The following is a 99,244-nucleotide window of genomic DNA, read 5'->3' on the forward strand; positions in this document are numbered from 1 at the left end:
TNTTTTTTGCTGTTATTTCTTTTTCTCTTTTTCCTTTGCGCGTGCCTTTGCCGCCTTTTCCTTTGCCTTCGTCCTGTCACCGACCTTCTTTTCCTGCTGGTACTTGGCGTAGTCAACGCCCATGCTCGCCAGCTTGTGCTTGATCGTCATGATCGGGTGGCGCAGGAACATACCGCGCTGCGTGCTGTTCATGATCGTAAGGAAGTCTTGCGTCGCCTTTGCACCGAAGCACGGGCGCTCGCAGCGATCGCAGATCGGCTTGGTGATGCCGTAGGGACAGCGGTCGATCTTCGTAAAGACGGTGGCGAGGAGTGCCGTGCAGGAGGGGCAGAGCTTGCCTTCTTTTGGGCTGTGGTGCTTTTTGCAGTATACGCCGAAGGTTTTACGGATGTTCTCCTTTTCCTTCGGAATGTTGTTCTTCAGTTCGGGCGGTTTGCGCTTCGGAAGGAAGCGGGAAAAGATGCTCATTGCGTTCACCTGTGCTTTCGTCTATTTCTTGCGCGGATGCGCTTTTTCTCTCCATTTCGTCATTTTACCGATTTTTTTGGGAAAATGCAAGTCTGCGTGACTTTTGCCCTGAAATGGGGTACAATGAACGCGTATAACAGTTTAGGAGGATGCGATGCGTACGAGTGAAAGACGACGGAGAGGCGAGCAGCGGATGGATGAGCAGCCCGTGGAAGGGATTGAAGAGGGGCAGCTGCGCAGACTGCTGACCAGTACGATCGATGCGATCGAGGACAATAAGACCCAGATCTTTGATATCTACCAAAATACGCGCAGCGAGGTGGATAGGGCGCGGGAGCGCCTAGCGGAGCTGAAGAAGCGCGTTGCGGAGTCGATTGCGCGCGTGGACTCCCTTTCCGTCGAGGAGCAGAAGGCGAAGCAGCGGCTCGCAGAGGTGAGCCGGAACTTTGCCGAGCACACGGAGGATGAGATCCGAACGACCTATGAATCGGTATCGATCATCCAGATCAATCTTGCGCTCGAGCGCGAGAAGGAGCAGACCATGCGCATGGAGCGCGACAAGCTTGAGATCCGTCTGCGCTATCTTTACAATGTTGTGGCACGCGCAGAGCATATGGCACTCTCCATCGGCTCGGTGCTCAGTTACCTCAGCACACAAGTGAGCGGTGTCCTCTGGAAGATCGAGGCGGTGCAGAAGGACAAGTTTGTCGGCGCACGTATCATCAAGGCGACGGAGGAGGAACGCTACCGCATCTCGCGCGAGATGCACGACGGTCCGGCGCAGGATCTGGCGAATGTGCTCTTTATGACGACCATCACAGAGCGGCTTATGGACCAGGACATGGATGAGGCGAAAAAAACCCTTGTGGATCTGCGCGGGGAAATCCGTAAGTGCCTCACAGGCGTGCGTCAAATCATTTTTGATATGCGGCCGATGGCACTCGACGATTTGGGGCTTCCACAGGCGGTGGAGCAGCTCATCCGCCTCTTTGGCGAGCGCGGGAAGCTGCGTGGGACGTTCAGCCTTGAGGGGACGCATTATACTCTGCCAAAGCATGTGGAAATTGCGATTTTCCGCATTGTGCAAGAGGCGCTGAACAATGTCGTCCACCATGCCAAGACGGACAAGGTGCGCGTGCGTATGCACTATACCGCACAGGCTCTTACGGTGCTGATTGCGGATGATGGAGTCGGCTTCGATATGAACCGTGTGCCGGAGGAAAAGGAGGAGCCGGATGCACTCGACATGGAGACGCAGCGCCGGCTGCGCGGTCGTCATTTCGGTGTGATCGGCATGGAGGAGCGTGCAAAGATCATCGGTGCGGCGATTCAGATTCTCTCCGAGCCGGGAAAGGGGACGAAGGTGCATCTGCGCGTGCAGAACCGCATGATGGAGGACCGTTGAACGCGCCGCTTGCAGAGGCGGTGCTCCGCTATGCGGGGCTGGGCGTACTGCCCTGTCACACGCCGGGACACAAGGGCGGGCGCGGGGCACATCCCATGCTGCGCCGCTTCTTTACGGAGGAGGGGCTGCGTGCGGATGTCTCGCTCTCGGCGGAGCTCGACGACCTCCATGCGCCGACGGGCTGCATCCGCGCGGCGGAGGAGCTGGCGGCGGAGGCGTACGGCGCGGATGCGGCGTTCTTCATGGTGAATGGGACGACGGGTGCGATCCACACAATGCTGCTTGCTGCGCTTGCGCCGGGGGATGTTCTCCTCGTACCGCGCAATGTGCACCGCTCGGTTGTGGGGGCGATGATTCTTACGGGGGTGCGCCCCGTTTATATGCAGCCGGAGATTGACACACGGCTCGGCATTGCGATGGGGGTGTCACTGCGTGCTGTGGAACGTGCCGTGTGCGAGCACCCCGAGGCACGCGCCGCGCTCCTCGTCTATCCGACGTACTACGGTGTGGCGACGGAGCTGGCGGCAATCGCGGACTTTCTGCACGCGCGGGGCAAGCGCCTCCTCGTGGATGCAGCCCACGGGGCGCACTTTGCGTTCTCCGATGAACTGCCGCTGTCGGCAATGGCGGCAGGGGCGGATCTCTCGGCAGAGAGCACACACAAGCTGCTCGGCTCGCTGACGCAGACCTCGATGCTCCTCACACGCGGCGGACGCGTGTCGACAGCGCGGATTCGTGCGGCATCGGGCATCGTGCAGTCGACCAGTCCGAATGAAATCCTGCTCGCTTCGCTCGATCTCGCACGCGCACAGATGGCAGGAGAGGGGCGGGAACGTCTCGCCGTTGCGATTCGTGCGGCAGAGGAGCTGCGCCGCCGCATCAACGAAATCGAAGGGCTCTGGGCATTTGGTACAGAGTACATGGATGCGGACGGGATGGCGGCACTCGATCCGCTGAAGATCACGGTGCAGGTTACGGGGCTTGGACTTTCGGGCTTTGCGGCGGAGGAGGATCTGCGGCAGCGCAATGTCGCGTGCGAGCTTGCCGATGCGCGGAACGTGCTCCTGCTCCTCTCGTACGCGGATGGGGAACGGGAGACGGAGCGGGTCTTGGCGGCACTGCGGGGGATGGCAGAGGAGAATGCGCCGATGTGTACGTCGCGCGGAGCGGCATCCTTTTTGGCACTGCCGCCGATTCCGGAGATGGCACTCGCGCCGCGCGATGCGTATTTTGCACGCAGTGAGCATGTCGATGTCGGGCTGGCTGAGGGGCGGGTCGCGGCGGAGACGATCGTGTTCTATCCGCCGGGGATTCCCGTGCTCGCACCGGGCGATGTGATTGACGGCGCGACACTCGCGTATCTGCGTGCGATGAAGGCGGTCGGTGCGCGTGTCGTCGGAGCGGCAGATGCGTCACTCGGAACACTCATGGTGATTGCGAAAGGCTGATATGGCAAACGGAAAACTCTTTATCATCGAGGCGGGGGACGGCTCGGGCAAGGAGACGCAGACACGGCTTCTCACGGAGCGGCTTGTGCACGAGGGATATCGCGTTGTACCTGTCACATTTCCCGACTATGCGGCGGACTCCTCCATGCTCGTGCGGATGTATCTGCGCGGCGACTTCGGCGCACATGCGGACGATGTGAATGCCTATGCGGCGTCGACGTTCTTTGCCGTTGACCGCTACGCTTCCTACCGCATGAAGTGGGGGCGGGACTATGAGGCGGGGGCAGTCATCCTCGCTGACCGCTACACCACGTCGAACATGGTACATCAAGCGGTGAAGATCACAGATGCAGCAGAGCGCGACGCCTATCTCGACTGGCTCTATGATCTGGAGTTCCGCAAGATGGGGCTGCCCGTGCCCGATGCCGTGTTCTTCCTCGACATGGAGCCGCGTGCGGCGGAGCGGCTGATTGTGGCGCGTGCGAGAGAAAAGGGCGGTACGCCCGATATCCACGAGCGCGATGCTGCCTACCTCGCACGTGCCCACGATGCCTACGTCCTCCTCGCCGCACGCTACGGTTGGGTGCGGATTCCGTCGAGCACGAATGGGGAGCCGCTGCCGATTGCGGAGATTCATGAGAACTTGTATGGGGAAGTTGTGAAACGGCTGTGATTAAAGAAGTCATCATTGTCGAGGGGAAGATGGATGTGCGGGCGGTGCGGCGTGCAGTCGAGGCAGACTGCATCATCACGGATGGGTTTCGTCTGCGGAGCGCGGCAATTAAGAACATCCGCGCCGCATACGAGAAGCGCGGCATCATTATCCTCACCGATCCCGATACCGTGGGGGAGCGCATTCGCGCACGGTTGACCGAGATGTTCCCGCGTGCCCGTCATGCCTTCATTCCCGTCGAGGATGCGACGAATCTGAGCGACGGCGATATCGGCATCGAGCAGGCAAATCCTGCCGCGATTCGTGCCGCGCTTGAAAAGGTGCGGACACCGATGGCCGCGCCCACAGAGATTTTCTCGATGGCGGATATGATGGCGCACGGACTGACAGGCACGGAGGATGCTGCCGCACGGCGTGCACGTCTCGGACACTGTCTCGGACTCGGCTTTGCAAATGCCAAGACCTTTCTCCGTCGTCTGAACACCTACGGGATTACCCGCGAGGAATTTACATCCGCAACAGAGGAGCTATAATGAACGCAAGTATTCCCGTCATCGCCGACCCAAAGGTCACGCGCCACATCCTGAATGCCTTTCACCTGCGTGCAAGCAAGCGTCTTGGGCAGAACTTTCTTGTGGACAGGGGTGTGGTGCAGGGGATTGTCGATGCGGCGGAGCTCTCGCCCGCCGATACCGTGCTTGAGATTGGACCCGGGATCGGGACGCTGACACAAGGGCTTGCTGAGACGGGGGCACGCGTTGTCGCCGTCGAGCTGGACAAGAAACTGCCCGCCGTCCTCGCCGAGACGCTGAAGGGATATGATAATGTAACGATTGTGCCTGGTGACATCCTGAAGCTGAATATCATGGAAACGCTCAGACTTCGTGCGGGTGAACGATGCAAGGTCGTTGCAAATCTGCCCTACTACATCACAACGCCGATTATCATGACACTGCTTGAGCAGAGACTGCCGATTGAGCGGCTCGTTACGATGGTGCAAAAGGAAGTCGCCGTTCGCATGACGGCACGCCCGGGCTCGAAGGACTACGGCGCGCTCTCCATCGCCGTGCAGTACTTCACCGTGCCGCGCATGGTGATGGACGTGTCACCGGGCTCCTTCCTGCCCGCGCCCGAGGTGACGAGTGCCGTCATCGCCTGTCATGTGCAGGATGTGCCAACGGTTCAGCCTACTGATGAAAAACTCTTTTTCCGTCTCGTTCGTGCCGCATTTATGCAGCGGCGCAAGACCCTCCTCAATGCGCTCACAGGCGCAGGTATCTCCAAGGAGATGAGCCGTGCGGGGCTTCTGGCGGCGGGCATCGCGGAGAATATGCGCGGCGAGCAGCTCTCACTTGCGGACTTTGCGCGGCTGTCCGATGTGGTCGGGCGTTTGGAGGAATGATGATGTTTTTCGACAGCCATATTCATACGGAGTTCTCCGCTGATTCTGAGATGAAAGCGGCGGATGCGCTGCATGAGGCGGAGCGGCAGGGACTTGGTCTGGTCTTTACCGAGCACCTCGACTATGACTATCCCTCGGCGGGCACCGAGGAATTTATCTTCGATCCTGAGGCGTATTGGGCGGCGTATGAGCCGCTCCGTGCCAAGGGAAATCTCTCGCTCGGGGTTGAGATGGGGATGATGGCGAGCGCACGCGAAAAAAATGCCGCATTCCTGCGGCGTGTTCCATTTGATTTCGTACTCGGTTCGATTCATTTTTTGGATGTGAAGGATCTCTACTATCCCGAGACGTTCGAGGGGCGCGAGAAACGGGAGATGTATCACGAATACCTTACCGTGATGCGCGACGAGATCTATGCGCACCCCTTTATCAACGTTCTCGCACACATCGACTACATCGCACGCAACGCACCTTTCGATAATCCAGAGCTTTCCTATGGGGATTTCACCGACGACATCGACGCTGTCCTGCGCGCCCTCGTCGCGATGGACACCGTCATCGAGATCAACACGCGTCGCCTTGGCACACCGCGCGGCATCAAGGAACTTGCGCCCATCTACCGCCGCTATCATGAACTCGGCGGACGCTATGTCACCATCGGCTCGGATGCCCACGTCCCCGATGGTGTCGGTCGGAACTATGACCGTGCGCGTGAACTCGCCCATGCTTTTGATCTTACTATCGTCACATTTCGTGAGCTGCAGATGCGGCTCTGTGAGTAAAACACGACGAATTTGTCGACTTTTGTGCAAGCGCTTTTATACATTGCCTCTCCACCTCTTTCCTGTTATAATACAGTCGAATGGGTGGGGAGGCTTTTTTGTGCTTAGCAATTTTTTTGTCGCACTCGGCGGCGTCGTTCCCCTCTTCTGTCTGATGGCGGTCGGTGTCTTTGTGAAGCGTTCGCGCCTTCTCGCAGAGGACGAACTTCGGCATGTGAACCGCATGGTGTTCCGTGTGTTCTTCTTCTTTATGATGTTCTACAACATCTACATCTCCGATCCGGGGACGGCGTTCCAGCCGCTGCTCATGCTCTTCGGTGTGGGCGGTGTGCTGCTCACGGCACTCGTCTTTACGGGGATTGTCTGCCGTATTGAGCCGGACAATGCGCGGCGCGGTCCGATGATCCAGGCGGCCTTTCGCGGCAATTACGTTCTCATGGGCATCCCTCTCGTCAGCAACATCTTCGGTGATGGGGCAATTGCGATTCCGACCATGATGATTGCTGCCATCGTTCCCCTCTATAATGTACTCGGCGTGCTCGTGCTCGAGACCTTTCGCGGCGGACGATTTGACCTCCTGCCGATTTTGCGCAGCGTACTCATGAACCCTATGATCCTGGGGGCGATTGCGGGGGCGTTGTGCCGTCTCGTAGAGCTGCCGATTCCTGCGCCTGTGCTGAAGCCTGTCGCGCAGATCGCGGCGGCGACCACGCCCATCGCGCTCATCATCCTCGGTGCATCTTTTCATGGTGGGAGCTATCACGCACATTTGCGCCAACTCATCTTTTCGGTTGCCTCACGGCTCATCATTGTGCCTGCCATCGTGCTTTCGCTTGCAATCGTACTTGGCTTTCGCGGTGTCGAGCTCGTGACGCTCATCGCCGTGTTTGCCACACCTTGCGCCGTCGCCGGCTTCGCTATGGCACAGCAGATGCAGGCGGATGCGGAGCTTGCAGGCAACAGTGTCGTCTACAGCAGTGCGCTGTCCTGCTTTACGATTTTCGGATGGGTGTTTCTGCTCAAGACGTTAGAACTTTTTTGAAAACGTAAGTACCTTGACAGTTGGTTTGAATTTTGTATAATTAAGATTAGATTGCAATGTGAAGGGGATAGCCACAATGACATGGAAGAAACATCTCGCAGCTCTCGGTGCGTTTGCACTGCTTGGCAGCGTTGGCACCATCCAGCCGTCTGTGCAGGCGGCTGGGAATACCTCTGCCGGTCCAACAGTTGTGAGTGATATGCCGCACCACGTCGTTGAGGGCGGCGACTTTAAGGTCGCCACACTTAAGGGAGATCGTCTGCTTGAAACCTATCGTCTGACGAAGTATGATGTACTCGATATTCAGATTGTTGGATTCTCTACCTTCGAATCGAGCGAATCTGCGAAGAGCGGTGGGCTGAACAACGTTGTAATCGGACCCGATGGCTATGTTCAGCTGCCCTATGCCGGCTCAATCAAACTTGCGGGACTCACGCTTGATGAAGCAAAAAACTTGATTTCCGACCGCTTGCGCACCTATCTGCGCTTTCCCGATATATCGCTCATCGTCAAGACCTATGGACCGCGCAAGATTTACGTTATGGGGGAGGTCAAGACCCCCGGGATTCACGAACTTGGAGCCGACAGCTTGAATGCCTACGCAGCAATCTCATCAGCCGGCGGTGTCACTCGTCGCGGACGCAGCACACAGGTACAAGTGCTCCGTGTCATAGGTGATACCATGTACTATAAGCAGCTGAATATCAAGAATTACATTAAGAAGCATGACCTCACACAGAACGTCGTGTTGCAGGATGGCGATATCGTCTACGTGCCGCGCTCGAACGGCATCAAGTTTGATGAAGATGTTTTGCCGTATATCAATGTTTGGACAATGTATAAGGCTGTGGCAAACTAAGTGGGAGAGTGAAGAACATGGAACGAAATGACGACTCGATTGATCTCTCCCGTCTCTTTCAGATCATGGGGAATCATAAATCTGTCATCGTTGGCATCATCAGTATTTGCACTATTGTTGCTGTCGTGATCTCTTTTGCTTTGCCGAAACAGTATGCATCTACCACTTTGGTTCAGGTACGCAGCGATGGGAGTGTAGGAGCTACTACGGCACTTGCTGCTCTTGGAGCAGGACGGCTCAATGCTCCCACGATGAGTTATATCGAATTAATGAAAACGAGAACTGTTATTGAACCTGTTATTGATTTGCTCGAGTTCGAAGAAGATGAGAGACCAACTGCGGAAAAGTTTGCAAAGACATATCTTGAGATAACAAACCCAAAAGAATCCAATTTGATAGAAGTTAAGGCAATTTGGGAGAATCCGGAGACTGCACAGCAAATATCCAAAGCTGTTGTCGATAATTTTCTCCAGATGCAGACTGATATGAACCAGCAAACACAGTCCTTGCTCTTGAAGTTTCTTGAAAAGCGCATTGTTGAAAGCAAAGAAGCCTCAGAAGTTGCCGAGGAGAAACTTTTGATATTCAGCAAGGAGCACAAAATTTATAGTCCTGATGATCAAGTAAAAAATGTTGTAACTCAGATGGCTTCATATGATAAAGCTATGGCAGATTTTGAAGTGTCTATTCAATCAGAACAAGCTTCGTTGGATGCCGCTAATGCTGCTCTGGAAGATCAGAAGATGAATAGTCGTATTTATAATATTTCAGACAATGAGATCGTTCAAAGTCTTCGTTCTCAGATTGTTGCGAAACAGCTTGAACTTGTGGGGCTTCGACAGAGTTATACAGAAAAACATCCGAGTCTGCAAAAAGCATTGGGGGAACTGCAACAACTTGAGAACAGCCTTCACTCGGAGGTTGTCGCTACTGTGGATTCTAACGTCGTAACGTTAAATCCTGCACAAGCGGAAATTCTAAAAAAACAAGTGCTTGCAGCGGTGGACCTTTCTGTTACAAAAGCCAGTAAGAAAGCCGTTGAAGCGGAGTGGAGCAAGAAAGAAAAAGAACTTGGAAAACTTCCTGATGAAGTCCTTGAATATGCCCGCCTACAGCGTAACGTGTCCATCCAAAACGAGGTTTACTTGAATCTTGTTAAGCAAAGTGAACAAAGCAAGATAAAAGCTGCGATGGAGAGCATGGATGTTCAAATCGTAGATCCTGCAAATCTTCCTCGTTATGATAAGCCCATAGCTCCTCATAAGAAACTGATTACACTGCTGGGTTTTCTAATTGGATGTGCGATTGCGCTTGGGTATGGTACTGTTCTTTATAACAGAAGGAAGTAATAAAAGGAGGGGGAATGTGCGCCTACAACAGTTCTCAAAATCACGCAAATTGATTATGCTCATTGGAGATATTCTGTTGGTGGGCATATCCTATCTTATCTCGGCTTCTATTATCCTAAACAGTGCAATGCTGCTTGCCAATCTTTATTCTTATGGGAGTCTATTCCCCATACTTATTGTCTTAACGGGATTGCTCCTAAATATCAACGGATTGTATTCCATTGCTACGAAAAGGTTTGCAGAGATTCTGCTTAGCATAGCAGTGACGAACCTTTGCACACTGATTCTTATTTTTGCACTTAGCTTCTTCATCCAAGATCTATCGTATTCTCGTTCGGTGCTATTCCTGACGATTCTTTTGCAGTGTTCTCTTCTGTCGATTTGGCGCTATCTTGCATGGCGGGTTGAGCGGCATATCTATGCCGTAAGAGATGTGCTCTTGATTGGTCCTGAGGAAGAATGTACCCATGTTTATCAACGGCTCTCTCGACAGTGTCATCTTATGAAGCTGAAGTACGTTTGTACTGATATGCAAAACTCTCTATGGAAAGAGTCTGCTGCATCAGTGGATGTCATCATCATGTGTCCCAGCATGCGGCACCGCCATAAGGTTCAGGTGATTAACTTTTGTTATCAGCACGGAAAGCGCCCCATGCTGATACCGAATGCATTTGAGATTTTTTGTAGTGGTGCAGAGCTTGACAAAATTGATGATATTCCCGTATTTCGACCACCTAGATTGCACCCGACACTTGAAGTGCGTACACTTAAGCGTGCGCTGGATCTTAGTGTTGCAGCGATAGGCTTGGTCTGTATCTTTCCGTTTATGCTGGTTACGGCTCTTGCGATTAAGATTGGCGATCACGGTCCAATTCTCTACAGCCAAGTGCGAACAGGAAGAGATGGAAAAGAATTCCACGTCTATAAATTCCGTACTATGCACGTGGACGCAGAGAAGTATAGCGGACCGATACTTGCACAGAAAAATGACCCACGCATTACAGCATTGGGGCGTTTCTTGCGTGCCGTTCGTTTAGATGAACTTCCACAGATTTGGAATGTCCTTGTCGGAGATATGAGTATCGTTGGTCCACGACCAGAACGTCCCTTCTTTGTCGAACAGTACGTTGAGGAAATGCCAGAATATGCCTATCGCCATAATGTCAAGCCCGGCATTACGGGGCTTGCGCAGGTCTATGGAAAATATAATACAACACCGTTTGACAAACTCGTTTATGACCTTATGTATATCCAACGTTGTAATATCTTAACGGATCTAACAATCATCATACAAACGGTCAGGGTCCTCTTTACGAAAAGCGCTACCGATGGGGTAGCTCAATTTCAAGAGGAGATTGATTTGACCAAATATGATATTCGGAAAGGTATATATGGTGACTTTTAGTGCAGGATAAACTTATCTCTGTAGTTATGCCTGCATACAATAGTGCTGAGTTCATTGATGCCTCTATCGCTTCTGTTCGAGATCAAACATACGAGCAATGGGAACTTATAGTTGTGGATGATGCGTCAACGGATATGACTGCCGATGCTGTTCAGGTGCATATGAGCATGGATCCACGCATACGGTATTTTCGTCAAGAGCATAACATGGGGGTTGCAGAAGCGCGTAACAGAGCCATTGGAGTTGCAGAAGGTCGTTATCTGGCTTTTCTCGACAGTGATGATCTCTGGTTGCCCCATAAACTTGAACGACAACTTCTTTTCATGCAATCCAATGGAAGTGCATTTACGTACACGGAATATCGTCAGTTTTATGAAGATCCTGCAATGCCGGGAGAGCTAATTCGCACATGTAATAGTGTCGATTATCACGAACTCCTAAAAGGAAATGATATTGGCTGTTTGACAGTCATGATTGATCGCAAGAAGTTTCCGCATATTGAAATGCCTCGCGTTCGTCATGAAGATTATGTAACATGGCTGAATCTCTTGCATCAAGGGGCAGGCCGCGCCTATGCTCTGCATGAGGATCTTGCACGTTATCGTAAGACTATAGATTCGCTCACTGCGAGTAAACGACGAAGTCTTATATGGACATGGCGGGTGTATCGCGAGACTCAGGGACTCTCGTGGATGAAGTCCCTTTATTATTTCCTGCATTATGCTGTACGGGGTATATGTAAACATTATGGGAGGAGGTAAGTCTGAGCCCATGAAAATTTGTTTTATAAACCCGCCATTCAAAGCGGAATATGGAAAGTTTTCCCGCGAATCCCGCAGTCCTGCCATCGGCCACAGCGGGGTTCTCTACTATCCGCTATGGTTGATTTATGCAGCTGCTTTGTCTGAAAAAGAAGGTTTTCAAATTTCTTTCATTGATGCTCCTGCGCATCCTTTGACGGAGCAGGAAACACTTGATATCGTTGCGGATAATGCCGCAGACGCTCACCTATTTGTTTTAGACACAAGCACACCATCCATTTATAGTGATGTGAAATTTGCGTCTGCTCTGCGTGAGCGATATTCAGACGCTTTCATTGTGCTCGTTGGCACACATCCTACGGCAACTGTTACTGAGACGTTAGAGATAGGGCATGAGGTCAATGCCATTGCGAGACGTGAATACGATGTGACGATATTAGAGTTGGCTCGTCTGATCGATGCTGCAGATGGCATACCGTCTGATGAGCGTCTTTCAACCGTGGAGGGGCTTTCGTTTCGTGCGGCGAATGGTACTGTTGTCGATAACAAGGATCGTGCTCCACTAGAGGATCTTGATGAGATCCCTATGGCGGCGGCGTTCATAAAAAAACACCTTGATGTTTTTGATTATGTCTTTCCTGCTGCGACATATCCGGCGATACAGATTTTTACCGGTCGTGGCTGTCCTGCACAGTGTAATTATTGTGTTTATCCTCAGGTAATGCATGGACATAAATATCGAAGACGCAGCGCAGAAAACGTTGTAGGAGAGTTTCAGTACATTGCGGATAACTTTCCGGACGTGAAGGAAATTGTTATAGAGGATGACACGTTTACGATCGATCGCAAGCGTGTTGTCCAAATCTGTGAAATGCTCATTGAACGTGGTCTTCATAAGCGGTTTCGTTGGCTGTGTAATGCTCGTGTGGATCTTGACTATGAAACCATGAAAAAAATGAAGCAGGCGGGTTGCCGTCTGCTCATACCGGGAGTAGAAAGTTTCAATCAGGAGATCTTGCGAAACGTCAAAAAGGGAACGACATTGCAGCAGATCGAAAACTATATGCAGAGTGCAAAGCATGCTGGATTATTGGTGCACGCCTGTTATATGGTTGGGAATCCTGGAGAAACGCGTGCGACTATGCAGGAAACACTGAACGCTGCATTGCGATTTAATACCGATACAGCACAGTTTTTCCCGCTCATTCCATATCCTGGAACTGAAGCTTACGTGTGGGCGAAGGAGAATGGATACATCAACGGTAGCTATGAGGATTATGTACATGAAGATGGTACTGTGAGCTGTGTTTTGGATCAACCGGAGCTATCTGCGAACGAGCTCGTTGAGTTTTGTCAAATGGCACGTAAGAAATACTATTTGCGTCCGCGCTACATTGCTCATCGTATTCGTATGGGGCTTACGGACAAAGAAGATTTCAAGCGTTCGTGGAAAGCGTTCAAGAAACTTCGACAGACAATCTTTAAGAAATAGTGGATAGCAGAAGGAGGCTTAAAATGGCATTGACGACACGGGGAAAAATTGTCATTGCCTCCTGTTTGCGTTACATGCTCTTTTGGACAAAAGCTGTATCGATACAGAAAAAGACAATTCTCTTTTTTAGCTTTCAGGGAAAATCATACGCTTGTAATCCAAAGTATATTACAGAGTATATCATGGATGAAAAAAAGAGGCGGGATTCTCCTTTTCAAGATGTCCGGATCATCTGGGCATTTCATAATCCAGCCCCATATGCGTATTTAAAGGAACGTGGGATACAAGTTGTCGAATACGGTTCTATCGCCTTTTATTTAGCCTTTTTTAAGGCACACGCAATTGTCACGAATGCCTCCAACCTTCCCTATCTTCCTGTTAAGCGAAAGCAAATGCTCATGAATACCTGGCATGGTGGGGGAGCCTATAAGTCGGAGTCATTTGACTCGTCTTTGACCAACTTTCGAAATCGAAACGTAAAGACTTTTTTATCGAGTTCGGAGGTCTTTCAAACGATTATGGAAAAAAGCACAAAGCTTCCGAGTTCCTGTTTCCTACCTTGTGGTATGCCGCGCAACGATGTGTTTTTTCATCTGAGCAAAGAGGATATACAAAAGAAAAAAAGAATATTAGGACTTTCGCTGGATAAGTGTTATCTTCTCTATGCCCCGACCTACCGAGATGATGATGCAATCTATGAGCAACCTGACTTTACGCGCATTCTGTTAGCACTTGAGGAACGATTTGGGGGACAGTGGGAACTTCTTCTCCGAGGGCATTATAATGCGAAAGATCTTTTTGAAAATGCATCTGAATCAAATGTGATTGACCTTTCCTCTTATGATGATATGCAGGATGTGCTTTGTGTTGCTGATGCTGTCATCACGGATTATTCGTCGCTTATTTGGGATTATTCGATTTTGCATCGCCCTTGCTTTCTTTTTGTTCCGGATGAGGAGCACTATCAGAAGATACGTGGTCTATATCAACCTGTTGAACGGTGGAACTTTCCGTTTGCTCGTACGAATGAAGAGCTTGTAGAGTGTATTTTGAAATTTGATGAACAAACGAACAGAGAGAATCTTAGGCAGCATCAGAAGGATTTGGGGACGTTTGAGACAGGGGGGGCATCGGAGACTGCCGCACATCATATTCTGCATTGGCTGAGGAACGAGGTATAGTGTATGAATATTGCAGTCATATTTGCCGGTGGCGCGGGCAAACGCATGAACACGAGGGCAATGCCCAAGCAATTCTTGGAAATGCACGGGAAGCCTGTCCTCATCTATACGTTGGAACAATTTGAAAACCATCCACAGATTCATGAGATTGTACTCGTATGTATTGCGTCGTGGATTGATCATGCGAGAAAGCTGCTTCGTGACTATCGTATCCAAAAAGTAATTGATATAGTTCCCGGTGGGGAGACAGGTCAGGCATCGATATTCGCGGGTCTTTCAAGTGCACGTCGGCGTTCTAAAAGCGATAAAGATGTTGTCTTGGTACATGATGGTGTACGACCTCTGATTGATGCGGAGACCCTTACAGCGTGTTTGGATTCCGTCAAGATTCATGGAAACGCAGTGACAACAACGCCTGCCATTGAGACGATCTTTGTTCAAGCAGAAACAGGTGAGGTTGGTCAGATTTTCAACCGCTCCTGCTGTGCTATGGCACGTGCGCCGCAGTGTTTTTATCTCATGGATCTCTATGAGACGCATTTGCGTGCGCAGGCGGAGGGGCGGGATGACTTCATTGACTCGGCGATGATGATGCAGCACTATGGCGTAGAGCTGCATACTGTTACAGGACCAGTCGAGAATATTAAGATTACAACGCCGACGGATTTTTACCTCTTTCGTGCCTTGTTGGATGCGAAAGAAAATATGCAGATTGTCGGACTTTGAGGCATTGCCGTTATAGTCGAAACGATTACTTAGAGGAGAGTTCCTAATGTGGATTGAAAATGCTGTGTTTCATGAGGATATGGAGCATATTGCGAATGCTTCTTTTCTCCCATGGGAGGAGCTTCAAGGAAAGACGATTCTTATTACAGGCGGAACAGGATTGCTCGGGTTTAACCTGATCTCTGCGCTCTCCTATGTGGCTCTGAAGCGTGGTATATCCATGCGGATTCTTGCCCTCGTGCGTGATGAAGAAAAGGCAACGGCACGCTTTCAAGAACTCTGGAAGGTGGGAGCTCCGCTTTCTTTTCTTCTCGGCGATCTTATGAACATCCCTCCGATTGGAGAACCTGTTGACTACATCGTTCATGGTGCAAGTCCGACGGCAAGCCGCTATTTTGCCGAGTGTCCCGTGGAGACCATACGTGAGAACTTGACGGGAGCTATGACCCTTCTGGAGCTTGCGTGTGAGAAGAAATGCCAATCCTTTCTTTTCCTCTCTAGTATGGAGGTCTATGGTGCACTTCATCGGAGAGAAAAAGTGGACGAAGGGCATGAGAGCTTTGTCAATACCATGAGTCCTCGTAATTCCTACCCCGAGGCAAAACGCATGATCGAGGCACTTTGCTGTGCTTATGCTTCAGAATATGCTGTCCCAGCTAAGGTCATTCGTCTGACGCAGACGTTTGGTGCAGGAGTGTATCGTGATGATAATCGCGTATTTGCACAGTTCATGCGAGCGGCACTCCGGGGCGAAAATATTGTTCTAAAAACACTAGGGGGGACAGAACGCTCGTATCTTTATACGGCGGATGCAGTCACTGCAATACTCTCTGTTCTCTTTTGTGGCAGTAATGGTGAAGCATACAATGCTGCAAATGAGGAGGCCTATTGCTCAATTCGTGAATTGGCAGAGTGTGTCGCAAATCTTCCTTGTATTCGAGAGAAGTATGGAGATGCGGTTCGTGTTGTCGTTCGCGAAGATACGTCCGATGCATCTGTCTATCCGCCAGAACTTTATATGAACCTTGATACAAAAAAGATTCAAACGCTTGGCTGGCAGCCTCATTGGGGGGTGAGGGAGATGTTTGAGAGAATGATAGCGACACAGGAGTGAAAAGCGATGCTTTCGAGAAACGATGCCTTCGAGCAACGGGGAGAGTTCCCTTTAATTAGTATTATTGTCGCAGTCTATAATACGGCAGAATATCTTCCACAGTGTGTGGATTCCATCTGTGAACAGACCTATCGAAATATCGAGATTATCCTTGTTGATGATGGTTCTACGGACAAATCCGGGGATATCTGTGACAGCTATGCGGAAAAGGATGAGCGTATATGCGTTATCCATAAGCCGAACGGCGGTCAGGGGGAGGCGCGCAATCTCGGACTTGACGTGTGTCGCGGAGAATATATCGGATTCGTAGACAGTGACGACTACATCGTCCCGCATATGATGGAACGACTCTATCGTGCATCCGTGGAGTATGATGCAACTGTTGTCTGTTGCCAGAGCATACGGCTTGTTGATGATGTCACCCATCGAGATTCAATGACTGAGACGCATGTTTATCATACGAAGGAAGACATGATTCGCGCTCTCCTTGGACGAAGTAAACGGGTCTCGCCAACAACAGCGCCGTGGAATAAGATCTATAAAAAGGAAATCTTTGCACATCTCCGCTTTCCGGTGGGGATGATGATGGAGGATACCTATATCATCCCTGACATCATAGACGGGGCACAACGTATGGTAGAACTGCCCGATGCATTGTATTATTATCGTGCGCGTGCAGGGAGCACAACCCTGCCCAAGCACTGGGACTCCCACATGGGAGATCTCCTTACATCCTATATACGCGTTCATGCTGTTATTGCACAGAAGTATCCTGCAACGTTGGATGTTGCCGAAAAGCGATTGATCTGGGCATATTGTGGATCGATTTTTCGTGGAGCAGGAACTGCGGAATATCGTGCTCACATGCATGAACTGCGTGCGTGGCAAAAGGATTTACGCGCACAGATTTTTTCGAGTTTCCGCAATCCGTACAATGGTCTGCGTCAGATGATCAATATTCTGATGGCGGCATATCTGCCGCCACGACTCTACAGCCGAATTCGATCACAGTTGGTTGACAAGCACTGCCTATGAGAGTGATCTGCATGAAAAAAATAGATGTGAGTCTATGGCTATTTGGAACCGTTTTTCTCTACCCGATTCTTGGAATCGCCTTTTCTCTTGCCTATCTCATTTATAAAACACTGACATCATGGCGCGAGCCGTTTTACCCGTCTCCACTTAAGGACGCTCTTCTGTGTGGTCTGATTGCTGGTGCTCTTGGATATAATATGCTGGGAGCAGGAACATCGGATATAACAGTCTATTTTATTCAGATCACGGATTATTTTGTCAACGAGATTCCCTATGTACTTGCCAGAGATGCAGACTTCCTCTATACACGCGACTTCCTTTTTGCATGGGCGGCGTATGCGCGTGATATACATCTCGTCCCCTTTGTTGTGGGATTCTCCGTCTATGCGATTGCCTTCTATGTTCTCCTTGATCAGATTCGACGCATTGATCGGCCAATTGCGTACTGGAAGGTCGTCCTTCTGGGCGTTGTTATGGTCTATGTGGTTGGGATCTTTCTTGTAATCAACAACACGCGAAATGTTTTTGCCTTTGTGCTCATCTCTTTTGCTGTATATCGGGAAATCGTACAGAAGAAGCTAAATTTTATCACAATCCTGTTTTATATCTTGCCGTTGGGGCTTCATACCGCTGCTCTTGTGCTCCTGTTTGTACGATTCATTGCGGTTCCGGTACAGCGTATGCGCTGGATCTTCTTGAGCTTTGCTTTCCTGATGCCTCTTTTCGTTGAGTTTGCCTATGAGTACGTCAGCGTTCTAGGTGCATTAGGAATACTTGGTGAGTTTATTGGACGTACCATTCTGAAGGCATATTTCTTCCTGAATTGGACAGAGGGCGGATTTGCCAGTCAAGTGGTTCAATACACTTCATACTATGTTCAGCGCTATTATGGTGGGTTTATCCTCTGCGTATTCCTGCTGCTGATGTTTGTGAATCGAAAATCCGAGTGTTTTGCACGGGTCAAGAACAATCTCATGACAGTATATTTATACATTGTGATTGTTATGGCTCTTGCATCGCTCAGCATTGTCACAGGTGCTTTTTGGCGCTTCGAGGCTCTTGTGCTTCTGTTTTGCCCTATTTTCTTGTTGCCCTGCATTGCTGAGATCAATCGTCCAACGCGCTATCTCTTGGCACTTTGGATTCCGACTCTCTTGCCACTCGTTCTTTATACGATAAAATACGAGTATAATGCTGTTGCCGTGATTGAGAGCTTGGATGCGATGGCGGGTATGAATTACTTCACAATCCTCTGGCATGGATTAGTGGGGGGATACGCTGTAATTACGTCGTTCTTCTGAAGAAAAATTAGTGTTGTGACAGGTGATTGTATGAATCAAGATCTTATCAGCATTGTCGTTCCGATCTACAATGTGGAATCCTATGTGGAGCAATGCATTGCCTCGCTGACAGCGCAGACATATGAGCGTCTGGAGATCATTCTGGTGGATGACGGCTCTACGGATGGCAGTCCTGCGATCTGTGATGCGTGGGCAGAGAAAGATCCGCGCATCATGGTGATTCACAAGCAGAATGGGGGGCTTTCCGATGCGCGGAACACAGGCATTGAGGCTGCGCATGGAGAATACTTGATGTTGATCGACGGGGATGACTATATTCTTCCGATGACGTGTGAGCGACTGCGCCAGATTGCCCATAAATTTGATGCGGATATTGTCATCTCAAATCTTATCTATGTTTATCCTGACGGAACACATAAATATTATCGGCCGGAGGAGCCGCATCAATGTATGTGCTGTACAGGAGAGGAGGCGTTTGCTGAGTATTTTAAGACCTTTCGATTTGATTTCATGATTGCACCGACCAAGTTCTATCGCAGAGAATTGTTCTTTTCGAGTGAACGAATCCGTTTCCCTTTTGGTCGTCTTGGGGAGGATGTCTACACGAACTATCGTCTTCTTTATGAGGCAAATAAGGTTGGTGTCACCTCGGAGGCATTTTACTGCTACGTCCAGCGGAGTGGAAGTATCACGTCCAACTATACTCCTCGATTTATACGGGACTTGATTGATTGTACAAAGGGGTATTTAGAGTGGGGCGCAGATAAACCCTTACATATTCAGAAGCTGTTAGAACGGGGATCATTTCGTGATTTCTTCTATCTTCAGTGGAAAATTGATGATATAGGGATGAACAAAGAACTTCGTCATGATATGGATGAGTTCTATCTGTTTATACAGAGCAGAACCTATGGAGTTCTGAATAACGAATATATGGGAAAATCCTTACGAATGAAATACTTGATATATTGCCTGCGGTTATATCCTGTGTTCCTATTCCTGAGAAAAGTATTCGTGGGTATCCATAAGGCTTTGCGTCACTAAATCAGTCTGCATGATCATATTCATAGGAGCTTATATTGGATAAAGAAAAGATACAGCGTGCGACAGTTGCAGGAGTCGTGTGGAAATTCTTGGAGCGAGGCTCTTCACAGGTGGTGACGCTCCTCGTATCGATTGTATTGGCACGACTCCTCAGTCCTGATGAATATGGTATTATCGCGATGACGATGATCTTCATCGCACTCACAGAGGTTTTTCTAAAAAATGGGATCGGGGATGCCCTGATTCAGCAGGCACAGTATGACGCACGTTCCTTCTCAACGATGTTCTATGTGAGTCTGGGGATCTCAGGCCTGCTCTATGTGATTCTCTATGCGGCAGCTCCATATTTTGGCAGTCTAATGAACAGCGATGAGCTTCCCCTTGTTTTGCGGGTGCTGGGGCTGCGCCTCCCCTTCTCCGCGATGTATTCCATTCAGCAGGCGTATGTATCACAGCAAATGGTGTTTCGAAAATTGTTCCCATCGACACTGTCGAGTACCGTTGTTTCCGGCTTTGTCGGACTGGGGCTTGCCTATATGGGGTACGGCGTTTGGGCACTCGTTGGGCAAAATCTTACAGCAGTTGCTATTCGCACAGCATCGTTGCAGCTGCTCATTCCGTGGAGACCGTCTCTGGTTTTTGACGGGGCTGCCTTTCATCGACTCTTTTCCTTTGGTTGGCGTGTGCTGGTGACGAATGTGATCAGCACGGTGTTTAGTGAGATGAGGGGGTTCTTCATCGGGCGTTTTTACAGTCCTGCCGATCTTGCCTTTGCAAATCAGGGCGCACGGTTTCCACAACTGATTGCGGGAAATATATCAACGGCGTTTTCGGATACCCTGTTCCCTGCGTTCTCTCATTTAAGAGAGGATCGAAAACAACTGCGTGGAGCCGCCTCGGCGGCGATGACAACGGGTGGGTTTCTCGTTGCGGGGCTTATGGGCGTTCTGGCGGGGACGGCGGATTCACTCATTCATGTTGTTTTGACGGATAAATGGATGGCCTGTGTGCCTTATCTCCAATGCGTATGCATCTTGGAGTTGTTCGCATTTCTCAGTGTAGTCAACCTTCAGACCCTTCTTGGTCTTGGTCGTGCAGATATCGTTCTAAAGCTGGAGCTCATCAAAAAACCGGTTTATTTTCTGTTGATTTCGATTGGTGTTATGTTTAGTCCCTTAGCAATTGTGGCGTTACATGCACTCTATAGTATCATTGGGTTTTGTATGAATGCTGTACCCAACCGTAAGCTTATTGACTATCATTTAAGTGATCAATTGCGTGATGTCTTGCCATCAATTTTCCTTGCTTTAATCTTGTCAGGGTTACTGCAATATACACAATATATTCTCCCACATGAGTTCTTTTATCTATGTATGGAGGGGCTTGTCGGCATCACCCTGTATATTGCTCTTGGAAAGTTGTTTTGTTTGCGTGGTGCTGAAACGCTGTGTCAGGGAGCATATACACGCATTAAGAATGTTCGACATCGTGGGGATGATAATTGATCATGTCATATTGGAGGAAAACATGCTAAAGAGAATTGCGAAGATGATTTTGCCCGCAGGTCTCCGCAGAACTTTACGTAGAGGAGCGGAAATGACGGTGGCTTATATTCTGTCTCCATTATCCGTGAAAAAAAATAAAGTTGTCTTTATCAACGTTGCCGGGCGGGGGTTTGGCTGTAATCCGAAATACATTGCCTTGGAAATGCTACGACAACAACTTCCCGTCGATCTCGTATGGCTTGTATCAAAGGATGATCCTGCAATACCGCACGAAGTTCGTCAAGTACGCTGGGGCAGTCTTAGCATGCTTTATGAACTTGCGACGGCCGGTGTCATCATCACAAATGTCAAGTCAAGGATTCCCTTCATCAAGAAAAAGGAGCAGCTTCTCATACAGACATGGCATGGTTCGAATGCCTATAAATGTGTCGAGGCAGAGATTATAGAAGAACAGGAATGTGACTATATTAAAGACAGTAAGGTAAACTCCGCAATCACGGATGTATTTATCTCAGATAGTCCATATACATCACAGTGGTATCGGGACGCGTTTTGGTGTCATTGCGATATATGGGAAACCGGGATGCCGCGCAACGATGTCTACTGTAATATGTCAGCTGAGGCAATGGAAGCCCTCAGAAAGAGCCTTGGCATTGCACAAGGAAAAAAGATTTGGATGTATGCGCCAACGTTCCGTGACTTTGTGGAGCAGGATACCTACAAGTTGAATTTTGAAGCTGTACAAACTGCTTTGCAGCAGCATTTTGGCGGAGAGTGGGTAGGACTTCTTCGCCTGCATCCCATCGTAAATCCGGATCTTTTTCCTCCTTCGGATGCAGAGATGATCAATGTATCCTCTTTCGGCGATCCTCAGGAACTCTTTGCTCTGACGGATGCACTGATCTCTGATTATTCTTCTTTAATCAATGATTTCATTATGATGAAAAAACCTGTTTTTCTCTACACGCCCGATTATGATAGTTACATTGCGCGGGAGCGTCAGCTGAAGCAGATCTACTTTGATCTTCCACTCCGACGGAATCGCACAGATGACGAACTTTGTGCGGACATTTTGGCGTTTCATAGCGAGAAATATCAGGAAGATATGACATCCTACTGGAAGAACTATGGTTGTATATTGGATGGTAAGGCAAGTGAGCGCGTTGTTGAACGCTTAAAAAAGTTTATCTTGTAGTCATGCGAGGTGGTCAGGGGTGGAGTTTTCAGATAATCTGTTGATTTCGGATCGTGCAATCTTCCGAGTAAGAGAGCTTCTGCAACGGGAAGGCTCCTACAGTAAAATTCTTTTACTTACGGGACCTCATGTAGATCGACTCTATGGAGCTGTTGTCTTGCGGCAGCTCGCAGAACTAGGAGATGTTCTGAAAGTCCATGTCGAAAAAAATGAGATTTCATTCGCTATGCAGCTTGCTGAGGATGTGATCACGCAGGAGATTGATCTTATTGTAGGGCTCGGCGGAGGCAAGGCTCTTGATGTCAGCAAATATGCGGCATATATTGCAAAGAGACCGTTGCTTTCGATACCTACTACAATATCAAACGATGGGATTGCTTCACCAATTGCGGTTCTTAAGCGTGTCGATGGAAAGCCTATGAGTCTTGGGTGTCGGATGCCGAGCATGATGGTGCTCGATACGGAGATCCTTCTGCACAGTCCGCGCGCCTTGATTCAGGCAGGGATTGGAGATACAATATCGAATTATATGGCACTGCGCGATTGGAAGCTCGCATGTCGCCGTGGAAAAGATACGATGAATGGTTATGCCTATCTGATGTCACAGACGTCCCTTGATGTTCTGATGCGTACGGAGTTCGATGATATTTCTCCGGGCTTCATTGAGGTTCTGGCACGTTCACTTGTTCTCTCCGGTATTGCTATGTCGCTTGCCGGAAGCAGTCGCCCGGTAAGCGGGTCGGAGCATCTCTTTAGTCATGCTCTGGACTATTTTTTGCAGCTCAATAATCTTCATGGGCTGCAGACCGCATTGGGAACCGTTGTCGTGTTGAAACTCATCGGTGAAGATGCCTCCGCAGTTGAACGGTATTTACGTCGCTTCCATGTGGACATTAATCCTGCGCATATGAAGATTTCTGAAGAGAATTTTGTTTACTGCCTGCAGCATGCTACTGATATGCGTAAACATCGCTATACATATTTGCATGAAGTGGATCTCGATACGGAGCAGTTAAAGCGTCTGTATGCACAACTACTGGAGGAATGGAAATGAAAGCATTAATTTTAGCAGCGGGCATCGGATCAAGACTCGCTCCCCTGACGGATGACTTGCCGAAGTCTCTTGTTCCGGTGAATGGAATGCCGATTCTCTTCAAGCAGATTGAGAACCTTCATCAAAATGGGATCATAGATATATCTATTGTTACGGGCTATCGAGCAGACCTTTTGAAGAATGCGGTCAAAGAGAAGTATTCAGATGTCCAGTTTATCGATAATGCGGACTACCTAGATACCAATAATATGTATTCGGCATATTTGGCACGAGACTTGTTTTCCGACACGCCTTTTCTCATGATGAATGCAGATGTGTTTTATGATGCTTCTGTTATCCATTCGTTGTTACAGTATCCTGCAGAAAGTGCCATTGTTACGGATATTGGAAACTATCTTGACGAGTCGATGAAGGTGATCGAGAAGGACGGAAGACTGGTTAAGATCTCAAAGGCGATCACGAAAGAAGAGGCTCTTGGTGCTTCAATTGATGTCTATAAGTTTTCGGCAAATGCGGGATCATTATTTTTTAACGCATGTAAAACTTATATTGAGGAAAAAAAAGAATTGAAGCTATGGAGCGAAGTCGCTCTTGATGATATTCTTAAGAAGAGCATATTTAAGGCATGTCCATTGAATGGTCGATGGATGGAGATAGACAATCACGACGACTTAAAAGTGGCAGAAGCCATGTTCAAGGAGTGAGCGATGGGATATTTGGACTGTTTTCACGTTGATGCCGCTCTCTTAAAATCAAAGAAGCTTTTCCTTTTCGATATGGATGGAACGATCAATCAGGAAGATGTTTTGATTCCAGGAGCGAAGGAACTTCTGGAGGAGATTCAGAGCGTAGGCAGTCGATTTGTCTTTATTACAAACAATTCGTCGAAGTCTGTGCGTGATTATATTGAAAAAATGAGACGTCTTGGGATTTCGACCAATACAGATCATTTCTTTACAGCCGGACAGGCAACGGCTCTTTATTTGCGGGAATACCATGTGGACGCTCTGATCTATTGTATGGGGACACACTCATTTCGAGAAGAACTCCGTTCCTACGGGTTAAGAATCACAGAAGTTCCAAATGCAGGAGCTAAGGTTGTGGTTGTGGGATTTGACACAGAATTAACCAGTGAGAAAATAAGAAATACATGCGAAATGCTCACAGAAGATGTTGCATACATTGCGACGAATCCGGATTTAGCGTGTCCTGTGTCCTTTGGTTTTATCCCCGATTGTGGTGCAATATGCCGGATGATTGCCTGTGCTGTTGGAAAAGAGCCGATTTTCATAGGAAAGCCCTCCCGCATTATGGTCGATGCGGTTGCAGAGAAATTTCAGATTCCATTAGCAGATATTGTTGTCGTTGGTGATCGTCTGTATACGGATATTGCAACCGGTTTGAATGCGGGGGTTGATACAGTCTGTGTATTGACAGGGGAGGCAACGTTGGATGACATTCGGGATGGAGACATCCGTCCGACGTTCACATTAAACAGCGTAAATGATCTCTATCGTGCCTTAACTGTATAAACTGGTGTAAAAGAAAGTAGTGGAACTCTGCCTATGTTAATGCGTGCACTCAGAAAAATGAAGCGATGGGGACGTGTGGCGTTTGATTACACGAATACTACGAAGGATGGAGCTGTTTGCTATCATAATTGGTGGCCGTGTAATTATGAGGAAGAGTGGTTTCATCGTTTTGTTGTACAAAATATTGGAACAGAACGTTGCTATCATTTCTTTTCTGTATTTGGTCCACGTATTGCGTTGACGCTGCCAACACCGAATAAAGTTTTTTTCTGTGGTGAAAATGTGCATAACGCAGAGTGGCCCTATAAAAGCTATCAAGATCATGCACTTGGAGATGTCAAGCTGGCTCTCGGATATGATGATATACAGGATGAACGATATATTCGATTTCCTCTGTGGTTGCTCTATATGTTCGATCCTGTTGTTGACCGATATGCCATCCGTGAGCGAATTGAAGAAATCAATCATGCAGAGAATACAAGAAAATATGAATGTGTATTGATTTCCAGACACGATAAGTGGAATATGCGTGGTCCAATTTATGATGCATTGAAAGATCATTTGGCTATTTCCTGTGCTGGGAAATGGAAGCAAAACACTGATGAACTGTGGACGGTTTACAATGATGATAAACCACGCTATCTAAAAGAGTTTAAGTTTAATATCTGCCCGGAGAATTTTGACACGCCGTATTATGTTACAGAGAAGCTGTTTGAAGCCTTTCGGAGTGGAACAATTCCTATTTATGCAGGCGGAGGCGATCATCCGGAGCCGGAAATTGTGAATCGAAGCGCACTACTCCTTTGGGAGCGAGGACAAAGTGATCATAGTGCCTTGGTACAGGAAGTTATACGGCTCGCACGCGATGAGATATACTATGATAAATTTGTACATCAGGTTCGTTTGCTTCCGTATACGGAAGAGTTTGTTTATGAACAGTTTTCATCGCTGAAAGAGCGGTTGTTGCAGATAAGACGAGGGTGAACGCACTCACATCAGGAAATCCACACTGATTGCTCTTGGAGGTATACGTTATGCAGAAAAGTTTGGAGATGCTACATGATCGTTTGACTAGCCCCATCGGGCATCCTGCTCTTTTACTTGGTGCGGGCTTTTCGCTTGGAGCATTCAATATTGATCAACAACCTTTGGTTTTAGGAAAACGTTTGACTCAAGAACTATATGAAAATATACTGATTCCTAGAATTAAAGAAATTCCAGATTATGAGCGAGATTGTGAAAATGTGGATTTAACTGTTCGACAAGGAGATTTGAAAAAGTTTTGTACATGGTTAAGGGAGTTCGGATTAGAAAACGAACGAGATGAATACATAACCCGTCGTTTGAAAGTGCATGGATGGAGAGAGGATGTTTCCTTTGAGACTTTGGCAGCGTACCCATGGCGATATATTTTTACGCTCAACATGGATGATTTGGTTGAAAAAATCTATGAAAAAATTGGCAAGAAGCTAGAAGTCTGGAATCGTGATTGTCAAAATTATGTGGAAAATCCAAAAGAGACAATCTTGGTAAAACTACATGGGGATGTTAACTGTACCGTTCCATCAGGTTCGTATCGATATATATTGGACGAAAAAGAATATCGCAACTTTACAGCAAGTGATGATCGAATGTTACAGAAATTTGGTGAGGTGTACGTTTCTAACGATTTGATTATTTTAGGGACGCAATTTCAAGAAAATGATTTGGAGATCGCTTTAATATCATTGTTACAAAATAAGTGTAATAATGAAAAGATACAATATTTCTTCGTGTCGCCAGAGATATCAAGCAGATCCCTTATAAGAGAGATAGATAAAAACAATAACTTCCATCACATAAAAATGACAAATATCGAATTTCTAGCATATATGAATCAATTAAAGATAAAAGCACAATCAACGAAAAAGCTCTTGCTAAGCAATTCGTTTTCAGACTGGAATTCTGAGCTGCAAGATGCTGCTGACAGTGAAAAAACATACGAATTATACAACGGTGCTGATCCTTGTGCGGGGGATTTCTTTCATGAGATTGATATACCAAGAAGTATGCCGCAAGACGAAAGGAAGAAGAGTTTTGTATCTATTCAAGAGAATTTTGAAAAAAATCTTGTAGAGAAAAAAACAGTATTAGTAACGATTCACGGTGAATCGTTTGTTGGAAAAAGCTGTTTGGCAATGAGGCTGTTGACACTCTCTGCTGCGAACGGATATCAGAGTTTTTATACGAAAAATATTGACCTTCATATTATTGATAAGGTCAAAGAGTTCTTGCGCAGTCAAACAGATAATTCTAAGATTGCGTTCTGTATGGAGAATGCGGCCTTATTCTATAGTATATTTGATGAGTTGTTTGATGAAGCTTTAGGAAAATCTGTTGTTTTTATTACCACAGCATTGGATTCTGACCACAATACAAAACAATATACATTACAAAATATTTATGATAAGAGACTTGATTATTATATTAATGAAAGAATCAGTGATAAAGAGGCGTGGGATACCTACACAAAACTTGCTTCTCACAATAGACTAGGACGTTTACAGTCTGCGACAAATAAACCGAGTAGTATTAGAAAAAACATACGAGATATTGGAGATCTTATTGATGTTCTTTGGTATGCACACGAAGGAAGACGGTTTTCCAGTTATTTCGAGGGGTGGTACAAGCATAAGCGTCAAGAAGAACAAATTGAAGTGTTTGAAATTTTGACGTATTATGCATCACTTGGATGTGAGTTTTCCATATCAGATTTACCGATGATTGCACTAGCTGTTAACAGAAAAAATTTTGATTATAAGAAGTTTGAAATTTCATTTTCTGATTTTTGGACGTCCAAATCCAAGAGACCTCGTTTACGTTATGTACGATTGTTTCGCGATATTGTTGTAAAGACAATACCTGTAAGCCAGAGAATTGAATGGTTACGGTTTTTAATAGTATTCTTGGCCAAACGAATAAAAGAGAGGGAGCAGTCGCGGAACAGCCTGATGTTTGAATCTGTTACAAAAATAAAAAATATATCGATGCAAAAGAAGATAACCAATGAAGATATCCTTCAGTTGTTTTCCAACGTGGAGTCAGAATGTCAACATCTAAGCTATTATTGGATACAACGTTGTATTATATATAGCAAATGTGAAAAATTTGAAGATGCTGCAAATTCTATTGCCAACGCAGCGTCTGCACGTAAATACCGTACCTATCAAATTATTCACGCGGAGGCAAAGAATGATATGGCAAGAGGTATATGGTGTATAAAACATGATCCAAACCATGCGGATGAGTTTTTCTTTCGTGGGCGGGATCAAGTGGTTTCTCTTATTGAAGAAAGAAACAAATATCGTAGTGCTTTAACATTTTCGGTACACACATATGTAAATATGGCAATGAAATATTATAATGAGAAAAAGATAGAACCCGATATCAACGAATGGAATCAACTTTTGGAGGCGGTTTCCCTCTCTGTATATCATCTATCTGCTAAAGACAAAATCTTTTTGAAGCTGATAGAGGACTTTGTAAAATTTGCGGAACAAAACGGTAAGAGGGATCTTGCTGCGCCCTTCCTCCGTGAGTTGGGAAAAAAACCAAGGATACCTATGGATGAGTCTGATTATGATATAGACTCATTACCCGATGTCGAGATCAAATAAAATTGTTTGATCTGTCTTGCAGTTACTATATCTGGGGTTGCACATATTTGCTACGATACAACTTTTTTTGAAAGGATTGAACTTTCTATGAAAAAAGCATTTATTACAGGACTTACTGGACAGGATGGCTCGTATCTTGCGGAACTTTTACTTGAAAAAGGGTATGAGGTGTATGGGATTATCCGCCGTGCAAGTGTTGCGAATACGTCTCGTATTGATCATTTGATGAAGGATGTTCATGTCTACTACGGGGATATGATTGACTCGTCGAACCTCAGTCGTTTGATGGAGAAAATTCAGCCGGATGAGATTTACAATTTGGCTGCACAGTCTCATGTGCAGGTTTCCTTTGATGTGCCCGAGTTTACGGCTGATGTGGATGGCCTTGGCACGCTTCGCTTGTTGGACGCAATTCGTGAAATGCGGAGCGGCACGCGTTTCTATCAGGCATCGACGAGTGAACTTTTTGGAGGGCTTCCTGAGACTGCGCCGCAGAGTGAGAAGACCCCGTTCTATCCGAAAAGCCCGTATGGCGCAGCGAAACTCTATGCCTACTGGATCACGGTCAACTTCAGAGAGGCCTATCATCTGTATGCGTGTAATGGTATCTTGTTCAACCATGAATCACCGCGCCGTGGTGAGAACTTTGTGACGAAGAAGATTACGCGCTCAGTTGCACGTATCGCGCAGGGGCGACAGGATAAATTGTCTTTGGGCAATCTGGACGCAAAGCGTGACTGGGGATATGCAAAGGATTATGTCGAGGCGATGTGGCTGATGCTGCAGCAGGACGAGCCGGATGATTTCGTGATTGCAACGGGCGAGACGCATACGGTGCGTGAGTTCACGGAACTTGCCTTCCGTCACATAGGTGTGGAGCTTGCATGGGAAGGCGAGGGCGTTGAAGAGAAGGCATATGATCGTAGGACGAACCGCCTTCTTGTCGATGTCGATCCGAGATTCTTCCGTCCCGCCGAGGTGGAGTTCCTGTGGGGAGATCCGACCAAGGCAAAGGAAAAACTGGGGTGGAGGAATAAGACAAGCCTTGCACAACTGGTCGAGATTATGATGGATTATGATATGAAGTTTGATAATTATGGCGGTGATCACAAATGATTTTATTAACAGGCGCTACAGGGTTTCTTGGAAAGCGCGTTGCAAAAAAACTGGAAGAACGCGGCTTGGAGTTTCATAAAACTTCTCAATCGTTGGGGACGGATTTGCGGGACGCATCTGCTGTTCATCAGCTGTTTGCGGAAGTGAAGCCGGATAAGGTTATCAACTGCGCTGCATATGTGGGCGGTATTCAGTTTGGTTATAAGCACCCTGCCGAGCTGTTTCGTAATAATCTGCTGATGACAATCAATCTCCTCGATGCCTGTAGGGATTTTTCTGTACAGCGTCTTGTCAATCCAATTTCTAACTGTGCCTATCCGGCACGTGCGACCTTCTTCAAGGAGGATGAGTTTTGGGAAGGGGAACTCCATGAGTCGGTAATGGTCTACGGACATGCGCGTAAAACCTCATGGGTCGGTGCGTGGGCGTACGAAAAGCAGTACGGTCTGGACACGCTGAATTTGATTCTTTCCAATATGTATGGGCCGGAGGATCATTTCGAGGAAGAACGTTCTCATGCACTCGGGGCACTGATTATGAAGATTGTAAAGGCAAAGCGTGAAAATCTTCCCGAGGTCATTGTATGGGGCTCCGGCAAGCCCGTGCGCGAATGGCTCTATGTTGATGATGGTGCGGAGGCGATGGTGCGTGGCTTAGATGCACCGCATTCAGAGCAGCCGGTGAATATTGGTGTTGGCAAGGGAATTTCCATCATCGATATGGCAAAGATCATCCAGGAGGATGTTGGTTATGAGGGAGAACTGAAACTCGATCCTACGAAGCCGGATGGTGCACCGTATAAGACAGTCGATGGAACGAAGGGCGGCGAGCTCCTTGGATGGCGACCGGAGAAAGATTTTCGCCTCGGGATTCGGGAGACCGTTCAGTGGTATCTGGAGCATTGTTAACGATGAGGCTTGTTAGATACATTGCTTGAAGCGAGGTATATTGATGAAAGTTGTAAAGTCCCCGAGTGGAAAAATTTTGGCGAAGCATATTGTGCAGGAAGACATCCGGGATGGTCTCGGGTTCTTTTCTGATGACAGTGACTTCATTCAGGTGGGCACGTGGCGGTATGAGGAAGGGAAGGATTTACTTGCACATCAGCACAACCTTGTAGAGCGTACAGTGGAACGCACGCAGGAGGTACTCGTGATTCAAAAAGGTGCAATTCAGGCGAGCATTTTCGATGAGAATGAGGAGCACACGCTGCTGGAGCGTTTTGATGTAAAGCAGGGAGAAGTTTTGATTCTGCTCCATGGAGCGCACGGCTATAAAATCTTGGAAGATGGTACGCAGGTCGTGGAGATAAAAAACGGTCCCTATCTTGGTGCCGAGATTGATCGGGTACGTATCTGAATATTTCATTGGGAGGTATTTTCGATGAGTCAGTTTATCAATCAGATGGAGCCGTGGTTCGACGAGGCTGAGGCGAACGCTGTTCATGAGTATATGAAGTCCGGTGGTTGGGTAACGGAGTTCCGTAAGACACGTGAATTTGAAGACCGTATCGCTGAATATACGGGCGCGAAGTTCTGCTCAGTTGTTGCAAATGGTACGGTCAGCCTATCGATTGCCTTGATGGCGTGTGGTGTCAAGAAGGACGATGAGGTTATCGTCCCGGACTACACTATGGTAGCAACGCCGAACTCCGTAGAGCTGATTGGCGCGAAGGCTGTGTTCGTAGACATTAATCGTCAGAACCTTTGTATGGACTTCGAAAAAATGAAAGCTGCGATTACGCCAAAGACAAAAGCTGTCATGCTTGTTACAATCAATGGTCGTTATCCGGATGAGATCGAGCAGTTTGCATCCTACTGCAAGGAAAAAGGGATCTGGCTGATTGAGGATGCAGCGCAGTCTCTCGGCTCGCGCGTCAATGGAAAGCATCTTGGTTTATTTGGTGCCATTGGAAGTTTTTCGTTTAGTGCACCAAAGGTGATTACAACTGGTCAGGGCGGTGCACTCATTACCGATAATGCTGAGCTTTTCGATCGCATAAAGAAGATTCGTGATTTCGGACGTTCGCAGGGCGGTATCGATCACTATCTTATCAAGGGTTGGAATTTCAAGTTCACGGATTTGCAGGCTGTTGTCGGTCTGGAACAGATGAAGAAGCTTTCTTATCGCGTTGAGCGTAAGAAAGAAATTGGGAAGCTGTATGAAAAATTGCTCGCCGATGTCAAGCAGGTCGAATTCATTCCGACGAACTATGAGAATACTACTCCGTGGTTTATTGATATCCTTGTAGAGGGGCGTGAGGGGCTCAAGTCATACCTCAAAGATCATGGCGTCGGATCACGTGATTTCTATCCACCGCTCCACGCAGAACCTGCCTATGGCTACGAGGGAAGTTATCCCGTGACGGAAGAAATCTCGCGCAAGGGACTCTGGCTTCCATCTGCAGCACAGCTGACGGATGAAGAAATTAGCGTTGTATGTGAGTATATACGGGCTTATTTTGCTTGAGATAAATCGAGAAGCCACTAATCCATTTTGGTGATTTGTTGGTAAAGAGGCAAGACAATAATTGTTAGTTGGCTTCTCTTGATTTTTCCATCACTTTTGAAAATGTGTGGTGAAAAATTGTTGAAGAAGCTAAAAACATATGAGAGTATATGTTCTGCGTCTATCGGACTTTTTGTGAGCGTGTTTCTATGGATGTTTTCCCCAGATACTGCTGTTTCGGTTTCCTGGGTGGTTATTCCAGTCGTATTAATGATGTTATCGTGGTGGATTGTTTTGGTATGGCGTAACAATTTGAGAAAAGAGGTGGAATTTGTCGCTAAAATCATCAATTATGATCCCGATAAAGGAAGACTGCTGTTTTCTGTCAACATCAACTCTGTTATTGCAATAGATTCATATATAACTCTTTTTTACAAAGATAATAGGGGCTATGAAAATTTATATGCAGTTGCGGTTGTTATTAACATTCAAAAAACAGGGGTAGTGCAGGCAAAGATAATTGGAGCTGAAAGCAGTATACTTGAAAATCCTCGTGAAATGATTATCATTAAACCAACGATTACTACCAGACTTATAAATGGAATATTGGAGAACAATCATGAATAAGGTTATAAAAGTGGCGAAGGTAACAAATGCAGAAGAACTCGTTTTGAATGCAGGACAAGCAGATAAAATTCAGGAGGGTGATAGGTATTTGGTTTATGGAATCGGCGAAGAGATTTTTGACCCTGATACAAAAAAGTCCCTTGGGTGCTTGGAAGTTGTTAGAGGAACAGGAAAAGTCGTGCATGTTCAAGAACGAATGTGCACAATTCGAACTGATATGAAAGAACCCATAAAAATAGAAAAAAAACGGAAAAGAATGTTGCCAACGACCTCCATTATGTCAACACTTACGGGATTTCATGATCGCGTCGAGGAGATAGAATATACGGAGATGCCAGAAGCCAAGCCTTTCGATAACCCAGAAGTTGGAGATCATGCTAAACCTATTAGCTAAATGAACATTTTATCATTAAAATTGGAATGGAGCTATAAAATGCAGATTGTACTACTTTCCGGGGGGGCGGGGAAACGTTTGTGGCCTCTCTCCAATGAGCTCTATTCCAAACAGTTTCTTCGTTTGCTCAAACGTGAGGATGGATCTCGTGAGTCGATGATTCAGCGCGTAGTGCGGCAGGTGCAGAATGCCGTTCCTGATGTATCCATTACGATTGCAACGGCTCGTGAGCAGATGTCCTTGATTCGTCGTCAACTGGGAAATCAAGTAAATATTTCTATTGAACCATGTCGCCGCGATACATTTCCTGCGATTGCGTTAGTTTCTTCCTATTTGCACGATAAATGTGACGTGTCATACGATGAGCCTATTGCTATTTGTCCTGCCGACCCATATGTCGATGAAGATTACTTTCTAGCTATCAAGCGGCTGCTTACGTCTATAGAATGTGGAGCTTCTGCCAACCTTCTGTTAATGGGGATTGAACCCACCTATCCGAGTGAGAAATATGGCTATATTCTTCCAACTGGGAGAACAGAGCAGAGCCCTGTACATGCGTTTAAAGAAAAGCCGAACGAGGAGCTTGCTGCCAGATATATCGAAAATGGGGCTTTATGGAACAGCGGCGTGTTTGTCTTTCGACTTGGGTATGCACTCAATAAATCTCGTCAGTTGCTTGGGAGTGCGAGTTATGAGGAGCTTTTGCATGGCTATGCGGATTTACCTAAAATCAGCTTTGACTATGCTGTAGTTGAAAAGGAAGAGAGTATTGTTGTTCAGCGATATTCTGGTACATGGCTTGATGTCGGAACGTGGAATACACTTTCAGAGGTAATGTCAGAGTACTCTATCGGACGTGTTACAATGGATGCGGCCTGCAGTAATATCCATGTTGTGAACACTCTTTCTGCTCCTGTTCTTTGTATGGGCGTGAAAGATGCGATAGTTGCTGCAAGCCCTGAGGGAATCCTCATTGCGGACAAAGATCGTTCGAGTGCAATGAAACCCTATGTGGAGAACCTGCATACACCGGTGATGTATACAGAAAAATCATGGGGAGAATTTCGGATCATTGATACAGAACCCCAAAGTCTAACTATTAAAATAACACTTACTCAAGGCGAGTCTCTTACTTATCACAAACACGAGCGACGTGATGAGACTTGGACAGTGATCAAGGGGCGCGGCTGGGTGAAGCTCGATGGCAACGAGTTCGCTGTTGCTGAGGGACAGACGGTGCGTATTCCGCGCGGGTCATTTCATACAATACGAGCGGAGACTCTGCTGAAGGTAATGGAGATCCAGACGGGTGAGGATATTGATGTGGATGACAAAATTGTGTGGGGGCTGTAGTTTTTACTGTAAGCATTGATATTGTAAAAACAGGCAATCCACAATAGAAAAGCCGCCTCATCTGAGGTGGCTCTAATATAACAATGAAAGTTCTGTGGAACCAATAACTGACATAAACATGGCGTGAAAAGCGAATAGACAATCATTGAACTGATCCCCAAAAGTTAGACTTAGGAAAACTTTTGGGGATATTGTTATGGAAAAATACAATATAGAATACAAACTGGAGGCCGTAAGGGAATAACTTGCCGGGCAAGAGGATAACAATTTCCCTATGTGTCCATTAGGGAGAATCTCCCCGTGAGGCTCTTTCTCTTTTTCTCTCTTGTGTAACATATGATTGACAAACCTACACGTTTGGAAGAGCGGTAAGAAAGGCTTTGAATATGACGGTGTTTATGGTAAAATTTATCTATCTGAATGTGTTGTTTTGAGGAATTATCTATTTTCAACATGAAATGCGACAGGTAGGGGATGAAATTTGTACGTGCATAGGGAAGGCTGGATTTCGTCACACGCGTCCATTATATGTGCGGCGTTTCTTTTTGTTTTTTTTGATTACATTGCAATTCTTTTTGCAGAATATTTTGCGTTTGGACTGCGCGATGTGTATGGGAATTTGAACGGGACAACCTACCTTCTTCCTGATGAGTTCGTTTTTCTTTGGATCCCGATTGTCTTTATCGCATTTCTTGCCATCATGCAGACATATACAAAGATGCAGCCGATTTTAGAAACGGTGCGGCAGATTTTTTATGCGATTCTCTATGCGCTCATTGCGTGTATTCTGGCACTTTATTTTGTGAAGGAGAGTTTGCTGGTTTCGCGCCTTTTTGTCGTCTTATTTGGATGTTTTGCGTTGTTCAATATTTACCTCGGGCGTTATATCCTCATGAAGTTCCTTAAAATAAACAATGCACTATCAAAGCCCGTTATCCTGATCGGTGCCGGGAAGACGGCAGAACTTGTCCTTGAATTCTTTGACGGAGACCTCGGATACCGCTACAAGGTCGTTGGTATTCTGGATGATAAGCCAGTCTCGGAGCTCCTTCCGAAGAGATTTTTGCTTCTGGGGAGTGTGAGTGATGCCGAGACAATTGTTCGGGATTCCGGGATCAAAACGGTTATTATAACGGCACCGGGGATGGATAGCAAACGTTTGGAGAAGCTTGTCTCTGCGATCCAGCCGCTCGTTCGTGATATTCTCTTTGTACCTGATCTTATGATGCTGCCGCTCGCGCATGTTGGCGTTGAGCCGTTTTATACAGAGAGAGTCTTTATGCTCAGCATACGAAACAATCTCGCACGGCGCAGAAACCGTCTGGCAAAGCGTATTTTTGATCTCGTTGCAACGATTGTCGGTGGCCTTTTGATTTTTCCGATCCTTTTCGTGTTGGCCGTGCTTGTGGGGATTGATAATAAAGGGCGCGTTATTTTCGCACATCAGCGTGTTGGGCGCAACGGAAAGATGTTCCCCTGCTATAAGTTTCAGTCGATGATACCGAATGCACAGGAACTCCTTGAGGAATACCTTGCAAAGAATCCAGAAGCAAGAAAAGAATGGGAAGAGTCCTTTAAACTTACGAATGACCCTCGTGTTACCAAGCTGGGAGCATTCCTGCGTAAAACGAGTCTTGATGAACTGCCGCAGCTATGGAATGTCCTGATGGGCGATATGAGTCTTGTCGGTCCGCGTCCGATTATTACGAAAGAGATCGAACGCTATGGGGACAATATCCGTGAGTACTATATGGTTCCTCCTGGCATTACGGGTATGTGGCAGGTGAACGGACGCAGCGATACGACCTATGAGGAGCGCGTTGCTATGGATACGTGGTATGTGCGCAACTGGTCGGTTTGGATTGATCTGGTATACTTGTTTAAGACGGTAAAGACTGTATTTACGGGAAAAGGTGCGTATTGAGTGAGCTGTATCGATATGATATTCTGGGAGATTAGTGCGAATGAATGTGATCCTACTGAACGACTATGCCTATGAAAATGGGGGAGCAAGTTCTGTCGCTTTTTGGATTGCAAAAAAACTTGCTGCTGTCTCAAATGTCAACGTGATTTTTTTTGCGGGAACAGGGGAGTTTGATCAAGAAATATGCAGAATGCATCGAATGAGAACCTACTCGCTGAAACAATTTGATCTATTGACAGATCCTAACCGACTTCGAGCAATGATAAAAGGTCTCTGGAATCATGACGCGGCAACTAAACTAGATCATATTTTACACGAATGTGATCCGCACAATACCATTATACATGTACATTCTTATCAAAAAGTGTTGACATCTTCCTGTATCCATATAGCAAAAAAACGAGGCTTCCCTGTGATTATGCATCTGCATGATTATGGGATGATATGTCCTAATCTAGCGTTTTATGATTTTCAACAAAATGAAGTTTGTCATAGAAAACCACTTGCTTTGCGATGCCTTTTTACAAATTGCGATGCAAGAATGTATATGCATAAAATATGGCGCGTTATTCGTAGTTATGTGGAAAAAATATGTGCGGGATTACCTGATAGTGCTGATGCGTATATTGCTGTATCACAGTTGAGTGGAAAGCTGTTTAGACCTTATATTTCTGCGAACAGGTTATGTTATATCTTACCTACGCCTAGTTCCTTTGAAAAAAAAGGTTTTTCCCCAGCAAAAAACAAGTATTTTGTATTTATAGGACGACTGTCTCCTGAAAAAAATCCTTTACTGCTTGCCACATGTGCATATGAATTGCACATACCAGTTATGTTTATCGGTGAAGGTCCTTGTAAAGAGGATATTCTGAAAGCGAATCCAGATGCTGTTATGACTGGATGGGTGAACAAAGAACAAGTGCTTAAATATTTTGAGGAAGCGCGGTGTGCTGTTTTTCCAACGCTCCTGTATGAAACACAGGGGCTTGCCGTTGAGGAGTCGCTAAGCTGTGGAGTTCCTGTTATTGTTTCGGATATCTGCGCTGCAACAGAGGTCGTTCGACATGGCGAAAATGGGCTGCTGTTTCCTTCTGGTAATAAAGAGTCTTTAATGAGGTGTCTGCTAAGTATGTTGGATGATCATACAGTTGAAAAAATGAGTGCATCAGCAATAGAGATGTACCAGAAAAAAAAGGAAATTTCGGAACGATATATAGATGATATATTGCGTATATATGCTAATACACTTAGGACGTGATTATTTTCATTTTGTGGGCTTATTGAATTTTTAGGATTCGCATGTAATTGAAAAAGAAAATCAAAGGTTTTGGTATCATGATAAAAGTTTTGCATATTGGTGAATATGTACAAGGTGGCGTTGCTACTTATATTAAGACGCTTATTACAAGGGATCTGGAATTTGGCATTGATAATTATCTGCTCATGGCAGAGGAAAAATCAGAACATGTATGGAATTTTCCTAAAAATAAAATAACGTATTATCCGTATCATCGCTCATTGTATTCGCTTATTCCTGCTATGTGTGCAATTCAAGAACATGTCAAATATATTAAACCGGATATCATTTTTTTGCATAGTTCTTGGGCAGGAATGCTGACAAGAATCCCACTCCTTTTTGGCAAAAAAAAATTCCGAATTATTTATAATCCACATGGTTGGTCTTTTTTGATGAATGTATCTATATGGTGTAAACGACTATATGCTCTGATTGAGCGTACACTTGCATGGAAAACTGATTTGATTATCAATGTATCTCGTTATGAATATAACTGTGGTATACAATATGGAATGCCGCAAAGGAAAATGAAAGTGATATATACTGGTATTCCGGATGTTATGCTGCCGGTGTCGCAAAACATTCGATTTGATGCAGATAGAATAAATATTTTATTTGTTGGGCGCTTTGACCAGCAGAAAGGTCTGGATGTTTTGTTGAAAATTTTTCGTAAGAATTTTTTTTCACATCTACATCTTTATGTTATCGGAGCGCCAGTTATTTCGGCTTCAACGGATGATTATCATGATGATGAAAATATTACGTTTCTTGGTTGGATCAAAAATGATCAAATTGGCGAATATTATCTCGCTGCAGATGCCATTATCATGCCCTCTCGTTGGGAAGGCTTTAGTATAGTTGCCCTTGAGGCTATGCGGTATGGGAAGGCTGTTTTGGCAAGTGATTGTACATCATTGCCAGAGCAAGTGCAAAATGGTGTAAATGGTTATTTATTTTCTCTCAATGATGAGCACCAATTAAGTGCTATATTGCAAAATTTATCTTCTGAGGAATTGGCTGCTATGGGGGAACGAGCAAGAAAAATTTATTGTGAGAAATTCGTGGCAGATCGAATGCTTGACGAATTTTCGGTTCTGTATCGTTACTTATCCGATTGAGTAAATAATATCTATATTTATGATGTGTGAGCTGTGGCTTAATCTGTTTTAGGAAGCACTGATAAATTTAGCATCGCCATCTGAGAAGCGCGTTTTTTGCCGACACAGTTCGGATAAAAAATTTACGCCAATCTGAAGGACTTCATTTTATCAGCGATTCCTTTATATTGATTATCGGGGATATAAGGAGAACTGAAAGACGTGAAAATACTTTTGTTGTCGCGTTGGTTCTTTCCGGCAAAGAGTCCTAGGGCTTTTCGTACAACAGAACTCCTCCGTGAGTTGACGAAACGAGGGTATGAGGTTGACTTTTTCTGTCCGGAGGAGGCTGTATTTGATTGTGATTTTGCTACCGATAAACTGCATGTCTGTCGTATTCCTATGTCACAGCTGCTTAAACAAAAAACGATGCCATTAAATGCTAGGAAAAATCAAACTTGGCAGACAGTTTGTGTGAATATCGTAAGGAGAGTTTCGTATTATTTTTTAGGGGGCGGACCAAGAGATGTAATTTATGCTGTGCGTTTATATAGGGAACTGGAAAAAAGAGTTAGCGCCCAAACATATGATCTTCTTTTTGCGATTAGTTACCCATTTTGCCTATTAGTTGCATCTGCATTGTATTCGTTGCACAATAAACAGATTCGCTGTAAAATAGCTGACTGTGGAGATCCTCTCTACTATAATCCCGGCATCATAAAAGCACCGTACCTTAAATATATAGAAAAAATCATCTTGCAGAAGTTTGACTGGATTACGATTCCTATGCGGGAGGCAATGATCGGATATCGGCATTGTGATTTAGGTGAGCGCTTGAGGATTGTGCCGCAGGGATTTAAGCTGATGAATATAGAGGATGACATATATTGTCCCAATACGATTCCTCATTTTTGTTATGCGGGGGTCTTTTATGAAAAGATACGGGATCCTGGCTTCTTTTTTGATTTTTTATGTATGTTACAAGAGCCTTTTTACTTTATTGTATATGCATTGGATGACTCCTTTACAAATCGGGTCTTGCTGTCGTACAAAAAAAATTAGGGGGAAAACTTCTTATTAGAGCACCTGTTGAGCGAGAGCATCTCATTTATGAAATGGCAACGATGGACTTTGTTATTAACTTTGATAACGAGAATTCAAATCAGCGGCCGAGTAAATTGATTGACTATGCAATGAGTCGAAGACCAATTTTAAGTTTTAATCATCAGACGTTTCGATCAGAAGATTTTCAAGCATTTCTGAAAGGGGACTATAGTGCACAATATCGTGTTGATTTAGAGCAATATGATATTCGTCGTGTGGTGGATCAGTTTGAGGCACTATTTGAGAAGAAGGCAGGGGAAGAGGTACAATAAATGAAAAATGTATGTGTTGTAGGACTCGGCTACATTGGTCTTCCAACGGCGATGCTGATTGCGAATAGTGGCTTTAAGGTTTACGGGATGGATCCCGTGGGGCGCGTCGTGGAGACGGTCAATCGCGGTGAGATTCATATTGTCGAGCCGGGACTTGCTGCGTATGTGAAGAAAGCTGTTTCTTCTGGAAATCTTCATGCGGATGTAAAGCCGCATGAAGCGGATGTATTTATTCTTGCGGTTCCAACTCCGTTTAAGGGGGATAAGGAACCAGATTTGTCTTTTGTAGAATTGGCGACACGGGAGATTGCCTCATATGTCAAAGAGGGAAATCTGATTATCCTTGAGTCGACCAGTCCGGTTGGAACAACGGAGAAGGTGCGGGACTGGCTCTATGATGAGCGAATGGATCTTATAGAGAAATCTGTTTACTTTGCCCATTGTCCGGAACGCGTTCTGCCTGGCAAGATCGTCGAGGAACTGCCACATAACGATCGCATCATCGGTGGCATTGATGAGGAATCGACGAAGAAAACCATCGAATTTTACAGCCGTTTTGTCACAGGGGCGCTTCTCCCCACGGATGCGAGAACCGCAGAGATGGCGAAACTCACGGAGAACTCCTTCCGTGATGTGAATATTGCATTTGCAAATGAACTCTCGATTATCTGCGACAAGCTGGGCATTGATGTCTGGGAGTTGATTCGCCTTGCAAATCGTCACCCACGCGTCAATATTTTGCAGCCGGGACCCGGGGTCGGTGGTCATTGTATTGCTGTGGATCCGTGGTTTATCGTGGACTCTGCGCCGCGTGATGCACGACTGATTCGTGTTGCACGGGAGGTTAATGACAGCAAGCCGCATGTTGTGATGGAAAAGGTATACGAGGCAGTCCGGACGACGGAGAATCCGAAGGTTGCGTGCCTCGGCCTTGCGTTCAAACCGGACATTGATGATCTGCGCGAGAGTCCGTCATTGCGGATTGCGGAGGAGCTTGCAGCAGGGACTCTCGATGAGCTGCTCGTTGTAGAGCCAAATATCCGTACACTTCCTGCATCTCTTGCGGGGAAGGGGAGTGTACGTCTTGTCTCTGTAGAGGAGGCTATGCGTGACGCGAATATCATTCTGCTGCTTGTCGATCACAAGGAGTTTAAGGCGATGGATCAGGGGCTTTTGAATGGGAAAAATATCATTGATACAAGAGGAATTTTTCATTTTCAATAGAGGAGTTTTGCATCATGCCATATGCCGACCATGTGATATATCGAAAAGAAGAGATTATGCGTCTTTGTGCAGGCAAGAGAGTTCTGCATCTTGGGTTTATACAACATCATGATTTGTATGAAAAAAAAATAGCTGAAAACGATTGGTTGCATGAAAAGATTGCGGGCATTGCCAAATCGGTGGTTGGATTGGACTATCTCAAAGAAGATGTTGATATTATACGCAAAAAATACGGCTATGAATGCTATTATGCAGATGTTACAGATACATCACTGATGGAGCGTTTGGGAGATAAGATTGGGCAATTTGATGTTGTTGTATGTGGAGAGTTGATAGAGCATGTTGCAAATCCAGGACTTATGCTAAAAAACATACGGCCATTCCTGAATTCGAGGGGACGGCTCATTGTAACAACACCAAATCCTTGGTGTTATCGGCGTATTCGGCTGATGATGGCAGGCTGTCTAGAAAAGAGTTGGCTGAATAAAGAACACGTTGCCTGGTATAGCTATCAGACCTTGTGCCAAATATTGGAAAGATATGGCTATCAAGAAGTATGCTATGATTTTTATAGAGCAGAAAATCCTTATGACGAGGGCATAAAAACTAAGATAAAAAAAATACTGCTTGGAATTATTATTCGTGACCAACGATATTTAGAGGATGGTCTTTTCTTTGTTGCTCAGAAAGTTTGACACCGTGGAGGAGTGAGAACGATATGAAACAGGTGCTGATTAAGAAAGGGCAGGCTGTTACCGAGAATGTGCCTGCACCCCAGATTGAAGCCGATAAAGTGCTCGTACGTGTCGTCAACTCGTGTATCTCCATCGGTACGGAGATGAGCGGTGTGCGTGCAAGTTCTGTACCCCTCTGGAAGCGTGCCCTCAAGGAACGTGACAAGGTCAAGAAAGTCCTTGATATGGTCGCCGAAAAAGGTGTCGCACAGACACGTGAACTTGTCAAAGGAAAACTCGAAACGGGGGCACTTGTCGGATACTCGGCGGCAGGTGTTGTTATTGGTGTCGGTGCAAATGTGCGTGACGTGAAGGTCGTTGAGCGTGTTGCCTGTGCCGGCGCACAATGCGCACATCATGCAGAAATCATCAATGTACCTCGTAACTTGCTCGTGAAGGTTCCAGAATCCGTTTCTTTTGAAGAGGCAAGTACGGTTACACTCGGCTCGATTGCTATGCAAGGCGTACGCCGTGCCCATACAACACTCGGCGAGTGTTTCGTTGTGATCGGTCTTGGTGTTATCGGACAGTTTGTTGTGCAAATGCTCAAAGCAAGTGGCTGCAAGGTGATTGTCAGCGACTTGGATGCCGGTCGTATCGAGATGGCACTGAAGCACGGAGCGGATTATGCCATTCAGCCGGATGGCACGACGGATGTCGAACAGGTGGCGCGTTTGACGGATGGGATTGGTGCAGACGGCGTTATCATTACAGCAGCGGCAAAGTCCGATGCCATTGTTTCAACCGCATTTAAGATGTGTCGCCGTAAGGGGCGCGTTGTTCTTGTCGGTGATGTTGGTCTCCATCTGAACCGTGCGGACTTCTATGAGAAGGAGATTGATTTCCTCATCTCCACTTCCTATGGACCGGGGCGCTATGATAGTATTTATGAGGAAAAGGGACTGGAATACCCCGTCAGCTATGTACGCTGGACAGAGAACCGCAATCTGCAGGAAGTGCTGAATCTTATGGCGTCGAAGAAACTTCACGTGATGGATATGGTTTCCAAAATCTATCCTGTGGAGGAAGCGGACACCGCATACGAATCGCTGAAAACGGCATCACCGAAGCCGCTCATGGTGCTTCTCTCCTACCCTCAGGAGGAACGGGAAGAAGCGGATGTTGTAACCGTTGCTGCACATCCCACGCAGAAGGAAAAGATACAAATTGCACTGATCGGTGCGGGCGGCTTTGCCAAAGGAATGCACCTGCCGAATATCAAACAGCTCGGCGATCTCTACCAATTGCGTGCTGTGATGAGCCGAACGGGAACGAATGCAGAAGCTGTCGCAAAGCAGTTTGGAGCCGACTATGCGACGACGAATTATGAAAAAACGCTTGTGGATGATGCCGTTGACATGGTGCTGATCGCAACACGCCACAACCTTCATGCCGATATGATCTTGGCAGCACTCAAAGCGGGCAAACATGTTCTTGTTGAAAAACCTCTTGCAATCAATGCCGAGGAACTGGCAAGGATTGAGCAGTTTTATCAGGAGCATCGAGATGCTCCTCTTCTTTTGACCGGCTTTAATCGCCGCCATTCACGATATCTGCAGGAGATCGCGAAGCACACGACTGCACGCCAGAATCCCATGATCATTCACTATATGATGAATGCAGGCTACATTCCGCTTGATCACTGGGTGCATACTGAGGAGGGGGCAGGCCGTAACATCGGAGAGGCGTGCCATATCTATGATGTATTCAACTTCCTCACGGGAGCAAAGGCTGTTTCTGTCAGTGCATCCTCCATTCAGCCGAATGGAGCATATTATAGTGCCAAAGATAATTTTATTGCCACAGTTACCTACGACGATGGTTCTGTAGCCAATCTCATCTATACAGCTGTGGGCAGCAAAGAATTTCCCAAGGAAACGATGGAAGTGTTCTTTGACGGGAAGATGATTACGCTCAATGACTACAAGTCGATGAAGGGATACGGTGTAAAGCTTGCCTCGATTGAGACGAAGGGCAGCGAAAAGGGGCAGCTCGAAGAACTTGAGACATTTGGTAAGGCAATCAAAGAGGGGCGAGAAGCTCCAATTCCTCTTTGGCAGCAGTTGCAGACAATGCAGATTGCTTTTGCCGTGGAAGAGCAGATTTGAGGTGTAGACGTGCTCCGAGAAATATATGATAACTTGCCGTCCTCTTTTCAGCGTGGGATCGATGAGTTGTGGAGTGCGATCCCGCCTAACATCAAACTAGGTACGGCATATGGCGATATGCGTAAACTTTTGTCTGTGTCAGATTCATGGACACAGGATCAAATTCATGCTTGGCAAAATGCTGCGATAAAGAAACTGCTTCTGCATGCTTATGGTACTACCGTGTTCTATCGGCGCATATTTGACGATGCCGGCTTTAATCCCGAGTCATTTCAAGATGTTTTTGATCTTCAGCGTATTCCATCCATCACGAAACAAACCGTTCAGGAAAATATGCAGGATATGCTGTCGAATGCGTTTTCATACAAACATCGAATTCGAATGACTACCGGTGGTACTACGGGACGCCAGCTTGTTTTTTATGCACAAAAACGATTCACGATGGCGAGAGAAAAGGCTTTTTTTGATCATCTTTGGTCGAAGGTCGGCTACGCTGCCGGGACATCAGAAAAAGTGGTATTGCGAAACAATGTATTACCAAAAGGTGTATTGTGGCAATACAATCATCGAGATAAAAGTCTGATATTAGATCCCTATCATCTGACTGATGATAACTGTTCCAGAGTTATGGAAAAGCTAAATGAGGTGCAAATTCCTTTTTTCCATGTATACCCATCATCTGCGTTGATGCTTGCCGACTATATCAACAGGACAGATCATCGGTTAAGGTATACTCCGAAAGCCGTATTTGCAAGTTCGGAGAATCTTTATAAAGGACAGCGTGAAATTGTAGAGGCCGCATTCGGCTGTCCTATGTTGCTGCACTATGGACATTCTGAGATGTGTTGCGTAGCGTCATGGTGCATTGAAGAAAATCACTACCATCTGGAAGAGATTTATGGTTATACAGAACTTTTGGATGAGGAACAGAAGGTTATTATGCAGCCGGGACAAATGGGAGAAATCACGGCAACGGGATTTAACAACTATGTGCTTCCCTTGATTCGCTACCGTACTGCAGATTATGCTGCATATGCCGAACATAATCCGAAATGTCATTACTCTGGGAGAGTTTTGCAGAATGTGGAAGGTCGTTGGCTGCAGGAGATGCTTGTTACATCGAAAGGAAATAAAATCTCGATGACGGCGATTAATTTTCACTCTGATATTTTTGATCGTGTGAAATTCTATCAGTTCTATCAGGATACTCCCGGTAAAGTTACGATGCGTATTGTTAAGAATGATGGATATACGACAATGGATGAGACTGCAATACGTCACGCATTGGAGGAAAAACTGGGAGAGTTTCTGCATCTCGACTTTTCCTATGTGGACGCAGTTGAACCGTCGCGGAATGGGAAGTATCGGTATATTATATCGAAGTTGTAGTGGTTTACTATTTTTAGGAGCTACACTTTTAAGGGGGCATTTTTTGTGAGCGAGAAGTGTTATAGGAAAATCAATTGAGTGCTGATAAATTCAGCACTGCTATCTTAAGCATATCTTTTTTGCTCGTATTGTGCCCTAGAATCCTCCATCATAGCCTTTGTTATGTGTTCGGTTTATCTCCTTGTTCGGACGAAAAATCTACGCCAATTGGTCGGATTTCATTTTATTAATAAACCATTAATTTATAAGAGGAGCGGATGCCTGAATATGACTATATTGCAAGAATGCGAAGCAGGTTGCTATGTTTGCTAGATTATTAAAAATAATCTCGGTGTATTTTGGTGCAAATCTTTTTGCAAAAGCCTTGAACTTTTTGTTTTTTGCATGGTTGAGCCGGCTTCTTTCCATTGAGGAGATGGGGGAGTTTTCGTTGCTGAATATGGCGGTGACAATCCTATCGCTGTTGATGTTACTAGAGATGCCGAGTGGTTTCAATAGGTATTATCTCGATCAGGCGTTGGATGAACGGGAAGTTTTTGAGAACTCGATTATCAACTTCCTATTGGTTGTCAATGCCATACTTGTAGGGGGACTCATTGTTATATATGCAGTTTTCCCACAGATCTTCGTTGTTCTGCCGCAAGATGCATGGGCATTGGGCTTTGTCCTTCTTATACCATTTGGTAATGCTGTCGTCAGCATTTACCAGACGAAGATGCGTCTCCTACAACGAGCAACAAATGTGGCTTGGGTTATGCTGGCACAGTCTCTTGGTTATATCGGCACGTTTTTTCTGCTATGGCAATTGGGGTTCAGTAAACTGGCAGCTCTTATGGGGGCGTTTGTTGGTCAAAATGTGTTTATAGTTATACTCCGTTATAAAGATTTCTGTACATGGAGACCAACGATTCGGTGGGAAAAAATTAGAGAGTGTGCACGGTTCTCTGTTTGGCTGATTCCATCAAGCTTAGGGGCATATTTTTCTCTTCTCTCCGGCAAATATTTTCTTGGTCGCGCGAATATGATTCGTGAGGTCGGTATTTACGAGGGAAACAACAAGGTTGCAAATACCTTTCAACTTGTGATGGAGCCAATCTATATGGCTGTGTCGCCAATGTATTTCGCGCGCTATAAAGAGAATAGCTATCGCCATTTTTACTTACAAACTGTAGGTGGAATTGCCTTATTAATGCTTATTGTTACTGTTGTGACAGGCTGTTTTGCTCGTGAGATTGTCTGGATTATTCTAGGCGAAAAGTACGTTGCTTATTACTACTATTTATATTTCTTCATGGGCATTGCGATATTTTCTTTTTTAGCGAGAATTGTAGCCGTCAATATACATTTAGCACAGAAAAGTCAATACGATACGATGATTGAGATGGTTAGTGGTCTTTTGAATTGCACCCTATCCTTTTTTGTGCTTATGGAATTGCATTGTGGTTTGACCGAACTTGTGCTAGTGATAACTGCATGTTACGGGGTGCGATTTATATTGTATCTTGTTGTTGCCAATCGTTGCTTTCCCAAAACTGCAGTGTCTGTTCTCTATGGGGGAGCCTTCATAGGTCTTGGTATTTTTGTAGGGATTGGCAATGAGAGACTTCAGATCTTAGATATTGGTTTTCGTGTCTTAGTCTGTATGCTTGAGTTGGCCGTCTTGCTGTTTGTTGCAAGCCGTGTTGGAAAAATTAATCTTCTAGATCTCTGGAAACGTAGATATGGTTGGAAAAAAATATGAGGAGGAGAGGCGTTGTTATCCTTTGAACTTTATGATGACTTTGACCAGTTAGAGGTACGAGAGACCTATGCTATGCTGGAACAAGAAGAATCACATCTTTTGAACACCTCCTATATTTGGGTTAAGACATGGTGGGAGACATTTCGTGAACAGGAGGGTATGGGGCGTGATAAGAAACTGCATATTATACGTGTTCTTCGTGACGATATACCTTGTGCAATGTTTTCATTGATTACATACAACAAAAATATCCCTCAAGCCATGGGGATGGTCTCGCTCACCATACTAGGTATTTGCGGCGATTCATGGGGAGCTACTTTTGAAGGTATATTAGGAAAGTTGAACGTGGACGAAACCAGAGAACTAATGTCGTTCGTTCGCAGTACTATTTCATATGATCAGTTACAGTTTTCCCATATTCCAGTGGACTCACCATTGATGCAGGTCATATCACATCGCATACTCTTATCGGCATGTCCAATGACTTTGTTGGGAGAATATCGTGACTACGATCATTTTGTGAAGGACTGTTATTCCAAAAAACTGCGGCAAAATATTCGCACAGGAAATAACCATGCTACAAAAAATGGGCATAGACTGACATCACGAGTTGTGCCGTTATCAGAAGTCAATTTTGCAGATATAAAACGATTGTCTGTATCGAAATTAGCGAGTGGAAAACATTCCATTTATCTTGAAGATGATAAAGAGAAGTTTGTTAAACGCCTGCTGAAGGTGCACGCAGGAAACGTTGTGATGGTAGAGTGTGATGGAAAGCCTGTAGCTTATCGCTTGAATTTTTTTGTTGGGAAGAAAAAGTATTGTTTTGATGCTTCGTATGACAGAAGCTATGATCGCTATGAAATTGGAATTCAGTCACTTGCTGCAAGCATACATGAAAGCTTTGAGAATATGTGCTCGTGGCATTGTGAAGGAACAGGAATTGATAGTTATAAGTTGAAGTTTCTAAAACGAGCTGCTCCAATATATATATTGACGGAAGCGGGGGATTCCTTAAAAGGCCGCCTAATGTTTTCCTTCAAATTGTCTCGTTTGAAAAAACTGGAAACAGTCTTCAAAAAAGAGGTTGCTGAGATGGAAAAGAAGTACTCACTACAGTTGATATCAAGCTGTAGTGAGTAGATTAAGAGAAGCAGAGACAAAATGAAAGAGAGCTCCGTGTTTTATGAGAAAATGTCATATAGGTCCTCTTCCGCCTCCACTTGGTGGTATATCTGTGTATCTATATCGTCTGAAACACCTAAAACCCAATGATCGATATATAAACAGTAATACATTGGGGAAAATTGGCTTTTTAAGATTATTATGCCAAAAAAAGGAAGAACTCGTTCTTCATGGATATAACATGAAGAAACTTACTGCGTTGTATTTTGCGTCACTCTTTTTGGGGCTTAAATATACCGTTGTGCTGCATGGGGAGGGGGTATTTCAAAGAAAAAATGTAATTTCATGGTATCTCTTGCGCAAATCGTTACAAAGAGCGCAGTCAATTCAATTCGTGAATCAAAAATTAAAAGAGAGAATGGGGGAGATGTTTCCAGAGCTCCTGTCGTGCTCTTGTGTTCAGAGCCCATTTTTACCGCCTCCTCTTGAGGATGAACCTGCTATCCTTGGCACCTATCCAAAAGAACTGCATCATTTCATAACGAATAGCTCACCACTCTTGGTTGCAAATGCTTTCAAGATTGTTTTCTGGAACGATGGAACTGAGTTATACGGTTTGGATATGTGCGTGGAACTCGTTCACAGACTCAAATCGCAATATCCACAGATTGGGTTGGTCTTTGCCTTGGCTGATGATAGCAGTGAGCCGGACTATTTTGCCAAGATCAAAGAACGGATTTTAACAGATAAACTCAATGAACATATTTACTTTATGACGGGGCAACGGGAGCTATGGCCGCTGTTTCGGAAAGCGGATTTAATGGTGCGTCCGACATGCACGGATGGGGATGCCCTCAGTATTCGTGAAGCTCTATATTTTCATGTGCCTGCTCTGGCCAGTGATGTTGTTCCTCGTCCAGATGGTACGATCGTTTTCAATAACCGCGATATGGATAATTTTTATGAAAAGGCGAGCGAGATATTGAGTCGCAAGGATTTTCCACCATTGTGACAGAATCTGTGAGGGATTTTAAGATATGGAAAAATGTCTGTACTATAACGATCATCAAACTGCAGCAACACTGATGATTGATGATCTTTCTTTTGTATCCATCACACAGAATGGGAAAATCACCCCACAAACGGATTGGGGGGGGGGATTATCAGGAGCAGGGAGTCTCTATCAGTATATCGCGGATACTTTTCTGACATGGTTTCCGGAAACGCGAGGGACATTCTTTTTTCCAATAGCGGATCATGCGTTCATGAACCCATATGCAAATTATGATCTTGATTACAATCGTGATCTTGTTGCTCAACGGCAGTTTATGGAAACCTGCAGCAATTTTTTTGAAATTGCCTATCATGGCACATCACATGGTCGTTATCGGTATCCCGAAAGGTGTGGACTGGTTGACAACTGGGAGCAAGAATTTTCGTATTTGACCATGGAGGATGTTGCGTGTATTCGTACACGCATCAATCAAGCCGAAAAGTGTTACGGGATACATATGACCGGTGGTAAATACCCCGGGTATGAGAAAAATGAATTTGCGTCTGAAATCGTCGAGGCTCTTGGGTTTCGCTGGTGGGCGGCAGATTCTGATATGATTGATCGAAAGTGTGGCAAAAATCGACATACATACTATAATGGTGAAAAGGTTCTTTTGCTGCCGACGAATATTTCGGGAAGTACATTTTTACGAAATATCTCGGGTAGCAGTGTGCGTTCTTGGAAAGCCTTCGTAAAGAAAAAATTTCCTCTTTTGCGTTTCGTTTTCGGTTTGTATAAGGATTTGCGGGCAGAAGAGTATATTACATATCTCTACGAAAATCGTCTGATTCTTTCTGTGCAGGAACATTTCATGAACTTGCGCACAGATGGAAAGCGTCAAAATCCTAATATATATGACGATGTGGCTTCAGTTGCTAGAATATATGCTTTGCTCAGAGGGATGGATGTTTGGCATACAACATGTGGAGAACTTGCCCATTACCTTGAGAGCTACGACCACTCCCGATTGGTACAAGAAAAAGACGGCATCTGGAATTTGTCGTATTATGGATCTTGGGATGAGATGCTTTTGACCGTGTGTTCCACACATTCCTCTTTGCGGAATCATGATAGCGGCGAAATTGTTCATGGTGTATACCGCTTGGGTAAATGGGTTTTTAATCGGATTCAGCCAGGTATGTATGAAGAGTTATAGACTGATGCTTTTCGTATGACGATCTCAGAGATTGAAATGGTGTGAGGGAGGATTGTAGATGGGGGACTATTGGAATAAGATCCGAAGGCTTCCTTTGGATGAAGTCCTGCGTCGAGGTTCTCGCATGATACAACGCAGATCTTTGAGCAAATTCAATAAATGGCGGGCTGGATTTCAATCGACCTATGCTGTACGTGAGGATTTTCGCGTTGAGATGCCGAACAATTTTTCCTGTACTCTTTTTGAGGAAAACGGGACGCAAGTATTTGCGCTGGCAAATCTTTTTCGAGTGCATAAATTTGATCTTCTTGGCAGTGGTTGGCGCAGAGTCTATTATGGCATGACCGCTCTCGGTGTCGAAGGAAATGTGTACCCGTCGAGCGAAGCTGTCATCGTTGATCGTGCCGGGGACTGGCTTTCGGGGAAGATTCCGTCTGTCAACCTCCGTTATGCAAAAAAAGTGTGGACGCTGATCGATGCGGACTATGAGCCGATTCCTTGGCAGATGGATTTTAAGTCCGGCTACACATGGTCGGCGAAGACTTGGTATACAGAGATTGCCTACGGATATTTGCCGGGCGTTGATGTGAAGGTACCATGGGAGCTCGCCCGTATGCACCATTTGCCGATGCTTGCACGGGCTTTTCGCATTGCGGAGGCGTCGGAACGTGATGTGTATATGCGTGAATTTCGCAATGAAATATTGGATTTTATAGCAGTGAATCCCCCGCAGTTCGGTGTAAACTGGCATTGCACGATGGATGTGGGGATCCGCGTTGCCAACTGGCTCGTTGCCTATGATCTTTTCAAGACATTCGGGGCTACATTTGATGACGATTTTGAGCGTGTTCTTGCAGCATCTGTCTATGACCACGGCAGACATATCATTCGTAATCTGGAATATAGCCCGGAGCTGCGTTCCAATCATTACCTTTCAGATATTGCAGGGCTTTTGTTTGCGGCGCTTCATCTGCCAGCCTCCGATGAGACGGATGTTTGGCTTGCTTTTGCACTCCAAGAGCTTGTCTCGGAGATGGCGCACGAATTTCATGAGGATGGCAGCAATTTTGAGGGGTCAACCAGTTATCATCGCCTCTCAACGGAGCTGATGCTGTATAGTGCTCTCTTTGCTGTGCAGATGGATCAGGTACGACGCAATCGAGTGAAGGCTTATAAGTGTTCTCTTCATCATGTGCAACCCTCGCTAAAGCCATTAGAGAAGCAATCTTTCGATCTGGATTGTGATGAGGTTTTTCCCACATGGTTTTGGGAGCGATTGGCAAAGGCTCTGCGGTTCACCTCTGATCTCCTCTATGAGGATGGGACGATTCCGCAGGTCGGGGATAATGACAGCGGTCGGTTTTTGAAACTGAACCCTGTCTATGATGTGCTGAGTGAGCAGGAAGCAGTCACAAAATATATGAATCTCAAATGTTTTCCTGCTGGCGAAAATCGTTTATACTATGACGAGAATATCTTGAATCACGAGCATCTGAACGAGGCATATCATGTTTTGTGTGGCCTTGGCAATAATTCGCCGATCAATTTTGAAATGGCATTCCTTCGATCTCTGGCAGAAAAAATACCCGCAGTTTGCCTTGCGGATAATATGTTGTCATCCGATGATGCTGTGTGTGTGAAAGATTTTGTTGATACATTGCCTATGGTAGACCTTGATATGCAGGAATATCATTTTCCAAAGCCGAAGGAGGTGGTTTCGGCTTTACGTTGTTATTCATATGAGGGGATGGGGCTATATATCTTCAAATCTCCCCATCTTTATATGACCGTGCGTTGTGGTGAGATTGGTCAGAACGGAAATGGCGGGCATACGCATAACGACCAGTTCTCCATTACTCTTCGGATTGACGGGAAGGATATTATTGTCGATCCTGGTACGTATCTCTATACACCTCTGCCCGAGCGGCGCAATGAATTTCGCTCAACGACGGCACATTTCACCGTACAGAAAGATGGTGCAGAGCAGAATCTATGGAATCCAGGACGTGCAGGACTTTTCTCTATGGCATGCGAGCAAACTCTTGCGAAAGTCCTGCTGCTGACACAAAATGCTATTGTTATGGAGCACAGCGGCTTTGGAGATAAGGTTTATCGCGTGGTAGAAATCTTGGAGGATGAGGTGTGGATACGAGATTATGGAGGAAATATTACAAGATGGATGTCGAAAGAGTTTTTTCCAATGGCTATGGAAAATTGTGCATATCTGCTTTATGAAAGGTGTAACCAACAGGGGGAATGGAATATAGATTTTTGATAGGATTACAGATAGTCTTTATGATATGGGGAGTGGAGACATTATGAACTACCGTACTATTATATTTCCAAATAACAGTCTTTTCCTCGTCACAGGCGGGGCGGGTTTTATCGGCTCGAATCTGACTGAGGATCTGCTCTCGATGGGGCACAGGGTCCGCGTGTTGGATAATCTGTCGACGGGATATGCGAAGAATATCGCGGGATTTCGGGATCATCCGAAGTTTGAGTTTGTCGAAGGGGATATACGTGACGCGGCACTCTGCCATCGCGTCTGTGAGGGCGTGGACTATGTGCTGCATCAGGCGGCGGCGGTGAGTGTGCCGGAGAGTATTGAGCAGCCGGTGGAGTACACGCTGACGAATATTGTTGGCACGGTCAACATGATGGAGGCGGCGGCGAAAAACGGGGTGAAGAAGTTCACCTATGCGTCGAGTGCTGCGGTCTACGGCGATGACGAGACGATGCCGAAACGGGAGGAGATTGTCGGCAATCGGCTTTCAACGTATGCGGTGACGAAGTTTGTAGATGAGGAGTATGCTTATCAGTATACGATGCACTACGGGCTGGACTGCTATGGGGTGCGGTATTTCAATGTGTACGGTCGGCGGCAGGATCCGAATGGCGCATATGCGGCGGTGATTCCAAAGTTCATTGAGTGCCTCCTGCGTGATGAGCCGCCGACAATCAACGGCGATGGGGAGCAGTCGCGTGACTTCGTCTATGTGGAGGATGTCGTGCAGGCGAATCTCCTTGCGTGCGTCGCGCCGCATGAGGTGGCAGGGCAGGCGTACAACGTCGCGGCGGGCAAGCGTTCAAGTCTCAATGAGATGTATGCGGTGCTCAGTGCACTGCTCGAGAAGGACTTGAAGCCGATCTTTGGACCTGAGCGCAAGGGCGATATCCGCCACAGCGGGGCGGACATCTCTAAGATCCGAAAAAATCTCGGCTATGCGCCGGAGTATGATTTCGAGAAGGGGATCAAAGAGGCGATCCAGTGGTATAAAGAGAATCTGTAGGAATAAAAAGGCGGTATAGTATTCCGTGAAGATGTGGAATACGGTACTGCCTTTTTTGATTGTTTTTGAAGGGGGGGTATTTCGTAGGGAGAATATATAAATAAAGCGTAGGGGAGAGTGGATGAGTGTGTATGGTTTGACGAGCGAACACTGGAAGCAGATCTATCGTATTTTAGAGATGTATCGCGACCATATTCGTAAGATTATCCTGTTTGGTTCGCGTGCACGAGGGGATTATCACAAGACCTCTGATGTCGATCTGGCGATTGTCAGTGATTTTGATATTAGGGCTATGCTTTTGGCTGCGTTTGAGGCGAGCCGTCTTCCCTATACGTTCGATGTTGTTCTTTATGGTGAGCAGTACAATCAAAGTTTACGGGATGCGATTGATCGTGAGGGGAAACTCCTGCTTTGCGTTGAAGGGGGAAGAATTGCTGTGACAATAGAGCAAATTCGCCTAAAAAAAGAAAATTATCATCATGCCTTCATGCGACTGCAAGCCGCACTGAGAAAAGATGCCAATGCGGATGATATGTATTTGGATGCAACGATTCAGCGGTTTGAATTTTGTTTTGAGCTTGCGTGGAAGCTGATGAAGACTATTTTGGAATATGAGGGCATCGAGGCGAACAGTCCGCGCAGCTGTATTCGTGAAGGGGGGAAACAGGGGCTGATACCGGATGCACAGGAGTGGCCAGAGATGATGGAGAAGCGAAACCTGTCTTCGTATACCTACGATGAAAATACAGCGCGTGAGATTTATCGTGAAGTGAAGGATCGATATGTGGTGCTGTTGGAGGCAGTCGATCAGTTGATGACCGATTGGCTGGAGAGTACAGAGGAAAAATGTGTAGACAGAAATACGAAAGAGTCTGTCCAGAATAAAGCCCGTCAGTTTCGTTTGCTGACGGGCTTTGATATTAGAAAAAACCTATTGCTTATGCGTAAGACCATGCGCGAAGTCTGTGAGAACACCCTCCTCCGTCACAATCGCCGTAATCAGCTCGTGATCTGTGACATCGAACGCGGGGTTATAGACTTTTACGCCGTCTGCGGTCATGCGTTCTTTGTACCATATATCGGTGACTTCGGCGGTGGGACGTTGCTCGATGTGTATGTCGGCACCTGTTGGGGTGTTCATGTCGATGGTGGAGGTGGGGGCACAGACGTAGAAGGGGATGCCGTAGTGTTTGGCGAGGATGGCGACACCTGATGTGCCGATCTTGTTGGCGACATCGCCGTTGGCGGCGACGCGGTCGCAGCCGACGAAGACGGCGTCGATCCAGCCGTTCTTCATGACGGTGGATGCCATGTTGTCGCAGATGAGTGTGACGTCCATGCCGGCGGCACTGAGTTCGTATGCGGTGAGACGTGCGCCCTGCAGGAGGGGACGAGTTTCGTCGGTGTAGATTTTGAAGTTGTAGCCTTTTTGGTGTCCGAGGTACATGACGGCGGTTGCGGTGCCGTATTTGGCGGTGGCGAGCTGTCCGGCATTGCAGTGGGTGAGGAGTCCCATACCAGGTTTTACGAGGGTGAGCGCGTGCTCGCCTATTTTTTTGCAGATGTCGATGTCCTCTTGCTTGATGCGGAGGGCTTCGTCACGCAGGAGTGCGCGAATTTCGGGGATGGATTTGCCCTCAGCGTTTTTGACGACGGTCTCCATACGGTTCAGTGCCCATGAGAGGTTGACGGCAGTGGGGCGGGAGGAGTTCAGGTAGTCGGCTGCTGTGTGGAAGCGGTGCGCAAATTCGGCGTAGTCGTCGGTGTCGATCTCAAGTGCAGCAAGGTAGATGCCGATGGCAGCGGCATCGCCGATGGCGGGCGCACCGCGCACTTGGAGCTCACGGATTGCCATCCAGATTTCGCCCTGTGTTTTGAGATGGAGGTATTCGGCGCGGTTCGGGAGTTTTGTCTGGTCGATGATGACGAGGGCACGCTCCTCTTCGTCGAGAGCGAGGGTTTCCATGTCGAGTATGTTGGTAGTCATAAAAGTCCTCTTTTCGTATAATAGATGTGCCCCCACCACCGCAAGCGGTCCCCCTCCCCCGTCATACGGGGGAGGCTAAAACATGGGATGGCGTGAAGGGCTGTACTCCCGCCACCGCAAGTAGTCGCCCTGCTGACCTATCCAAGAAGCAAGCCCAAGGGGGGCAGCTGATTGGGAAATAGGTCGTATGCGAAAACGACCCAAGAACACGAGCGGTAGTGAAGTGTTCTTGGGTGTCGTTGACCGCTCCCCCGCATACGGGGGAGGCTGGGAAGAACAATCACGGGAGTGTCTGAAAAGCACTAAACAGTCGGATACGTCCACTTTGCCAGCTCGTCCGCCGGAATGGTCGCAGGTTCGTGTCCGAGGACGGTGAGACAGCGGTAGTAGATGTCGGCGAGTTCTTCGAGGTAGCTTGCCTTGAGCAAGGCTTCTTTGAGATTTTCTGCGACGGCGACAACGCCGTGCGCCTGCATGAGTGCGACATCGGAGATGGAAAGGGGAGCAAGGACGTTCTCCGCCGCCGCGCGTGTACCGGGGCGGCCGTACGGGGCGACGGGGACATAGCCCTCCTTGCAGCCGAGAATGGAGAGCTCGTAGACGATGGCGGGGATGTTCTTGTTCATGACGGCAAATGCGGTCGCCGCACGTGAGTGTGTGTGCGCAACTGCGTGCACGTCACTGCGGCTTTGATAGATTGCCGTGTGCATCATTAGCTCACTGGTCGGTTTCCGATTATGCAGTGATTCAACCGTATGACCGTTCATATCAATGACGACGATATCATCCGCGGTCATTTCCTCGCGATCCATGCCCGTCGGCGTGATGCAGATGAAACCGCTCGCTGTGTCACGCACGCTGAAGTTCCCTGAGCGATGGCGGCACAGCCCTGCGTGATCGGCTTCGAGCGCATGGCGGCGCACATCCTCCTTGATTTGTTCGAGCATAATCGTCCTCCTTGCATTCAGATATCCGTATTTTATCGAAGATTTGCACGTTGTGGCAAGTGATTTTTACAGCTGCACAAAATATTGTAGGAAAAGCCTCCTGTGTAAGATAAATGATTTGACTTTTATTGGGAATGGTTTATAATATAAATCGTACAAAGGGTGCGGCGGAAAAGGTTCGCAGCACCGAGAATTAAGGACTTAACAGGGGGTATTTCAATGGCAGTAAAAGTTGCTATCAATGGTTTTGGCCGTATCGGTCGTCTCGCATTCCGTCAGATGTTCGATGCTCCCGGCTATGAGGTCGTCGCGATCAACGATCTGACGAGCCCGACGATGCTCGCACATCTCCTGAAGTATGACTCCACACAGGGGCGTTATAAGTATGCGGATTCGGTCGAAGACGGCGATGGTTTCATCAAGGTCAACGGCAAGAAGATCAACATCTATGCACAGGCGGATGCATCCCAGATCCCCTGGGGCAAGCATGATGTCGATGTTGTACTCGAGTGCACGGGCTTCTACACGGCAAAGGCAAAGGCTGAGGCGCATCTGAAGGCGGGTGCGAAGAAGGTCGTTATCTCTGCTCCTGCGGGCAATGACCTCCCGACGATTGTCTACAACGTCAACCACAAGAATCTCACGAAGGATGACAAGGTTATCTCAGCGGCGTCCTGCACGACGAACTGCCTTGCTCCGATGGCAAAGGCACTGAACGATCTCGCTCCGATCAAGAGCGGCATCATGTCCACGATTCATGCCTACACGGGCGATCAGATGCCGCTTGATGGTCCGCAGCGCAAGGGGGATCTCCGCCGCAGCCGTGCCGCAGCGGTCAACATTGTTCCGAACTCCACGGGCGCAGCGAAGGCCATCGGTCTCGTTATCCCTGAGCTCAACGGCAAGCTCATCGGCTCGGCACAGCGCGTTCCGACCCCGACGGGCTCCACGACGCTCCTCTACGCTGTGGTCGAGGGCAAGGTTACGGTCGATCAGGTCAACGCACAGATGAAGAAGGAAGCGACGGAGTCGTTCGCGTACAACACGGACGAGATTGTCTCAAGCGACATCATCGGCACGACGTACGGCTCGATCTTCGATGCGACCCAGACGATGGTCAGCGACACGGGCGACGGCAACACGCTCGTTCAGGTGGTCTCCTGGTACGACAACGAGAACAGCTACACGAGCCAGATGGTTCGCACGATCAAGTACTTCGCTGAGCTCGGCTGAGAAAAGTAAACAGAGATATACGGGACATGGATCGGGATTGCTAGCGTTCCGATACAGTTACCGTGTGCATACGATCTTTCACGAGGTCCGGCCGACGTTTGGGCCGAACCTCGTTTTTATTTAGGAAACGCTGATACATTCAGTGGTTTCATTCTGGAGGGGACAATATGAATAAAAAGACAATGATGCACATTGATCCGCACGGGAAAAAGGTATTCGTCCGTGTGGACTTCAATGTGCCGATGGACGAGCATCAGCACATCACGAACGACACGCGCATCCGCGCGACGCTTCCGACGATCCAGCATCTGCTGAATGCGGGTGCAGCGGTCATTCTCGCCTGCCATGTCGGCCGCCCGACGGAGGCGCGGGAGCCGCAGTTCTCGACGCGCCCGATTGTGGCGCGTCTGGAGGAGTGCCTCAGTCAGCCCGTGAAGTGGGCATCAGACTGTGTGGGTCCTGAGGCGGAGAAGGCTGCTGCCGATCTGAAGCCGGGCGAGGTGCTCCTGCTTGAGAATCTGCGCTATCACAAGGCGGAGAAGAAGAACGATCCCGAGTTCGCAAAGCAGCTCGCATCGCTTGCGGACATCGCTGTGGATGATGCGTTCGGTGTGGCGCACCGCGCACACGCCTCGAACGTCGGGATTACGAAATATCTTGAGACCGTAGCGGGCTTCCTCATGGAGAAGGAGATCAACTACATCGGCAAGACACTCGAGAATCCGAAGCGCCCGTTCGTCGCCATCATCGGCGGTGCGAAGGTCTCGGACAAGATCGGTGTCATTGAGAACATGATCGATAAGGTCGATACCATCATCATCGGCGGCGGCATGGCACATACCTTTGACGCCTCGAAGGGCTATCCCGTCGGCGACTCCCTCTGTGAGCGCGATAAGATCGACCTCGCGAAAGAGCTGCTCGAAAAGGCGGAGAAGAAGGGCGTGAAGGTCGTTCTGCCCGTGGATGTTGTCATCGCGGACAAGTTCGCGGCAGACGCGAACACGAAGACGGTCGATGTGGACAAGGTGCCCGACGGCTGGCAGGCTCTCGACAGCGGTGCAAAGACCTCTGAGGAGTACGTCAATGCGTTGAAGGGCGCAAAGACGGTGATCTGGAACGGTCCGATGGGCGTGTTCGAGTTCGACGCGTTTGCAAAGGGCACGGAGGCTGTTGCGCGTGCAGTTGCACAGGCGACGAAGGAAGGCGCAGTCTCCATTGTCGGCGGCGGCGACTCGATTGCGGCGCTGAAGAAGACGGGGCTATCCGAGAAGATCTCGCACATCTCGACGGGCGGCGGCGCGACGCTGGAGCTGCTTGAGGGCAAGGTGCTGCCGGGCATCGCGGCACTCGCAGACGAGTAAAGATGCAGTGCATCCCCCACGCGAACACAGAGTTACGCAAGTGACCGTGTGCTTATTCGCCTAAATACCTGCGGACTTCTTAAACGCGCTTCGCTTGAACGAAAGAAATCCGCAGGGGGCGAAACGCACACTTTCCTCACTTGCTTCACTAAGGTTCGCTTAGGGGGGGGGCACTGTACCTTCCATGATGTTTACAATAGAGGAGAACATATATATGGCAAGAACACCGATTATTGCAGGAAATTGGAAGATGAACAACACGGTCGCGGCGGGTGTCGCGCTCGTGAAGGAACTTGCTCCGCTCGTCAAGGACGCAAAGGCGACGGTCGTCGTCTGTCCGACGGCGACAGCACTCGCAGGTGTGACCGAGGCGGTCAAGGGCTCGAACATTGCGGTCGGCGCACAGAACGTGCACTGGGAGAAGAGCGGCGCATACACGGGCGAGATCTCGACGGATATGCTGACGGAGCTCGGCGTTTCCTACTGCGTGCTCGGTCACAGCGAACGTCGCGACTACTTCGGCGAGACGAACGAGGGCGTGAACAAGCGTGCGCATGCAGCATATGCGGCCGGCATCACGCCGATCATCTGCTGCGGCGAGTCGCTTGAGATCCGCGAGGCGGGCACCTACCTCGCCTATGTTGCATACCAGATCGAGGCGGCACTTGCGGGCTTTGCGGCGGCTGATGTCGCGAAGCTCGTCATCGCCTACGAGCCGATCTGGGCGATTGGCACGGGTAAGACGGCGACGTTCGATCAGGCGGAGGAGGTCTGTGCGCACATTCGCAAGACCATCGAGGCGAAGTACGGCGCAGCGGCAGCCGAGGGCGTACGCATCCAGTACGGCGGCAGCGTGAAGCCCGAGACGATTGCAGGCCTCATGGAGAAGCCGAACGTCGACGGTGCACTCGTCGGCGGCGCAGCACTCAAGGCAAAGGATTTTGCTGCGATTGTCAATTTCTGATACCTAAAAATCTCAAAACACACTTAGGTTGGCGCGGATTCTTTGCAGAGACGAAGAATCTGCGCCTCCTGAGTATTGGGCGAAAGCTCTTAGAAAGAATCAAATATTATGGCAAAACTTAAGAATGCACCCGTTGCGCTCATCATCATGGACGGCTTTGGCAACGGCGACCCGAACGATATGAAGTATAACGCCATTGCCATGGCGAATACACCGGTCATCGACGGGCTGAAGAAAAAATACAAATACAATCAGATCTTTGCCTCGGGGGAGTACGTCGGACTGCCGGACGGGCAGATGGGCAACTCCGAGGTCGGGCATACGAACATCGGAGCGGGGCGCATTGTCTATCAGCAGCTCACGCGCATCACACGCGATATCAAGAATGGCGATTTCTTCAAGAACGAGGCATTGCTCACGATTGTACGCGGTGTAAAGGAGCGCGGCGGCGCACTGCACGTCATGGGGCTGGTCTCGCCGGGCGGCGTGCACAGCCATGACGACCATCTCTTTGGCGTACTTGAACTCGCCAAGCGCGAGGGACTGACCGAGGTTTGGATTCACGCATTCCTCGACGGACGTGACGTGCCGCCAAAGAGCGCGACGGAATATCTTGAGGCAGTGGAGAAAAAGGCGGCGGAGATCGGTGTCGGCAAGATCGCGACGGTCAGCGGCCGCTACTATGCGATGGATCGTGATCACCGCTGGGAGCGCGAGCAGCTTGCCTACGAGGCGATTGCACACGCCAAGGCAAAGACCGTGGCAAAGACGGCGGTTGACGGCGTGCTCGCTTCCTATGCCGATACAAGCGAGAAGCCAGAGGGGGTGACGGATGAGTTCGTCGTCCCGTTTGTCGTCGAGGGCTATTCCGGCATGAAGAACGGTGACGGAGCGATCTTCTACAATTTCCGCCCCGACCGTGCGCGTCAGCTCACGCATGCCTTTGTAGATGAGAAATTTGACGGCTTCGCGCGTGACGAGTCGCTGAAAATCCCGTTTGCGACATTCTCGCAGTACGAGGCGGGGATGAACGCGCTCGTAGCGTTCCCGCCCGAGGAGATCGACAACACGTTCGGTCAGTACGTGCAGGATCTCGGGTATACACAGCTGCGCATCGCCGAGACGGAGAAGTACGCACACGTCACCTTCTTCTTCAACGGCGGTGTCGAGGAGCCGTACAAGGGGGAGGATCGCATTCTCGTGCATTCCCCGAAGGTCGCGACCTACGATCTGCAGCCTGAGATGAGCGCGATCGAGGTCACGGACAAAGTGGTTGAGGCGATCAAGTCGAAGAAGTACGACTTCATCATCCTCAACTATGCGAATTGCGACATGGTCGGTCATACGGGCGTTGTGCCGGCGGTTGTGAAGGCGGTCGAGACGGTCGATACCTGCGTCGGACGCTTTGTCGATGCCATCCGCGAGGTGGGCGGCGAGGTCTGCATCACAGCGGATCACGGCAACGCGGACAAGATGTGGGACTATGAGACGAATCAGCCGTTCACGAAGCACACGACGAATCCCGTGCCGTTCATCGTGGTATCCGATCGCGTGAAAGAAGTCCACACGGGCGCACTCTGCGATATCGCGCCGACACTCCTCACGCTCGCAGGGCTCAAGATCCCGAAGGAGATGACAGGCAAGCCGCTTGTGACGCTTGCATAAATCTGATACAATGGGGACAGGTCTCCTCTGCGGGGGCGATCTGTCTCTATCAATATGTTTTCTTGTTTTGCAGGAGGAGGCAAAATGAAAGCAAAGATTATTAAATCGGATGATGTCAATGTAACACTGGGCTATGATGACGGCCGTTTTGAGGAAGTGCCGCGTGCAGGATTGAACCTTGGGGAGTTTGCGCACGATGGAATGGTGTTGGAGGTCTATCAAAACGGCGATCAAAAGGTATACGCGATAGCCAAAACAGCAAATGCAGGTGTCTCCACCGATGCAAGCGGAAAGCATAAGGTCAGCAAGCTCGCCTATGTCCTCTGCGCATTGCTTGTCGGGGGGATCGGAGTTCATAAATTCTACGCAGGACGCGTCGGACTTGGTATTGTGTATCTCTTATTCTGCTGGACCTTTATTCCGGCGCTCATCGCCCTGATTGAGGGGATTGTCGCTGCGACGAAGACGGCGGATGCAGATGGGAATATCTGGGTATAGGGGAAGCAACGAAATAATCTTACAGGGAAGCAAAAAGCTGCTGCACAAATGATGTGCGGCAGCTTTTTTGCAAATCGCACAGAATATATTAGTGATTCCTATATGATGTCCGTAACATTTGACAAAGAGCCCTTTTCATTTGCATTTGAAAGAGTGCGGGCAGGATGGTATACTGTGCATAATGACGTAACATGATCGGAGGTTCTTATGCTGCGATTCTTGGTGCTGCTGCGTGCGCTGCGGCGCGATATCGCCGTGCTGCTCTTTGCGATGGTGCGGCGCGATACGCCGCGTGCGGTGAAGTTCCTGTTTCCCTTGGCGCTGCTCTATCTCGTCAGTCCGATTGACCTTGTGCCCGATACGATTCCGCTGCTCGGTGCGGTGGATGATATGGTGATCCTGCCGGCGGCGACGGAGCTGCTCGTGCGTATGCTGCCCCCCGAGGCACGCGCGGAGGGCGAGCGGCGTGTGGCGCGCTACGGGACGCTCGTGCTCATTGTGGCGTCCATCGTGCTGATTCTTTGGCTCGTGCTCCTCGTCTGGGCACTCTCGAAGGTGTTCGCATGAGGCTCTATATCGCGGAAAAGCCGAGTGTCGGCCGTGCGCTCGCAGCGTGTCTGCCGCAGCCGCATCGCAAGGGGCAGGGGTGGATCGAGACGGGCGGCGGTGTAGTGACGTGGCTCTTCGGTCATGTTCTCAGACAGGCGGAGCCGGAGGAATACGATCCGAAGCTGAAGCGATGGCGCATGGAGGATTTGCCAATCCTGCCCGCCGAGTGGCGGCTCGTCGTGAATGAGAGTGCGGCGCAGCAGTTTGCTGTCGTAAAGGGCTTGATCGATCGTGCAGACGAGATTGTGCACGGCGGTGACCCCGACCGCGAGGGACAGCTGCTCGTGGACGAGGTACTGGACTATCTCAAGAACGAAAAGCCCGTGCGCCGCATCCTCATCAACGCGCTCGATGACAAGAGCATCCACGATGCGCTCGGCGACCTGCGCGATAATGCCGATTTCCTTCCGCTGAAACGCTCGGCACTGGCACGGGCGCGTGCGGACTGGCTCATCGGGATGAATCTCTCGCGTGCCTATACGCTCGCGGCACGCCGTGCGGGACATGACCGGCTTGTGCTCCCGATCGGGCGTGTCAAGACACCGACGCTTGCCCTTGTTGTGCGGCGGGAGCGCGAGATTGAGAACTTTAAGCCTGCGACATATTATCTGCTCGATGCGGTATTTCGTCACGAGAAGTCGGGCGAATCGTTCCGTGCGCGGTGGAAGCCGTCAGAGGAGCGCACGCCGCTCGATCCCGAGGGACGGCTTGTAGACGAAAAGGCGGCGCAGGCGGCACTTGCCTCGTTTGGTACGGAGCCGCAGGACGCGAAGGTGACGCGCTACGAACGCAAGAAGAAGGAAGAACCGCCGCCGCTCCCGTTCTCGCTGTCGGCACTTCAGGTGCTCGCGGGCAAGCGGTACGGGTACGAGCCGCAGCAGGTGCTCGACACGGCACAGAAGCTGTACGAGGAGAAGCTGACGAGCTATCCGCGCTCGGACGCGGAGTATCTGCCCGTGAATCAGCACAAGGATGCGGCAAAGATCCTCGGCAATCTCGCCGCACTGGATGGCTCGGAGCTCGGCGCGTGGGCGCGGGCAGCGGATGCAAAGCAGAAGTCACGTGCGTGGAACGACGCGAAGATATCCGCGCACCACGCGATCATCCCGACGACTGTACCCGTGAACCTCGCGCGGCTCAGTGCAGTGGAGCGGAACATCTACGAGCTGATTGCACGCGCCTACATTGCACAGTTCCATCCGAACTACGTCTATGACCAGACGAAGGTGGAGGTCACCTACCACGGCGAGCTGTTCGCTGCGAGCGGACGCACGGAGCGTGCGGCGGGGTGGCGTGCGATGTATCGTACGGCGAAAAATGAGGAGGACGCGGAGAAAGAGGACGAAGAAAGTGCCGTCCTGCCGCCGATGAAAAAGGGCGATGCAGCGGACTATGTGTCCGCAGAGCTCGGCACGCGCCAGACGAAGCCGCCCACACGCTTTACCCCCGCGACTCTCCTGCAGGGCATGAAGGAGATCCACAAATATGTGAAGGACGATGCGGCGAAGAAGATGCTGCGCGATGTCTCCGGCATCGGCACAGAGGCGACGCGTGCGAGCATCATCGAGGATCTGATACGGCGCAGATTTCTGAACGCGGCGGGCAAGAAGAAGGTGCTCACGCCCACGGCGGAGGCATATCTCCTCATCGACGCGCTCCCCGATACGATGACGTACCCCGATGCGACGGCGGTCTGGGAAGATCGCCTGCACTCGATGGCACAGGGCGAGGGTACGCCCGAGGAGTTCCTTGCGGGACAAGCGGCGTTTGCGCGTGATCTCTGTGCAGCGGCACTGACGGCGACCATCGCGGGCGGCGGGGGCGTTCCCTGTCCCGCCTGCGGGCGCGGCGTGATGCTGAAGCGAAAGGGGAAGCACGGCGACTTCTGGGGCTGTTCGGCGTTCCCGCAGTGCCGCATGACGGCGAACGATGCAGGCGGCAAGCCCGACTTTACGGGGAAACGGATTCCGCGCAGCGCAGCGGGAGCATCGGGAGCGTGCCCCTCCACGTCTCCTGCACCCGCATACACCCCGCGCGGCAGCTATACACCGACGGCGGATGAACAGGCGGAGATGGACGCGCTGTTTTTTGGAGAACAATGATTATGTCGTTACAGGCGCTCCTTCCACCGCTTCCGCGGTCCCCCTCCCCCGCAGCGACGGGGGAGGCATTTGGACACGGCATATCAGCGATCCTTTATTCCAGCAGGAGGAGACTATGGACTTTACATCGCTCGGTGTGTCCGAGCATCTCATCGCCGCTCTCGCAAAGCGCGGTATCACCGCGCCGACGGAGATCCAGGCGGGGTTCATCCCTGCCGCGCGTGCAGGGGAGAATCTGATCGGCGAGGCACCGACGGGCACAGGCAAGACGCTTGCCTACCTCCTACCCGCCATGGAGCGCATCGACCCCTCCGTGCGTACGGCACAGGCACTCGTCCTCGCACCGACGCACGAGCTTGCGATGCAGATTGTGACGGTCGCGCGTGAACTGGCACAGGCGGCAGGGCTGCCCATCGGCGTGCATGCTCTCATTGGCGGGGCGAACATCAAGCGGCAGATCGAATCGCTCAAGAAGAAGCCCGCGCTCATTGTCGGCTCTGCGCCGCGCGTGCAGGAGCTCCACCGTCTCGGCAAGCTGAAACTCACAGGTGTGAAGCTGCTCGTTCTGGACGAGTTCGACCGCCTGCTCGGCAAGCAGCATCTGGACGAGGTGCGCACTGTGATCCGCCTCTTGCCCGCCGAACGTCAGGCACTCCTCCTCTCGGCGACGGCGGGTGCGGCGGCTGTGCGCATGGCAGAGGAGCTGTTTGCGCCGCGCCTCATCCGTGTGGAGGGCGTGAACGCAGCCTATGAAAACTACTATCATATTGTACCGTTTCGTGATAAAATAAAGGCGGTGCAAAAGCTGACGCGCCGTCTGCCGATTCGGCGGGGGCTCGTATTTGTCGGGCGCGGCTTCGATGCGGCACACGCACTTGAAAAGCTGCGCTTTGAGGGGATCAAGGCCGTTGCCCTGCTCGGGCAGGAGCGGCGCGACCAACGTCGTGCGGCACTCGATGCCATTCGTGCGGGACGTGCCGAGCTCCTCATCTCCACCGACCTCGCCGCACGCGGGCTCGACATCGAGGATGTGGACTATGTGATCCACCTCGACCTGCCCGAGGATGTGCGTACCTATCGCCATCGTGCAGGACGTACGGCGCGTGCGGGCAAGGCGGGGGCGGTCATCTCGCTCGTGGACGAGAAGGAACAGGGCAAACTCAAAGCACTCGCTGCACGTATGGAGATCGAGCTCTCGCGTCTGCCGCGCACCTGACCCGCATTTGATGGAGCGCCCCTATCGGCTCGCAAGCTCGCCACTTACTGACCTGTCCGAGAAGCAAGCCCATAGGGCGCAGCTGATCGGGTAACAGGTCGTATGGGAAAACCTCCCAAGAACACAAGCCGAAAGGCGCAGTGTGATTGGAAGAGGTTGACCGCTCCCCCGTCTCGGACAGGGGAAGCTAATATGCCGTAATGCAAAGCCTCCCCCGTCGCAACGGGGGAGGGGGACCGCGTGAGCGGTGGTAGGGGTGTCTTGAGCGCACAACACGAACAAAGCCTTGGTGCACGAGTCAAATCGACTTCATGCAACAGCCCTGATTATTACCCACTCCCAAAGGAGGCCTTCTTTCGTGGACGTATTGCCCACATTGCTTGACATACTGCTCGTTGCCTTTTTGATTTTCATGAACGGCTTCTTCGTTGCGGCGGAGTTCTGCTGCGTGAAGATCCGCACCTCGCGCCTTGAGACGCTGATCGCGGAGGGGAGCAGCCGCGCCGGATATGCGAAGCAGCTCACCGAGCACCTCGACTACTCGCTCTCGGTGACGCAGTTCGGCATCACGCTCGCCTCGCTCGGCCTCGGTTGGGTGGGTGAGCCCGCGATTGCGACGCTTATCCTGCCCGTTACGCATGTGTTCGGGCTGCCCGACGAGGTTGGGCACACGATTGCACTCGCGATTGCCTTTACGATCATCACCTCACTGCACATTGTGCTCGGCGAGCTTACGCCAAAGTCCATGGCGATTGCGAATGTCGAGAACATCATGCTCGCGATTGCGTTCCCGATGGTGCTCTTCGGCCGCATTATGCGCCCCTTTGTCTGGATTCTGAACACCGTCGCGAATACGATTAGCCGTAAATTCGGCTACGACGTGAAGGGCGAGAACGAGGACGCGCACACGGAGGAGGAGATCCGTCTCCTGATGAAAGAGAGTTATCGCCAAGGGCTGATCAACAGCACGGAGGCGGACTTCGTGGACAATGTCTTTTCGTTCACGGAGTTGAACGCACGCGAGATCATGATACCGCGTACAGATATGATCTGCCTTTACCTCGATGATACGTCTGCCGAGCGCATCAAGACCATCCTCGAGGAGCAGCAGACGCGCTACCCTGTCTGCTACGAGGACAAGGATCACATCATCGGCTTTATCCATGTGAAAGACCTGCTTCCGCCGTTGATTCGCGGCGAGCGTCTGAACCTGCGCCGCTACATCCGCAAGGCACTCGTCGTACCCGAGAGCATGGACGGCAGCGTGCTCCTGCGGACGATGCAGGAGGAGGGGTCGCAGCTTGCGATCGTTGTGGACGAGTACGGCGGTACGGCAGGTATGGTGACGGTCGAGGACATTGTCGAGCAGATTGTCGGCGATATCCGTGACGAGTTCGACGAGGAGCGCGAGAGCGTGGAGTGGCGTGCGGGCGATCTCTGCTCCGTCGATGCAAAGCTCCTGCTTGAGGAGCTGGATGACCTGCTCGGCGTGCGCATTGAGGACGAGGACGTGGACAGCGTCGGCGGTTGGCTATACGATCAGCTTGGCGATACACCGCGTGTAGGGCAGATGGCGGCGCATGCGGGAACACTGCTCTACGTCGAGGAGGTAGACGGCGTGCGTATCACGCGCGTGCTCGTCCATCTGCTGCACAGTGTATCGGAGGTGCAGGAAGAAACTGCATCCCATGAGGAGGAATAACCATGGCGTTCAACTCCGCGCTTTACGATGAGATCATCGCTGCCTTTACGGTGGATTCGGAGCATTTGCATGAGGTGGCGGCAAATTTTCGCCAGGATATGCGCCTGGGGCTCGCGGGCTCGCCCGACTCCTCTCTGCGCATGCTGCCGTCCTACCTCGGATTGCCGACGGGCGTGGAGCGCGGCGACTACCTTGCACTCGATTTCGGCGGGACGAATGTGCGCGTGCTCCTCTATCGCCTTGAGGGCAACGGGAAATATGAGATTCTCTCCCACGTTGCAAAGCCGCTCAAGGTCGATGGTGTCTATGACTTCATCGGTGCAGAGGCGACGGGCGATGAGATGTTTGACTTCATCGCGGCACTCGTCGATGAGGCGGTTGGCGGCGACCACGCAACGCCGTATTTGCTCGGGCACACGTTTTCGTTCCCATCCAAGCAAACAAATATCAACGATGCACGTCTTATCATCTGGACGAAGGAGTTCGCGGCGCGGGGAGTCGAGGGCGCGGTTGTGAATGATCTCCTGCGTGCGGCACTCGTGCGGCAGGGGCTCTCGAACGTTACGCCGAACTCCGTCATCAACGATACGGTCGCGGTACTCCTCGCGGCTGCCTATATCAATGGTGACACCCAAATCGGCGCGATCTATGCGACGGGGCACAACACCTGCTACCTCGAGCCATATACAGGCACAGCGCGGCCGCCGATGATCCTCAACATGGAGTCGGGCGGATTCTCGAAGTTGGTTCCGAATCGTTTCGATATGGCACTCGATGCGGCGTCGGAGAAAAAGGGGGAGCAGCGGCTTGAGAAGATGGTCGCAGGGCGTTACATGGGTGTGCTCTTTGATATGGCACTTGCCGAACTGCTCAGCGCAACGGGGCGCATATACGGCTTCACGAGCATTGATCTCAGCCGTATGCTGGAGGATGTGAGCGCGGGCGCAGAGGCGACGGCGACGATCGTCGAGACGATGACGGGCGTGCGGCTCGCGGCAGAGGATGCCGTGCGCGTGCGCGAGCTCGCGCATGCCATTGTTGTGCGCTCCGTGCGTCTCATCGCGGCGACCTTTGTCGGGACGCTCTGGCAGATCACGGGCAGCGGAGAGATGCGCCCGCAGCACATCGCCGTGGATGGTTCGGTCTACGAGAAGATGCCGCTCGTCAAAGAGACGATGATGCGTGCGTTCTCCGAACTCCTCGGGGAGGATGCGGCGAATGTTGACACGATGCTCGCGTGCGGCGGCTCGGGACTGGGCGCAGCACTTGCAGCGGCGATGACGGAGTGCGGGTGACGGCATACGTAGGCGTTTCTCGCGTGCTCCACTAGGGTTCGCTCAGCGGCATCGCACATCACCGCACAGTATTGCAGGTTACGCTAAAATCGCTTGCCACTATTGGGTTTTCTATGCTATGATAACAAAATGTAGTTGATATTAGTGAAGGAAGGGGCTTTTTCTTGCTCACGCTTTTAATGGTACTTGATGCAATCGTTGCGATCATTCTCATCGCGTCCGTCCTCGGGCAGGAGGCGAAGTCCGCCGGCATGGGCGGTCTCGACGGCGGCGGGGATACGGTGTTCTCGGGCAAGGCACGCGGCATGGACGCACTGCTCGCGCGCGTGACGATCGTGTTTGCAATTCTGTTTGGTGTGATTACCATTGTGATTGCACGGATGTCGAGTTGATTGATCTAGGGAATGTCCCTGCTGCCGCTGCGGTGGCGCAGGGATTTTTTAGAATATGACGGAAAAGGAGGAGTTGTCATGCACCTTGAGGGAGCAGAACCGTTTTTGCTGCCGGGCGGGCGGCATGGTGTCCTCCTGATCCACGGATTTACGGGACTGCCCGCAGAGCTGCGGCTCATGGGCGAGTATCTGAATGCGCGTGGCTTCACCGTGCTCGCGATACGCCTTGCGGGGCACGGGACGACGGTCGAGGATCTGAGCCGTATGGAGCATGAGGACTGGATGGACTCCGTGCGCGATGGTTTTGCTATTCTCAGCGACATATGTGAGCGCATCTCTGTGGTAGGGCACTCGATGGGGGCGGTCTTTGCCATGCTGCTCTCCATGGAGACTGAGCTTTCCCACGTTGTCAGCCTTGGTGCACCGATCATGATTGCCCCCGAGCAGGGGATCGAGCACCTTCCGACGCGCGAGGCATGCATCGACCGCTATGTGCCGAAGGCGCGCCGTAAGCTCCGCGATGTGCCGCACGGTGCGAACAATACCTATCGGCGTATGCCGCTCGTCTCCATCCATGAGATGATGGATGTCATTGCGGTTCTCTGCGGGGCGATTGCGCGGGTCACAGCACCGATCCTGATCGTGCACGGAGAACGTGACCACACGGCAGATCCGAAGAGCGCGGACTATCTCTATGACAACGTCCGCAGCGTGCGTCGTGAGAAGTTCATCCTGCCCGATGCGGGGCATCTGCTGCCGCTCGATTTAGGGGTCAGAGAGCGCGTCTTTGCGCGTACAGCGGAATTTTTGTTGGACGGTGCGGAACGAGAAGAATAGGAACGGAAAAAAGAGGAGATTATGGAACAACTGGATACGTTGAAGGAACGCGTACACGCCTTTATGCGGGAGGACGCCTATCGCCCGCTGCCCGAGGCGGAGGTGCGCACGGGGCTTGGTCTGTCCGAGGCAGACGAGCCGCTGCTTTCGTCTGCGCTCGCTGCGCTTGAGGCGGATGGGGCGATTATCCGCAACCGCAGCGGCCTCTATGGGCTGCCGAGCCGCATGAACCTTGTCGTGGGGCGGCTCTCCATGTCGCCGAAGGGGTTCGGCTTTATCATCCCCGACGTGCGTGCGACAGAGGACGAGTCGGATGTCTTCGTGCCGGGCTCCATGCTTGCGACAGCCATGCACGGTGACCGCGTGGTCGCGCGTGTTACGCCGTCTGAGACAGAGGGGCGTGCGCGTGAGGGCGAGATCATCCGCATTCTCGATCGTGCGAATACGCACATCGTCGGGACGTTCGAGCGCAGCAAGGCATTCGGATTTGTCACGCCCGACAGCGCGAAGATCGGGCGCGACATTTTCATTTTGAAAAAGGACTTCGGCGGCGCAAAGACGGGCAGCAAGGTTGTCGTAGAGATCACGAAGTGGCCCGAGGAACGACGCAGTGCCGAGGGACGCGTCATCGAGGTGCTCGGCAAGACGGGCGATCCCGGCGTGGACGTGCTCGCCGTCATGCGTGCGTACAATCTGGACGAGCACTTCCCACCCGCAGTGGCGGAAGCGGCTGCGCGCTGCCCCGAGAATCCGCTGCCCGAAGAGTATGCGGGACGGCGCGACCGCCGCGACTTCCCCATCGTGACCATCGACGGCGAGGACACGAAGGACATCGACGACGGCATCTATGCGTACGAGAAGGACGGCGGCTTCTTCCTCGGTGTCTACATCGCCGATGTCAGCCACTACGTCCGTGCGGGCGAGCCGCTCGACGTGGAGGCGGCGCAGCGCGGGACGAGCGTCTACCTCGTCGACCGCGTGATTCCGATGCTGCCGAAGGAGTTGTCCAACGGCATTTGCAGCCTGAACGAGGGGGTTGACCGCCTCTCGATGGCGTGCGAGATGGAGATTGGCGCGGACGGCGAGGTGCGGAGCCACGAGATCGTGCCGTGCGTTATTCACGTGGCGCGTCGTCTTACCTATACACTCGTGAACAAGGTGCTCGCGGGTGAGGAGCCGTTTGTCTCGGACAACGAGGACATCCGTCCGATGCTCGAGACCCTGCGCCGTCTGCGTGAGGCACTGCGTGCAAAGCGGCATCGCCGCGGGGCAATTGACTTCGAGCTGCCCGAGATCAAAGTGAAGCTCGACGTGGAGGGACACCCTGTCGCACTCGTGAAGCGCACAGGCTCGATCGGTGAGTCCATCATCGAGGAGTGCATGCTCATCGCGAACGAGACCGTCGCACGTCATATGGAGCTGAAAGAAGAGCCGTTCGTCTACCGCGTGCACGAAACACCGAACAGTGAGAAGATCGAGCGATTCCAAAGCCTCCTCGCCGCACTCGGTCTGCGCCTGAACGTGGGCGAGGACGGCAAGGTGCAGCCGCGTGACATACAGGCAGTGCTCGACCGTGTGAAGGGGGCCCCCGAGGAGCGCATCATCGGTGCGGTTGCCTTGCGCTCCATGCAGCAGGCACGCTACTCGACGCAGAGCCTTGGACATTTCGGGCTTGCCGCACGCTACTATACGCATTTCACCTCACCCATCCGACGCTATCCCGATCTCCTTGTGCATCGTCTCCTGCGCGAGACCTTTGCCACGGGACACATCCCCGCAGAGAAGTGCGAGCGGCTGCGTGCCACGCTGCCCGATGCGGCGGAGCACTCCTCCGCGCGCGAACGCATCGCCATCGAGGCGGAGCGTGAGACCACAGACATGAAGAAGATCGAGTACATGGCACAGTTCGTCGGCGAGACCTTCGAGGGGGTCATCAGCGGTGTCACGGCGTTCGGCATCTTTGTCGAGCTTGAGAATGGTGTTGAGGGGCTCGTACACGTCTCGACGATGGTGAACGACTACTACGCCTACATCGAGGAGCAGTATGCGATGGTCGGCGAGCGTACGGGTACGCGCTACCGCCTCGGCGACCGTGTGACCATCATCATCACGCGTGCCGACGTACAGGCACGCACGCTCGACTTCGTGCTAAAGGACAACGGTGTCTACGAGCCGAATATGGTGAAAACGGCAAAAACACCCGCAAAGCCCAAGGCATCTGAGGAGAAAAGTACATCCACGGGCAGACGCAGCCGTCGTTCACGGAAAAAGAAGGGCGAGAAGAGGGCGGAGCCGATCATCGCCGATATTGAGGCGACACCTGCCGAGCGGCGCAAGAAAACGCGCGGAGCACATGGTACGCACGGCAAGCGCGTGCAGGAGGGAGAGCGTGCGGCGCACAAAGCTGCTGCGAGCGTCCCTGCAAAGCCGCGTGCCGCAGCACCCAAGGCGGACGGCGAGCGGCGCAGTGAGCGTCCCGCACGCACCGCACAGAGCGGCGGCGACCGCCGTGACCGTGCACGCGGGCGCGGCAGAACCTATGACTACGGCGAGGATCGCGGTCCGCGTGACTACCACCGTGTCAAGGTGACGGGGCTCAACAGTGCCGTCTGGCCGGATCCGCCGGGCTACCGCTCGCAGAGGCCTGAGGCGGATGCCGCAGAGAAGCCGCACCGTGCGCCGCGTCCCACGCGCCGTATGAACCGTAAGACCGAGGGCGGAACGGGGAACGCCGAGTGAGGAATTGCGATGGGAAAGAAGAACGAGAGCGTCAAGATTGCCTGTGAAAATCGCAAGGCGCGTCACGACTATTTCATCCACGAGACGTACGAGGCAGGGCTGGAACTCGTCGGAACGGAGGTCAAGTCCCTGCGTGCAGGCAAGGCGAATCTGCGCGACAGCTACGCCTACATCAAGAACGGGGAGATCTTCCTCGATCATATGCACATCAGCCCCTACGAACAGGGCAACCAGTTCAACCACGATCCGCTGCGCGTGCGTCGTCTGCTCATGCACAAGGCGGAGATTCTGAAGCTCTTCGGCAAGACGCGTGAGAAAGGCATGACCCTCGTCCCGCTGAAGGTCTACTTCAAGCGCGGACGGGCAAAGCTCGAACTGGCGCTTGCAAGCGGCAAGCACAACTACGACAAGCGTCAGAGCCTCAAGGCAAAGGACGCGAAGCGCGAGATGGAGCAGGCGCTAAAGGACCGTCAGCGCGGATAGATCGGAGGATTTATGCAGGAAAAGGAAGCATCGCCCGCACTCAGACGCGGGCTCAAGAACAGACATCTCCAGATGATCGCACTCGGCGGAGCGATTGGGACAGGGCTTTTCTACGGCTCGGCATCGACCATCGCACTCGCGGGACCTGCGGTCATGCTCGCCTACCTTCTCGGCGGCATCATGATCTTCTTCATCATGCGGATGCTCGGCGAGATGGCGGTCGATGAGCCGGTCTCCGGCTCGTTCAGTCACTATGCGGGCAAATACTGGGGCGATTTTCCGGGCTTCCTCTCCGGCTGGAACTACTGGTTCAACTACATCATTGTCTCCATGGCGGAGCTCGCGGCGGTCGGCATCTATATGAATTTCTGGCTGCCGGATCTCCCGCAGTGGCTCTCCGCACTTATCTGTCTTGCCGTTATCACCGCGCTCAATCTCACGAATGTCCGCGCATACGGCGAGATGGAATTCTGGATGGCACTGGTCAAGATCTCGGCGATTGTCCTCATGATTGGGCTCGGCGGCTGGCTGCTCGTCACGGGCGCACCGTTCCCTGCGAACGTCAGCAACCTCTGGGAACACGGCGGCTTTTTGCCAAACGGCTGGTGGGGCTTCTTCCTCGGCACTGCCGTTGTCATGTTCTCGTTCGGCGGCATCGAGCTCATCGGCATCACGGCGGGCGAGGCGGAGGATCCTGACCGCACGATCCCGCAGGCGATCAATCAGGTCATCTGGCGTATCCTGATCTTCTACGTCGGGACGATGGCGGTGCTCATGGCACTCTGGCCGTGGAACGAGGTCGGCATGGAGGCGAGCCCCTTCGTACAGATCTTCCAAAACATCGGTATTCCTGCTGCCGCGCACATTCTGAACTTCGTCGTGCTCACGGCAGCGATCTCCGTCTACAACTCTGCGATCTACAGCAACAGCCGTATGCTTTACGGTCTCGCGCAGCGCGGGGATGCGCCGCAGGTGCTGAGAAGTCTCTCCGTGCGTGGTGTGCCTGTGCTCGGCATTCTGATCTCCTCGGGCATCACGCTCATTGTCGTGTTTCTGAACTACTTCTTCCCGGGCGACGTGTTCCTCTATCTCATCTCGATTGCGATCTGCGCCGCTGTCATCAGTTGGACGACCATTGTCGTGACGCATCTGAAGTTCCGGCGAAAGATGGAGCGTGAGGGTGCACACATCAAATTCCGCGCACCGTTTTACCCGTGGATCAACTACGCTTGTCTCCTATTTCTTGCGGGGGTTGTCTTCATGATGGCGCAGCTCCCAGGGATGCAGCTCGCCGTGTTGATTCTGCCCGCATGGCTGCTCGTTCTCTGGCTTGGCTACCGCTCGAAGAAGCGGCGGGAAAAGGAATAATCACGATGCAAAGTGGCTGTTGCACGAAGACTTTTCAGGCTTCGTGCAACAGCCACTTTGTTATGTATACCGACGGTTTCATTAGACAAAAAGAAGGATTTGTGTTATCATATATAATAAAATTTTAACAGTAAGAAGGAATTGACGTGATTTGCAATGAATGCGGCTCGAAAATAGAGGGACTTACACGTATTTGCCCGCACTGTGGACAGCGTGCCCTTGTCGACGACGAGCTTGAGACATGGAGCTTCATTGCGGACGGGTCGGAAAAGCACAAACGGGAAATGCCCGCTGAGATTGTACTGAACGCTCCCACGCCAATTCCGACCGAGCGCACGGCACAGATCGATGGATTGGAACGTCTGAAGGACTATTTTGTTCAGCACAGCAACCTCTATCAAGTTCTTGACGATCTGGACTACATCGAGAGCGGTATGCATCGTCCGTCCTTCGCGTTTTGGGCGCTTGTCGGCGGACTGATTGCAGCACTTGTCTATTTCCCGCTCTCACCGTTCTTGCCGCATTTCATATGGGCGTACTACTTCGTGCTCTGGGGCGCAGTTACCTCCGTCGGCTATCTGCGTGCAGGACGACGCTATGAGCGGCGCAAGGCGGAGTACGAACTCCTGCGCCGTCATGCCGAGAATGATCTGCGCATGATGTATAACAGCTGTGCGGACTGCTTCCTCCCTCTGGCGTGGACACCGCCGCCGCGCATCATTCGGATGATCGATGCGCTGCGCTCGGGGGAGATACCCTCCGTGCGTGCATATATGGAACGGGAGGCAGGATGATGCGTGCACAGATTCGAATCAAGAGGGTCTACGAGGACATTTCTGCGGACGATGGATTCCGTGTGCTGGTGGATCGTCTCTGGCCGCGCGGCATATCCAAGGAGCGTGCGAAGCTCGCAGATTGGTGGAAGGACATTGCCCCTTCGCCGGAGCTGCGCACATGGTTTGGACACAAGGCTGAGCGCTTCGCCGAGTTTACTGAAAAATATCGTGCGGAGCTCTCGACCGGTACGGCAGCACCAACCCACATGGCGACTGTCGCGGAACACCTTGCGGCAGGAGAGAATGTCACACTGCTCTACGGTGCGAAGGATCCTGCAATCAATCAGGCGGTCGTCCTGCGCGACTGGATGATTGGGATGATGGATAAGTAAAGGCGTTTATCGGTGTTTTCCTAAACAAAGAAAAAGAACCGCCAATGGGGGATATCCCGTTGGCGGTTCTTTGCGTTTATGTTGAGAAACTACCTCTCCGCCGAGTCCACGCGCGAGGAGAGGACAACCATGAATACGGCGAGGGCGGCGATGCCGACACCAAGACCAATGTAGCCGTTCTCGGTAAACCCATCGACGATGTAGCCGAGAAGGGAGCAGGAGGCGACGATGGCGACGTAGGGGAGCTGCGTCGAGACGTGGTCGAGATGATGGCACTGTGCTCCTGCCGAGGCGAGAATGGTGGTGTCGGAGATGGGCGAGGCATGGTCGCCGCAGACCGCGCCCGAGAGAATTGCAGCGACGGAGACGACGAGAATATCGGGGGCGGTCTGTCCGAGGACGGCGATGGCGATCGGGATGAGGATACCAAATGTCCCCCAGCTCGTGCCTGTGGCAAAGGCAAGCCCTGTCGCAACGAGGAAGAAGAGCGGCGGCAAGAACATGACCACGCCTGCATTCGCCTGCACGACAGAGCCGACGAAACCGCCGAGGTCGAGATACTCCTTGCTGCAGATGCCCGAGAGCGTCCACGCAAGGCAGAGGATAAAGATTGCGGGGGTCATTGCCTTGAAGCCCCAGCCGAAGCTGTCGCAGAACACGTTGAACGAGACGACGCGGCGCGGCAGATAGAGCAGACCTGTAAAGACAAAGGCGATGAACGAGCCGAGCACGAGCGACTTGGACGAGTCGCAGTTTGCAAACGCCTCGGCGATGCTGTTGCCCTCGTGGATGCCGCCCGTATAGAGCATCCCGTAGATGCACGCACCGATCAGCACGAGGAGGGGGAGCATGAGATCGATCATTTTGCCGCGCCCCTCGCTCGCAGCACTTGCGGATGCTTCCGCCGTGTCCTGGTATTCCTTTGGGATTTCAAAGTGTGCGTTGGACTTCTCCACACTCCTGCGCATCGCGCCGAAGTCGCGCCCCGTCCAGATGATGAAGAGCATGAAGAGGATCGTGAGCCATGCGTAGAGATTGAACGGGATCGTCTGCAAAAAGAGCATAAAGCCGTCGATCTGTGCATCGGCGGGGAGCGAGGAGCCGACCGCTGCCGCCCAGCTGGAGACGGGGGCGATGATGCAGATCGGGGCGGCTGTCGCGTCAATGATGTAGGCGAGCTTCGTGCGTGCGATCTGGAACTTGTCCGTCACGGGGCGCATGACCGTCCCGACGGTGAGACAGTTGAAATAGTCGTCGATGAAGATGACGATGCCGAGCAGCACCGTGACGAGAGACGCACTGCGCTTCCCCTTGATCGTGCGCGTCGCCCACTCGCCATAGGCATTCATCGCGCCCGAGCGCGTGATGGCAGCGACGAGGATGCCGAGAATGACGAGGAAGACGAGGATGTTGACATTGCTGCCGACCTTGTCCGCCATTACCTGAAACATCGTCAGCGTCGCCTGCAGAAAGTTTCCGCCTGCAAAGAGCATTGCGCCCGAGAAGATGCCGATGATGAGCGACATATAGACTTCCTTCGTCCAGAGCGCGAGGACGATGGTGATGATCGGCGGCAGGATCGACCATGCGGTTGCTGTCATGCGTTAGATACACTCCCTAAATAGTATTATACAAAACCGTCTCCCATTATAACAAAAAAACAGGATTTAGCAAAATGTTCACAGGAAAAAATTCACGTCGGTAGATTGTAAAATTAAGTGGTACATATAAAAAGACCATAGCGGAAGCCTTGTGGTAAAATAGGGTTGAATAGACCAATCTACCAAAGGAGAGCCGCTATGGATCAACTAGAGTGTATCACAAAATCGCCGCATCGCAAAGGAGCATACCTCACATTCGAAGAAAGAGTCATCATCCAGACAAGACTCTGCGATGGCTGGTCTCCTCCCCAAATTGCCAAGGAAATTTGTTGTGCGCCCAACACCGTGCGCAACGGAATCAGGCGCGGGAAGGTTCCGCATACAAAAGCAGCGGCTGTGCGCGGTCGCTGCTTTTGTACGTATCATGTGTATCACATAAATAAAATTTTCCTTAGGCAGGAAAAAATAAGCACATGGCGAATTAAAGAACGTATACTGAAGTAGTTTTTTCGACGGCAGTGAATGCTGCTGTCTTTGCGCACGGTTATGGCAAGGGATGCCTCGTTCTGTGTCAGAATGGCCGGGCGTGGGGGAAAGGAGAGAATATTTTGCAGGAACAAGGGCTAAAGAAGGGGCGAGGGATCGGCTTTCAACTGAACGCGATCACACTCGTCGGGATTGTCGTCATGGTGACGATCCTCGTCTCGTTCGTCGGCTACAGAGCTTATGATGAACTCCTCGCCGTTGGATCGCAGGCGAAGTACAATGAGCTGGGCGACAAGGTGCGTCCCGTAATCGGCAGCTATGAGTCGGTCAAGCAGTCGGGACTGGATCTGCGGCAGCACATCTACGCGCTGATGGCGGCGCCGCCGGAGGCACGCAGCCGTGATGCGCTGAACGTCCTGCTCTCAGATGTCATGGAGTCCAATCCGAACCTCGTCGGGGTGGGCGTGGTATTCGAGCCGAATGCGTTCGACGGGCAGGATGCGGCGCATGTGGCCGACCCGCTCTCCGACGGGACGGGGCGTGTGATTCCGTTTGTGGGACGCGAGGGCGGTGTGCTTGAGTTCGAGCCGACGACCGGCTACGATACGGACTCGTGGTACACGGAGCCGGCAAAGACCTCGAAGCCGACGCTCACGCCGGCATACTATGATGAAGTCGGCGGCAAGAAAACACTCATGGCCTCCATCGGTCTGCCGATCCTTGTCGACGGCCGTTTTGTCGGTGCGATCACGCTCGACTTCGACATGGACAAGGTTCAGGAGATGTTCGAGAAGCTCAGTACGCCCGACAACATCTACCTCATGCTCGATAGCAAGGGACAGGTCATCGCACACGGCACAAACCGGGATATGGTTATGAAGGACGCGTTCCAACTCATGCATCTGGATGCGGCAGAGCAGAAGGAAATCTTCTCAGACGGATCGTACAGAAAAACGCAGGTCTCCCCGACCACGGGTAAGGACTCGGTCTATGTCTACCATGCGGTTCAGTACAACGGGATGGATACGTCGTGGGTGGTCTTCTCCATTACGGACAAGGATAAATTCGTCGGAACCGCGCGCGAGATGGTCATCTTCTCTGTTGTGCTGGCAGTGATCTGTACGGTGGTGCTCGTCATCGCGCTTGCGATGTTCATCCAGCGCCGTCTGATCGTTCCCATTGGGGATGTATCCGATACGCTTGCGCGGTTCGCGGATCTCGATATGGATCCGACAAAGGGGGAGAAGGTGCGTGCACACGCCGCCCGCACGGACGAGATCGGCTCGATGGTCGGATCTCTCACCCGCATGGCGAACAGTATGCGTGATATGATCGGCAAGATCAACGGGGTATCCCAGTCAGTCGCCGCGACGAGCGAGGAGCTGACCGCGACGGCGCAGAACACGGCACACTCGGCGGAGACGGTACGCAAGGGCATCCACGACATCGCCGACAGTGCGCGCGTACAGGTGAAGGACACGCAGGATGCGGTCGATCATACAGATCAGATTCTCGGGCTGCTTGACAACAACCGCAAGGTCATGGAGGAGATGAACGCGGCGACGGAGAACATCCACAAGCGCCAGACCGAGGGCGCGGAGATCCTCGCCGACCTCATGAAGAAATCCGCCGAGACTGCCGATGCTACGCAGGAGGTCTCGCGCGTGGTCGAGGAGACGAATCAGAGTGCGGAACGCATCGAAGAGGCGAGCGCGATGATTCAATCCATCTCCGAGCAGACGAACCTTCTCGCGCTCAATGCTGCTATCGAGGCAGCGCGTGCGGGCGAGGCAGGACGTGGATTTGCTGTCGTCGCCGAGGAGATCCGCAAGCTCGCCGAGCAGTCGCGCGGCTTTACGGATGAGATCAGCGGCATCATCGGTGAGCTCAAGACGAAGTCGCAGCAGGCGGTCGACACGATGGAGGTCTCCAAGAAGCTGGTCGAGGAGAGCAACGTCAATCTTGGCCGCACGCAGCGTCGCTTTGAGATGATTGCCGAGGCGGTCGAAGGCGCGAACAGCGTCGTCACGAAACTGAACGAATCCGCCGAGCAGCTGACGGAGAAGAACAAGGCAATCGCCGCTGTCAGCAACAAGCTCATGGATATGGCGAACGAGAACGACGTGACGACGGATGAGGCAGAGGCCGCCGTCGACACGCAGACGCAGGCACTCGGCGATATCGCCGAGGCGAGCGAGAGCCTCGCGCAGATCGCAACGGATCTGCAGAACGAGATCGAGCGTTTCCGCGTCTGATCGTCGGTTACCTAATTGACATTGAAAAGCCCTGCCGCAGGAATGCGGCAGGGCTTTTGCATATGTACGGTTTTACCGCAGCAGGAAGAACAGTGCGGGATAGATGAGAAAGAAGAATGCGATGCTCGTGGTGAGGAATCCCGAGATGGTGTAATCCACGTTGAGGTGATAGAGCTTTGCCGCTGTGACGGAGTTGATCGCACCGGGTGTGACGGAGAAGACGAGAATTGCACCGAGGAGGACAGGATCGTTAACGAAGGGATAGGTGATCGCCATCATAAACACGGGCAGGATGAGAAAGCGCAGGGCGAAGAGATCGAGGGTGTAGGGCGCGTAACGGCGTGCACGGTGGAGGTTGACGAGTGCGCCGACGGGGAGCATGCCGAACCATGCGCCGAAGTGGATCAGCCCCTCGAACGCCGTACCGACTGCGGGCGGGCGTTCGATGCCTGCGGCGTTGAGTGCAAGCCCTGCCGCCATGCCGAGGATGCTGAGCTGGTTCCACGAGAGGAAGATGTCGAGGAACCGCATGTGAATCTTGCCGCCGCGCCCATGATTTTTATGCTGCAGATAGTAATACTGTGCCATCGGAAATACGGCAAGTACAAGCATCAGTGTCTGAAAGATGCCCATGATCTGGGCGTAGGCAAAGCCCTGTTCGCCGTAGATGATGTAGGCACAGACACCGCCGAGGGTAGTGATGTTGGACATCATCGCGTTCGCGAGGTATGCGCCGCGATCGAGCGGACTCCGATATTTACGAATGAAAAATGCCCAGCCGACGAGTCCCGGGAAGAGGACGATGAGGATGCCGTAGATCGGGATGAGTGCGAGATCCCACGAGATCGGCAGCGTCCAGCAGCTCATGAGGGCGAGTACAGTGTAGATGATGATGACGTTCAGGCGCAGGATGCGGCTGATGAGTGCGTCGGAGATTTTCCCGTGCCGATAGAGGAGGCATCCGACGATGAGGGGCGCGAGGAGGTCGGTAAAGAGATAGATGATGCGGAAATCAGGATTGTCCATAGGAAATACTTCTTTCTACCGAAACAGGAAAAATGTCACAGGGAATAGGATCGTGAGATAGAGAACGGTGGTGACAAGGAAGACGGCAATCGTATAATCGACGTTGAGGTGATAGAGACGCGCCGTGAGCGTCGCGTTGATCGCAGCGGGGACGCTTGCAAAGATGACGAGTGCGTTTTGTACGATCGGGTCGCTGATCAAAAGACGCGCCGCCGTGAAGGTGACGAGCGGGACGACGAGGAAACGCAGGAAGATCATGTCAAGCGTCAGGTAGACGAAGTGCCGCGCGCGGTGAAAATTGATGAGCGAGCCAACGGGCAGCATGGCGAACCATGCGGAGATGTGGATGATGTAGGAAAATGCCTCCGAAAGTACGGGAGGGCGTACAATGCCGCCCGCATTCAGCAGAAGTCCCGCCGCCATACCGAGGATGCTGAGCTGATTCCACGAGACGAGCAGCCCGAGAAAGCCGCGCCCATCGAGGCGTGCTGTGCATCCGCGTGACTTATGCAGGAGGCAGTAATACTGTGCGATGGGGAATGCGAGCAGCACGAGCACCAGATTCTGGCACGCCCCGCCGATCTGCGCGTAGGCGAAGCCACGCTCGCCGTAGATGATGTAGGCACAGATACCGCCGAGTGTGCCGATGTTCGAGAGCAGTGCGGAGATGAGATGTGTGCCGCGATTGATGGGGCTGTGAAATCGCCGTCCGAGGAAACGCCAGCTGAGAAAACCCGGAAAGAGTATGATGAAGGCGAAGAACGCGGGCAGCATGAGGAGGTCATGTGTGAGCGGGAGTGCCCAGAAACTGAAGAGAGACAGCAGCGTAAAGAAGACAACGACGTTAATGCGGATGAGCCGATTGACCGCAGTGTCCGTGAGTAGCTGCCGCCGATAGAGCAGATAGCCGACGATGAGCGGCAGAATCAGATCGGTGAGGAGATAGACAAGACGAGCACTAATTTCATCCATAATTTCCCCAACCTTCCCAAGCAAATTCGGTGGGTTCATCCTAGCACAAGTTATGGGCGTTGTAAATATTTCAGACCCTTACACACAATAGAGAAAAGAGGGAAAAGTTCGTAAGATTTTGATGTGGAGAGAGGAAAAAAAGCAAAGAGCGGCGAATAGTTATCTTATATTGTTTAGTGTTTTGTTATGACCCTGCGTCTCGTGAGAGCGGATGGGTTTGTATGGGACACCGAAGAGGTGCTCCCATGGAGGAGGGGATATCACATGGCAGTGACAGACAAGGGGTTTGGCGCATACGATGTACGCGGCATCTATCCCGATGAGGTGAACGAGGAGCTCGCTTACCGCGTCGGTCGCAGTTTCCCCACGCTATTCGGTGCGAAGAAGGTCGCCATCGGACATGACATTCGTCTCTCCGGTCCTGCGATCCGCGATGCGCTCGCAAAGGGACTCATGGAGGCGGGCTGTGATGTTGTGGACATCGGGCAGTGCGGCACGGAGATGATCTACTTTGCGACGGCGCATCTGAAGCTTGGCGGCGGTATCATGATTACGGCGAGCCACAACCCGAAGCAGTACAACGGCATGAAGTTCGTGCGTGCCGAGTCGCGTCCGATCTCGAGCGATACGGGGCTCAAGGATATTGCGGCGATGGCGGTCGGCGAGACGTATCCCGCGCCTGCAGCCGTACCCGGCAAGATTGAGCAGGTGGATATTCTCGATGAATATGTCAAGCACATCCTCACCTATGTCGATGTGAGCAAGCTCAAGCCCTACAAGATCGTCGTCAACACGGGCAACGGTGCGGCGGGGCCCATCATCAACGCGATGGAGAAGTTCCTCCCGTTCGAGCTGGTCAAGGTCTACAATGAGCCGGACGGCAATTTCCCGAACGGCGTACCGAACCCGATCCTGCAGGAGAACCGCGAGGCGACGGCGAAGGTTGTGCGCGAGACGGGCGCGGACTTTGGCGTAGCGTGGGACGGCGACTTTGACCGCTGTTTCCTCTTCGACGAGAAGGGCGGCTTCATTGAGGGCTACTATATGGTCGGCTTCCTCTCCGAAGCGTTCCTGAAGAAGAACAAGGGGGCGAGCGTGATCTACGATCCGCGCCTTGTCTGGAACACGATCGAGATTGCCGAGCAGCTCGGCGGCAAGCCTGTCATGTGCAAGAGCGGGCACGCGTTCATCAAGGACAAGATGCGTGAGGTCAACGCGATCTACGGCGGCGAGATGAGCGCACATCACTATTTCCGTGATTTCTCCTACTGTGACAGCGGTCAGATCCCGTGGCTGCTCGTGGCGGAGCTGATGAGTGCGTCGGGCGGAAAGACCCTCTCCGAACTGATGCAGGCACGCATGGATCGCTATCCGACCTCGGGTGAGATCAACAGTAAGGTCACGGACGCGAAGGCGATCATGGATCGCATCGAGGCGAAGTACGGCGCAGGCGGCAAGGTGACGAAGGTGGACGGCGTGTCCATCGAGTTCGACAAGTGGCGGTTCAATCTGCGTATGTCTAACACGGAGCCGGTCATCCGCCTGAACGTCGAGACGCGGCAGGATAAGGCACTGCTCAAGGAGAAGACGGACGAACTGCTTGCAGAGATTCGTGCCTGACAATGCATTGGTACAGGAAGGAGTGTTTTGATGAGTCTTGTACTGAAATCCGGTTTTACATTCGACTATGACAATCTCTATGGCGAGGGCAAGGTGACGGATGCCGACCTCGCGTTCTATGCGGATGATCTCAAGAAGGCGCATGAGGCGATGAAGGTCATGCGCGAGAAGGGCTTTATCCGTGCGCATCTCTCGAAGGACGGCGAGCCGGAGAAGGTGCTGTTTTCGCAGACCCCGTACATCGCCGATGGACATATTAACTCGCCCGCGTCGATTGCACGGCTCAAGGAACTCGGCAAGCACGCGCAGGAGAACACGGATGTCGTGATCTCGCTCGGCATCGGCGGCTCATTCCTCGGGAACAAGGTGCTGTTCGATGTGCACTGCGGAGAGCTCTGGAACTCACTCTCGAACGAGCAGCGCGAGAACTATCCGCGCATCTATTTCAGCGGCAACAACATCGACCCGCGCCGCACGGGCGATATTATCAACCACCTGAAGGATGTCGCGCAGATCAAGAAGAAGAACGGTGCAGGACCGCTGCGCATCATGCTCCTCGTCATCTCGAAGTCGGGCGGTACACTCGATACGATGTCGAACTTCATGGGGATGTATGACGCGTTCATGAAGGCGGACAATGTTGAGGTCGAGGTGGTCGCTGTCACCGACCCGAATGAGGAGAAGCCGACGCTGCTCAAGAAGCTCGCAATCGACAAGGGGTGGAAGCAGTTCGCCGTACCGGACGGCGTGGGCGGACGCTTCACCGTGTTCACCGAGGTCGGGCTGACACTCGCTGCGTGCATTGGCTTTGACATCGAGAGCTTCCTCGCGGGTGCGCGTGGCATGGATCAGGCGTGTCAGAACGATGACCTCTGGCAGAACCCCGCCATGCTCAATGCGGTGCTGAAATTTGCAGCATCGGAAAAGCACGGGCGCGACATCGAGGTTATGATGCCCTACGGCGACTATCTGAAATCGGTCTCCGAGTGGTACATCCAGCTGCTCGCCGAGTCGCTCGGCAAGCAGTTCAACAAGGAGGGCAAGGAGGTCTGCTACGGGCGCACACCGGTCGTTGCTGTCGGTACGACCGATATGCATGCACAGACGCAGCAGCACCAGGAGGGAAAGCTCAACAAGGTGGTGCAGTTTATCCGCATCGACAAGTGGGCGGATGATCTCGTGATCCCGAACGCGTTCCCCGAGGTCAAGAAGCTCGCGGATATTGCGGGCGTAACGATGGGCGAGGCACTTGAGGTTGCACGTCAGTCGAACGCGGACGCACTCGCGTCGAACAAGCGTTACAGTGCGGTCTTTGGACTGCCGGAGCTGACACCGTACCATCTCGGCGAGCTGCTCTATCTGCTCGCGATGTCGATCGCCTACGAGGGCGAACTCGCGGATGTGGACGCATTCGATCAGCCGGGCGTGGAGGCGTACAAGCGCATCATGGGGCCAAAGCTCCAGGCGTTGAAGGGGTAATATCCCCAAGTCTCCCCTGTAAACGGGGAGAGAGCCGCGTAAGCGGTGGAGGTGGCAGAAGGGGAGGACTGCTGCACGAAGCGAATAACTTCGTGCAGCAGCCCTTTTCTGCGTTTTGGAAGGAAGATTGGGGTCGGAATGTCGCGCACATCTCTGAATGATTTGTCCTTGCGCCAGTGGGGACTCGTTGGTGCTTCGTTATGGTGTGCGGCGTGCGGCGGGTATCTCCTGTGGGCGGATGACGATGTGCCTGTCGCCATCGTACAGCACATCGAAACAACGCCGCCGCCCGCGTTGGAGATTACGGGACTATCGGCTGCGGCAAAGCGCACGGCTTTGCGAAATCCGTTTACCGATGCACATGAGCGGCGTGGTGAAATCTCCTCTGCTGCTGAGGCTGTGGAGATCAAAACGAAGATGCTGCTGCCGCATCCTGCACCGTTGCCTGCACAAGTTTCGGCTGCGGTGCGTGTCCCGTCTCCTGCACAGCCGCCGCTCGTTCTGCGCGGTGTGGTGACGGGGGTGGACGGCACACGCATTGCCATCCTCGCACGGGGCGCGGATGGTGTGGCACTCGGTATCGGAGAGACGTGGCAGGGGCATACGCTCCGTGCGCTTTCGAATACCTCCGCGACACTGGATTCTGCATCGGGGACAATCACACTGACAAGGGAGTAGACGGTATGAAACGATGGCTGACGATGATGGCGTTTGCGGGAATCCTCCTCCTTCCCGTTCCTGTCTTTGCCGCGCCCGTAACAATTGATGTGACGGGCGGCGATGTGCGTGCCGTTCTGCTCGCGGTGGCACGCATGGGAGGCATCCCGCTCATCGTCGACGATAGTGTGACCGGCTCGGTGACGGTACATCTCACGGGCGAGGGGGAGGAGGTGCTGCGCCTCGTTGCTGCCGCGCGTGGAATTCAGATCGAACGGCATGGGACGGTGTTTCTTGCACTCGCACCCGATACACGTGCGGAGAATCGACGTGTACACACCTATCGCGTGCGCTATGGCGACCCCGAGGAACTCGCGCACGCCGCAAATTTATCCCTCACGGGTGAAGGAAAACGGGCGATTGTGTCGAAAACTAACGAAGAGAGAGGGAGTCGGGACTCAGATTCTGATACCAATACCGATGTACAGCGGCGTGTTCTCGTCGATCGGGCAACAAATACGCTTCTCTTTTACGGGACGGAATCTGAGGCTCTTTCCGTGCGCGAAATTATCTCGGCACTCGATGTCGTACCCAAACAGGTATCTCTCGAGGCACGGGTTGTCGCCGTTTCCAAGCAGGCGGCAAAGGAGCTCGGCATCGATTGGGCATGGTCGGCATTGCCGCAGTACCCAAAGGTCGGACGCGGCGCAGCGGGAGACTGGCAGGTCAGGGAACGCAATGCGGGCGCAGCCACCGGGGGAATTATCCGCTTTGGCAGAGGTCCCGAGGGCATTCCCTACGAGTTCTACTACTCTGCGACGATTCGTGCACTCATCACGGATGGGCGGGCAAAGATGCTCGCGCGTCCGAATATCACCACGGTACAGGGACACGAGGCGCTCATCAACATCGGTGCGGAGGTGCCCGTGCCGCGCGTATCGACCTCGAACAACGTCACTACGACGGGCATTGACTACCGTGAGGCGGGAATTATCCTGCGCTATACGCCGCGCGTTACGGAGGATGGGCACATTGTCGCACGCGTGCATACAGAGGTGAGTACGCCCGTCTTTGTCGAGGATATCAAGGCGTACCGATTTCAGAAGCGGAGCGCGGACACTACCGTGCGCCTCCGAGACGGTGAGACCATGGTGATCGGCGGGCTCATCGACAGCGACGAGTCGCGTTCTCTCGCGAAGATTCCGTTTCTCGGCGACATACCCGTGCTCGGTGCATTTTTTCGCTCCGTGCGGACGAGCAAGACCGAGACCGAACTCATGATTTTTCTCACAGCACATGTGCTGGATGAAGGATAGGGAAGCACAAATGTATTTGTGCTTCCCGTTATTTGCAGGATGCAATGGAAAAGAGGAGATGTCAGTGGCAATCAGGATATTACTTGCAGACGATCACGCCCTGCTGCGTCAGGGAATCAAGCGTGTGCTGAACTTCGAGGATGATCTCGAGGTGGTCGGCGAAGCGGAAGACGGGCAGGAAGCCCTCGCACGCACGCTCATGCTGAAGCCCGATATTCTTCTCCTCGACATCAACATGCCGGGGCTGACGGGGCTGGAGGTCACAAAGCAGCTCAAACAGGCGCGTTCGCGTGCGAAAATCATTGCGCTCACGATTCATGACAGCGACAACTACGTTCTCGAACTCTTGAAGAATGGTGCGCTCGGCTACCTGCTCAAGGATGTCGAGCCAAACGTCCTCATCAAGGCAATTCACATGGTCAACGAGGGCAACCCGTTTGTCTATCCGAAACTCGCAGAGCGCTTGTTCGGCTCTCCGGCGGTCTGCGGCGATGTCAGCCGCATGGCAAAGGAGATCTGGGACGAGAGCCGCGGCGAACGCCTCACCCCACGTGAGATGGACGTGCTCGGCTGCATCGCGAAGGGGCTCTCGAATCAGGACATCGGCAAGGCACTCGGGCTGAGTGAAAAGACCGTCAAGAACCACCTCACGAGCATCTTCCACAAGCTCAAGGTCAACGACCGCACACAGGCACTCGTCTATGTACTGAAAAATAAGATTGTTACGCTGGAGTAACACGAAAAGCGGCTCGCACACAATGATGGTGCGAGCTGTTTCTTTTGCCGTACTTCATCGATGTACCTCGTGGATTTCAGCCTTGACAATAAAGCGGTGGAGTATAAGTCATGAAAAAAATTATCATTTGTCGATAAAAATGGAACGTGCTATAATATCCGGCATGAGGTGAATTTTATGCTGGAAATTTTCCAAGGGCTCATGATACCGTTCATCGGCACGACACTCGGTGCGGGCTGCGTCTTCTTCCTGAAGGGGGCGCTCAACCGCAATGTGCAGCGCGGGTTGACGGGATTTGCCGCAGGTGTGATGGTGGCGGCGTCGATCTGGAGTCTGCTGATCCCGGCGATGGAGGGCGCGGCTGATATGGGGCAGTATGCGTTTATTCCCGCTGTGGTTGGATTCTGGGCAGGGACACTCTTCCTCCTCGCGCTCGATCATATCATCCCGCATCTGCATATGAATGCACAGAAAGCAGAGGGACCGCACAGCCGGCTCTCGCGGACGACGATGCTCTGTCTCGCGGTGACGCTCCACAATATTCCCGAGGGAATGGCGGTCGGTGCGATCTATGCAGGTTGGCTGAGCGGCAGCGAGAGTATTACGCTCGGCGCGGCACTCGCACTCTCACTCGGTATTGCAATTCAGAATTTTCCCGAGGGGGCGATCATCTCCATGCCGCTGCGTGCGGCTGGCATGGGGAAATGGCGTGCCTTCGGCGGCGGTGTGCTCTCGGGCGCGGTCGAGCCAATCGGCGGTGCACTTACGATTGCTGCGACGGCACTCATTGTACCGATCCTGCCCTATGCGCTTGCGTTTGCGGCGGGGGCGATGCTCTATGTCGTGGTGGAGGAGTTAATTCCGGAGATGAGCGAGGGCGAGCATTCGGATGTGGGCGTGGTTTCGTTTGCTGTGGGCTTCTCGCTCATGATGATGCTGGATGTAACTCTGGGATAAAACAAGAAAGAAAAAGAGCCGTTGGCATACGCCAAACGGCTCTTTTTCCTGGAAAGGGATGCGCGCAGGTCGGGAAAAACCTGCGGCTTGAGAAATGGGGTGTAAGGGTATTTTCCTTACAAGAGGAACGCAGGGAAACGTTCCTTAGAGGGATGGTCAACAGGAGAAAATGTCGGGGAGGACGTTTCGTACTCCTGTCGACATCTGTATTATATCATATTATTTTTGAGAAATTTGTAACCTAAGTCACACAATAAGGAAAAAGCGGTAGTAATAATAAATTTTTGCCGAGTTTTTTCGTTATAGTTGGAGAGGCTTCGTGGTTTCAAAAAATTTTCCGATAAAGATATTGATAATTGACGTTGTGCGCTGTTCGTGCATTGCTTTTTTCTGAGGAAAAACGTATAATATTGAGAAGGAGAATACGCGCGTTTGATTCGCGTATTCGGAAGGGATGCTCCCTTTGTTAGGATGAGGAGGAATATACATGCGTGATTACTTAAGAATTGCTCAGGTTATTGGCCGTGAGATCATTGATTCGCGCGGCAATCCGACGGTCGAGGCGGAGGTCGTTCTCGAGGACGGCACGGTTGGTCGCGGTGCCTCACCTTCGGGTGCATCGACGGGTGAGTTTGAGGCTCTGGAGCTGCGTGACGGTGACAAAACGAAGTTCGGCGGCAAGGGCGTCTCGAAGGCAGTCGAGAATGTGAACGCGAAGATTGCGCCCGCGCTCATTGGTATCGAAGCGAGCGATATCTATGCGGTCGATCAGGCGATGTTCGACGTGGACGGCACGAAGGATAAGTCCAAGCTCGGTGCAAACGCGATTCTCGCGGTTTCGATTGCAGCATCGGATGCGGCGGCAAAGTCTGAGGATATTCCGCTCTATCGCTTCTTTGGCGGACTGCAGGCGAACGTTCTGCCTGTTCCGATGATGAACATTCTCAACGGCGGCGCACACGCATCGAACTCCGTGGATACGCAGGAGTTCATGATTATGCCCGCAGGTGCACCGACGTTCCGTGAAGCACTGCGCTGGTCGACCGAGGTGTTCCACTCCCTGCAGTCCCTTCTCAAGAAGGCCGGCAAGACGACGGCGGTCGGCGACGAGGGCGGATTTGCGCCTGACCTCGACTCCGATGAGGACACGATCGAGCACATCCTCAAGGCGATCGAGAACGCCGGCTACAAGCCCGGTCAGGATTTCGTCCTTGCGATGGATGCCGCATCGTCTGAGTGGAAGGACAAGGAGAAGGGTAAGGGCTTCTACCATCAGCCGAAGTCCGGCAAGAAGTTCACGTCCGATGAGCTCATCAAGCATTGGGAGTCCCTCGTTGACAAGTATCCGATCTACTCCATCGAAGATGGTCTGGATGAGGAGGACTGGGATGGTTGGAAGGCGATGACGAAGGCGCTCGGTCACAAGGTTCAGCTCGTTGGCGACGATCTCTTCGTCACGAACACGGAGCGTCTGAAGAAGGGCATCGAGCTCGGCGCAGGCAACTCCATCCTCATCAAGCTCAACCAGATCGGTTCGGTCTCCGAGACGCTTGAGGCGATCAAGATGGCGCACAAGGCGGGTTACACAGCGGTCACGTCGCACCGCTCGGGCGAGACCGAGGACACGACGATCGCCGATCTTGCGGTCGCACTCAACACCGCGCAGATCAAGACGGGTGCACCGTCCCGTTCCGAGCGCGTCGCGAAGTACAACCAGCTCCTGCGCATCGAGGAGCAGCTCGGCGGCAGCGCGGTCTATCCGGGCAAGCGTGCGTTCAGCTTCATGAAGTAAGATCTTCCATTACGGATGAAAAATCCCCCACCGTCGGTGGGGGATTCTTGTGTTTACAGCACCTCTACAATCTCCACCGCAGGTTTTCGCTGTGTGTGGCGTGCCGAGGGAACGCCCTTCTCCGTAGCGTACCCGATGGGGAAGATGGCGATGAGGTCATAGTCTGCCATCTGAGGGAATGCCTCCTTGAGTTTCGGTACGTCGAAATGTCCGACCCATGTTGAACGCAGTCCCTCATTGTGAATGGCGAGCATGATGTAGGTTGCGACGATGCTTGCATCCACGTCGGCGAAGTTGCGCTCGTCGTATTGCCGCACCCATGCGTCCTCGTTCTTTCCGCCGACGACAAGGAAAACACCCGCGCCGAAGGTGTAGTTCGTTGTCTTCGCAAGCTTTGCCCGTGCCTCGGGGCTCTCGACTGCCCAAACTTTGAACGGCTGCTTGTTGACTGCGGTGGGGGCAAGGCGTGCCGCCTCGAAAATGCGTCCGAGTGCCTCGTGTGGGATCTCGCTGTCCGATAGGGAACGGCAGGAGAATCGATCCTGTATGAGTTCATTAAATTCCATAAGATTACCTCCTTACATGAACCTCCTAAAGTATAGCACAAGTCGGCAGAAATGGGCGGGATTTTTTGGAACATCGCGGTTATATGGAGGAAATCAAACGTGTATCACGAATTACTAATACTGTACAGATTTTGTGCCAAGTGTTTTGGCTTGAACCGGAGGGGGACTTTTGATGAAGAAATATATGGCAGCGACATTGACGGCAGCTGTGCTTACGTCGGCCAGCGGCCTACTCTCACCGACTGTGGAGGCGGGCGGGGTATTCTTCGCGGACGCACCTGTGGTATCCCCTGCGACGACGGCTCCCACAGCGGTTCCGGGCACGCGCCCGAGCGTCTACATCCCGGGACAGATTACGACGCCGTTCGTGGATCGCGAGCTCACAACCGATGAAAATATGCTGTTCCTTGCGATCGAAAAGGCAGACTACAATACGATCCAGTTGATGCTCGATAAGGGCGTTGACATCAACGCCTTCTACACAAAGCGGGGGACAACCCCGCTCGGGCGAGCGCTTGAGAAAAACAATCGCACGACGATCCAGTTCCTCCTGGAGCGCGGCGCGGATGTGCAGGGCTATGTTTTCCATCGGGATAAAAACCACATGCACTCCTATCTTGTACAGGCGGCAAAGGACAGCGATCTCACACTCGTGCAGTATCTCCACAACTGGGGTGCGGACATCAACGGGACTTCGTGGGACTATGGATTCGGCTATTTCAACGCGATCTTTACGCTCAGCTCCTCGGCGGACGACATCAACATCATGCGCTATCTCATCGCACAGGGGATCAATGTGAACTATGCGACGAGTGAGGGCGGCACAACACCGCTGATGTACTTTGCAAGGATGTATATTTCCTCGGGTGAGCGCCAGAATCTCCTTAAAATGTTGCTGGATGCGGGCGCGGATCCTACGGTGCGTGATAAGAATGGAAAGACGGCGGTGGACTACTGCATCGACCGCAATGATCTTGAGAGCGCACGGTTCCTCCAGACGTATGGTATGAGATGACGGCATCTATGAGAGAGGCACAGGCATTTGTTTGTCTGTGCCTTTTCAGTCTGTTTTAGGAAATGTCTGTTATACTGCGTACGCAATAGAAATGTGAGGTGAACGATGCGGAAAACAGCGGCAGCAATGCTTTCGGTTCTCGTGATTGCGGCGGCGACACTCTTTCCTTCTGCGCGTGCGGAGGCAATCGACGCGTGGGGAATTGCGGCGCAGGCACTCGGTGTGTTTGGCGCGTACCACTCGGCACTCGGTGCGGTGCTCGCGCTCGGCAACGATGTTCACGCACAGGTGCAGAGCGAGCGGCAGGACATTGCGGAGAACGGACGCGCGCGCAATGCAAACGACATCGCGCTCGTGGATGGCATTATGGAGCGGCTCGTGCGGGACGGCGACTATGTGCTGCGCGTGAACTCGCTCCCCTTTACATGGGCGCTGACGGATAGCTCTGTCTTTAACGCTGCCTGCTACCCGACGGACTACGTAACGATCAATCGAGGGCTCATTCGCGGTCTCGGCGGCAACGTGGACGAGATTGCCGCCGTGCTCGGGCATGAGATGACGCACGGGCTGCGCCAGCACAGCGCGCACAACTATGCAAAGGCGGCGGCGCAATTCTATGGGATGAGCTTTCTCAATATGAATTTCGGTCTGATGGACTGGAATAAGCTGAATGCTCTCGTGGGGTATTCCGTTGCAAAAAATGTAACGCTCCCTACAGAGTACGAGGCGGACGAGGGCGGCTTCCGCATCATGACGAGTGCGGGTTTCAACCCCGGCGGCGGTGCGGCGGCGATGGCACGGATGGGCTACTATCTGACGTATGTGACACAGGATCTCCAGGAGTATCAGGATCCGACGCAGAAGGATCTGCCGCAGGATGATTTCTCGGATCACCCCGCGACGGAGCGGCGCGAGGAAAAGCTCGCGGGCTTTATGACGGACTACAGCGCGGGTCATGTGACTGTCGCCGACCGCAAGACGGTCTGCATTGACGGGACGCCCCTCCTCACAGTGACATGGACGGATGAGGACTATGACAACAGCCCCGAGAATGCCTACCTCGTCGCAGGTGCGCTCGCACGTGCCTTTCATGACTGCGACCGCGCAGAGGACTGGCAGATTGCCCTAACGCGGGATGGCGGTGCGACGATCAGCGGCGACCCACGCGTGAATGAGCTCCTCGTATTTTTCCTCGCAAAGGAAAAGGCGGGGGTACTTCTGCAAACGCTTGTTCATGATGCCTATGCACGCGAGGCGGTAAGCGGCGCACGGGAGAAGCTGCACGCGGCGGAGAAGGCGCGTGCGGACGCGCGCACGGCAGAACGCGCGGCGGTGGAGAATGCCGACGCAAAGGCGGTCAGGAAGATGCGCGAGAACAGCGATGCCTACAGCGACTACGGCGACAGCACGCGTGCGCTCATGCTGATGGAGCGTGTCTTTGCCTCGCCCAACGATGACAGTCGTGCGCAGAGCCATGTTATCCGTGCGCGTGCCTATGCCGTGCAGGGCGACTGGGAGAAGGCACGTGCAGATGCGGACAAGGGCGTTGCGGACGATCCAAAGGATGTGCTGACGTGGCTGAACCGCAGTGATGTGCGCCGTATGCGCGGCGACCGCGAAGGTGCACTTGCCGATGCGTTGAAGGCGATCGAGACAGACGCGAAGAATCCATATGGCTATCTGATTGCGGCCGAGCTCTGTGACGAGATGGAGCAGTCGCAGGAGGCGCAGGAGTATTTCAAGAAACTCTACGGTGTCGAGCCAAAGGCACTCGAACGCATTCCCGACGAATACCTCGAAGCCGTGGACAAGCGAGCCTATGAGAAGCGGATGAAGGACAAGGCGAAGGTGCGTGCGGAGCGCGAGAAGGAAATACGGGAAAAATTGCAAGAAAAAAGCCGCCCGGTGGACGGCAATATGAAGTGAAGGAGTGACTGTTGCACGAAAAATGTGCAGCAGTCTTTTTCGTCTGTTAGAGGGGGGTTACCATTCTGCGCCACAGCGCGTAGCAGAGCGTTTCGTACTTTGTCATATGTCCTTACTGCGCCTTTTCATAGGCAAGAGCGATGAGTGCCATCGTCAGCTCGTAGGATTTGCGCAGGGAGGGGATTGGCAGGAACTCACAGTTTGAGTGGAAGTTGAGACCGCCCGTGAAGTAGTTCGGCGTGAGAATTCCCTTCGTCGAAATGAAGGAGCCGTCCGTGCCGCCGCGCATGGCGATGGTGTTGGGCTCGATGCCGAGCCTTCTCATTGCCTCGTAGATGTTGTCGATGGCCTGACGATTCTCATCGGTCACGGCATCGGCGATGTTGCCGTAGGTATCCTCGATCGTATAGGTGACGCGGCAGCGCGGCTCTAACGCACGCAGTTTCTCGACGTTGGCGGCGATGAGGCGTTTGCGCTCCTCGTAGCGTGCCTTGTCGTGGTCACGGATGTTCAGATCGACGGTTGCCGTCGTCGGATTGGAGCGGATGCTTTGACACCAGATATAGCCCTCCGTCCCTTCCGTACACTCCGGTGTCTCTCTGCGGTCAAAGAGATTGACGAAATCCACGGCAAGCAGCGTCGGGTTGACGAGCACCCCCTTCGCGTTCATCGGATGTGCGCTCACACCCTGTATCGTAACGGTCGCCGAACCCGCGTTAAATGTCTCGTAGACGACCTCGCCAAGGGCGCAGCAGTCGATGGTGTAGGCGTAGTCAACAGGGAACTTCGTAAAATCCATATTCTTTGAGCCCCAAAGCCCGCATTCCTCATCGGGGACAAAGGCGATGTACAGATCGCCGTGCCGCAGGGCAGGATCGCCTACGAGCGTATCAAGTGCGGTCATGATGTTTGCAATCGCCGCTTTGTTGTCCGCACCGAGGACACTCGTGCCGTCGGTGACAATCAGCTCCTGCCCGACATAGGGCGCAAGCTCAGGGTGCTCTGCCGACCGCATGACGATGTTTTGCTCCGCGTTCAGTACGATGTCGCCGCCCTCGTAGCGGATGCGCTGCGGCTTTACAACAGGGCTGAGAGAGACATCGACCGTGTCCAGATGGGCACAGAACCCGATCGCAGGAACATGCGGTGCATCGGGCGGAAGATTGGCGGGCAGATGCGCTGTCAGGACGCATTTATCACTCAGGGATATATCGTTCAACCCAAGTTCCAAAAGTTCTTTTTGGAGGAGGCGTGCCATATCCCATTGCTCCTCGGTGCTTGGGACGACCTTTCCACCGTTCGCCTTGCTCTCGGATGGGACACGGACATAACGGAGAAAGCGTTCGATGAGGGTTTCTTCAATTTTCATTGGATTCTCTCCTTAGAACATCACGCGCGGGTACACATAGTCTGCCTGAAAGCCGAGCGGGATATTGAGCCACCAGAAAATGTAGAGCATGATCGTCAGCGTGATGAGCAGCGTGATGGTGTACGGCAGCATGAGCGAGCTGAGTGTACCGACACCGGTGTTTTTGTAGTATTTTTGGCAGTAGACAATAATGAGTGGATAGAATGCGAACATCGGCGTGCAGACATTGACCGCAGAGTCGCTGACGCGGAATGCCGCCTGTGTCAGCTCCGGTGCGATGCCGACCGCCATTAGCATCGGGACGAAGATCGGCGCGAGGATCGCCCACTTTGCGGAGGCGGATGTGATGATGAGGTTCAGCATACCGACGAAGAGAATGATGCCGAAGATCGTCACCTGCGGCGGCAGCGCGAGTGATTTGAGGAACTCTGCGCCCGCAATGGCGATGAGTGCACCGATGTTGGATGCGCCGAACACATACATGAACTGCGCGGCAAAGAAGTAGAATACGATGAGCTGAATGAGCGTCTTGGTGATCTCCTCCATGGACTTTGTAAAGTCTTTGGAACTGCGGAATTTACCGCTGATGATGCCGTAGACGACACCGGTTGCTGCCGCAAGAAGGAAGATGATCGCGACAATGGACTGCATGACAGGTGCTTTGAAGCTGGCTATGTTGCCGGATGGATCACGCAAAAGTGAGTCGGCGGGGAGAAGCGCGAGCACAAGCCCGACGAGCAGCAGGATGAGCACGAAGCTCGCGATGTAGAATGCACGGTTTTCCTGCGGTGTGATGGAAAAATCCTGCGCGGGAATGTCGATGTCATCGTCTACAGGACACGCTTTGCGACACCAAGGTTCGACGACGCGCTCTGTCACCCACCAACAGCCGGCGATGACGATGAAGGTCGAGCCGAATGCGTAGAAGTAATTGCACAGTACATTGACCTCGTAGGTCGGGTCAATGATCTGCGCCGCCATCTGTGTAAATCCCTGAATGACGGGGTCGATTGCCGACGGCGTGTAGTTGGCGGCAAAAGCACCCGCAATGCCGGCGAACGAGGCTCCAATGCCAGCGAGCGGATGCTTGCCCGTTGCATAGAACATATATGCAGCGATTGGTATGATAATCATGTATCCTGAGTCCGGCGCGAGATGACTGATCATGCCGACGAGGATTACAATGGGCGTGATGAGCGTCTTCGGCGTGACGGAGAGGATCTTTTTCAGCCCCGTGTTGATGTAGCCCGAGCCATCCGCTATGCCAATGCCGAGCGTCGCCACAATGACCATCCCGAGCGGGGGGAAGCCTGTATAGTTCGTCACCATCTTTGTGAGGAGTGTCACGAGTGAGGCAGGACTCAGCATGTTGGTGACCTCAATCGGTGCCCCCGTCGATGGATGCACATAGTCAAAGTGCATCTGGGATAAAATTGCAGATGCGATGCAGGTGATGACGAAGGCGCAGATGAAAAGCATGGTGATATCAGGAATCCGATTGCCCATCCGCTCAATCCATCCGAGAATACCGCCGACCTCCTGTTTGTGCGGCAATGTGCCGCTCTGTGATTCATTTGGCATACATATCCCTCCTGTAGAGCTGCCCGTCCTTCGATAACCGCACGGGTGATAGAAGACTGGGAAAACAAAACATTTAAGGAATATTTCGACAGGAATAGAGAAACTCCTTTTCAAAGAATGTGAATACAATAACAAGGTGATTTCATTTCTGTGCTTCTTGCAATCCGTTTTGCCCTTGTGATAGAATGGCAAAAGTTTTTCGCGTCGTGGGGACGGCGCATCTATGGAGGAATGGGATATGACGGATGTCGGAGAGCGCAAGCGGGTGATCGGGGATCGCGAGGCAAACGCAACGCGTGCATTTTTCTTTATCGGAGGATTCGGATCGGCCTCGTGGGCACCGCTCGTACCTGTGCTGCGCGAGCGGCTTGCCATTGGTGATGATGTGCTGGGGCTCCTGCTGCTGTGCATCGGCATCGGTTCGCTCGCGACGATGCCGCTCTCGGGTGCACTCTCGGCGCGTCTCGGCTGCCGCCGCGTACTCGTGGCGGCGGGCGTCCTATACGCAGGTGTGCTGCTGTCGGTCTGTTTGGTGAATGACTTTTGGATCGCTGTGCCCATCATCTTTGTATTCGGTGCGCTGATGGGCTGTATTGATGTCGTCATCAATGTCGCAGCGGTCATTGTGGAGAAGGAGATCGGTCGGCGCATCATGAGCGGTATGCATGCGTTTTGGAGCCTAGGCGGCTTCGTCGGTGCCGGCCTGTACGGCGTGTGGGTCGGTATCCTCGGATTGACGGCGTTTCAGTCCACGGCAATCGCATCGGCACTGATCCTCGTACTTACGGCATTTTTTGGCAGACACCTGATCCCCTACGGTGGGGGCGGCGGTTCGCTGATCGCGATTCCGCGCGGCATCGTCGTGTTCGTCGGCATTACGGCGTTTATTGCGTTTCTCAGCGAGGGCGCAGTGATGGATTGGAGCGGTGTCTACCTGACGACGGTGCGCGGCATGGATCTCTCTCTCGCGGGCGTGGGGTTCTCCGTGTTTTCGGGGGCGATGCTCCTCATGCGCTTCCTCGGTGACCGTGTTGTGCTGCGCATCGGACAGTGTCCCGTTGCCGTCGGCGGTGCGCTCCTCACATTTGTCGGGATTCTGCTCGTCATGTTCGCGCCCGTGGATGCGCTCCTCTATCTCGGTTTCTTCGCCATCGGCATCGGCAGTGCGAACATCGTGCCTGTTTTCTTTTCGCTGATGGGGCGGCAGACTGTCATGCCCATCGGTACGGCGGTCTCCGCCGTCAGCACAATGGGCTACCTCGGTATTCTCGCAGGTCCTGCCGCGATCGGATTCGTCTCCTCGGCGACAAATCTCATGACTGCGTTCGGGATGCTCGCTGCACTCAGCCTCGTTCAGGCCTTCGTCGGTTTCTATGTGTTCCGCAGGATGGCCTGACGGCTGGTTGAAAATACACATGAAAAAACGCCATCCGTATGGA

At 51.4% G+C, this 99,244-nt stretch carries 85 protein-coding genes and 1 pseudogene; 77 read left to right on the forward strand and 9 right to left on the reverse strand.

Annotated features, from left to right (window positions below; all coding sequences use genetic code 11):
* Positions 1 to 12: 12 nt before the first annotated feature.
* A complete protein-coding gene (locus HMPREF9334_RS09530) occupies positions 13 to 468 on the reverse strand; it encodes a nitrous oxide-stimulated promoter family protein (protein WP_006693261.1) in 456 nt (151 codons plus the stop codon).
* Positions 469 to 622: 154 nt separating this feature from the next.
* Between HMPREF9334_RS09530 and HMPREF9334_RS09535 the strand changes: the two genes are divergently transcribed.
* The 48 genes and pseudogenes from HMPREF9334_RS09535 to HMPREF9334_RS12040 all read left to right on the forward strand — a co-directional run.
* Positions 623 to 1,873: a sensor histidine kinase gene (locus HMPREF9334_RS09535; protein WP_039957505.1), complete on the forward strand. Its 1,251-nt coding sequence runs from the start codon at positions 623 to 625 to the stop codon at positions 1,871 to 1,873.
* Complete coding sequence (locus tag HMPREF9334_RS09540) at positions 1,870 to 3,321, forward strand: aminotransferase class I/II-fold pyridoxal phosphate-dependent enzyme (protein ID WP_006693263.1); 1,452 nt, start codon at positions 1,870 to 1,872, stop codon at positions 3,319 to 3,321. The genes HMPREF9334_RS09535 and HMPREF9334_RS09540 overlap by 4 nt, the downstream gene beginning before the upstream one ends.
* A 1-nt stretch (position 3,322) precedes the next feature.
* The gene (locus HMPREF9334_RS09545; protein WP_006693264.1) at positions 3,323 to 3,994 is read left to right on the forward strand and encodes a dTMP kinase; all 672 of its coding nucleotides are present in this window, start codon (positions 3,323 to 3,325) and stop codon (positions 3,992 to 3,994) included.
* The gene (rnmV, locus tag HMPREF9334_RS09550; protein WP_006693265.1) at positions 3,991 to 4,527 is read left to right on the forward strand and encodes a ribonuclease M5; all 537 of its coding nucleotides are present in this window, start codon (positions 3,991 to 3,993) and stop codon (positions 4,525 to 4,527) included. Before HMPREF9334_RS09545 ends, rnmV begins: the two co-directional genes overlap by 4 nt.
* Positions 4,527 to 5,396: a 16S rRNA (adenine(1518)-N(6)/adenine(1519)-N(6))-dimethyltransferase RsmA gene (rsmA, locus tag HMPREF9334_RS09555; protein WP_006693266.1), complete on the forward strand. Its 870-nt coding sequence runs from the start codon at positions 4,527 to 4,529 to the stop codon at positions 5,394 to 5,396. The genes rnmV and rsmA overlap by 1 nt, the downstream gene beginning before the upstream one ends.
* A complete protein-coding gene (locus HMPREF9334_RS09560; protein ID WP_039957506.1) occupies positions 5,393 to 6,178 on the forward strand; it encodes a histidinol-phosphatase HisJ family protein in 786 nt (261 codons plus the stop codon). Before rsmA ends, HMPREF9334_RS09560 begins: the two co-directional genes overlap by 4 nt.
* 100 nt (positions 6,179 to 6,278) lie before the next feature.
* Positions 6,279 to 7,220, forward strand: coding sequence for an AEC family transporter (locus tag HMPREF9334_RS09565; RefSeq protein ID WP_006693268.1), 942 nt, complete (start codon positions 6,279 to 6,281; stop codon positions 7,218 to 7,220).
* 76 nt (positions 7,221 to 7,296) lie between these two features.
* The gene (locus HMPREF9334_RS09570) at positions 7,297 to 8,079 is read left to right on the forward strand and encodes a polysaccharide biosynthesis/export family protein (protein ID WP_006693269.1); all 783 of its coding nucleotides are present in this window, start codon (positions 7,297 to 7,299) and stop codon (positions 8,077 to 8,079) included.
* Positions 8,080 to 8,096: 17 nt separating this feature from the next.
* Positions 8,097 to 9,428, forward strand: coding sequence for a GumC family protein (locus HMPREF9334_RS09575; RefSeq protein ID WP_006693270.1), 1,332 nt, complete (start codon positions 8,097 to 8,099; stop codon positions 9,426 to 9,428).
* A 16-nt stretch (positions 9,429 to 9,444) separates the two neighbouring features.
* Positions 9,445 to 10,833: a sugar transferase gene (locus HMPREF9334_RS09580; protein WP_211204855.1), complete on the forward strand. Its 1,389-nt coding sequence runs from the start codon at positions 9,445 to 9,447 to the stop codon at positions 10,831 to 10,833.
* A 26-nt stretch (positions 10,834 to 10,859) separates the two neighbouring features.
* Positions 10,860 to 11,594, forward strand: a complete 735-nt coding sequence (locus tag HMPREF9334_RS09585; RefSeq protein ID WP_071985994.1) for a glycosyltransferase family 2 protein — start codon at positions 10,860 to 10,862, stop codon at positions 11,592 to 11,594.
* 10 nt (positions 11,595 to 11,604) lie between these two features.
* Positions 11,605 to 13,086, forward strand: coding sequence for a B12-binding domain-containing radical SAM protein (locus HMPREF9334_RS09590; protein WP_039957508.1), 1,482 nt, complete (start codon positions 11,605 to 11,607; stop codon positions 13,084 to 13,086).
* A gap of 23 nt (positions 13,087 to 13,109) precedes the next feature.
* The gene (locus HMPREF9334_RS09595; RefSeq protein WP_006693274.1) at positions 13,110 to 14,267 is read left to right on the forward strand and encodes a CDP-glycerol glycerophosphotransferase family protein; all 1,158 of its coding nucleotides are present in this window, start codon (positions 13,110 to 13,112) and stop codon (positions 14,265 to 14,267) included.
* Positions 14,268 to 14,270: 3 nt separating this feature from the next.
* On the forward strand, positions 14,271 to 14,993 hold the full coding sequence (locus tag HMPREF9334_RS09600) for an IspD/TarI family cytidylyltransferase (protein WP_006693275.1): 723 nt from the start codon (positions 14,271 to 14,273) through the stop codon (positions 14,991 to 14,993).
* Positions 14,994 to 15,039: 46 nt separating this feature from the next.
* Positions 15,040 to 16,107, forward strand: coding sequence for an NAD-dependent epimerase/dehydratase family protein (locus HMPREF9334_RS09605; RefSeq protein WP_006693276.1), 1,068 nt, complete (start codon positions 15,040 to 15,042; stop codon positions 16,105 to 16,107).
* Between the two features lie 6 nt (positions 16,108 to 16,113).
* Positions 16,114 to 17,142 (forward strand): glycosyltransferase family 2 protein, encoded by a 1,029-nt coding sequence (locus tag HMPREF9334_RS11390; RefSeq protein WP_006693277.1) that lies wholly within the window; start codon positions 16,114 to 16,116, stop codon positions 17,140 to 17,142.
* An 11-nt stretch (positions 17,143 to 17,153) separates the two neighbouring features.
* Positions 17,154 to 18,443: a hypothetical protein gene (locus HMPREF9334_RS09615; RefSeq protein WP_006693278.1), complete on the forward strand. Its 1,290-nt coding sequence runs from the start codon at positions 17,154 to 17,156 to the stop codon at positions 18,441 to 18,443.
* Positions 18,444 to 18,473: 30 nt separating this feature from the next.
* Complete coding sequence (locus tag HMPREF9334_RS09620; protein WP_006693279.1) at positions 18,474 to 19,487, forward strand: glycosyltransferase family 2 protein; 1,014 nt, start codon at positions 18,474 to 18,476, stop codon at positions 19,485 to 19,487.
* A 35-nt stretch (positions 19,488 to 19,522) separates the two neighbouring features.
* Complete coding sequence (locus HMPREF9334_RS09625) at positions 19,523 to 20,992, forward strand: lipopolysaccharide biosynthesis protein (RefSeq protein WP_006693280.1); 1,470 nt, start codon at positions 19,523 to 19,525, stop codon at positions 20,990 to 20,992.
* 22 nt (positions 20,993 to 21,014) lie between these two features.
* Entirely contained in the window at positions 21,015 to 22,187 is a 1,173-nt protein-coding gene (locus HMPREF9334_RS09630) for a CDP-glycerol glycerophosphotransferase family protein (protein ID WP_006693281.1), read from the forward strand.
* 19 nt (positions 22,188 to 22,206) lie between these two features.
* Positions 22,207 to 23,241: an iron-containing alcohol dehydrogenase family protein gene (locus tag HMPREF9334_RS09635; RefSeq protein WP_006693282.1), complete on the forward strand. Its 1,035-nt coding sequence runs from the start codon at positions 22,207 to 22,209 to the stop codon at positions 23,239 to 23,241.
* Positions 23,238 to 23,945, forward strand: a complete 708-nt coding sequence (locus tag HMPREF9334_RS09640) for a phosphocholine cytidylyltransferase family protein (protein ID WP_006693283.1) — start codon at positions 23,238 to 23,240, stop codon at positions 23,943 to 23,945. The genes HMPREF9334_RS09635 and HMPREF9334_RS09640 overlap by 4 nt, the downstream gene beginning before the upstream one ends.
* Positions 23,946 to 23,948: 3 nt before the next feature.
* Positions 23,949 to 24,773: an HAD-IIA family hydrolase gene (locus HMPREF9334_RS09645; RefSeq protein ID WP_006693284.1), complete on the forward strand. Its 825-nt coding sequence runs from the start codon at positions 23,949 to 23,951 to the stop codon at positions 24,771 to 24,773.
* A gap of 57 nt (positions 24,774 to 24,830) precedes the next feature.
* Positions 24,831 to 25,757: a glycosyltransferase family 10 domain-containing protein gene (locus tag HMPREF9334_RS12035; protein ID WP_169311793.1), complete on the forward strand. Its 927-nt coding sequence runs from the start codon at positions 24,831 to 24,833 to the stop codon at positions 25,755 to 25,757.
* 50 nt (positions 25,758 to 25,807) lie between these two features.
* On the forward strand, positions 25,808 to 28,429 hold the full coding sequence (locus HMPREF9334_RS09660; protein ID WP_006693286.1) for an SIR2 family protein: 2,622 nt from the start codon (positions 25,808 to 25,810) through the stop codon (positions 28,427 to 28,429).
* A gap of 87 nt (positions 28,430 to 28,516) precedes the next feature.
* Positions 28,517 to 29,545 (forward strand): GDP-mannose 4,6-dehydratase, encoded by a 1,029-nt coding sequence (gmd, locus tag HMPREF9334_RS09665; RefSeq protein ID WP_006693287.1) that lies wholly within the window; start codon positions 28,517 to 28,519, stop codon positions 29,543 to 29,545.
* Positions 29,542 to 30,453, forward strand: a complete 912-nt coding sequence (locus HMPREF9334_RS09670; protein ID WP_006693288.1) for an NAD-dependent epimerase/dehydratase family protein — start codon at positions 29,542 to 29,544, stop codon at positions 30,451 to 30,453. Before gmd ends, HMPREF9334_RS09670 begins: the two co-directional genes overlap by 4 nt.
* Before the next feature lie 91 nt (positions 30,454 to 30,544).
* Positions 30,545 to 30,904, forward strand: coding sequence for a cupin domain-containing protein (locus HMPREF9334_RS09675; RefSeq protein WP_245535251.1), 360 nt, complete (start codon positions 30,545 to 30,547; stop codon positions 30,902 to 30,904).
* A 24-nt stretch (positions 30,905 to 30,928) separates the two neighbouring features.
* Complete coding sequence (locus HMPREF9334_RS09680) at positions 30,929 to 32,014, forward strand: DegT/DnrJ/EryC1/StrS family aminotransferase (RefSeq protein WP_006693290.1); 1,086 nt, start codon at positions 30,929 to 30,931, stop codon at positions 32,012 to 32,014.
* A gap of 102 nt (positions 32,015 to 32,116) precedes the next feature.
* Positions 32,117 to 32,620 carry a hypothetical protein gene (locus HMPREF9334_RS09685; RefSeq protein ID WP_169311794.1) on the forward strand — a complete coding sequence of 168 codons (504 nt, stop codon included), beginning with the start codon at positions 32,117 to 32,119 and terminating at the stop codon, positions 32,618 to 32,620.
* Positions 32,613 to 33,014: a hypothetical protein gene (locus HMPREF9334_RS09690; protein ID WP_050803430.1), complete on the forward strand. Its 402-nt coding sequence runs from the start codon at positions 32,613 to 32,615 to the stop codon at positions 33,012 to 33,014. The genes HMPREF9334_RS09685 and HMPREF9334_RS09690 overlap by 8 nt, the downstream gene beginning before the upstream one ends.
* Positions 33,015 to 33,053: 39 nt before the next feature.
* A complete protein-coding gene (locus tag HMPREF9334_RS09695; RefSeq protein ID WP_006693291.1) occupies positions 33,054 to 34,367 on the forward strand; it encodes a sugar phosphate nucleotidyltransferase in 1,314 nt (437 codons plus the stop codon).
* Positions 34,368 to 34,854: 487 nt separating this feature from the next.
* Positions 34,855 to 36,291 (forward strand): undecaprenyl-phosphate galactose phosphotransferase WbaP, encoded by a 1,437-nt coding sequence (gene wbaP, locus HMPREF9334_RS09700; protein ID WP_006693292.1) that lies wholly within the window; start codon positions 34,855 to 34,857, stop codon positions 36,289 to 36,291.
* 40 nt (positions 36,292 to 36,331) lie between these two features.
* Complete coding sequence (locus HMPREF9334_RS11815; RefSeq protein ID WP_006693293.1) at positions 36,332 to 37,549, forward strand: glycosyltransferase family 4 protein; 1,218 nt, start codon at positions 36,332 to 36,334, stop codon at positions 37,547 to 37,549.
* A 47-nt stretch (positions 37,550 to 37,596) separates the two neighbouring features.
* Positions 37,597 to 38,706, forward strand: a complete 1,110-nt coding sequence (locus HMPREF9334_RS09710) for a glycosyltransferase (RefSeq protein WP_006693294.1) — start codon at positions 37,597 to 37,599, stop codon at positions 38,704 to 38,706.
* Positions 38,707 to 38,907: 201 nt separating this feature from the next.
* On the forward strand, positions 38,908 to 39,747 hold the full coding sequence (locus HMPREF9334_RS09715; protein WP_006693295.1) for a glycosyltransferase family protein: 840 nt from the start codon (positions 38,908 to 38,910) through the stop codon (positions 39,745 to 39,747).
* A 53-nt stretch (positions 39,748 to 39,800) separates the two neighbouring features.
* Positions 39,801 to 40,061 carry a hypothetical protein gene (locus HMPREF9334_RS09720; protein ID WP_006693296.1) on the forward strand — a complete coding sequence of 87 codons (261 nt, stop codon included), beginning with the start codon at positions 39,801 to 39,803 and terminating at the stop codon, positions 40,059 to 40,061.
* Complete coding sequence (gene wecC, locus HMPREF9334_RS09725) at positions 40,062 to 41,285, forward strand: UDP-N-acetyl-D-mannosamine dehydrogenase (RefSeq protein WP_006693297.1); 1,224 nt, start codon at positions 40,062 to 40,064, stop codon at positions 41,283 to 41,285.
* 14 nt (positions 41,286 to 41,299) lie between these two features.
* Positions 41,300 to 41,980 (forward strand): class I SAM-dependent methyltransferase, encoded by a 681-nt coding sequence (locus HMPREF9334_RS09730; RefSeq protein ID WP_006693298.1) that lies wholly within the window; start codon positions 41,300 to 41,302, stop codon positions 41,978 to 41,980.
* 23 nt (positions 41,981 to 42,003) lie between these two features.
* On the forward strand, positions 42,004 to 44,127 hold the full coding sequence (locus tag HMPREF9334_RS09735; protein WP_006693299.1) for a bi-domain-containing oxidoreductase: 2,124 nt from the start codon (positions 42,004 to 42,006) through the stop codon (positions 44,125 to 44,127).
* Positions 44,128 to 44,193: 66 nt separating this feature from the next.
* A complete protein-coding gene (locus tag HMPREF9334_RS09740; RefSeq protein ID WP_245535252.1) occupies positions 44,194 to 45,516 on the forward strand; it encodes a phenylacetate--CoA ligase family protein in 1,323 nt (440 codons plus the stop codon).
* A 301-nt stretch (positions 45,517 to 45,817) separates the two neighbouring features.
* Positions 45,818 to 47,257: a lipopolysaccharide biosynthesis protein gene (locus HMPREF9334_RS09745; RefSeq protein WP_006693301.1), complete on the forward strand. Its 1,440-nt coding sequence runs from the start codon at positions 45,818 to 45,820 to the stop codon at positions 47,255 to 47,257.
* 12 nt (positions 47,258 to 47,269) lie between these two features.
* Positions 47,270 to 48,400 carry a GNAT family N-acetyltransferase gene (locus tag HMPREF9334_RS09750; protein WP_006693302.1) on the forward strand — a complete coding sequence of 377 codons (1,131 nt, stop codon included), beginning with the start codon at positions 47,270 to 47,272 and terminating at the stop codon, positions 48,398 to 48,400.
* A 223-nt stretch (positions 48,401 to 48,623) separates the two neighbouring features.
* A complete protein-coding gene (locus HMPREF9334_RS09755) occupies positions 48,624 to 49,394 on the forward strand; it encodes a glycosyltransferase (RefSeq protein WP_245535253.1) in 771 nt (256 codons plus the stop codon).
* A 25-nt stretch (positions 49,395 to 49,419) separates the two neighbouring features.
* A complete protein-coding gene (locus HMPREF9334_RS09760; RefSeq protein ID WP_006693304.1) occupies positions 49,420 to 50,592 on the forward strand; it encodes a hypothetical protein in 1,173 nt (390 codons plus the stop codon).
* Positions 50,593 to 50,650: 58 nt separating this feature from the next.
* A complete protein-coding gene (locus HMPREF9334_RS09765) occupies positions 50,651 to 52,867 on the forward strand; it encodes a heparinase II/III family protein (RefSeq protein ID WP_006693305.1) in 2,217 nt (738 codons plus the stop codon).
* Positions 52,868 to 52,910: 43 nt separating this feature from the next.
* Positions 52,911 to 53,885 carry an SDR family oxidoreductase gene (locus HMPREF9334_RS09770; RefSeq protein WP_006693306.1) on the forward strand — a complete coding sequence of 325 codons (975 nt, stop codon included), beginning with the start codon at positions 52,911 to 52,913 and terminating at the stop codon, positions 53,883 to 53,885.
* A 121-nt stretch (positions 53,886 to 54,006) separates the two neighbouring features.
* A pseudogene (locus HMPREF9334_RS12040) lies at positions 54,007 to 54,687 on the forward strand (HI0074 family nucleotidyltransferase substrate-binding subunit); the annotation flags it as partial.
* 129 nt (positions 54,688 to 54,816) lie between these two features.
* Here the strand turns inward: HMPREF9334_RS12040 and mtnA are convergent.
* Both mtnA and HMPREF9334_RS09785 read right to left on the reverse strand, forming a co-directional pair.
* Positions 54,817 to 55,872: an S-methyl-5-thioribose-1-phosphate isomerase gene (gene mtnA / locus HMPREF9334_RS09780; RefSeq protein ID WP_006693307.1), complete on the reverse strand. Its 1,056-nt coding sequence runs from the start codon at positions 55,870 to 55,872 to the stop codon at positions 54,817 to 54,819.
* Positions 55,873 to 56,174: 302 nt separating this feature from the next.
* Complete coding sequence (locus tag HMPREF9334_RS09785) at positions 56,175 to 56,819, reverse strand: class II aldolase/adducin family protein (RefSeq protein WP_006693308.1); 645 nt, start codon at positions 56,817 to 56,819, stop codon at positions 56,175 to 56,177.
* Positions 56,820 to 57,038: 219 nt separating this feature from the next.
* Between HMPREF9334_RS09785 and gap the strand changes: the two genes are divergently transcribed.
* The 17 genes from gap to HMPREF9334_RS09870 all read left to right on the forward strand — a co-directional run bounded on the left by gap (position 57,039) and on the right by HMPREF9334_RS09870 (position 76,451).
* A complete protein-coding gene (gene gap, locus HMPREF9334_RS09790) occupies positions 57,039 to 58,052 on the forward strand; it encodes a type I glyceraldehyde-3-phosphate dehydrogenase (RefSeq protein WP_006693309.1) in 1,014 nt (337 codons plus the stop codon).
* Positions 58,053 to 58,219: 167 nt separating this feature from the next.
* Complete coding sequence (locus tag HMPREF9334_RS09795; RefSeq protein ID WP_006693310.1) at positions 58,220 to 59,413, forward strand: phosphoglycerate kinase; 1,194 nt, start codon at positions 58,220 to 58,222, stop codon at positions 59,411 to 59,413.
* 214 nt (positions 59,414 to 59,627) lie between these two features.
* Entirely contained in the window at positions 59,628 to 60,377 is a 750-nt protein-coding gene (gene tpiA, locus HMPREF9334_RS09800) for a triose-phosphate isomerase (RefSeq protein WP_006693311.1), read from the forward strand.
* 108 nt (positions 60,378 to 60,485) lie between these two features.
* Complete coding sequence (gene gpmI, locus HMPREF9334_RS09805; protein WP_006693312.1) at positions 60,486 to 62,042, forward strand: 2,3-bisphosphoglycerate-independent phosphoglycerate mutase; 1,557 nt, start codon at positions 60,486 to 60,488, stop codon at positions 62,040 to 62,042.
* Between the two features lie 84 nt (positions 62,043 to 62,126).
* On the forward strand, positions 62,127 to 62,540 hold the full coding sequence (locus tag HMPREF9334_RS11825) for a TM2 domain-containing protein (RefSeq protein ID WP_006693313.1): 414 nt from the start codon (positions 62,127 to 62,129) through the stop codon (positions 62,538 to 62,540).
* A 207-nt stretch (positions 62,541 to 62,747) separates the two neighbouring features.
* Entirely contained in the window at positions 62,748 to 63,107 is a 360-nt protein-coding gene (locus tag HMPREF9334_RS09815) for a YkvA family protein (RefSeq protein WP_006693314.1), read from the forward strand.
* On the forward strand, positions 63,104 to 65,251 hold the full coding sequence (locus HMPREF9334_RS09820; RefSeq protein WP_006693315.1) for a DNA topoisomerase III: 2,148 nt from the start codon (positions 63,104 to 63,106) through the stop codon (positions 65,249 to 65,251). Before HMPREF9334_RS09815 ends, HMPREF9334_RS09820 begins: the two co-directional genes overlap by 4 nt.
* 115 nt (positions 65,252 to 65,366) lie before the next feature.
* Complete coding sequence (locus HMPREF9334_RS09825; RefSeq protein WP_006693316.1) at positions 65,367 to 66,467, forward strand: DEAD/DEAH box helicase; 1,101 nt, start codon at positions 65,367 to 65,369, stop codon at positions 66,465 to 66,467.
* 358 nt (positions 66,468 to 66,825) lie between these two features.
* On the forward strand, positions 66,826 to 68,169 hold the full coding sequence (locus HMPREF9334_RS09830; RefSeq protein WP_006693317.1) for a hemolysin family protein: 1,344 nt from the start codon (positions 66,826 to 66,828) through the stop codon (positions 68,167 to 68,169).
* Between the two features lie 2 nt (positions 68,170 to 68,171).
* Positions 68,172 to 69,464 (forward strand): hexokinase family protein, encoded by a 1,293-nt coding sequence (locus HMPREF9334_RS09835; RefSeq protein WP_006693318.1) that lies wholly within the window; start codon positions 68,172 to 68,174, stop codon positions 69,462 to 69,464.
* A gap of 179 nt (positions 69,465 to 69,643) precedes the next feature.
* Positions 69,644 to 69,856: a preprotein translocase subunit SecG gene (gene secG / locus HMPREF9334_RS09840; RefSeq protein WP_006693319.1), complete on the forward strand. Its 213-nt coding sequence runs from the start codon at positions 69,644 to 69,646 to the stop codon at positions 69,854 to 69,856.
* 78 nt (positions 69,857 to 69,934) lie between these two features.
* Complete coding sequence (locus tag HMPREF9334_RS09845) at positions 69,935 to 70,693, forward strand: alpha/beta hydrolase (RefSeq protein WP_039957518.1); 759 nt, start codon at positions 69,935 to 69,937, stop codon at positions 70,691 to 70,693.
* Between the two features lie 21 nt (positions 70,694 to 70,714).
* The gene (rnr, locus tag HMPREF9334_RS09850) at positions 70,715 to 73,432 is read left to right on the forward strand and encodes a ribonuclease R (RefSeq protein ID WP_006693321.1); all 2,718 of its coding nucleotides are present in this window, start codon (positions 70,715 to 70,717) and stop codon (positions 73,430 to 73,432) included.
* Positions 73,433 to 73,441: 9 nt separating this feature from the next.
* Positions 73,442 to 73,915, forward strand: coding sequence for an SsrA-binding protein SmpB (smpB, locus tag HMPREF9334_RS09855; RefSeq protein ID WP_006693322.1), 474 nt, complete (start codon positions 73,442 to 73,444; stop codon positions 73,913 to 73,915).
* Positions 73,916 to 73,927: 12 nt separating this feature from the next.
* Positions 73,928 to 75,283, forward strand: coding sequence for an amino acid permease (locus HMPREF9334_RS09860; RefSeq protein WP_006693323.1), 1,356 nt, complete (start codon positions 73,928 to 73,930; stop codon positions 75,281 to 75,283).
* Positions 75,284 to 75,429: 146 nt separating this feature from the next.
* Entirely contained in the window at positions 75,430 to 76,077 is a 648-nt protein-coding gene (locus HMPREF9334_RS09865; RefSeq protein WP_006693324.1) for a hypothetical protein, read from the forward strand.
* Complete coding sequence (locus HMPREF9334_RS09870; RefSeq protein ID WP_006693325.1) at positions 76,077 to 76,451, forward strand: DUF488 domain-containing protein; 375 nt, start codon at positions 76,077 to 76,079, stop codon at positions 76,449 to 76,451. Before HMPREF9334_RS09865 ends, HMPREF9334_RS09870 begins: the two co-directional genes overlap by 1 nt.
* An 89-nt stretch (positions 76,452 to 76,540) precedes the next feature.
* Here the strand turns inward: HMPREF9334_RS09870 and HMPREF9334_RS09875 are convergent, their stop codons facing one another.
* Positions 76,541 to 78,052, reverse strand: coding sequence for a Na+/H+ antiporter NhaC family protein (locus tag HMPREF9334_RS09875; protein WP_006693326.1), 1,512 nt, complete (start codon positions 78,050 to 78,052; stop codon positions 76,541 to 76,543).
* Positions 78,053 to 78,250: 198 nt separating this feature from the next.
* On the opposite strand from HMPREF9334_RS09875, the gene HMPREF9334_RS09880 reads away from it, so the two are divergent.
* Together HMPREF9334_RS09880 and HMPREF9334_RS09885 are read left to right on the forward strand one after the other, a co-directional pair.
* Positions 78,251 to 78,556, forward strand: coding sequence for a helix-turn-helix domain-containing protein (locus tag HMPREF9334_RS09880; protein WP_039957520.1), 306 nt, complete (start codon positions 78,251 to 78,253; stop codon positions 78,554 to 78,556).
* A gap of 104 nt (positions 78,557 to 78,660) precedes the next feature.
* On the forward strand, positions 78,661 to 80,793 hold the full coding sequence (locus tag HMPREF9334_RS09885) for a methyl-accepting chemotaxis protein (protein ID WP_006693327.1): 2,133 nt from the start codon (positions 78,661 to 78,663) through the stop codon (positions 80,791 to 80,793).
* A gap of 72 nt (positions 80,794 to 80,865) precedes the next feature.
* Here HMPREF9334_RS09885 and HMPREF9334_RS09890 read toward each other — a convergent pair whose 3' ends face one another.
* Positions 80,866 to 81,819, reverse strand: coding sequence for an AEC family transporter (locus HMPREF9334_RS09890; protein ID WP_006693328.1), 954 nt, complete (start codon positions 81,817 to 81,819; stop codon positions 80,866 to 80,868).
* Between the two features lie 15 nt (positions 81,820 to 81,834).
* Entirely contained in the window at positions 81,835 to 82,791 is a 957-nt protein-coding gene (locus tag HMPREF9334_RS09895; protein WP_006693329.1) for an AEC family transporter, read from the reverse strand.
* A gap of 264 nt (positions 82,792 to 83,055) precedes the next feature.
* Here HMPREF9334_RS09895 and HMPREF9334_RS09900 point away from each other — a divergent pair, with 264 nt between their 5' ends.
* From HMPREF9334_RS09900 to eno, 7 genes are all read left to right on the forward strand, one after another.
* Positions 83,056 to 84,411 carry a phosphohexomutase domain-containing protein gene (locus HMPREF9334_RS09900; protein WP_006693330.1) on the forward strand — a complete coding sequence of 452 codons (1,356 nt, stop codon included), beginning with the start codon at positions 83,056 to 83,058 and terminating at the stop codon, positions 84,409 to 84,411.
* Positions 84,412 to 84,441: 30 nt separating this feature from the next.
* Positions 84,442 to 85,890 carry a glucose-6-phosphate isomerase gene (locus tag HMPREF9334_RS09905; RefSeq protein WP_006693331.1) on the forward strand — a complete coding sequence of 483 codons (1,449 nt, stop codon included), beginning with the start codon at positions 84,442 to 84,444 and terminating at the stop codon, positions 85,888 to 85,890.
* Positions 85,891 to 86,028: 138 nt separating this feature from the next.
* Positions 86,029 to 86,568, forward strand: a complete 540-nt coding sequence (locus HMPREF9334_RS09910) for a hypothetical protein (RefSeq protein ID WP_006693332.1) — start codon at positions 86,029 to 86,031, stop codon at positions 86,566 to 86,568.
* Positions 86,569 to 86,573: 5 nt separating this feature from the next.
* The gene (locus HMPREF9334_RS09915) at positions 86,574 to 87,863 is read left to right on the forward strand and encodes a type II secretion system protein GspD (protein ID WP_006693333.1); all 1,290 of its coding nucleotides are present in this window, start codon (positions 86,574 to 86,576) and stop codon (positions 87,861 to 87,863) included.
* A 64-nt stretch (positions 87,864 to 87,927) separates the two neighbouring features.
* Positions 87,928 to 88,599, forward strand: coding sequence for a response regulator (locus HMPREF9334_RS09920; protein ID WP_006693334.1), 672 nt, complete (start codon positions 87,928 to 87,930; stop codon positions 88,597 to 88,599).
* A gap of 177 nt (positions 88,600 to 88,776) precedes the next feature.
* On the forward strand, positions 88,777 to 89,556 hold the full coding sequence (locus HMPREF9334_RS09925) for a ZIP family metal transporter (RefSeq protein ID WP_006693335.1): 780 nt from the start codon (positions 88,777 to 88,779) through the stop codon (positions 89,554 to 89,556).
* Between the two features lie 487 nt (positions 89,557 to 90,043).
* Complete coding sequence (eno, locus tag HMPREF9334_RS09930) at positions 90,044 to 91,348, forward strand: phosphopyruvate hydratase (protein ID WP_006693336.1); 1,305 nt, start codon at positions 90,044 to 90,046, stop codon at positions 91,346 to 91,348.
* 53 nt (positions 91,349 to 91,401) lie between these two features.
* Here the strand turns inward: eno and HMPREF9334_RS09935 are convergent, their stop codons facing one another.
* A complete protein-coding gene (locus HMPREF9334_RS09935; RefSeq protein ID WP_006693337.1) occupies positions 91,402 to 91,914 on the reverse strand; it encodes a nitroreductase family protein in 513 nt (170 codons plus the stop codon).
* Between the two features lie 184 nt (positions 91,915 to 92,098).
* Here HMPREF9334_RS09935 and HMPREF9334_RS09940 point away from each other — a divergent pair, with 184 nt between their 5' ends.
* The gene (locus HMPREF9334_RS09940; RefSeq protein WP_245535254.1) at positions 92,099 to 92,929 is read left to right on the forward strand and encodes an ankyrin repeat domain-containing protein; all 831 of its coding nucleotides are present in this window, start codon (positions 92,099 to 92,101) and stop codon (positions 92,927 to 92,929) included.
* A gap of 105 nt (positions 92,930 to 93,034) precedes the next feature.
* Positions 93,035 to 94,855 (forward strand): M48 family metalloprotease, encoded by a 1,821-nt coding sequence (locus HMPREF9334_RS09945; protein WP_006693339.1) that lies wholly within the window; start codon positions 93,035 to 93,037, stop codon positions 94,853 to 94,855.
* Between the two features lie 112 nt (positions 94,856 to 94,967).
* Here HMPREF9334_RS09945 and pepT read toward each other — a convergent pair whose 3' ends face one another.
* On the reverse strand, positions 94,968 to 96,224 hold the full coding sequence (gene pepT, locus HMPREF9334_RS09950; RefSeq protein ID WP_006693340.1) for a peptidase T: 1,257 nt from the start codon (positions 96,222 to 96,224) through the stop codon (positions 94,968 to 94,970).
* A gap of 12 nt (positions 96,225 to 96,236) precedes the next feature.
* Positions 96,237 to 97,805 (reverse strand): AbgT family transporter, encoded by a 1,569-nt coding sequence (locus HMPREF9334_RS09955; protein WP_006693341.1) that lies wholly within the window; start codon positions 97,803 to 97,805, stop codon positions 96,237 to 96,239.
* Positions 97,806 to 98,028: 223 nt separating this feature from the next.
* Here HMPREF9334_RS09955 and HMPREF9334_RS09960 point away from each other — a divergent pair, with 223 nt between their 5' ends.
* Positions 98,029 to 99,201 carry an MFS transporter gene (locus tag HMPREF9334_RS09960; protein WP_156792932.1) on the forward strand — a complete coding sequence of 391 codons (1,173 nt, stop codon included), beginning with the start codon at positions 98,029 to 98,031 and terminating at the stop codon, positions 99,199 to 99,201.
* Positions 99,202 to 99,244: the final 43 nt, after the last annotated feature.

The sequence above is a fragment of the Centipeda infelix ATCC 43532 genome (assembly GCF_000234095.1).
GTDB classification, from domain to species: domain Bacteria; phylum Bacillota; class Negativicutes; order Selenomonadales; family Selenomonadaceae; genus Centipeda; species Centipeda infelix.

Coding starts and splice junctions, on each gene's coding strand:
- HMPREF9334_RS09530 (WP_006693261.1), bottom strand. CDS start 468: ATGAGCATCTTTTCCCGCTTCCTTCCGAAGCGCAAACCGCCCGAACTG.
- HMPREF9334_RS09535 (WP_039957505.1), top strand. CDS start 623: ATGCGTACGAGTGAAAGACGACGGAGAGGCGAGCAGCGGATGGATGAG.
- HMPREF9334_RS09545 (WP_006693264.1), top strand. CDS start 3,323: ATGGCAAACGGAAAACTCTTTATCATCGAGGCGGGGGACGGCTCGGGC.
- rsmA (WP_006693266.1), top strand. CDS start 4,527: ATGAACGCAAGTATTCCCGTCATCGCCGACCCAAAGGTCACGCGCCAC.
- HMPREF9334_RS09560 (WP_039957506.1), top strand. CDS start 5,393: ATGATGATGTTTTTCGACAGCCATATTCATACGGAGTTCTCCGCTGAT.
- HMPREF9334_RS09570 (WP_006693269.1), top strand. CDS start 7,297: ATGACATGGAAGAAACATCTCGCAGCTCTCGGTGCGTTTGCACTGCTT.
- HMPREF9334_RS09575 (WP_006693270.1), top strand. CDS start 8,097: ATGGAACGAAATGACGACTCGATTGATCTCTCCCGTCTCTTTCAGATC.
- HMPREF9334_RS09585 (WP_071985994.1), top strand. CDS start 10,860: ATGCCTGCATACAATAGTGCTGAGTTCATTGATGCCTCTATCGCTTCT.
- HMPREF9334_RS09590 (WP_039957508.1), top strand. CDS start 11,605: ATGAAAATTTGTTTTATAAACCCGCCATTCAAAGCGGAATATGGAAAG.
- HMPREF9334_RS09595 (WP_006693274.1), top strand. CDS start 13,110: ATGGCATTGACGACACGGGGAAAAATTGTCATTGCCTCCTGTTTGCGT.
- HMPREF9334_RS09600 (WP_006693275.1), top strand. CDS start 14,271: ATGAATATTGCAGTCATATTTGCCGGTGGCGCGGGCAAACGCATGAAC.
- HMPREF9334_RS09605 (WP_006693276.1), top strand. CDS start 15,040: ATGTGGATTGAAAATGCTGTGTTTCATGAGGATATGGAGCATATTGCG.
- HMPREF9334_RS11390 (WP_006693277.1), top strand. CDS start 16,114: ATGCTTTCGAGAAACGATGCCTTCGAGCAACGGGGAGAGTTCCCTTTA.
- HMPREF9334_RS09615 (WP_006693278.1), top strand. CDS start 17,154: ATGAAAAAAATAGATGTGAGTCTATGGCTATTTGGAACCGTTTTTCTC.
- HMPREF9334_RS09620 (WP_006693279.1), top strand. CDS start 18,474: ATGAATCAAGATCTTATCAGCATTGTCGTTCCGATCTACAATGTGGAA.
- HMPREF9334_RS09630 (WP_006693281.1), top strand. CDS start 21,015: ATGCTAAAGAGAATTGCGAAGATGATTTTGCCCGCAGGTCTCCGCAGA.
- HMPREF9334_RS09640 (WP_006693283.1), top strand. CDS start 23,238: ATGAAAGCATTAATTTTAGCAGCGGGCATCGGATCAAGACTCGCTCCC.
- HMPREF9334_RS09645 (WP_006693284.1), top strand. CDS start 23,949: ATGGGATATTTGGACTGTTTTCACGTTGATGCCGCTCTCTTAAAATCA.
- HMPREF9334_RS12035 (WP_169311793.1), top strand. CDS start 24,831: ATGAAGCGATGGGGACGTGTGGCGTTTGATTACACGAATACTACGAAG.
- HMPREF9334_RS09660 (WP_006693286.1), top strand. CDS start 25,808: ATGCAGAAAAGTTTGGAGATGCTACATGATCGTTTGACTAGCCCCATC.
- gmd (WP_006693287.1), top strand. CDS start 28,517: ATGAAAAAAGCATTTATTACAGGACTTACTGGACAGGATGGCTCGTAT.
- HMPREF9334_RS09670 (WP_006693288.1), top strand. CDS start 29,542: ATGATTTTATTAACAGGCGCTACAGGGTTTCTTGGAAAGCGCGTTGCA.
- HMPREF9334_RS09680 (WP_006693290.1), top strand. CDS start 30,929: ATGAGTCAGTTTATCAATCAGATGGAGCCGTGGTTCGACGAGGCTGAG.
- HMPREF9334_RS09685 (WP_169311794.1), top strand. CDS start 32,117: ATGTGTGGTGAAAAATTGTTGAAGAAGCTAAAAACATATGAGAGTATA.
- HMPREF9334_RS09690 (WP_050803430.1), top strand. CDS start 32,613: ATGAATAAGGTTATAAAAGTGGCGAAGGTAACAAATGCAGAAGAACTC.
- HMPREF9334_RS09695 (WP_006693291.1), top strand. CDS start 33,054: ATGCAGATTGTACTACTTTCCGGGGGGGCGGGGAAACGTTTGTGGCCT.
- HMPREF9334_RS11815 (WP_006693293.1), top strand. CDS start 36,332: ATGAATGTGATCCTACTGAACGACTATGCCTATGAAAATGGGGGAGCA.
- HMPREF9334_RS09720 (WP_006693296.1), top strand. CDS start 39,801: ATGGCAACGATGGACTTTGTTATTAACTTTGATAACGAGAATTCAAAT.
- wecC (WP_006693297.1), top strand. CDS start 40,062: ATGAAAAATGTATGTGTTGTAGGACTCGGCTACATTGGTCTTCCAACG.
- HMPREF9334_RS09730 (WP_006693298.1), top strand. CDS start 41,300: ATGCCATATGCCGACCATGTGATATATCGAAAAGAAGAGATTATGCGT.
- HMPREF9334_RS09735 (WP_006693299.1), top strand. CDS start 42,004: ATGAAACAGGTGCTGATTAAGAAAGGGCAGGCTGTTACCGAGAATGTG.
- HMPREF9334_RS09745 (WP_006693301.1), top strand. CDS start 45,818: ATGTTTGCTAGATTATTAAAAATAATCTCGGTGTATTTTGGTGCAAAT.
- HMPREF9334_RS09755 (WP_245535253.1), top strand. CDS start 48,624: ATGAAGAAACTTACTGCGTTGTATTTTGCGTCACTCTTTTTGGGGCTT.
- HMPREF9334_RS09760 (WP_006693304.1), top strand. CDS start 49,420: ATGGAAAAATGTCTGTACTATAACGATCATCAAACTGCAGCAACACTG.
- HMPREF9334_RS09765 (WP_006693305.1), top strand. CDS start 50,651: ATGGGGGACTATTGGAATAAGATCCGAAGGCTTCCTTTGGATGAAGTC.
- HMPREF9334_RS09770 (WP_006693306.1), top strand. CDS start 52,911: ATGAACTACCGTACTATTATATTTCCAAATAACAGTCTTTTCCTCGTC.
- mtnA (WP_006693307.1), bottom strand. CDS start 55,872: ATGACTACCAACATACTCGACATGGAAACCCTCGCTCTCGACGAAGAG.
- HMPREF9334_RS09785 (WP_006693308.1), bottom strand. CDS start 56,819: ATGCTCGAACAAATCAAGGAGGATGTGCGCCGCCATGCGCTCGAAGCC.
- gap (WP_006693309.1), top strand. CDS start 57,039: ATGGCAGTAAAAGTTGCTATCAATGGTTTTGGCCGTATCGGTCGTCTC.
- HMPREF9334_RS09795 (WP_006693310.1), top strand. CDS start 58,220: ATGAATAAAAAGACAATGATGCACATTGATCCGCACGGGAAAAAGGTA.
- tpiA (WP_006693311.1), top strand. CDS start 59,628: ATGGCAAGAACACCGATTATTGCAGGAAATTGGAAGATGAACAACACG.
- gpmI (WP_006693312.1), top strand. CDS start 60,486: ATGGCAAAACTTAAGAATGCACCCGTTGCGCTCATCATCATGGACGGC.
- HMPREF9334_RS11825 (WP_006693313.1), top strand. CDS start 62,127: ATGAAAGCAAAGATTATTAAATCGGATGATGTCAATGTAACACTGGGC.
- HMPREF9334_RS09815 (WP_006693314.1), top strand. CDS start 62,748: ATGCTGCGATTCTTGGTGCTGCTGCGTGCGCTGCGGCGCGATATCGCC.
- HMPREF9334_RS09820 (WP_006693315.1), top strand. CDS start 63,104: ATGAGGCTCTATATCGCGGAAAAGCCGAGTGTCGGCCGTGCGCTCGCA.
- HMPREF9334_RS09825 (WP_006693316.1), top strand. CDS start 65,367: ATGGACTTTACATCGCTCGGTGTGTCCGAGCATCTCATCGCCGCTCTC.
- HMPREF9334_RS09835 (WP_006693318.1), top strand. CDS start 68,172: ATGGCGTTCAACTCCGCGCTTTACGATGAGATCATCGCTGCCTTTACG.
- secG (WP_006693319.1), top strand. CDS start 69,644: ATGGTACTTGATGCAATCGTTGCGATCATTCTCATCGCGTCCGTCCTC.
- HMPREF9334_RS09845 (WP_039957518.1), top strand. CDS start 69,935: ATGCACCTTGAGGGAGCAGAACCGTTTTTGCTGCCGGGCGGGCGGCAT.
- rnr (WP_006693321.1), top strand. CDS start 70,715: ATGGAACAACTGGATACGTTGAAGGAACGCGTACACGCCTTTATGCGG.
- smpB (WP_006693322.1), top strand. CDS start 73,442: ATGGGAAAGAAGAACGAGAGCGTCAAGATTGCCTGTGAAAATCGCAAG.
- HMPREF9334_RS09860 (WP_006693323.1), top strand. CDS start 73,928: ATGCAGGAAAAGGAAGCATCGCCCGCACTCAGACGCGGGCTCAAGAAC.
- HMPREF9334_RS09870 (WP_006693325.1), top strand. CDS start 76,077: ATGCGTGCACAGATTCGAATCAAGAGGGTCTACGAGGACATTTCTGCG.
- HMPREF9334_RS09875 (WP_006693326.1), bottom strand. CDS start 78,052: ATGACAGCAACCGCATGGTCGATCCTGCCGCCGATCATCACCATCGTC.
- HMPREF9334_RS09880 (WP_039957520.1), top strand. CDS start 78,251: ATGGATCAACTAGAGTGTATCACAAAATCGCCGCATCGCAAAGGAGCA.
- HMPREF9334_RS09890 (WP_006693328.1), bottom strand. CDS start 81,819: ATGGACAATCCTGATTTCCGCATCATCTATCTCTTTACCGACCTCCTC.
- HMPREF9334_RS09895 (WP_006693329.1), bottom strand. CDS start 82,791: ATGGATGAAATTAGTGCTCGTCTTGTCTATCTCCTCACCGATCTGATT.
- HMPREF9334_RS09900 (WP_006693330.1), top strand. CDS start 83,056: ATGGCAGTGACAGACAAGGGGTTTGGCGCATACGATGTACGCGGCATC.
- HMPREF9334_RS09905 (WP_006693331.1), top strand. CDS start 84,442: ATGAGTCTTGTACTGAAATCCGGTTTTACATTCGACTATGACAATCTC.
- HMPREF9334_RS09910 (WP_006693332.1), top strand. CDS start 86,029: ATGTCGCGCACATCTCTGAATGATTTGTCCTTGCGCCAGTGGGGACTC.
- HMPREF9334_RS09915 (WP_006693333.1), top strand. CDS start 86,574: ATGAAACGATGGCTGACGATGATGGCGTTTGCGGGAATCCTCCTCCTT.
- HMPREF9334_RS09925 (WP_006693335.1), top strand. CDS start 88,777: ATGCTGGAAATTTTCCAAGGGCTCATGATACCGTTCATCGGCACGACA.
- eno (WP_006693336.1), top strand. CDS start 90,044: ATGCGTGATTACTTAAGAATTGCTCAGGTTATTGGCCGTGAGATCATT.
- HMPREF9334_RS09935 (WP_006693337.1), bottom strand. CDS start 91,914: ATGGAATTTAATGAACTCATACAGGATCGATTCTCCTGCCGTTCCCTA.
- HMPREF9334_RS09940 (WP_245535254.1), top strand. CDS start 92,099: ATGGCAGCGACATTGACGGCAGCTGTGCTTACGTCGGCCAGCGGCCTA.
- HMPREF9334_RS09945 (WP_006693339.1), top strand. CDS start 93,035: ATGCGGAAAACAGCGGCAGCAATGCTTTCGGTTCTCGTGATTGCGGCG.
- pepT (WP_006693340.1), bottom strand. CDS start 96,224: ATGAAAATTGAAGAAACCCTCATCGAACGCTTTCTCCGTTATGTCCGT.
- HMPREF9334_RS09955 (WP_006693341.1), bottom strand. CDS start 97,805: ATGCCAAATGAATCACAGAGCGGCACATTGCCGCACAAACAGGAGGTC.
- HMPREF9334_RS09960 (WP_156792932.1), top strand. CDS start 98,029: ATGGAGGAATGGGATATGACGGATGTCGGAGAGCGCAAGCGGGTGATC.